Annotated in this window: 101 protein-coding genes and 2 pseudogenes (1 of these 103 running past the window's edge); 44 read left to right on the top strand and 59 right to left on the bottom strand. The window is 62.5% G+C overall.

The genetic code is table 11. The features are described 5' to 3' along the window. The 7 genes from APH33_RS08095 to rplM all read right to left on the bottom strand — a co-directional run. Positions 1-217: the 5' portion of a ClpXP protease specificity-enhancing factor gene (locus tag APH33_RS08095; RefSeq protein WP_054884636.1), read on the bottom strand. 215 nt of this gene lie to the left of the window's left edge; only the first 217 of its 432 coding nucleotides appear in the window; its start codon is at positions 215-217; its stop codon lies beyond the left edge, outside the window. 10 nt (positions 218-227) lie between these two features. Further along, positions 228-851 (bottom strand): glutathione S-transferase N-terminal domain-containing protein, encoded by a 624-nt coding sequence (locus APH33_RS08100; protein WP_054884637.1) that lies wholly within the window; start codon positions 849-851, stop codon positions 228-230. Positions 852-967: 116 nt separating this feature from the next. Then, entirely contained in the window at positions 968-1747 is a 780-nt protein-coding gene (locus tag APH33_RS08105; protein ID WP_054884638.1) for a cytochrome c1, read from the bottom strand. Beyond that, complete coding sequence (locus APH33_RS08110) at positions 1747-2958, bottom strand: cytochrome bc complex cytochrome b subunit (RefSeq protein WP_054884639.1); 1212 nt, start codon at positions 2956-2958, stop codon at positions 1747-1749. Before APH33_RS08110 ends, APH33_RS08105 begins: the two co-directional genes overlap by 1 nt. Then, positions 2958-3551, bottom strand: a complete 594-nt coding sequence (gene petA, locus APH33_RS08115) for a ubiquinol-cytochrome c reductase iron-sulfur subunit (protein ID WP_054884640.1) — start codon at positions 3549-3551, stop codon at positions 2958-2960. Before petA ends, APH33_RS08110 begins: the two co-directional genes overlap by 1 nt. 263 nt (positions 3552-3814) lie before the next feature. After that, positions 3815-4207, bottom strand: coding sequence for a 30S ribosomal protein S9 (gene rpsI, locus APH33_RS08120; RefSeq protein ID WP_003260797.1), 393 nt, complete (start codon positions 4205-4207; stop codon positions 3815-3817). 14 nt (positions 4208-4221) lie between these two features. Next, positions 4222-4650 (bottom strand): 50S ribosomal protein L13, encoded by a 429-nt coding sequence (gene rplM, locus APH33_RS08125; RefSeq protein WP_003260798.1) that lies wholly within the window; start codon positions 4648-4650, stop codon positions 4222-4224. Between the two features lie 258 nt (positions 4651-4908). Here rplM and APH33_RS08130 point away from each other — a divergent pair, with 258 nt between their 5' ends. Then, complete coding sequence (locus APH33_RS08130; RefSeq protein ID WP_054884641.1) at positions 4909-5949, top strand: NADP(H)-dependent aldo-keto reductase; 1041 nt, start codon at positions 4909-4911, stop codon at positions 5947-5949. A gap of 224 nt (positions 5950-6173) precedes the next feature. Further along, positions 6174-7094, top strand: coding sequence for a GlxA family transcriptional regulator (locus APH33_RS08135; RefSeq protein WP_177332366.1), 921 nt, complete (start codon positions 6174-6176; stop codon positions 7092-7094). A gap of 117 nt (positions 7095-7211) precedes the next feature. Here APH33_RS08135 and zapE read toward each other — a convergent pair whose 3' ends face one another. The 3 genes from zapE to APH33_RS08150 all read right to left on the bottom strand — a co-directional run bounded on the left by zapE (position 7212) and on the right by APH33_RS08150 (position 10482). Continuing rightward, complete coding sequence (zapE, locus tag APH33_RS08140) at positions 7212-8306, bottom strand: cell division protein ZapE (RefSeq protein WP_054884642.1); 1095 nt, start codon at positions 8304-8306, stop codon at positions 7212-7214. Positions 8307-8471: 165 nt separating this feature from the next. Continuing rightward, a complete protein-coding gene (locus APH33_RS08145; RefSeq protein ID WP_054884643.1) occupies positions 8472-9821 on the bottom strand; it encodes a tryptophan--tRNA ligase in 1350 nt (449 codons plus the stop codon). A 25-nt stretch (positions 9822-9846) separates the two neighbouring features. Beyond that, a complete protein-coding gene (locus APH33_RS08150) occupies positions 9847-10482 on the bottom strand; it encodes an alpha/beta hydrolase (protein WP_054884644.1) in 636 nt (211 codons plus the stop codon). 135 nt (positions 10483-10617) lie between these two features. Between APH33_RS08150 and APH33_RS08155 the strand changes: the two genes are divergently transcribed. Continuing rightward, complete coding sequence (locus tag APH33_RS08155) at positions 10618-11055, top strand: YhcB family protein (protein WP_027918018.1); 438 nt, start codon at positions 10618-10620, stop codon at positions 11053-11055. A gap of 151 nt (positions 11056-11206) precedes the next feature. Here the strand turns inward: APH33_RS08155 and APH33_RS08160 are convergent, their stop codons facing one another. Continuing rightward, the gene (locus APH33_RS08160) at positions 11207-12403 is read right to left on the bottom strand and encodes a methionine gamma-lyase (protein WP_054884645.1); all 1197 of its coding nucleotides are present in this window, start codon (positions 12401-12403) and stop codon (positions 11207-11209) included. Between the two features lie 127 nt (positions 12404-12530). Between APH33_RS08160 and APH33_RS08165 the strand changes: the two genes are divergently transcribed. From APH33_RS08165 to APH33_RS08190, 5 genes are all read left to right on the top strand, one after another. Next, the gene (locus tag APH33_RS08165) at positions 12531-13010 is read left to right on the top strand and encodes an Lrp/AsnC family transcriptional regulator (RefSeq protein ID WP_054884646.1); all 480 of its coding nucleotides are present in this window, start codon (positions 12531-12533) and stop codon (positions 13008-13010) included. Positions 13011-14110: 1100 nt separating this feature from the next. Continuing rightward, complete coding sequence (locus tag APH33_RS08175; RefSeq protein ID WP_371263241.1) at positions 14111-14455, top strand: S-type pyocin; 345 nt, start codon at positions 14111-14113, stop codon at positions 14453-14455. Beyond that, the gene (locus tag APH33_RS08180) at positions 14449-14715 is read left to right on the top strand and encodes a bacteriocin immunity protein (protein WP_054884649.1); all 267 of its coding nucleotides are present in this window, start codon (positions 14449-14451) and stop codon (positions 14713-14715) included. The genes APH33_RS08175 and APH33_RS08180 overlap by 7 nt, the downstream gene beginning before the upstream one ends. Continuing rightward, a complete protein-coding gene (locus tag APH33_RS08185) occupies positions 14712-14894 on the top strand; it encodes a hypothetical protein (RefSeq protein ID WP_054884650.1) in 183 nt (60 codons plus the stop codon). Before APH33_RS08180 ends, APH33_RS08185 begins: the two co-directional genes overlap by 4 nt. A gap of 63 nt (positions 14895-14957) precedes the next feature. Beyond that, positions 14958-15626: an RES family NAD+ phosphorylase gene (locus APH33_RS08190; RefSeq protein WP_256218604.1), complete on the top strand. Its 669-nt coding sequence runs from the start codon at positions 14958-14960 to the stop codon at positions 15624-15626. A gap of 35 nt (positions 15627-15661) precedes the next feature. Here APH33_RS08190 and APH33_RS08195 read toward each other — a convergent pair whose 3' ends face one another. From APH33_RS08195 to APH33_RS08210, 4 genes are all read right to left on the bottom strand, one after another. Beyond that, the gene (locus APH33_RS08195; RefSeq protein ID WP_177332361.1) at positions 15662-16300 is read right to left on the bottom strand and encodes a hypothetical protein; all 639 of its coding nucleotides are present in this window, start codon (positions 16298-16300) and stop codon (positions 15662-15664) included. Positions 16301-16457: 157 nt separating this feature from the next. Beyond that, positions 16458-18359, bottom strand: a complete 1902-nt coding sequence (cysN, locus tag APH33_RS08200; RefSeq protein WP_054884651.1) for a sulfate adenylyltransferase subunit CysN — start codon at positions 18357-18359, stop codon at positions 16458-16460. Positions 18360-18375: 16 nt separating this feature from the next. Next, positions 18376-19293: a sulfate adenylyltransferase subunit CysD gene (gene cysD / locus APH33_RS08205; RefSeq protein WP_054884652.1), complete on the bottom strand. Its 918-nt coding sequence runs from the start codon at positions 19291-19293 to the stop codon at positions 18376-18378. Between the two features lie 223 nt (positions 19294-19516). Next, positions 19517-20275 carry a Nif3-like dinuclear metal center hexameric protein gene (locus tag APH33_RS08210; RefSeq protein WP_054884653.1) on the bottom strand — a complete coding sequence of 253 codons (759 nt, stop codon included), beginning with the start codon at positions 20273-20275 and terminating at the stop codon, positions 19517-19519. Between the two features lie 168 nt (positions 20276-20443). Between APH33_RS08210 and algW the strand changes: the two genes are divergently transcribed. Next, the gene (algW, locus tag APH33_RS08215) at positions 20444-21604 is read left to right on the top strand and encodes a Do family serine endopeptidase AlgW (RefSeq protein WP_054884654.1); all 1161 of its coding nucleotides are present in this window, start codon (positions 20444-20446) and stop codon (positions 21602-21604) included. Between the two features lie 43 nt (positions 21605-21647). Here the strand turns inward: algW and APH33_RS08220 are convergent, their stop codons facing one another. The 4 genes from APH33_RS08220 to APH33_RS08235 form a co-directional block, all read right to left on the bottom strand. Beyond that, complete coding sequence (locus APH33_RS08220; RefSeq protein ID WP_027918029.1) at positions 21648-22412, bottom strand: amino acid ABC transporter ATP-binding protein; 765 nt, start codon at positions 22410-22412, stop codon at positions 21648-21650. Positions 22413-22422: 10 nt separating this feature from the next. Then, complete coding sequence (locus APH33_RS08225) at positions 22423-23520, bottom strand: amino acid ABC transporter permease (RefSeq protein WP_054884655.1); 1098 nt, start codon at positions 23518-23520, stop codon at positions 22423-22425. A 10-nt stretch (positions 23521-23530) separates the two neighbouring features. Continuing rightward, on the bottom strand, positions 23531-24709 hold the full coding sequence (locus APH33_RS08230; RefSeq protein WP_054884656.1) for an amino acid ABC transporter permease: 1179 nt from the start codon (positions 24707-24709) through the stop codon (positions 23531-23533). A gap of 67 nt (positions 24710-24776) precedes the next feature. Continuing rightward, complete coding sequence (locus APH33_RS08235; protein ID WP_054884657.1) at positions 24777-25805, bottom strand: amino acid ABC transporter substrate-binding protein; 1029 nt, start codon at positions 25803-25805, stop codon at positions 24777-24779. A 331-nt stretch (positions 25806-26136) separates the two neighbouring features. Here APH33_RS08235 and APH33_RS08240 point away from each other — a divergent pair, with 331 nt between their 5' ends. Then, a complete protein-coding gene (locus APH33_RS08240; protein ID WP_054884658.1) occupies positions 26137-26793 on the top strand; it encodes an alpha/beta hydrolase in 657 nt (218 codons plus the stop codon). A gap of 100 nt (positions 26794-26893) precedes the next feature. Further along, positions 26894-28357, top strand: coding sequence for an ATP-dependent RNA helicase RhlB (gene rhlB, locus APH33_RS08245; protein WP_054884659.1), 1464 nt, complete (start codon positions 26894-26896; stop codon positions 28355-28357). A 152-nt stretch (positions 28358-28509) separates the two neighbouring features. Here the strand turns inward: rhlB and moaE are convergent, their stop codons facing one another. The 5 genes from moaE to APH33_RS08270 all read right to left on the bottom strand — a co-directional run bounded on the left by moaE (position 28510) and on the right by APH33_RS08270 (position 32595). Next, positions 28510-28956: a molybdopterin synthase catalytic subunit MoaE gene (gene moaE / locus APH33_RS08250; protein ID WP_054884660.1), complete on the bottom strand. Its 447-nt coding sequence runs from the start codon at positions 28954-28956 to the stop codon at positions 28510-28512. A gap of 2 nt (positions 28957-28958) precedes the next feature. Further along, positions 28959-29204, bottom strand: coding sequence for a molybdopterin converting factor subunit 1 (gene moaD, locus APH33_RS08255; protein ID WP_054884661.1), 246 nt, complete (start codon positions 29202-29204; stop codon positions 28959-28961). After that, positions 29204-29674 (bottom strand): cyclic pyranopterin monophosphate synthase MoaC, encoded by a 471-nt coding sequence (gene moaC / locus APH33_RS08260; RefSeq protein WP_054884662.1) that lies wholly within the window; start codon positions 29672-29674, stop codon positions 29204-29206. Before moaC ends, moaD begins: the two co-directional genes overlap by 1 nt. A 116-nt stretch (positions 29675-29790) precedes the next feature. After that, on the bottom strand, positions 29791-31185 hold the full coding sequence (locus APH33_RS08265; protein ID WP_054884663.1) for a PhoH family protein: 1395 nt from the start codon (positions 31183-31185) through the stop codon (positions 29791-29793). Positions 31186-31467: 282 nt separating this feature from the next. Beyond that, positions 31468-32595, bottom strand: coding sequence for a polysaccharide deacetylase family protein (locus APH33_RS08270; RefSeq protein ID WP_054884731.1), 1128 nt, complete (start codon positions 32593-32595; stop codon positions 31468-31470). Between the two features lie 137 nt (positions 32596-32732). On the opposite strand from APH33_RS08270, the gene yaaA reads away from it, so the two are divergent. Continuing rightward, positions 32733-33512, top strand: a complete 780-nt coding sequence (gene yaaA, locus APH33_RS08275) for a peroxide stress protein YaaA (protein ID WP_054884664.1) — start codon at positions 32733-32735, stop codon at positions 33510-33512. On the opposite strand, the gene APH33_RS08280 is transcribed toward yaaA, so the two are convergent. The 6 genes from APH33_RS08280 to APH33_RS08305 all read right to left on the bottom strand — a co-directional run bounded on the left by APH33_RS08280 (position 33497) and on the right by APH33_RS08305 (position 39347). Then, positions 33497-34750, bottom strand: a complete 1254-nt coding sequence (locus APH33_RS08280; RefSeq protein ID WP_082433500.1) for an efflux RND transporter periplasmic adaptor subunit — start codon at positions 34748-34750, stop codon at positions 33497-33499. The two genes, yaaA and APH33_RS08280, sit on opposite strands and share 16 nt — an antisense overlap. Beyond that, on the bottom strand, positions 34743-36206 hold the full coding sequence (locus APH33_RS08285; protein ID WP_054884666.1) for a TolC family protein: 1464 nt from the start codon (positions 36204-36206) through the stop codon (positions 34743-34745). Before APH33_RS08285 ends, APH33_RS08280 begins: the two co-directional genes overlap by 8 nt. Beyond that, the gene (locus APH33_RS08290; RefSeq protein ID WP_054884667.1) at positions 36199-37371 is read right to left on the bottom strand and encodes an ABC transporter permease; all 1173 of its coding nucleotides are present in this window, start codon (positions 37369-37371) and stop codon (positions 36199-36201) included. Before APH33_RS08290 ends, APH33_RS08285 begins: the two co-directional genes overlap by 8 nt. Next, positions 37364-38029, bottom strand: a complete 666-nt coding sequence (locus APH33_RS08295) for an ABC transporter ATP-binding protein (RefSeq protein WP_054884668.1) — start codon at positions 38027-38029, stop codon at positions 37364-37366. The genes APH33_RS08290 and APH33_RS08295 overlap by 8 nt, the downstream gene beginning before the upstream one ends. Then, complete coding sequence (locus tag APH33_RS08300) at positions 38026-38811, bottom strand: hypothetical protein (RefSeq protein ID WP_054884669.1); 786 nt, start codon at positions 38809-38811, stop codon at positions 38026-38028. Before APH33_RS08300 ends, APH33_RS08295 begins: the two co-directional genes overlap by 4 nt. Before the next feature lie 95 nt (positions 38812-38906). Beyond that, positions 38907-39347: a hypothetical protein gene (locus APH33_RS08305; protein WP_054884670.1), complete on the bottom strand. Its 441-nt coding sequence runs from the start codon at positions 39345-39347 to the stop codon at positions 38907-38909. 929 nt (positions 39348-40276) lie between these two features. Between APH33_RS08305 and APH33_RS08310 the strand changes: the two genes are divergently transcribed. The 14 genes from APH33_RS08310 to APH33_RS08375 all read left to right on the top strand — a co-directional run bounded on the left by APH33_RS08310 (position 40277) and on the right by APH33_RS08375 (position 57944). Further along, positions 40277-41593, top strand: a complete 1317-nt coding sequence (locus tag APH33_RS08310; protein WP_054884671.1) for a nucleotide sugar dehydrogenase — start codon at positions 40277-40279, stop codon at positions 41591-41593. Positions 41594-41666: 73 nt separating this feature from the next. Then, on the top strand, positions 41667-43148 hold the full coding sequence (locus APH33_RS08315; RefSeq protein WP_177332362.1) for a glycosyltransferase family 2 protein: 1482 nt from the start codon (positions 41667-41669) through the stop codon (positions 43146-43148). A gap of 37 nt (positions 43149-43185) precedes the next feature. Further along, positions 43186-44352, top strand: coding sequence for an alginate biosynthesis protein Alg44 (locus APH33_RS08320; protein WP_054884673.1), 1167 nt, complete (start codon positions 43186-43188; stop codon positions 44350-44352). A gap of 12 nt (positions 44353-44364) precedes the next feature. After that, complete coding sequence (gene algK, locus APH33_RS08325; protein WP_054884674.1) at positions 44365-45792, top strand: alginate biosynthesis TPR repeat lipoprotein AlgK; 1428 nt, start codon at positions 44365-44367, stop codon at positions 45790-45792. Further along, positions 45789-47267 (top strand): alginate export family protein, encoded by a 1479-nt coding sequence (locus tag APH33_RS08330; RefSeq protein ID WP_054884675.1) that lies wholly within the window; start codon positions 45789-45791, stop codon positions 47265-47267. The genes algK and APH33_RS08330 overlap by 4 nt, the downstream gene beginning before the upstream one ends. A gap of 16 nt (positions 47268-47283) precedes the next feature. Continuing rightward, a complete protein-coding gene (algG, locus tag APH33_RS08335) occupies positions 47284-48843 on the top strand; it encodes a mannuronan 5-epimerase AlgG (protein WP_054884676.1) in 1560 nt (519 codons plus the stop codon). Between the two features lie 13 nt (positions 48844-48856). Further along, positions 48857-50299, top strand: coding sequence for an alginate O-acetyltransferase (locus tag APH33_RS08340; RefSeq protein WP_054884677.1), 1443 nt, complete (start codon positions 48857-48859; stop codon positions 50297-50299). Between the two features lie 7 nt (positions 50300-50306). Then, positions 50307-51410, top strand: a complete 1104-nt coding sequence (locus tag APH33_RS08345; RefSeq protein ID WP_054884678.1) for a mannuronate-specific alginate lyase — start codon at positions 50307-50309, stop codon at positions 51408-51410. Between the two features lie 216 nt (positions 51411-51626). Then, positions 51627-53087 carry an MBOAT family protein gene (locus APH33_RS08350; protein ID WP_054884679.1) on the top strand — a complete coding sequence of 487 codons (1461 nt, stop codon included), beginning with the start codon at positions 51627-51629 and terminating at the stop codon, positions 53085-53087. Between the two features lie 10 nt (positions 53088-53097). Then, on the top strand, positions 53098-54255 hold the full coding sequence (locus tag APH33_RS08355; RefSeq protein ID WP_054884680.1) for an alginate O-acetyltransferase: 1158 nt from the start codon (positions 53098-53100) through the stop codon (positions 54253-54255). A 20-nt stretch (positions 54256-54275) separates the two neighbouring features. Further along, positions 54276-54923 (top strand): alginate O-acetyltransferase AlgF, encoded by a 648-nt coding sequence (locus tag APH33_RS08360; protein ID WP_054884681.1) that lies wholly within the window; start codon positions 54276-54278, stop codon positions 54921-54923. Between the two features lie 35 nt (positions 54924-54958). Continuing rightward, on the top strand, positions 54959-56413 hold the full coding sequence (locus tag APH33_RS08365; protein ID WP_054884682.1) for a mannose-1-phosphate guanylyltransferase/mannose-6-phosphate isomerase: 1455 nt from the start codon (positions 54959-54961) through the stop codon (positions 56411-56413). Positions 56414-56514: 101 nt separating this feature from the next. Next, positions 56515-56979 (top strand): hypothetical protein, encoded by a 465-nt coding sequence (locus APH33_RS08370; protein ID WP_054884683.1) that lies wholly within the window; start codon positions 56515-56517, stop codon positions 56977-56979. A gap of 152 nt (positions 56980-57131) precedes the next feature. Beyond that, positions 57132-57944, top strand: coding sequence for an SDR family oxidoreductase (locus APH33_RS08375; RefSeq protein WP_054884684.1), 813 nt, complete (start codon positions 57132-57134; stop codon positions 57942-57944). A gap of 113 nt (positions 57945-58057) precedes the next feature. Here the strand turns inward: APH33_RS08375 and APH33_RS08380 are convergent, their stop codons facing one another. The 5 genes from APH33_RS08380 to APH33_RS08400 form a co-directional block, all read right to left on the bottom strand. Next, a complete protein-coding gene (locus APH33_RS08380; RefSeq protein ID WP_054884685.1) occupies positions 58058-58852 on the bottom strand; it encodes an SDR family NAD(P)-dependent oxidoreductase in 795 nt (264 codons plus the stop codon). A 140-nt stretch (positions 58853-58992) separates the two neighbouring features. After that, a complete protein-coding gene (locus APH33_RS08385; RefSeq protein ID WP_054884686.1) occupies positions 58993-60432 on the bottom strand; it encodes an efflux transporter outer membrane subunit in 1440 nt (479 codons plus the stop codon). Continuing rightward, the gene (locus APH33_RS08390; protein WP_054884687.1) at positions 60429-61490 is read right to left on the bottom strand and encodes an HlyD family secretion protein; all 1062 of its coding nucleotides are present in this window, start codon (positions 61488-61490) and stop codon (positions 60429-60431) included. The genes APH33_RS08385 and APH33_RS08390 overlap by 4 nt, the downstream gene beginning before the upstream one ends. A 27-nt stretch (positions 61491-61517) precedes the next feature. Continuing rightward, positions 61518-63059 carry an MFS transporter gene (locus APH33_RS08395; RefSeq protein WP_054884688.1) on the bottom strand — a complete coding sequence of 514 codons (1542 nt, stop codon included), beginning with the start codon at positions 63057-63059 and terminating at the stop codon, positions 61518-61520. Positions 63060-63286: 227 nt separating this feature from the next. Next, a complete protein-coding gene (locus tag APH33_RS08400; protein ID WP_054884689.1) occupies positions 63287-64195 on the bottom strand; it encodes a LysR family transcriptional regulator in 909 nt (302 codons plus the stop codon). 273 nt (positions 64196-64468) lie between these two features. On the opposite strand from APH33_RS08400, the gene APH33_RS08405 reads away from it, so the two are divergent. Continuing rightward, a complete protein-coding gene (locus APH33_RS08405) occupies positions 64469-64915 on the top strand; it encodes a universal stress protein (RefSeq protein WP_054884690.1) in 447 nt (148 codons plus the stop codon). A gap of 77 nt (positions 64916-64992) precedes the next feature. Continuing rightward, positions 64993-65202 (top strand): annotated as a pseudogene (locus tag APH33_RS08410) (type II toxin-antitoxin system PrlF family antitoxin); the annotation flags it as partial. On the opposite strand, the pseudogene APH33_RS26480 reads toward APH33_RS08410, so the two are convergent. The 5 genes and pseudogenes from APH33_RS26480 to APH33_RS08430 form a co-directional block, all read right to left on the bottom strand. Then, positions 65183-65416: pseudogene (locus tag APH33_RS26480) on the bottom strand (DUF1016 N-terminal domain-containing protein); the annotation flags it as partial. The pseudogenes APH33_RS08410 and APH33_RS26480 sit on opposite strands and share 20 nt — an antisense overlap. Beyond that, on the bottom strand, positions 65413-66273 hold the full coding sequence (locus APH33_RS08415) for an HlyD family secretion protein (protein ID WP_054884691.1): 861 nt from the start codon (positions 66271-66273) through the stop codon (positions 65413-65415). The gene APH33_RS08415 and the pseudogene APH33_RS26480, both read right to left, overlap by 4 nt. Before the next feature lie 10 nt (positions 66274-66283). Continuing rightward, complete coding sequence (locus APH33_RS08420; protein WP_008097766.1) at positions 66284-66484, bottom strand: DUF1656 domain-containing protein; 201 nt, start codon at positions 66482-66484, stop codon at positions 66284-66286. Then, on the bottom strand, positions 66474-68651 hold the full coding sequence (locus APH33_RS08425; protein ID WP_054884692.1) for an FUSC family protein: 2178 nt from the start codon (positions 68649-68651) through the stop codon (positions 66474-66476). The genes APH33_RS08420 and APH33_RS08425 overlap by 11 nt, the downstream gene beginning before the upstream one ends. Beyond that, positions 68648-70177, bottom strand: a complete 1530-nt coding sequence (locus APH33_RS08430; protein WP_054884693.1) for an efflux transporter outer membrane subunit — start codon at positions 70175-70177, stop codon at positions 68648-68650. Before APH33_RS08430 ends, APH33_RS08425 begins: the two co-directional genes overlap by 4 nt. A gap of 180 nt (positions 70178-70357) precedes the next feature. Between APH33_RS08430 and APH33_RS08435 the strand changes: the two genes are divergently transcribed. Beyond that, on the top strand, positions 70358-71305 hold the full coding sequence (locus APH33_RS08435) for a LysR family transcriptional regulator (protein ID WP_027918463.1): 948 nt from the start codon (positions 70358-70360) through the stop codon (positions 71303-71305). Positions 71306-71384: 79 nt separating this feature from the next. Then, positions 71385-72359 (top strand): D-glycerate dehydrogenase, encoded by a 975-nt coding sequence (locus tag APH33_RS08440; RefSeq protein WP_054884694.1) that lies wholly within the window; start codon positions 71385-71387, stop codon positions 72357-72359. 230 nt (positions 72360-72589) lie between these two features. Here the strand turns inward: APH33_RS08440 and APH33_RS08445 are convergent, their stop codons facing one another. Beyond that, a complete protein-coding gene (locus tag APH33_RS08445) occupies positions 72590-73483 on the bottom strand; it encodes a DMT family transporter (RefSeq protein ID WP_054884695.1) in 894 nt (297 codons plus the stop codon). A gap of 148 nt (positions 73484-73631) precedes the next feature. On the opposite strand from APH33_RS08445, the gene APH33_RS08450 reads away from it, so the two are divergent. Further along, the gene (locus tag APH33_RS08450) at positions 73632-74507 is read left to right on the top strand and encodes a helix-turn-helix domain-containing protein (protein ID WP_054884696.1); all 876 of its coding nucleotides are present in this window, start codon (positions 73632-73634) and stop codon (positions 74505-74507) included. A gap of 91 nt (positions 74508-74598) precedes the next feature. Here the strand turns inward: APH33_RS08450 and APH33_RS08455 are convergent, their stop codons facing one another. The 6 genes from APH33_RS08455 to APH33_RS08480 all read right to left on the bottom strand — a co-directional run bounded on the left by APH33_RS08455 (position 74599) and on the right by APH33_RS08480 (position 80824). Further along, a complete protein-coding gene (locus APH33_RS08455; protein WP_054884697.1) occupies positions 74599-76989 on the bottom strand; it encodes a TonB-dependent receptor in 2391 nt (796 codons plus the stop codon). Between the two features lie 102 nt (positions 76990-77091). Then, positions 77092-78072 carry a FecR domain-containing protein gene (locus APH33_RS08460; RefSeq protein WP_054884698.1) on the bottom strand — a complete coding sequence of 327 codons (981 nt, stop codon included), beginning with the start codon at positions 78070-78072 and terminating at the stop codon, positions 77092-77094. Continuing rightward, positions 78069-78620 (bottom strand): RNA polymerase sigma factor, encoded by a 552-nt coding sequence (locus APH33_RS08465; protein ID WP_256218605.1) that lies wholly within the window; start codon positions 78618-78620, stop codon positions 78069-78071. The genes APH33_RS08460 and APH33_RS08465 overlap by 4 nt, the downstream gene beginning before the upstream one ends. A 4-nt stretch (positions 78621-78624) precedes the next feature. Next, positions 78625-78951: a DUF3325 domain-containing protein gene (locus tag APH33_RS08470; protein WP_054884700.1), complete on the bottom strand. Its 327-nt coding sequence runs from the start codon at positions 78949-78951 to the stop codon at positions 78625-78627. Continuing rightward, positions 78951-80522, bottom strand: coding sequence for a PepSY domain-containing protein (locus APH33_RS08475; RefSeq protein WP_054884701.1), 1572 nt, complete (start codon positions 80520-80522; stop codon positions 78951-78953). The genes APH33_RS08470 and APH33_RS08475 overlap by 1 nt, the downstream gene beginning before the upstream one ends. Next, positions 80519-80824: a DUF3649 domain-containing protein gene (locus tag APH33_RS08480; protein ID WP_054884702.1), complete on the bottom strand. Its 306-nt coding sequence runs from the start codon at positions 80822-80824 to the stop codon at positions 80519-80521. The genes APH33_RS08475 and APH33_RS08480 overlap by 4 nt, the downstream gene beginning before the upstream one ends. A 337-nt stretch (positions 80825-81161) precedes the next feature. On the opposite strand from APH33_RS08480, the gene APH33_RS08485 reads away from it, so the two are divergent. Next, a complete protein-coding gene (locus APH33_RS08485) occupies positions 81162-81509 on the top strand; it encodes an HPF/RaiA family ribosome-associated protein (RefSeq protein ID WP_054884703.1) in 348 nt (115 codons plus the stop codon). A 124-nt stretch (positions 81510-81633) separates the two neighbouring features. Beyond that, on the top strand, positions 81634-81936 hold the full coding sequence (locus tag APH33_RS08490; RefSeq protein ID WP_054884732.1) for a DUF3509 domain-containing protein: 303 nt from the start codon (positions 81634-81636) through the stop codon (positions 81934-81936). Between the two features lie 3 nt (positions 81937-81939). Here APH33_RS08490 and APH33_RS08495 read toward each other — a convergent pair whose 3' ends face one another. Beyond that, positions 81940-82242 carry a hypothetical protein gene (locus APH33_RS08495; protein WP_054884704.1) on the bottom strand — a complete coding sequence of 101 codons (303 nt, stop codon included), beginning with the start codon at positions 82240-82242 and terminating at the stop codon, positions 81940-81942. Positions 82243-82355: 113 nt separating this feature from the next. Continuing rightward, the gene (locus APH33_RS08500; RefSeq protein WP_054884705.1) at positions 82356-82826 is read right to left on the bottom strand and encodes a phosphate-starvation-inducible protein PsiE; all 471 of its coding nucleotides are present in this window, start codon (positions 82824-82826) and stop codon (positions 82356-82358) included. 295 nt (positions 82827-83121) lie between these two features. Here APH33_RS08500 and APH33_RS08505 point away from each other — a divergent pair, with 295 nt between their 5' ends. Continuing rightward, a complete protein-coding gene (locus APH33_RS08505) occupies positions 83122-83388 on the top strand; it encodes a YebG family protein (protein WP_054884706.1) in 267 nt (88 codons plus the stop codon). Positions 83389-83455: 67 nt separating this feature from the next. Beyond that, positions 83456-84331 (top strand): WYL domain-containing protein, encoded by an 876-nt coding sequence (locus APH33_RS08510; RefSeq protein ID WP_054884707.1) that lies wholly within the window; start codon positions 83456-83458, stop codon positions 84329-84331. Positions 84332-84349: 18 nt separating this feature from the next. Here the strand turns inward: APH33_RS08510 and APH33_RS08515 are convergent, their stop codons facing one another. Next, positions 84350-85369 (bottom strand): Glu/Leu/Phe/Val dehydrogenase dimerization domain-containing protein, encoded by a 1020-nt coding sequence (locus tag APH33_RS08515; protein ID WP_054884708.1) that lies wholly within the window; start codon positions 85367-85369, stop codon positions 84350-84352. A gap of 124 nt (positions 85370-85493) precedes the next feature. Here APH33_RS08515 and APH33_RS08520 point away from each other — a divergent pair, with 124 nt between their 5' ends. Further along, complete coding sequence (locus tag APH33_RS08520; RefSeq protein ID WP_054884709.1) at positions 85494-86300, top strand: SirB1 family protein; 807 nt, start codon at positions 85494-85496, stop codon at positions 86298-86300. Here APH33_RS08520 and maiA read toward each other — a convergent pair. The 3 genes from maiA to hmgA are packed head-to-tail and all read right to left on the bottom strand — an operon-like array spanning position 86294 to position 89535. Next, positions 86294-86926, bottom strand: coding sequence for a maleylacetoacetate isomerase (gene maiA / locus APH33_RS08525; RefSeq protein WP_054884710.1), 633 nt, complete (start codon positions 86924-86926; stop codon positions 86294-86296). The genes APH33_RS08520 and maiA overlap by 7 nt on opposite strands. A gap of 11 nt (positions 86927-86937) precedes the next feature. Next, on the bottom strand, positions 86938-88230 hold the full coding sequence (fahA, locus tag APH33_RS08530) for a fumarylacetoacetase (RefSeq protein WP_054884711.1): 1293 nt from the start codon (positions 88228-88230) through the stop codon (positions 86938-86940). A 3-nt stretch (positions 88231-88233) separates the two neighbouring features. Then, on the bottom strand, positions 88234-89535 hold the full coding sequence (hmgA, locus tag APH33_RS08535; protein ID WP_054884712.1) for a homogentisate 1,2-dioxygenase: 1302 nt from the start codon (positions 89533-89535) through the stop codon (positions 88234-88236). A gap of 114 nt (positions 89536-89649) precedes the next feature. On the opposite strand from hmgA, the gene APH33_RS08540 reads away from it, so the two are divergent. Further along, positions 89650-90432, top strand: a complete 783-nt coding sequence (locus APH33_RS08540) for an IclR family transcriptional regulator (RefSeq protein WP_054884713.1) — start codon at positions 89650-89652, stop codon at positions 90430-90432. Positions 90433-90642: 210 nt separating this feature from the next. On the opposite strand, the gene APH33_RS08545 is transcribed toward APH33_RS08540, so the two are convergent. From APH33_RS08545 to APH33_RS08560, 4 genes are all read right to left on the bottom strand, one after another. Beyond that, on the bottom strand, positions 90643-91545 hold the full coding sequence (locus APH33_RS08545; RefSeq protein ID WP_054884714.1) for an SDR family oxidoreductase: 903 nt from the start codon (positions 91543-91545) through the stop codon (positions 90643-90645). Positions 91546-91659: 114 nt separating this feature from the next. Then, positions 91660-92565, bottom strand: a complete 906-nt coding sequence (locus APH33_RS08550) for an alpha/beta fold hydrolase (protein ID WP_054884715.1) — start codon at positions 92563-92565, stop codon at positions 91660-91662. Positions 92566-92740: 175 nt separating this feature from the next. Further along, on the bottom strand, positions 92741-93427 hold the full coding sequence (locus tag APH33_RS08555; RefSeq protein ID WP_054884716.1) for an LrgB family protein: 687 nt from the start codon (positions 93425-93427) through the stop codon (positions 92741-92743). Further along, positions 93417-93803, bottom strand: a complete 387-nt coding sequence (locus tag APH33_RS08560) for a CidA/LrgA family protein (RefSeq protein ID WP_054884717.1) — start codon at positions 93801-93803, stop codon at positions 93417-93419. The genes APH33_RS08555 and APH33_RS08560 overlap by 11 nt, the downstream gene beginning before the upstream one ends. Positions 93804-93902: 99 nt before the next feature. On the opposite strand from APH33_RS08560, the gene APH33_RS08565 reads away from it, so the two are divergent. Then, entirely contained in the window at positions 93903-94799 is an 897-nt protein-coding gene (locus APH33_RS08565; RefSeq protein ID WP_054884718.1) for a LysR family transcriptional regulator, read from the top strand. Here APH33_RS08565 and APH33_RS08570 read toward each other — a convergent pair. Next, positions 94781-95236, bottom strand: coding sequence for a flavodoxin (locus tag APH33_RS08570; protein WP_054884719.1), 456 nt, complete (start codon positions 95234-95236; stop codon positions 94781-94783). The genes APH33_RS08565 and APH33_RS08570 overlap by 19 nt on opposite strands. 106 nt (positions 95237-95342) lie before the next feature. Between APH33_RS08570 and APH33_RS08575 the strand changes: the two genes are divergently transcribed. Then, on the top strand, positions 95343-95771 hold the full coding sequence (locus APH33_RS08575; protein WP_054884720.1) for a PAS domain S-box protein: 429 nt from the start codon (positions 95343-95345) through the stop codon (positions 95769-95771). A gap of 60 nt (positions 95772-95831) precedes the next feature. After that, positions 95832-96452 carry a hypothetical protein gene (locus APH33_RS08580; protein WP_054884721.1) on the top strand — a complete coding sequence of 207 codons (621 nt, stop codon included), beginning with the start codon at positions 95832-95834 and terminating at the stop codon, positions 96450-96452. Here APH33_RS08580 and APH33_RS08585 read toward each other — a convergent pair. Next, positions 96437-97369 carry a MerR family transcriptional regulator gene (locus tag APH33_RS08585; RefSeq protein ID WP_054884733.1) on the bottom strand — a complete coding sequence of 311 codons (933 nt, stop codon included), beginning with the start codon at positions 97367-97369 and terminating at the stop codon, positions 96437-96439. The genes APH33_RS08580 and APH33_RS08585 overlap by 16 nt on opposite strands. Before the next feature lie 219 nt (positions 97370-97588). Between APH33_RS08585 and APH33_RS08590 the strand changes: the two genes are divergently transcribed. The 4 genes from APH33_RS08590 to APH33_RS08605 all read left to right on the top strand — a co-directional run bounded on the left by APH33_RS08590 (position 97589) and on the right by APH33_RS08605 (position 99558). Further along, the gene (locus APH33_RS08590; protein ID WP_054884722.1) at positions 97589-98149 is read left to right on the top strand and encodes a hypothetical protein; all 561 of its coding nucleotides are present in this window, start codon (positions 97589-97591) and stop codon (positions 98147-98149) included. 76 nt (positions 98150-98225) lie between these two features. Continuing rightward, positions 98226-98918 carry a dihydromonapterin reductase gene (gene folM, locus APH33_RS08595; protein ID WP_054884723.1) on the top strand — a complete coding sequence of 231 codons (693 nt, stop codon included), beginning with the start codon at positions 98226-98228 and terminating at the stop codon, positions 98916-98918. 9 nt (positions 98919-98927) lie between these two features. Continuing rightward, positions 98928-99224 (top strand): DUF1244 domain-containing protein, encoded by a 297-nt coding sequence (locus APH33_RS08600; RefSeq protein WP_054884724.1) that lies wholly within the window; start codon positions 98928-98930, stop codon positions 99222-99224. Then, positions 99217-99558, top strand: coding sequence for a HopJ type III effector protein (locus APH33_RS08605; protein ID WP_054884725.1), 342 nt, complete (start codon positions 99217-99219; stop codon positions 99556-99558). The genes APH33_RS08600 and APH33_RS08605 overlap by 8 nt, the downstream gene beginning before the upstream one ends. The last annotated feature ends 7 nt before the right edge of the window (positions 99559-99565 follow it).

Consider the following 99565-nt stretch of genomic DNA (forward strand, 5'->3'; position numbering starts at 1 on the left):
CACTGAAGCGCCCCTCGAAGCTTACCGCGTCGTTATCCATGTGCAGGTTGCGCACGGCACTTGGCGAAATGTTCAGGACAATCTGGCCATCACTGGCAAAACCTTGTGGCACCTGGACAGCCGGGAATTCGGCATTGACCAGCATATGGGGGGTGCAATCGTTGTCGACGATCCATTCGTACAGTGCTCGAACCAGGTAGGGGCGACTGGAGTTCATCAACGGCTCCTTAAAGCTTGCGCATTTCACGTTCAACAGAGGACAGGCTCGCCTGGAAAGGCTCGCGGGCGAACTGCCGCTCCATGTAATCCAGCAGCGGCTTGGCCTGCCGCGGCAACTCGATACCCATAACCGGCAAACGCCACAGTATGGGCAATAGACAACAGTCGACCAGACTTTGCTCCTCACTCATGAAGCAAGCAAACTCGCCGAACAGCGGCGAGACGCCGGTCAGGCTTTCGCGCAGCGCCTTGCGCGCCTCGACACGGGCGGCCTCAGCGCTGCGCGGGTCGAGAATGGTATCCGCCAGGGCGCACCAGTCACGCTGGATGCGGTGCATCAGCAGACGGCTATTACCACGCGCCACCGGGTAGACCGGCATCAACGGCGGATGCGGGTAACGCTCCTCGAGGTATTCCATCACCACGGTAGACTCATACAACGCCAGGTCACGATCGACCAGGGTCGGTACGCTGCCGTAAGGGTTCACCTCTGCCAGCCTGGCTGGCAGACGCGCAGGGTCGACGTCGATCACCTGCACGTTGATGCCCTTCTCGGCGAGCACGAGGCGTACCCGATGAGAATAATGGTCAGCAGGGTCGGAATAACAGGCTAACCGGTTGGTTGCGCCCATGTAGCGCCTCCTCGCAGGGGATGCTTGTAAACTCTAAATGAAAACGCGCCCGCGGGGGCCTGGCAAATTTGCCAGCCCCCCGCGGGCGCGTTCAACTACCAGAAATTACTGCGTGATCAGTGCACGTCCTTCCAGTATTCGCGCTTGAGCAAGTAGGCAAATACGAAGAAGAAAGCCAGGTACAGCAACACGTAGGTACCGATGCGCTGGCTTTCCAGTTTGACCGGGTTGGCCGAATAGGCCAGGAAGGTCACCAGGTTCTTGACCTTCTCGTCGAACTGCTCGGTGTTCAGGGTACCGGAATTCGGCGTAATGGTCAGCTGGTCACAGGCTTCATGGGTGAGCGGGCTACCCGTCAATGGGTCAAATTGCTTCTTGCCATCGACCACCATCTGCACCTGCTTGCAACCAATCACCTGGTTGCCTTGCAGGCCGACCAGCACGTTGGGCATGCCGACGTTCGGGAACACCTTGTTGTTGACCCCGTACGGGCGCGACTTGTCTTCATAGAAGCTGCGCAGGTAGGTGTACAGCCAGTCGGTACCCCGCACCCGCGCAACCAGGGTAAGGTCGGGCGGTGCAGCACCGAACCAGGTCTTGGCGTCGCTGGGCTGCATGCCGATCTGCATGTGATCGCCAATCTTGGCCCCGGTGAACACCAGCTTCTCGAGCATCAACTCGTGAGGGATACCGAGGTCATCGGCAACCCGCTCGTAACGCTGGAACTTGGCACTGTGGCAACCCATGCAATAGTTGGCGAAGGTGCGCGCACCGTCCTGCATGGCCGCTTTGTCGGTCAGGTCGATATCGACCTTGTCCAGCTCCAGGCCGTGTTCGGCAGCGAAGGAAAAGGCAGGCATCACTGCCAGCAAAAATACTGCAATCAACTTTTTCATCAGCCAGTCACCCTTTCCGGAACCGGTTTGGTCTTCTCGAGCCTTGTGTAGAACGGCATCAACACGAAGTAGGCGAAGTACAGCACCGTGCACACCTGCGACAGCAAGGTACGCCCAGGCGTAGGCGCCAGTACGCCGAGGATGCCGAGGATGACGAAGGCGATGCAGAACACCAGCAGGAAGACCTTGCTGATCCAGCCCTTGTAGCGCATGGAGCGCACCGGGCTGCGGTCGAGCCAGGGCAGCACGAACAGCACGGCAATTGCAGCACCCATGGCGATTACACCCATGAGCTTGTCGGGCACCGCCCGCAGGATCGCGTAGAACGGCGTGAAGTACCACACAGGCGCGATATGCTCGGGCGTCTTGAACGCGTTAGCCTGCTCGAAGTTGGGTTTTTCCAGGAAATAACCGCCCATCTCCGGGAAGAAGAACACCACGGCACAGAACACGAACAGGAAGACCACCACACCGACGATGTCTTTCACCGTGTAGTACGGGTGGAACGGAATGCCGTCGAGCGGAATGCCGTTTTCGTCCTTTTTCTTCTTGATGTCGACACCATCGGGGTTATTCGAGCCTACTTCGTGGAGGGCCAGGATATGCAGCACCACCAGGCCGAGAATCACGATTGGCAAAGCCACCACGTGCAAGGCGAAGAAGCGGTTCAGGGTGATGCCCGAAATCAGGTAGTCACCACGGATCCACTGGGTCAGGTCGCCGCCGATCACCGGTATGGCGCCGAACAGCGAGATGATCACCTGGGCCCCCCAGTAGGACATCTGCCCCCAAGGCAGCAGGTAGCCCATGAACGCTTCCGCCATCAGCGCCAGGTAGATCAGCATGCCGAACAGCCACACCAGCTCACGAGGCTTCTGGTACGAGCCATAGAGCAGGCCGCGGAACATGTGCAGGTAAACCACGATGAAGAATGCCGAAGCGCCGGTGGAGTGCAGATAGCGCAGGATCCAGCCATACTCGACGTCACGCATGATGTACTCGACCGAGGCAAAGGCCTCTTCCGCCGAGGGCGTGAAACTCATGGTCAGCCATACGCCAGTGACGATCTGGTTGACCAGCACCAGCAGTGCCAGCGAGCCGAAGAAATACAGGAAGTTGAAGTTCTTGGGCGCGTAATACTTGCTCAGGTGGTCTTCCCACATCTTGGTGGCGGGGAAGCGCGCGTCAATCCAGTCCATGAACTTGCTCATCATGCTTTCTCCTGGTCGACGCCGATGACGACAATGTCGTCCGACTCATAAGAATGCGGCGGTACTGGCAGGTTGAGAGGCGCCGGTTGCGCCTTGTAGACACGACCGGCCAGGTCGTAGTGGGAGCCGTGGCAAGGGCAGAAATAGCCACCGACCCACTTCGGCCCGAGGTCTGCGGGCGCAACTTCCGGGCGAAAGGTCGGCGAGCAACCCAGGTGCGTGCAGAGGCCGACGAGAATGAGGATTTCCGGCTTGATCGAGCGGACTTCGGGGTCGACATAGGTCGGCTGCACCGAGCTTTTCGATTGAGGATCGGAGAGGTCGCCTTCGATCTTCTTGAGGTTGCCAAGGATCTCCTGGGTACGCCGCACGATGAATACCGGCTGGCCACGCCATTCGGCAACCATCTGCTGCCCAGGCTCGACCTTGGCAATATTGACCTTCACCGGTGCCCCGGCTGCCTTCGCCTTGGCACTGGGAAACCATGACCCCACGAACGGTACCGCAGCCCCCACTGCCCCCGCTGCCCCGACCACGGATGTCGCGGCTACGAGGAAGCGGCGCCGGCCTGCGTTGACGCCGTCATTGCTCATTCAGTCCTCTCCCATCAGCTTGCTTGGCCAGTTGGACCTGACCTGTACTTAGGTTGTGTCTGTGGCACTAAAAATTGGTCGCCATGGTAAGAAACAAATCCACACAGTGACAAGGTGATTACCCCCACAGGGAGCCATAACCCGCGCTTTGCTTGATCTGCGTCTATGCGACCAGTGGTCACCGACATGCTGACAGGTTAGTTCAAGCACAAAAAAAAGCCCGGTTCCAAGGAACCGGGCTTTCTTCGACTGCCGAAGCGGTATTAACGCTTGGAGTACTGAGGACGCTTACGCGCTTTACGCAGACCCACTTTCTTACGCTCGACTTCACGAGCGTCGCGGGTGACGTAGCCAGCACGACGCAGAGCGCCACGCAGGGTTTCGTCGTATTCCATCAGAGCGCGGGTGATACCGTGACGGATAGCACCGGCCTGACCGCTGACACCACCACCGGAAACGGTGACGTAGATGTCGAACTTCTCAACGGTTTCGGTCAGCTCGAGCGGCTGGCGAACAACCATGCGAGCGGTTTCGCGACCGAAGAACACGTCCAGAGAACGGTTGTTGATGGAAATGTTACCAGTACCCGGACGCAGGAATACGCGAGCGGTTGCGGTCTTGCGACGGCCAGTGCCGTAATTTTGAGTCGCCGACATAATGAACTTTCCCGTTAGATCTTCAGTTCTTGAGGCTGCTGAGCAGTGTGTGGGTGAGCAGCACCCGCGTACACTTTCAGCTTGCGGTACATGTCGCGACCCAGCGGGTTCTTAGGCAGCATGCCTTTGACCGCGGTTTCGATAACACGCTCAGGGGCCTTGGCGATCAACTTCTCGAAGTTGATTTCCTTGATACCGCCTGGGAAACCGGAGTGGGAGTAGTACATTTTGTCGGAAGACTTGGCACCAGTCACACGAACCTGTTCAGCGTTGATGACGACGATGTAGTCGCCGGTGTCAACGTGAGGGGTGTATTCTGGTTTGTGCTTGCCACGCAGACGGCTAGCGATTTCGGTAGCCAGACGACCCAGGGTCTGGCCAGCGGCGTCGACTACGAACCACTCGCGCTTTACTGTTTCCGGTTTAGCAGTAAAAGTTTTCATTCTCTAAAGCCTCAGAGGCCGCCCAGCGAAAAATAGACGGCGAATCTTACTGGATAGTGCACAGCTTGCCAAGGGCAAGCGCGCAGCCGAACGCTGACGCTTTTGGGGGCTCGGGTCGGGCACGCCAATGTTCGACGGGGTTCTTCCTGCGTGGTGGTGCATCACTTCCGCCACGCGGAGAGGTGCAGAATTATCCAGATTGCGCGAAAAATTTCAACCTGCTTTGATGGGCTTCTTTTGCCAAGGAGTGTTTTCCCGATGGAATACCGCAAGCTCGGCCGTACCGACCTCGACGTCAGCGCCCTGTGCCTGGGCACCATGACCTGGGGCGAGCAGAACACCCAGGACGAGGCCTTCGAGCAGATTGCCCTAGCCAAGGCCAGCGGCATCAACTTCATCGACACCGCCGAGATGTATCCGGTGCCGCCACGCCCGGAAACCTATGCCGCCACCGAGCGCATCATTGGCAACTGGTTCCGTGCCAACGGCGATCGCGATGACTGGGTACTGGCCAGCAAGGTCGCCGGGCCCGGCAATGGCATCAGCCACATCCGCGACGGCCAGCTCAAGCACAACCGCCAGCACATCGTCGCCGCGCTGGACCAGAGCCTCAAGCGCCTGCAGACCGACCGCATCGACCTCTACCAGCTGCACTGGCCGGAGCGCAGTACCAACTTCTTCGGCAAGCTGGGCTACCAGCACTTGGCCAACGACCTGTTCACCCCACTGGAAGAGACCCTCGAAGTGCTCGACGAACAGGTACGTGCCGGCAAGATCCGGCACATCGGCCTGTCCAACGAAACGCCATGGGGCACCATGAAGTTCCTGCACCTGGCCGATAGCCGCGGCTGGTCGCGGGCGGTGTCGATCCAGAACCCTTACAACCTGCTCAACCGCAGCTTCGAAGTCGGCATGGCGGAGGTGGCTATCCGCGAGCAATGCGGCCTGCTGGCCTATTCGCCACTGGCATTCGGCATGCTCTCGGGCAAGTACGAGAACGGTGCCCGACCGGAAAAAGGCCGGCTGACCCTGTTCAGCCGCTTCGCCCGCTACTCCAACCCGCAGACCGTGGCAGCCTGCAGCCGTTATGTACAACTGGCCCGGGCGCATGGCCTGGACCCGGCACAAATGGCCCTGGCGTTCGTGACCCGGCAGCCATTCGTCACCAGCAACATCATCGGCGCAACCGACCTGGTGCAGCTGCAGAGCAACCTCGACAGCCTGCAGCTGAACCTCAGTGATGAACTGCTCGCGGGGATCGAGGCGATCCATCAGGAGCAGCCGAACCCGGCGCCTTGAGCTGAACCCGGTATCGGCTTCATCGCGGGTAAACCCGCGCCCACAGGGTTTGGTGCAGACCTTGAGGGGGCGGGGTAGACACAATCGCCAAAAAATAAGACGATCCAGCCGGTGATTGACCACTCTACCCTATAAGAACAATGACAATGATGTTTACCCAACCCTCCGCGTCGTTGCGGCGCGTCAGCATCCTGGCCATTGACAAGGTGTTCGCTTCGACCCTGATGCAGGCCAAGGATTTCTTCCACCTCGCCAGCTTGCGCTATAGCAAGCAGCTGGGCCTGGGCTTGCAGCCCATGTTCGAGATTCGCCTGGTGAGCCCCGATGCCCAGCCGGTGGACAGCTTCAGCAATGTGCAATTGCCGGTCGATGGCGGCCTCGACGATGCCGACGTCATCATCCTCCCGGCCTTCTGGGAGGATTTCGACAACCTGCTGCAACGTTATCCACAGGTGCTGCCTTGGCTGCGCGAACAGCACGCCCGTGGCGCCGTGCTCTGCGCCGAAGCCAGCGGGGTGTTCTGGCTGGCCGAATCCGGCCTGCTCGATGGCAAGGAGGCGACCACCTACTGGCGCTTCTTCAACAGTTTCGCCGAGCGCTTCCCGAAGATCCGCCTGAACCAGGACAAGCATCTGACCGACGCAGACAACCTGTACTGCGCCGGCGGCACCACATCAGCCTGTGACCTGTACATCTACCTGATCGAGCGTTTCTGCGGCGCCAATGTAGCGCGTGCCGTAGCCCGCGATATCCTCTACGAAGTGCAGCGCAACTACACGCCAGGGCGCATGGGCTTCGGCGGCCAGAAGCTGCATCAGGACCTGATCATCCTGCAGATCCAGCACTGGCTGGAGGAGCATTTCGCCGACAAGTTCCGCTTCGAGGATGTGGCTCGCAACCATGGCATGAGCATCCGCAACTTCATGCGCCGTTTTCAAGGGGCGACCGGTGACAAACCGCTGCACTACCTGCAACGGTTACGCATCGAGACAGCCAAGGGATTGCTGTCGAGCACACGCAAGAGCATCAAGACCATCAGTTATGAGGTCGGTTATGACGATGCGAGTTTCTTTGCGAGGTTGTTCCGCCAGCACACGGAGTTGTCGCCAAACCAGTATCGGCAGCAATTCGTACAAGAGGCTTGAGGCCAATGGGGCTGCTTTGCAGCCCTTTCGCGACACAAGGCCGCTCCTACAGGGGAACGCGAATTTCTGTAGGAGCGGCCTTGTGTCGCGAAAGGGCCGCAAAGCGGCCCCAGTGTCCTAAGGTTTGTGCGCGCGCGACAGGAATTCGTGTGACTGCATTTCCAGCAAACGGCTGAGGGTCCGCTGGAATTCGAAGCTCAAGCGCCCGCCGGTGTACAGGTCCTTCAGCTCGACCTCGGCCGAGATGATTAGCTTGACGTTGCGATCGTAGAATTCGTCCACCATGTTGATGAAGCGGCGGGCGATGTCGTCGGTGGTGACGCCCATCTGCTCCACGTTGCTCAGCAATACGGCATGGAAGATCTTGCCCAGTTCGATGTAGTCGTTCTGGCTGCGCGGCCCGTCGCACAGGGCGCGGAAGTCGAACCAGGCAACGTCGTCGCAGGTGCGCAGGGCATTGATCGGGCGATTTTCGATCATCAGCACGTCGTTCTCGACGGCCTGGGTGCATTCCGGCGTCAGGGCCTTGAAGCTTGCGCGCATGCTCTGGTGCGCCGCGTCATCGAGCGGGAAGTGGTAAAGCTCGGCCTGCTCCAGGTGACGCAGACGGTAGTCGACGCCGCTGTCGACGTTCACCACGTCGGTATACTGCTTGATCATGGCGATGGCCGGCAGGAAGCGTGCGCGCTGCAGGCCGTCCTTGTACAGGCCGTCCGGGACGATGTTGGAGGTCGCCACCAGCGAGACGCCGTTCTTGAACAGCTCTTCCATCAGGGTGCCGAGGATCATGGCATCGGTGATGTCGGACACGAAGAATTCGTCGAAGCAGATCACTTTGGCTTCTTCGCTGAAGCGCTTGGCGATGATGGTCAGCGGGTTCTTCTCGCCTTTGAGGGTTTTCATTTCCTCATGGACGCGCTTCATGAAGCGGTGGAAGTGCGTACGCATCTTCTGCTTGAACGGCAGCGCTTCATAGAAGGTGTCGACCAGATAGGTCTTGCCACGCCCTACCCCACCCCAGAAGTACAGGCCTTTGACCGGCGTCTGCTCCTTCTTGCCGAACAGCTTGCCGAACACGCCCGGCTTGTTGTTCTGCGCGTGCACCAGGTCGTCGTACAGACGCTGCAGGTGACGTACCGCAGTTTCCTGCGCCGCGTCATGGAAGAAGTCGGGACGTTTCAGATCTGCTTGATATCGTTCTAGGGGCGTCATGATTTCGTTAGCGAGGCAACAAAAAACGGGCCGTCACTGTAGCGACAGGCCCGCTTAATGGCAATGCGACTTGCGTCAATATGCCTCATTCAAGGCACTTTTACGCTGTATGGCACCGGCTTCGCCGGTGATCGCGGGCAAGCCCGCTCCTACAGGCAATATGCCTCAGTCCTGTTGCGGCTGAAGCGCTACACGCAGGCTTTTGATCGCCGAATCACGGGCTTCGGCACTGCCGAACTGCGGCCCGTCGGCAACATGCTCGTCGTTCAGCCACAGGCTGAAGCCCAGACCGTCAACGCGCACCTCAGCGTCACCACCCTGCTGCAGCTGCTTGCTCACGGCGCCGGCGCTCTTGCCATCGGCGAAGCTGCGCGATAGCAGCAATTGCTCGCCATCGGCGGCCAGCAGGCGGAAGCGGAAGCTGCCGTCTTCATCACGGAAGCTGACGAAGCGCGCGCTCTTGGCGGCTTTTTTCTTCACTTCGGTGCTGGCCTGCACGCTACTGCGGAACGAGCGCAGGCCCACGGCCTCACGCAGCTGCTCGAGGAACGGCGTGGCGATCTTGCGGGCCTTGGCAGCGCCGGCGAGGAGGATGTCCTCCAGGTCTGCCGGACGCGAAATCAGCTGGTGGTAGTGCTCGCGCTTCTCGGCCAGCTGGCCGTCGAGCAGCTGGAACAGGCGTTGCTTCGCTTCGCCCCAGCCCAGGCCCTGGAGCAGCTCTTCGCGGAACTCGGCGCACTGCGACGGCGTCGAGAACGCCTGGAACAGGGTGAACAGGTGCGAATTGTCCGGGTCCTTGGCTTCGCCAGGTGCCCGCGAGTCGGTGACGATGCGCGAAATGGCGTCTTTCATGTCCTTGGCGCTGGTGAACAGCGGGATGGTGTTGTCGTAACTCTTGGACATCTTGCGCCCGTCCAGGCCTGGCAGGGTCGCCACGCTCTCCTCGATCACCGCTTCCGGCAGGGCGAAGAAGTCGTTGCCCTGGCCGAACAGGTGGTTGAAGCGCTGGCCGATGTCACGGGCCATTTCCACGTGCTGGATCTGGTCACGGCCGACCGGCACCTTGTTGGCGTTGAACATCAGGATGTCCGCAGCCATCAGCACCGGGTAGCTGTACAGGCCCATGGTCACCCCGGCATCAGGGTCTTCGCCGGTTTCCAGGTTCTTGTCCACCGAGGCCTTGTAGGCGTGGGCGCGGTTGAGCAGGCCCTTGGCGGCGACGCAGGTCAGCAGCCAGGTCAGCTCAGGGATCTCGGGGATGTCGGACTGCCGGTAGAAGGTCACCTTGGCCGGGTCCAGGCCACCGGCAAGCCAGGTCGCGGCGATTTCCAGGCGCGAGCGCTGGATGCGCAGCGGGTCGTCGCACTTGATCAGGGCGTGGTAGTCGGCCAGGAAGTAGAACGAGTCGACACCCGGCTGCTGGCTGGCGACGATCGCCGGGCGGATGGCGCCGGCGTAGTTGCCCAGGTGCGGGGTGCCGGTGGTGGTGATACCGGTGAGGATACGCGTGGTCATGGGTGTTCGCTTATTCAGGCTTGGCTCAATTCGAAAGGCGCGGCAGCAGCAGATCCTTCAGATCGGTCAGCTTGCCATGGAAGAAGTGTCCGCATTCTGCCACTTTCAGCAGCTCATGGGGGCGCCCCAGTGCGTCGGACCATTCGTAAACCAGCTGCGGATCGACGACTTCGTCGGCCTCAGGCTGCACCACGGCGATCGGGCAGCGCTGCGGCAGCGGGAAGTCGGCGGTCAGGCGCATTACCGCCGGGGCGATCATGAACAGCTGCTGCAGCTCCACGCCTTGCGCTTCCAGGCGCCCGGCCAGGCTGGTGGCGACGAAGCCACCGAACGAGAAGCCCATGAGTACCAAGGGCAGCTCGGGATGCTGCGCGCGCAGCCACGCTGCGGCGGCCTCGGCATCGGCCACTTCGCCGGCACCCATGTCATGGGTGCCGGCGCTCTGGCCAACACCGCGGTAGTTGAAGCGCAGGGTCACGTAGCCGGCGTCACGTGCGGTGCGCTGCAGGGTCGAGACCACCTTGTTGAGCATGGTGCCGCCCTGGACCGGGTTGGGGTGGCAGATCAACACCGCACCGCGGGCATCGGCCACGTCCAGGTACAAGGCTTCCAGCTGGCCGATCGGGCCATCGATGAACAAGGGGGTTTCGCGGACAAGCAAGGCACTACTCCGTGACCTCGAAGGGGGTCGATTCGTCTAGGTGAGGAATTCTGTTCTGATTTGCGATCGCTCGCGGTATACAGCGCAGGTCTGAGCCGTTAACGTAAAGCAAAGCCGTTTATAGAGGAAGGACTCGTGGAACTCTCGCTCCTTGTTTGGTTGTTGCCAACCCTGGCCCTGGTCATCGGTGTGGCGGTCGGTTTCATCGTGGCCCGGCTGTTGCCCAACGCGGCGCCCAGCAGCACCCAGCGTCAGCTGGATGATATCCAGCAGCGCTTCGACAGCTACCAGAACCAGGTGGTTACCCACTTCAACAGCACTGCAGTACTGGTCAAGAAGCTGACCCAGAGCTACCAGGACGTGCAGGATCACCTGGCCGACGGCGCCAACCACCTGGCGCTCGACGAGCTGACCCGCCAGCGCCTGCTGGCCGCGCTGCACTCCGAGGGCACCCAGGGTCCGCGTGACCGCCTGACCCCGCCGAAGGACACCGCCGAAGTGCCACGTGACTATGCACCGAAGTCGCCGAACTCGCCGGGCATGCTCGACGAGAGCTACGGGCTCAAGCGCTGAAATGAAGAAGGCCTCGCAAGAGGCCTTTTTCTTGGGCTGGATTCACTGGCCTCTTCGCGGGCACGCCCTCTCCCACAGGAACGGCGCAGGTTTTGAGGCTGCGCGATCTCTGTGGGAGCGGGCGTGCCCGCGAAGAGGCCCGAGAGGCAACCTAGCTGCAAGCCTTCAGTGCCTGCCCCACATCCACCAGCAGATCCTCCACATCCTCCAGCCCCACCGACAACCGCACCAGCCCCTCGGAAATCCCGTGATGCGCCCGCTCTTCGGGGGTATAGCTGGAATGGGTCATGCTCGCCGGATGCTGCGCCAGCGATTCGGCATCGCCCAGGCTCACCGCCCGGGCAAACAGTTGCAGCGCATTCATGAAGCGCCGCCCGGCCTCGATCCCGCCCTTGAGCTCGAAAGCGATCATCCCGCCCGGCAGGCGCATCTGCCGCTGCGCCAGTTCATATTGGCCAAATGATGGCAGTCCCGGATACTGGATCAGCTCTACCTGCGGCTGACGCGCGAGAAACTCGGCAACCCGCTGGGCATTCGCGCAGTGCCGGTCCATGCGCAACGCGAGCGTCTTGATGCCACGCATCAACAGCGCGGCATCGTGCGGCGACAGCACCGCGCCCGTCATGTCCTTGAGGCCTTCGAGGCGAATCCGGTCCACCAGCGCCTTGCGCCCGATCACCAGGCCTGCGGTGATATCGCCGTGGCCGCTGAGGTACTTGGTCGCCGAATGCACCACCAGGTCCGCCCCCAGTTCCAGTGGCCGCTGCAGGTAGGGCGTGCAATAGGTGTTGTCGACCACGATATGCAGGTCATGCCCCCGCGCCGCTTCGGCCACCGCCGCGATATCGACCAATTGCATGTTCGGGTTGGCCGGAGTTTCGAAGTAGATCATCCGGGTCTTGTGGGTGATCGCCGCCTTTAGCGCCTTGGCGTCATTGAGGTCGACATGGCGGACCTTTACCCCGAACTCGCCGATGCCGTGGTGCATATAGGCAAAGGTGCAGCCATACACCGTTCGCCCGACAAGCAGCTCGTCACCGGGGCGCAACAGGGTCCATAGCGTCGAGGTGATGGCGCCCATGCCCGACGCCAGCGCCAGGCCCGCCTCGCCCCCCTCCAGTGAAGCCATACGCTGCTCCAGCAAGGCCAGGGTCGGGTTGGAAATACGGCTGTAGAAGTGCCCACCCTCCTCCCCGGCAAAGCACGCCGCGCCGTATTCAACGCTGGGGAAGGCATAGGTTGAGGTCTGGTAAACCGGTGGCACCAAGGCACCGCCGTGGGAAAGCGGGTCGTAGCCGTGGTGGATGGCGCGGGTGGAAAAACCGGTGTTGTTATGGGAGTCGCGCATGGCAACAGCCTCTGGTGGTTTGTTATAAGCTTATGCCACCGAGCTGCCTGAATTTTTCCAAAATAGCCCACGCGTTCCCGACTGTTTTGGAATGAAAACAACAAATACGACACCAGGAGGGCAAATCATGCCTTCAAGCCTCGACCGCACCGACCGCGCCCTGCTTGCCGCGCTGCAGGACAACGCCCGTCTGACCATTTCCGAACTTGCCGACCAAGTCGCACTGACTACCTCGCCGTGCTGGCGGCGGGTCAAGTTGCTGGAAGACAACGGCTATATCACCGGCTACCAGGCCATCTTGTCACCCAAGTCACTGGGGTTCGGGGTGACGGCGTTTGTCAGCATCATGATGGATTCGCATACCAAGGACATGGCGCTGGCGTTCGAGCAGAGGCTGATGGAGATTCCCGAGATCGTTGCTTGCCACAACATTTCTGGACGGTATGACTTTTTGTTGGAAATTCTGGCGAGGGATCTGGAGTCGTTTGGGGAATTTACCCGGGAAGTGCTGCAGCGGTTGCCGGGGGTGAAGGAGATCTATTCGAGTTTTTCCTATAAGGCGGTCAAGGAAAAACGGGTGATTCCGGTATCAGAAATACACATCTGAAAAGCCACACAATCAATAACGATCTCCAAACTACTAGAATCAAAGCAAAGCATGCAGCTTGGAGATCGGCACGACCTAATTCACCGCTACAACTCATGGATAATCATGAGGAATTTCAATGAGCGGACCAGGAATGGGAGGCTAAACATGAGGATATATCTTAGGTTTACGAGGCAGTCGTCCTGGCGCATAACCATGACGCGCCCATCGAACCTCCCCATTGCGGCCATCAAATATTAGAATATTCCCGGTATCGGTAATTTTCAGATGATTATTTGTCCAATAGGACCTATCCAGCGTCTCAGTGCTTTGCGCAGACCATATCCTATCGCGTGACGGATCATATAAAAATCCAGAGTTACTCACGACAAACTGAAGCGGTTCGCGAGATCGATTACGGAATGTAGAACTGTATGGCTGCGTATGATCAGCGATCCAAATGACCGAACCAGCGTCTTCCAAAACCAGATTACCATCGCCCCTAAGACGAAGTACAAATCTTCCATTATCAGACCTTATGAAATGCCCAGCCCGCATGGCCTGATTAGGAGGAAGCAATACTCCCCCAGACCCTTGGAACGGCTGATATTGTATCTGTTGATACTTGCCTTTCCCCATGACAAAAGTCCTATTCAGATAAGTTCAGGATACCACTCAGTAGTGGCACGCGCTCATCACCCCAAATGCAATTCACCGTCACACCCAGAATATATTCCCGTCCCAACCATGGGGAAAATCTCCTACAGCAAAGATAGAATACCCCCACATACAATTATCACATTTCACATTTATAAATTAGCCATAATATCCAATGCATGGCAAGGCTCCCCCGCTGGCACAAAAATAAACCACACTAAACAACGACTCAAAAGGACGTTGCCAACACATAGACTCGAGCACCATATGATACAGCTATTAGTAATCGTTATTTTCATATTGTCCGGATGCACAGGCGAAATGCCCCTACTGCTTCCCAACAGGCAAGAAATGAAATTTCAGTGTGACATGGACCCTTACAAACAAGGCTGCGAACGGCAGATGGACTATCAAGAGCACCGCCGCTGGATCAAGAAACCAACTAGCTGAACGATGACCTCACCATCAAACAAGAGAGAAATACCGGCATGGCATTCCCGCTACCCAGTTACATCGCAAAGAAGCTGGAAAAACGCTCCTTCTACAGCTTCGACGATTTCTCCCAAGCCTTTTGGCTGGCAATCGCCGAAGATCCGGTCTACTCCCAACAATTCGTTACCTCGCAACTCAACCGCCTCAAGAAAGGCTGGCCACCTCGCGCACCCTTCTGCGAAACCGCAAAAGGCGTGCGCAACTACCAGATCTGCCACCTCGACCCACCCGCCTTTGGCGGTGCGACGTACGACGCCGAGAACATGCGGATCATGAGCGCCCTGCAGTATGCGCTGTCATCGGAGGTGAAATGGTGATCAGCCCAAAACACTCCCTTGCCGACTACACCTGCGCCGAATTCAAGACGGTGGTTGAGGAATTGCTACAGGCGTCTGGAACCTCCATCTGGCAGGATCGCTTGCTCGAACACTTTATCGACATGGCCGGACATCCGGATGGCTCTGACCTCCTCTACTACCCGGCAAACGAACTGGAGGGCTGCGCCGTAGGGGTGATCGCACGTATCATCGCCTGGCGAAAATCAAAGGGACTTCCCCTGTTCAAGGACGTGCAATGAAAAAATCTGTATGGGTGTTGATGCTGTTTCTGACCGGTTGTGTAGACGGCAAATTCTTTCTTTTGCCTGATCAGCAGGACCAGAAATTTTCCTGCGACATTGATCCTTACAAGCAGGGATGTGAACGCCAAAGCGATTATGACCGGCACTTCAAGTCAGTCGAGGACAAGAAGAGGTAGGTGGGCCAGTCCGTTCATATGGCGCTATCTGCGAACACCACCGCGATTGCTCGGAGGCATTTCATGAGCGGTATGGCGAAGCAGCCCGAAAATACAATCGCCAGGCAAGTGCTGGAAACACTGAGGCGTTACCCGGAGCTGATACGCCAGATACCCGTAGGTACCGTGGTGCACCGCGTCCAGCCTTCCCTTTACGATGCCAACCCCGTCAACTACCGAGCAGACTCCGACACCCGCTATGCCGATCCCGCCAAACAGATCGGTGTCTATTACCTCGGTCTCACTGAGGAAGTTGCCGTCGCCGAGTCGTTCCAGCCTGGCCAGGGTGTTGATAACCAGTCAGTAAGTCTCTGGCGACTAGCGCAAACGTCACTGCATCGACTCAAGGCGGCGCGTGTATTGAACGTGGTTGACGTGGCCGCATTGGCGAATAGAGCCACCCACCACAAAGTGCGCGATATCGTGCAGGCCAAGGGACAGGGGCGAGAGGGATATGCACTCACCCAAAAAATCAGCCAGGCATGCATGAATGTCGCTGAGGTCGATGGCCTGCTCTATCAGTCAGCGGTCTACACCGTGACCGGGTCAATGGACGGGTGCAACCTTGTGCTGTTCGAGGGCCGTAGGCGCCAAGTCGAGGCGATCAGCCACCAGCTGGTAATGGAAGCACTGCTATTGAATGGCGAGACGGCTGTGGAATTCCTGGAAAGTCTGGGTGTAGTACTGGAGTAAGCACGAAAAAGGCGGACCTCTCACGAGGCCCGCCTTCACTGTCCCGCCATCAACGCATTCCGGTAGTCACGCTTGATGATTTCCAGAGCGGCTGGATCATCCAGCATTTCAAACCGGGGCACTTCGTGGCTCGGCTCACCTGGATCGGAGTAATCCATTCTGCCGACCAAGTGCTGAACGAGCGTGTTCATTGCTTCCGTATCAGCAGGATCAACATCAAGCGATGTCATCAATGCCTCAACGATTGACCTTGGCTTGTTTTCGGCAAACTGAAACGACGGGTAGAACTTTCTGCGATTGCCGGTCTTGGTGTAGGCCAGGAGCTTCCCCGCCTTGGTCTTCTGACTCAGTGCTTGCTTGGTAATGCCCAGGATTTCGCACACTGCTTTGGCGTCAAGCAGCTCACAGCGGCTGTCTACCCGTTCAAAGGCGCGCGCCTTCATCCTGGCCACCGCTTCCTGGTTGCGCGTAGCAATACTGCGTTTCGCCTCAACCTCGACCTCGACCTTGGCGAGCGCAGCAAAAGCCTTCTCGTCCGCAAGCGCCACGGCTTTGAGCACTACCGCAGCCGACGCTCGGGCAAGATGCTCCTCGAAGCGCTCCCGCAATGCAGCCTTGGCAGCCTCGATGCTTGCTAGCGCGGGATGAATGGCATCGTGGGTGACCGCACTCATAGACCCTCCTCAGGGCCTGAATAGCCCATGTGTCTATAGGCTAGGCCGCCGCGAAAAACATGTCAACTTGTCAATTAGTCAAAATATAAATCAACCATAGAGTATCCCCACCAACAAAAAACCCCGCCGAAGCGGGGTTTTCCACAAGCAACAACGCTTAGATCGCGCCACGCTGCCGCAGCACATCCAGCACCTGCTTCACACCTTCCTCAACGCTGGTGCTCTGGGTGTCGATCACCAGGTCAGCATCCAGCGGCACATCGTACGGGAAGCTTTCGCCCGGGATATTGTCGCCACCGGCTGCGTACAGGCCCTGCGGGTCACGCTCACGGCACGCCAGCGGCGAGGCCTGAACGTAAACGGTCACCAGGCGGTCCTTGCCGATCAGCGCCTTGGCCTGTTCACGGCCTTCGGCATCCGGGGCGACGAACGCCGCCAGGGTCAGCAGGCCGGCTTCGTTGAACTGGCGCGCCACATGGGCTGCGCGGCGCCAGTTCTCGGTGCGGCCGGCGCGGTCCTGTGGCAGGCCCTTGTTCAGGTCGTGGCGCAGGTTCTGGCCATCGAGCACGTATACCGCACGGCCCATGTCGAACAGCTTGCGCTCAACGGCATAGGCCAGGGTGCTCTTGCCAGCGCCGGACAGACCGCTGAACAGCACGGTGGCCGGCTGCTGGCCGAAACGCAGGGCGCGCTCTTCGGTGGACACGTGAGCGAGCTTGCCATGCTGCCCGGCGCCGCCGTGCGGCAGGACTGGCGGCGCGATGATCATGCCGGCGCCGACGGTGCCGTTGGTCAGGCGGTCGATGACGATGAACGCACCAGTGGTGCGGTTGCTGTCGTAACCGTCCAGGGCGATCGCGGCGTCCAGGGCGACCTTGACGCGGCCGATCTCATTCAACTGCAACGCGCTGGCAGCGCCCTGCTCCAGGGTGTTCACATCAACTCTGTGGGTGATGCTGGCAATCGAGCCCGGCACATAGCTGGTGGCGCGCTTGATGTCGTACTTCTTGCCCGGGAGCATCGGCTCCTCGGCCATCCACACCAGCATGGCGTCGAACTGGTCGGTAACTGGCGGCACGTTATCGGCGTGCACCAGCAAGTCGCCACGGGAGATGTCGATCTCGTCTTCCATGGTCAAGGTCACGGCCTGGCCTGGGCCGGCGTTCTCCAGTTCACCTTCGTAGGTGACGATGGACTTGACCCGGCTGCTCTTGCCCGACGGCAGCACGACCACTTCGTCACCCTTGTGCACCACGCCGCTGGCGATGGTGCCGGCGAAGCCGCGGAAGTTCAGGTTCGGGCGGTTGACGTACTGCACCGGGAAGCGCAGATCGGTGACGTTGCGGTCGGCCGACACTTCAACGGTCTCGAGGATTTCCATCAGGGTCGGGCCGGCGTACCAAGGCGATTGCTCGCTGTGGTTGACCACGTTGTCGCCCTTGAGCGCCGACATCGGCACGAAGTGCAGGCTGCTTGGCTTCAGGTTGATGGCATCGGCGAACTTCAGGTAGTCGGCCTTGATCGACTCGAACACGCCTTCGTCGAAGCCTTTGAGGTCCATCTTGTTGACTGCGACCACGATGTGCTTGATGCCCAGCAAGGATGCGATGTAGCTGTGGCGACGGGTCTGGGTCTGCACGCCGTAGCGGGCATCGACCAGGATGATCGCCAGGTCGCAGGTGGACGCGCCGGTGGCCATGTTGCGGGTGTACTGCTCGTGGCCCGGGGTGTCGGCGATGATGAACTTGCGCTTGGCGGTCGAGAAGTAGCGATAGGCGACATCGATGGTGATGCCCTGCTCGCGCTCGGCCTGCAAGCCGTCTACCAGCAGCGCCAGGTCGACTTCTTCGCCGGTGGTGCCAACTTTCTTCGAATCACGGGTGATGGCCTCGAGGTGGTCCTCGTAGATCATCTTCGAGTCGTGCAGCAGGCGCCCGATCAGGGTGCTCTTGCCGTCATCCACGTTACCGCAGGTGAGGAAACGCAGCAGTTCTTTACGCTCGTGCTGAGCCAGATAAGCGAGGATATCTTCGCTGATCAAATCGGATTGGTGCGACATGGAGTGACCCTGAAAATTAGAAGTAGCCCTGACGTTTCTTGTCTTCCATGGAACCGGCGCCATCGTGGTCGATGACTCGGCCCTGGCGCTCGGAAGTGCGCGTCAGGAGCATTTCCTGAATGATGTCGGTGAGCGTTTCGGCTTCCGACTCGACAGCGCCCGTCAGCGGGTAGCAGCCGAGGGTACGGAAACGCACCTTCTTCTTGACGATGCGCGCCTTTTCTTCCTCGGAAAGGTGCTCGAGGATGCGATCGTCGTCGATCATGATCAGGGTGCCGTTCTTTTCGATGACTTCACGCTCAGCGGCGAAGTACAGCGGTACGATCGGGATGCCTTCGAGGTAGATGTACTGCCAGATGTCCAGCTCGGTCCAGTTCGACAGCGGGAAGACGCGGATCGACTCGCCCTTGTTGACCTTGCCGTTGTAGACGTTCCACAGTTCCGGGCGCTGGTTCTTCGGGTCCCAGCGGTGCTTGCTGTCACGGAACGAATACACGCGCTCCTTGGCCCGGGACTTCTCTTCGTCGCGGCGCGCGCCACCGAAGGCGGCGTCGAAACCATGCTTGTCCAGCGCCTGCTTGAGGCCCTGGGTCTTCATGATATCGGTGTGCTTGGAGCTGCCATGGGTGAACGGGTTGATGCCCTGCGCCACACCCTCAGGGTTGACGTGGGTGATCAACTCCAGGCCCATTTCCTCGACCATCTTGTCGCGGAAGCGGTACATCTCCTGGAATTTCCACTGGGTGTCGACGTGCATCACCGGGAACGGCAGCTTGCCCGGGAAGAAGGCCTTGCGCGCCAGGTGCAGCATCACGGCGGAATCCTTGCCGATCGAGTACAGCATCACCGGGTTGTCGAACTCGGCGGCCACCTCGCGGATGATGTGGATGCTTTCCGCCTCCAGCTGTTTCAAGTGCGTCAGTTTGTCGACCATGGCTACTCACGAAAAACGATCTTATGGACGGCCTGCGGGCCGTGTTCGAGCGAGCCACTTTATCACAGCGGCTGCTTCTATTTAGGAGGCGGGCTAGATCGAAAAAGTCTAACGATATGACTGCGGGTTTGGGCTGGCAGGCCCGGCCCTTTCGCGGGTAAACCCACAGGCCCGGCGCGATCCCGTGGGAGCGGGTTCACCCGCGAAGCAGGCGACACCGATGTCAGATAGGATTCGGGCAATCGATGAACAGGTGCTCCAGGGCGAAGCGCCGCGCCAGGTAATCACCCAGCGCCTGCACCCCATAGCGCTCGGTAGCATGGTGCCCGGCAGCAATGAAGCTGACGCCGTTCTCGCGGGCGCTGTGATAGGTCTGTTCGGACGCCTCGCCCGTGAGGTACAGGTCAACTCCCGCAGCAATCGCCGTGTCGATGTAGCCCTGCCCGCCCCCGGTGCACCAGCCCACCCTGCGGATCATCGCGTCACCTTCTACCAGCAATGGCTCACGCCCGAGCACTTCCTGCACCCGGCGGGCAAAATCGCGCGCGGTCACCGGTTCCGCCAGCGAACCGACAAGCCCGACCACCTTGGGGTTTTCCGGGTCCAGCGGGCCTTCGACAGTGACGTCCAGTTGCCGCGCCAGCTGCACGTTGTTGCCGACTTCAGGGTGCACATCCAGCGGCAGGTGAAACGCCAGCAGGCTGATGTCGTGCTTGAGCAGGGTCTTCAGCCGGCGTTGTCGGATCCCGGTCACGCAGGGGTTCTCGCCCTTCCAGAAGTAACCATGGTGCACCAGGATCAGGTCGGCCTCGGCTTCGACCGCGGCATCCAGCAAGGCCTGGCTGGCGGTGACGCCGCTGACGATGCGGCTGACCTGCGGCCGGCCCTCGACTTGCAGGCCATTGGGGCAATAGTCCTGGATCTTCGCGCTGCCCAGGTAGCGTTCGGCTTCCTCGACCAGGGTGTTGAGAGCGACGGCCATGAAAATCTCCTCGAAATCTGCGCTTTTCACGGGCGCAACGCCTGCAGAACGCCCGTATAATGCCGGCCATTATGGGCCGTCGCCGGCATCGGGGGAACCGGTGTATGATCGCGCGCGCTCATGCCCCATTGCGCGGCCACCGGCCCCCGCTCTTTCCAGGACTCGTTCATGTTCAAGGCGTTGCGTTACTTTGGCTGGCCCCTGCTTACCGGTGTTCTGATTGCCGTACTGATCATCCAGCGCTACCCGGAGTGGGTCGGCCTGCCCAGCCAGGACGTCAACCTGCAGCAAGCTCCACAAACCACGCGGATCATGCAGGGCCCGGTGTCCTACGCCGACGCCGTGACCCTCGCCGCCCCGGCCGTGGTCAACCTGTACACCACCAAGGTGGTGAACAAGACCGCCCACCCGCTGTTCGAAGACCCGCAGTTCCGCCGCTTCTTCGGCGACAACCTGCCCAAGCAGCGCCGCTGGGAGTCGAGCCTGGGCTCGGCGGTGATCATGAGCCCCGAGGGCTACCTGCTCACCAACAACCACGTCACCAGCGGCGCCGACCAGATCGTCGTGGCCCTGAAAGACGGCCGTGAAACCCTGGCACGGGTGATCGGCAGCGACCCGGAAACCGACCTGGCGGTGCTGAAGATCGACCTGAAGAACCTGCCCGCCATCACCATCGGCCGCTCCGACAACATCCACATCGGTGATGTGGTACTGGCCATCGGCAACCCGTTCGGCGTTGGCCAGACCGTGACCATGGGCATCATCAGTGCCACCGGCCGCAACCAGCTGGGCCTGAACAACTACGAAGACTTCATCCAGACCGACGCGGCAATCAACCCGGGCAACTCCGGCGGTGCACTGGTCGACGCCAATGGCAACCTGGTCGGCATCAACACCGCGATTTTCTCCAAGTCCGGCGGTTCCCAGGGCATCGGCTTCGCCATTCCGATCAAACTGGCACTGGAGGTGATGAAGTCGATCGTCGAGCATGGCCAGGTGATCCGTGGCTGGCTGGGCATCGAAGTGCAGCCGTTGAGCCAGGAGCTGGCTGAATCGTTCGGCATGCAGGGCCGTCCGGGCATCGTGGTGGCCGGGATCTTCCGCGACGGCCCGGCACAGAAGGCCGGGCTGCAGCTGGGCGACGTGATCCTGAGCATCAACGGTGAACCGGCCGGTGACGGGCGCAAGTCGATGAACCAGGTAGCGCGGATCAAGCCGACCGAGAAGATCACCATCGAGGTGATGCGCAATGGTCAGCAGCTCAAGCTGATTGCCGAGGTGGGGCTACGACCACCACCGGCGCCGAGCCCGGCGAAGGAAGAGAACTGAAAAAAAGGGGCCGCATGCGCGGCCCCTTTTTTCACTGCGTGTATCAGTGCAGGATCTGGCTGAGGAACAGTTTGGTCCGGTCACTGCGCGGGCGGTCGAAGAAGTCATCCGGCGCCGCCTGCTCGACGATTTCCCCTTTGTCCATGAAGATCACCCGGTTCGCCACGGTGCGGGCAAAGCCCATTTCGTGGGTCACACAGAGCATGGTCATGCCGTCCTCGGCCAGGCCGACCATGGTGTCGAGCACTTCCTTGACCATTTCCGGGTCCAGCGCCGAGGTCGGCTCGTCGAACAGCATGATCTTCGGCTTCATGCACAGCGCCCGGGCAATCGCCACACGCTGCTGCTGGCCACCGGAGAGCTGCCCTGGGAACTTGTGCGCCTGCTCCGGAATGCGTACCCGCTCAAGGTAGTGCATGGCGATTTCCTCGGCCTTGCGCCGTGGCATCTTGCGCACCCACATCGGTGCCAAGGTGCAGTTTTCCAGAATGCTCAGGTGCGGGAACAGGTTGAAGTGCTGGAAGACCATGCCCACCTCTCGGCGGATCGCTTCGATCTGCTTGAGGTCGTTGGTCAGTTCCACGCCATCGACCACGATGCGGCCCTGCTGGTGTTCCTCCAGGCGGTTGAGGCAGCGGATGGTGGTCGACTTGCCCGAGCCGGATGGCCCGCACAGGACGATGCGCTCGCCCTGGCGCACGTTCAGGTTGATGTCCTTGAGCACATGGAACTGGCCGTACCACTTGTTCACGCCCTGCATCTGGATGATGCCTTCGGGGCCGGCAGGCTGCTTGATCGCTTCACTCATTTCGAAACTCCTAACGCTTGTGGCCAGTGTCCAGCTTGCGCTCCAGGTGCATGGAGTAGCGGGACATACCGAAACAGAAAATCCAGAACACCAGGGCGGCAAACACGTAGCCCTCGGTGGCCATGCCCAGCCACGCGGGGTCAGCGGCGGCTTGCTTGACGCTGTTGAGCAGGTCGAACAGGCCGATGATGATCACCAGGCTGGTGTCCTTGAACAGGGCGATGAAGGTGTTGACGATACCGGGGATCACCAGCTTGAGCGCCTGCGGCAGAATCACCAGGCCCATCGAGCGCCAGTAGCCCAGGCCCATGGCAGCGGCGGCTTCGTACTGGCCCTTGGGGATAGCCTGCAGGCCACCACGGACCACTTCGGCGACATAGGCCGACTGGAACAGGATCACCCCGATCATCGCTCGCAGCAGCTTGTCGAAGCTCATGCCTTCCGGCAGGAACAACGGCAGCATCACCGACGACATGAACAGCACGGTGATCAGCGGCACGCCACGCCAGAACTCGATGAAGGTCACGCAGACCACCTTCACCGCCGGCATCCGCGAGCGCCGGCCAAGGGCGAGCAGGATGCCCAGTGGCAAGGCGCCGACGATCCCCACGGTAGCGATCACCAGGGTCAGCATCAGGCCGCCCCACTGGCTGGTGGCCACATTGCTCAGGCCCAGCACGCCGCCATGCAGCAAGGTGTAGGCGATGATCGGATACAGCACCAGAAAGCCCAGGCCGTAGAAGGCCTTGCGCGGGAAACGCTTGATGAACAGCGGTGCCGCACCGAGCACCGCCAGCCACACGGTGAGGTCGACACGCCAGCGCAGCTCGGCCGGGTAGTAGCCGTACATGAACTGGCCGAAGCGCTGCTGCACGAACACCCAGCAGGCGCCCGACCGGGTGCAGTCAGCGCGGGTAGTGCCGACCCAGTTGGCGTCGATCAACGCCCATTGCACCAACGGTGGCACGATCAGCCACACCAGGTACACGGCGAACACGGTCAGCAGGGTGTTGAGCCAGCTGGAGAACAGGTTTGCACGCATCCATGCGAGCACGCCGACGGTTTTCACCGGTGGCGGCATGTCGGGTTTGAAAACATGAGCATTCACGGGCGTATCCTCACCGCTCGATCAGCGCGATGCGCTTGTTGTACCAGTTCATCAGCAGCGAAATGCTGATGCTGATGGCGAGATAGACACTCATGGTGATGGCGATCACCTCGATGGCCTGGCCGGTCTGGTTGAGCACGGTACCGGCGAACAGCGAGACCATCTCGGGGTAACCGATACCGGCCGCCAGTGACGAGTTCTTCGCCAGGTTCAGGTATTGGCTGGTCAGCGGCGGAATGATCACCCGCAGTGCCTGGGGGATGATCACCTTGCGCAGGGTCGGGCCGTCGCGAAGGCCAAGCGAGTGGGCCGCTTCGGTCTGGCCGTGGCTCACCGAACGAATGCCGGAACGCACGATCTCGGCAATGAACGCCGCCGTGTAGATGGTCAACGCCAGGGTCAGCGCCAGCAGCTCAGGGATCAACACCCAGCCGCCGACAAAGTTGAAGCCTTTGAGCTGCGGTACCTCCCAATGCACCGGGCTGCCGAACAGCAGCGCGCAGGCACCTGGAATGGCGATGAGCAGCGCCAGCCCCACCCAGAACTTGTGGAACGGCTCGCCGGTTGCGTCGAAGCGCCTGTTGGCATAACGCACCATCAGCACGATTGCCACCAGTGCCAGCACCAGGGCGACCACGAACGGCCAGAAGCCTTCGGCCATCGAGGCACCGGGCATGTTCAGGCCCCGATTGCTGATGAAGAAGGCATCGTTGATGTTGATGCTGCCCCTTGGCCCCGGCAGGGTCAGGAACACCGCGAAGTACCAGAACAGGATCTGCAGCAGCGGCGGAATGTTGCGGAAGGTTTCCACATAAACGGTCGCCAGCTTGTTGATCATCCAGTTCGGCGACAGCCGCGCCACGCCGATGATGAAGCCAAGGAGGGTCGCCAGGATCACGCCGATGAACGTCACCAGCAAGGTGTTGAGCAAGCCGATGACGAATACCCGCGCATAGCTGTCGGATTCCACGTAGGGAATCAGGTGCTGGGCGATGCCGAAGCCAGCGCTACGTTCGAGGAAGTCGAAGCCCGAGGTGATACCCCGGTGTTGCAGGTTGGTTTGCGTATTGTGAAACAGGTACCAGCCCAGGCCCACCACGAAAGCGATCGTGAGAACCTGGAACAGCCACGCGCGCACTCGTGGATCACTCAGGGTCAAGCCCTTCCGTGCGCCGATATGATTTTGCATGAAGTGCCCCGGACATTAGGGATTCGAACAGCCCGCGGCGGCAACACGCCGCCGCAGGGTGCAACCATCAGCGCACGGGTGGCGCGTACTGGATGCCGCCGTTGTTCCACAGAGCGTTCAGGCCACGGTCGATCTCCAGCGGTGTGCTCTTGCCCAGGTTCTTCTCGAACACTTCGCCGTAGTTGCCGACCTGCTTGACGATCTGCACTACCCAGTCCTTGGGCAGCTTCAGGTCCTTGCCATATTCACCGTCTGCGCCCAGCAGGCGGGCAACGTCCGGGTTCTTGGTGGACTTGGCCTCGGCCTCGACGTTCTTCGAGGTGATGCCGGCCTCTTCGGCGTTGAGCATGGCGAACAAGGTCCACTTGACGATGCTGAACCAGTCTTCGTCGCCTTTGCGCACTACCGGGCCCAGGGGTTCCTTGGAGATGGTTTCCGGCAGCACCACGTAATCTTTGGGCGATGCCAGCTTGGAGCGCTGGGCGAACAGCTGCGACTTGTCCGAGGTCAGCACGTCGCAACGACCGGATTCCAGCGATTTGGCGCTTTCGTCGGAGGTGTCGAAGGTGATCGGGGTGTACTTCAGCCCGTTGGCGCGGAAGTAGTCCGAAACGTTCAGTTCGGTGGTGGTACCGGCCTGGATGCAGATGGTCGCACCGTCGAGTTCCTTGGCGCTGGAAACGCCGAGCTTTTTATTGACCAGGAAGCCGACGCCGTCGTAGTAGGTCACGCCCGCGAACACCAGGCCCATGCCGGCATCGCGCGAGCTGGTCCAGGTGGTGTTGCGCGACAGCACGTCGACTTCGCCCGACTGCAGCGCGGTGAAGCGTTCCTTGGCGTTGAGCTGGCTGAACTTGACCTTGGTCGCGTCGCCGAACACGGCGGCGGCCACGGCGCGGCAGACATCGGCGTCGATACCGACGATCTTGCCCTGCGTATCAGGTACCGAGAAGCCTGGAAGACCGTCGCTCACGCCACACTGGACGAAGCCCTTCTTCTTTACCGCATCGAGCGTGGCGCCGGCCTGGGCGGTGCTCACGGCGCCCAGTGCAGCGGCAGCGGTCAGGACTGCCAGGGTGGTTTTCAACATCTTCATTCACAACCTCCAAATCGCTCTTGTTGTACGAGCCGGAATTGCACCGCACCCTTATGAGGCGCATCCGACCCTTGTTGGCTTGTTATTGGGTCAATTGGCGCAATGGGCTGTTCTGTGACAGCCTTCGCGTGCAGAGGGTGTTACCGTCACGGCCCGCCCTTTGCATCGTATGAAGAAGTGCAAAGCGCGTACCAGATTTGCTGGCTGGAGCGTTTAAGCGCTCGTCAAGTAGGGAAAGTTGTATCGTTGCGACATTCTTTTTCCGACAATCAATTGCAGCGCCTTCTTTTCACGCACGGCCTAATAACATCCGCACTCTTTCGGAGCAGTCATGACCAACCCGTTGATTCTCGAACCCCAGAAAACCGCTGACGCCTGTGTGATCTGGTTGCACGGTTTGGGTGCCGACCGTTACGACTTCCTACCAGTGGCCGAATTCATGCAGGAACGGCTGACCAGCACCCGCTTCGTCATGCCCCAGGCGCCGACCCGCCCGGTGACCATCAACGGCGGCTACGCCATGCCCAGCTGGTATGACATCAAGGCCATGACCCCGGCCCGCGCCATCGACGAAGCACAGCTGGAAGAATCGGCCGAGCAGATCATCGGCCTGATCAAGGCCGAGCAGGCCAAGGGCATCAACCTGTCGCGGATCTTCCTCGCCGGCTTCTCCCAAGGTGGCGCGGTGGTGCTGCACACTGCCTATATAAAGTGGCAGGAAGCGTTGGGCGGAGTGATCGCCCTGTCGACCTACGCCCCGACCTTCTCCGACAGCCATCAGCTGAGCGCTTGTCAGCAACGCACCCCGGCCCTCTGCCTGCATGGCGTGCACGACCCGGTAGTGATTCCGTCCATGGGCCGTACCGCGTTCGAATACCTCAATACCTGGGGCGTCGCCGCACGCTGGCACGAATACCCGATGGAGCACGAGGTGGTGGTCGAGGAACTGAGCGATATCCACGACTGGCTGAGCAAGCAATTGCAATAAGCCTCAGCTTCTGTAGTTGTGGGAGTTTTCCGCTACGCCGCGCCCAAATCTTGCTTTACACTGCCCGGCGTACATTCCTTAACCAGTTGATGAGACGATCGTGCTCAAGGCACTCAAGAAAATATTCGGCAAAGGAGACGCTGCGGCACAGCCCGCCGCTCCTGCTGCCAGCGTGACGCCGACGGCGCCCGCCCCCACTGCCGAGGCCCGGCCCGCGCCGAAACCGGACGCGCCCCGCGCCAAGCCCGCCGCCAAAGCAGAAGCACCCGCCCACGCGGCAGCGCCTGGCGACAAGCCGGCCAAGGACAAACCACGCCGCGAACGCAAGCCAAAGCCCCAGGCGAGCCTGTGGAAGCCGGAAGACTTCGTGGTCGAGCCGCAAGAGGGCAAGACCCGCTTCCACGACTTCAAGCTCTCAAACGAGCTGATGCACGCCATCCACGACCTCGGTTTCCCTTACTGCACGCCGATCCAGGCGCAGGTACTGGGTTATACCCTGGCCGGCCAGGATGCCATCGGCCGCGCCCAGACCGGTACCGGCAAGACCGCGGCATTCCTGATTTCGATCATTTCCCAGCTGCAGCAGACGCCGCCGCCCAAAGAGCGCTACATGGGCGAGCCGCGCGCGCTGATCATCGCGCCAACCCGCGAGCTGGTGGTGCAGATCGCCAAGGATGCCGTCGCCCTGACCAGGTACACCAGCCTGAACGTGATGAGCTTCGTCGGCGGCATGGACTTCGACAAGCAGCTCAAAGCGCTGGAAGCCCGTCATTGCGACATTCTGGTGGCCACCCCGGGCCGCCTGCTGGACTTCAACCAGCGCGGCGAGGTGCACCTGGACATGGTCGAGGTGATGGTGCTGGATGAAGCCGACCGCATGCTCGACATGGGCTTCATCCCCCAAGTGCGGCAGATCATCCGCCAGACCCCGCCGAAGAGCGAACGCCAGACCCTGCTGTTCTCCGCCACCTTCACCGACGACGTGATGAACCTGGCCAAGCAGTGGACCACCAACCCGGCGATCGTCGAGATCGAGCCGGAGAACGTCGCCAGCGAGACGGTCGAGCAACACGTGTATGCGGTGGCCGGCAGCGACAAGTACAAGCTGCTGTACAACCTGGTGACCCAGAACAAGTGGGAACGGGTGATGGTGTTTGCCAACCGCAAGGATGAGGTACGGCGCATCGAGGAAAAGCTCGTGCGCGACGGTATCAACGCCGCGCAGTTGTCCGGTGACGTACCGCAGCACAAGCGTATTCGCACCTTGGAAAACTTCCGCGAAGGGCGCATCACCGTGCTGGTGGCCACGGATGTGGCCGGGCGCGGGATTCACATCGACGGCATCAGCCACGTGATCAACTTCACCCTGCCGGAAGACCCGGACGACTACGTGCACCGCATTGGCCGTACGGGCCGCGCGGGCACCAGCGGGGTGTCGATCAGCTTTGCCGGTGAGGATGATTCCTACCAGCTACCGGCCATCGAAGAGCTGCTGGGGCGCAAGATCAAGTGCGAGATGCCGCCGGATGAATTGCTGAAACCGGTGCCTCGCAAGCACCACTGATGCGCTAGCCGCCCTTGTAGGAGCGGCCTTGTGTCGCGAAAGGGCCGCGGAGCGGCCCCAGGATTTCAGCTTGTATGCAGAAATTGTTGGGACCGCTTCGCGCTCCTTTCGCGACACAAGGCCGCTCCTACAAAAGCGATCTGTGTCCTGCCTTACCAGCGCCCGGCGGCATCCTGGTCACTCTGCTTGCCTTCCACCCAGCGCGGCCCATCCTGGGTATTTTCCTTCTTCCAGAACGGCGCCCGGGTCTTCAGGTAGTCCATGATGAAGTTGCAGGCATCGAACGCCGCCTGCCGATGGGCACTGGCCACACCGACAAAGACGATCGGCTCACCCGGCTCCAGCGCACCGATGCGGTGCAGCACCTCGACCTTGAGCAACGGCCAGCGCTGCTCGGCCTCGACCACGATCTTGGTCAAGGCCTTTTCGGTCATGCCTGGGTAATGTTCGAGGAACATCCCCGCTACTTCCCGACCGTCGTTGAAGTCGCGGACATAGCCGACGAAACCGACCACGGCGCCAACGCCGACGTTGGCCGCATGCATGGCATTGACCTCGGCCCCCGGGTCGAACGCCCCGTGTTGCACTCGCACTGCCATGTTCAGCCTCCGGTCACCGGCGGGAAGAACGCCACTTCATCGCCCTCTTTCAGCGGCTCGTCGAGCTTGCACAGCTCTTCGTTTCGCGCACTCATCAGGTTCTGTTCGGCCAGCACCGCATACTGCCCACCCTTGGCCACCAGGGCCTGGCGCACATCGTCGACCACTTTGAACTCGCCTTCCAGGCGCTCGGCATCGACGCCCAGCAATTCACGGTAACGGGCGAAGTACATCACTTTGACCTTCATCACGCCTCCACCTTGTAGTGCCCACTCTTGCCGCCAACTTTTTCCAGCAGGCGCACCTGTTCGATGACCATGCCCTTGTCCACTGCCTTGCACATGTCATAGATCGTCAGCGCAGCGACGCTGGCGGCAGTCAGCGCTTCCATCTCGACCCCGGTCTGGCCGGCCAGCTTGCAGCGGGCCAGGATACGCACCGCGTCCTGGCCTTCGGCGCTCAGTTCGACCTTGACGCTGGTGAGCATCAGCGGGTGGCACAGCGGGATGAGGTCACTGGTCTTCTTCGCCGCCTGGATGCCGGCAATGCGCGCCACGGCGAACACATCGCCCTTGGGATGCTCGCCGTCGACGATCATCTGCAAGGTCTGCGGCAACATGCGCACCCGCGCCTCGGCCACGGCCTCGCGCTCGGTCACGGCCTTTTCAGTGACGTCGACCATGTTGGCGCGCCCCTGGGAATCAAGATGAGTCAGCACTGCTCTGCTCCTGTGAAGGGAACAGAGAGTGTAAACCCGTGGGTCAGGTTTGCGCAGCGATATGTGTCGGCAGGACCGGCGAAAAGGCCGGGCGGCGCACCGCCCGGCTGGAGGTATTACAGATGGGACTCGGCGTACTCGGCCAGCACCGAGCGTGGCACACCCTGCAGGGTGATGTGCACGCCATGGGGGAAGTCCTTGAAACGCTCGGTCAGGTAGGTCAGCCCCGAACTGGTCGCGGACAGGTAAGGCGTGTCGATCTGCGCCAGGTTGCCCAGGCACACCACCTTGGAACCGGAGCCTGCCCGGGTGATGATGGTCTTCATCTGATGCGGCGTCAGGTTCTGGCACTCGTCGATCAGGATCAGGCTCTGCTGGAAGCTGCGCCCACGGATGTAGTTAAGCGACTTGAACTGCAGCGGAACGCGTTCGAGGATGTATTCGACGCTGCCATGGGTACTTTCATCGTCCATGTGCAAGGCTTCCAGGTTGTCGGTGATGGCACCCAGCCAAGGCTCCATCTTTTCCGCCTCGGTGCCCGGCAGGAAGCCGATCTCCTGGTCCAGCCCCTGCACGCTGCGGGTGGCGATGATGCGCCGGTAGCGCTTGCTGACCATGGTCTGCTCGATGGCTGCGGCCAGGGCCAGGATGGTCTTGCCGGAGCCGGCAGCGCCGGTCAGGTTGACCAGGTGGATGTCCGGGTCGAGCAAGGCGAACAGCGCCAGGCTCTGATGAATGTCCCGCGGCTTCAGGCCCCAAGCTTCCTGGTGCAGCAAGGGTTCCTGGTGCAGGTCGAGCAATAGCAGTTCGTCGTTGCGAATGCCTTTTACCCAGCCGACAAAACCCTGCTCATCAATGATGAACTCGTTGATATGCACGGCCGGCAGGTTATCGATCATCTGCACCCGATGCCAGGTGCGGCCACGTTCCTGGCGGGTATCGACTTTGCTGACCCGGTCCCAGAACGAGCCGGTGACCGAGTGATAGCCCTTGGACAGCAACGACACGTCGTCAACCAACTGGTCGGTACTGTAGTCCTCGGCCGCGATCCCGCAGGCGCGCGCCTTCAGGCGCATGTTGATGTCTTTGGTAACCAGCACCACGTCCAGGTCGGTGCGCCGGCTGCGAACTTCGAACAGGGTGTTGATGATGATGTTGTCGTTGAGGTTTTCCGGCAGCAACTTGCTGGGTTCGTTGCGCGGGCTCATCAGGATCGACAAGTAGCCCTTGGCGCCGCTCTTGCCACGCTGAATCGGCACGCCCTGCTCGACATCGCTGGGCGAAGCGTCACCGAGGGTCTGGTCGATCAGGCGGATGGCCTGACGACATTCGGCGGCGATGCTCTGTTTGCCGGTCTTGAGCTTGTCGAGTTCCTCCAGCACCGTCATCGGAATGGCGACGTGATGCTCCTCGAAGTTGAGTAATGCGTTGGGGTCGTGAATCAGGACGTTGGTATCGAGCACATAGAGGATTGGCTTGCTGGAGGAAGGGTTGCGTCCTTGGTCATCCATACTCGGTCACCTTATGTCGAAGCCACACGGCACGCTCTGTGTGCGCCGCAGAGTGACCGCCGTTCTCCCCGTATCCGCGTTGCTACGGGCGGGAAGCGTACCTGGCAAGGTGGGCCTGGATGACGCCACCTGTGCTGCAGGAATCGGCTGTCTGGTTTCTTCATACCGCAAAAGCCATTACCGGAAAAAGCATTTTTACGAGATTTTGAAGTTTATTTTTCCGATTGACGAAGAGCGCTTGGCGGCAGCACCAGACGAGGCTACAGTCAGAAGTCATACCCTCTATTCGCGATAGGCGTAATCGTGGCAGCCCTCCCAGCCGATGCCGCTTTGCGCGGTGTTGTGCAGCAACCACTCGAGCGCCGTCCGGGCCTTGGGCAGGCTGTCATGGAACTGGATCACCCCCTTGCGCCATAACAGCATCAAGGTTATCACCCGCTGGGCCGAAGCTTCGGCAGTCAGCGCGCCATCATCCTGAGCGTCGATGTCCCATAGCGAAACCCGCAGCTGCTGGCTGGCCATGAACCCTTCGGCGTCAGCCCGGCGCTGCCCATATGGAGGGCGGAACAGCGGCACGTATTGCTCCGGCAGGTCGGCCTGAACCCGCGCCTGGGCGCGTTTGATCGAATCCTGCCAGCCCTGCCACTGGGCGTGGGAGCGATATTCCCAGCCCTGGATGCCCACGCATTGGCCGGCGTAAAGATCGGTCAATGCGTTCGTCGCGCCTGCATCTCGCCGCTGCTGCAGGCGATTGCCCAGGACAAAGAAGGTGCCCTGCAGCTTCTGCTTGCGCAGGTACTCGGTGAGTTCATCGGTACTTGCGCCATCAGGCCCGGGGCCACCGACGAAGGTCAGCAGGAACAGGCGGTCGTTCAGCTCATCGCCATTGCGCTCGCGGCTGGACAGGCGTTCGACCTCGCTGCTGGTCTGCGGCAACAACGCTGCCTTGCGCAGCTGTTCATCCAGGTAACGGACATGGAACTGATGACTGGGTTCGATCCAGCCGGTATAGAACGTGCCGACATCGGCAGCGAATGTTGCCGCCTTGGTGCGCAAATCTGCCATTGACTCCAGCAGATAGCAGAACGAGGCGTCTTGCTCGCAACTGCGCTGGGCCTGCTGGTAACCCTGCCACAAACGCTGCCACATCTGCGCACGCACAGCGCGAATCTTTTGCAGGTTGATCTGCCGCAATCCCAGCCGTGCAGCCAGTGTGGCATCGTCGAGCAGCTCGCTTTCATGCAGGACTCGGGCAAACGACAGGATCTCTGCCCGCGAGGCGACGTCGAACAGCACCGGGCTATCCAGTTGCTCGGGCCACTGGCTGCGGTCCAGGCTGGCCGGGGGCACGGGGGCGGCCTGGGCGGCCAGGCTCAACAAGGTGGCCAGCAAGGCCCCGGCAATGCGCACGATCAATCTCTCCGTGACAGCCAAAACGCGCACTATAACGCCTGCTTTGGCGATGGTCTGTGACTATTGTCGTCATAGTTTGGCGTTCCCGGTCGCGATCCGTAGAATCCGCTGCAACGATTCCAGGAGCCGACCCGATGCTGACGGTGATTTCCCCCGCCAAGACTCTCGACTATGACACCGCGCCGGTGACCGACCGTTTCACCTTGCCACAATACCTGGACGACTCCCAGGAACTGATCCTGCTGCTGCGCGAGCTTTCACCCGCTCAGATCAGCGAGTTGATGCACCTCTCCGACAAGCTAGCCGGCCTCAATGCCGCACGCTTCGGCAGCTGGACCCCAGACTTTACCCCGGCCAATGCCAAGCAGGCGCTGCTGGCATTCAAGGGGGACGTGTACACCGGCCTGGATGCCGAAACCCTCGGCGAGGATGACTTCAGCTATGCCCAGGCCCACCTGCGCATGCTCTCCGGCCTGTACGGCCTGCTGCGCCCGCTCGACCTGATGCAGCCGTACCGACTGGAAATGGGTACCAAGCTGGCCAATGCCCGCGGCAAGGACCTGTATGCCTTCTGGGGCACGCGCATCAGCGAATGGCTGAACCAGGCGCTGGCCGACCAAGGCGACGACCTGCTGCTGAACCTGGCCAGCAACGAGTACTTCAGCGCCGTGAAACGCAGCGCACTGAAGGCCCGGGTAATCAACGTCGATTTCAAGGACCTGAAGAACGGCCAGTACAAGATCATCAGCTTCTATGCCAAGAAGGCCCGCGGCATGATGAGCCGCTTCGTCATCCAGGAACGGGTCAACGACCCGGAGCAGCTCAAGCAGTTCGACGTGCAGGGTTACTACTACAGTGCCGAGCAGTCCAAGCCGGATCACCTGGTTTTCCTGCGCGATCACCCGGCCGAATGATCAAGACCGGAGCCGTCTGGCGGCTCCGGCGCAATCAGCACGTAACCACTTTCCAGGCCCTGAACTTCGACCCCCTGCACCCCTGCCGGACCAGCCGTGACCGGTACTTTGCGCGGCGCCTGGGTTTCGTCGGCCCGAAACAGCACATAGGTGCGCCCGGCCTCGTCCACCTGCAACGCGGGCGCAGGTACCACCATCGCCCGTTCCTGGCGATGCAGCAACAACTGCAACTGGGCGCTCATGCCCAGGCGCAGGCCCAATTGCAGGGGTGCGGCGGGCAAATCCAGATCGACGCGCACGTCATACCAGGCTCCCTGGGCCGTATCGTCGCGAGCTTGCATGGCAATACGGTCGATGCGGCCTGCAAGCCGCTGCCCGGCGATGACGGCTTCAACCTCCATGCCCTCGCGCACCTTCACCAGATCGTGCTCTTCCAGCCTGGCCATCACTTGCAGACGCTCCAGGTCGACCAGCGTCATCAACGCCATCCCCTGGCTCACCGCTTGCCCGACGTGTAGCTGCCGGCCGCCGTGGCCGGCCTCCGTACTCACGGGCAAGAGCACGCCAGTGAAAGGCGCTTCGATCACCTGCTGATCACGCATCCTGATCAGGGCCCGGCACTGTGCTTGCGCGTTGGCAAGCTCCATTTCAGCGATCAACAACGCATCACCCTGCCCCCGGGCACGCGTCAGCCGCAGTTCCTGCTCGGCATCCAGCAACGCCTGACGCTGCTCCCCAAGCAGTTGTTCGAGGCTGACGACTTCCATACGGGCGACAATGCCACCCTCGAAAAGACGCTGGGTGTCATCCAGGCTCGCCTGGGTGGCCGCCATGGCGGCGCGAGCTGCTGCCACAGCGCGCAAACTTCGCGCCACCTGCGGGCCGCTTTGCCAACTACGCAACTGCATGAGCTGTTCCTCGGCCTTGAGGCGCTCTGCCTGGGCACGGCGCAGCTGGATGTCCAGCTGAGCAGTGTCCAGGCTGATCAACGGCTGGCCTGCCTCGACGCGCTGCCCTTCCTCAACCGGCATTGCCGCGACCACGCCAGCGAACGGCGCACTCAGTGTCACCTGACGTGCCGCCTGAAGTCTGCCGACAAGCCCCAGACGGTTTTCCAGCAATTGCGGTTCGACCCGCAGCCACCTCTGCTCGCGCGGCTGCACGGCGCCGGGCCAGTTCAACATCGCCAGAACAACACCGGTCATCGCTACCGCCAGCCAACAGCCCCACTTAATCATTGAGGCTCACCTGCCACTTGAGCAACGTGGTCCCTACGACCTGGTCGAGGACGACCTGCGCATCCAGGTACGCGATCGTAGCTTCGAGTTGCGTGCTTTGCGCCTGACGCAGATCACTCTCGAAACTGAGCACCTGGAAATTGCTCGAGCGCCCTGCCGCGAGCTTTTGCTGTTCGATGTCCAGCTTGCGCCGGGTCAGTGCCAGCGCCCGTCCGGCGATTTCCAGCTGTCGCCAGCGCACCTGCAGGTCGCGTATCGCGGTACTCACATCACGCTCAAGCTGTTGACGGGATTCGACCAGGCCCAGGCGCTGGGTTTCCACCTCGACCTGGGCCCGTACCTGCGCCTGGCGGCGACTTAAGTCACCGATCGGTACCTCCAGCTCCAGCCCCAGGTAGTGCTCCCATGCCGCTTCATTGCCGGGCCGTTGATGCATCTGGCTGGCCCCACCGACCAGCGACAGGTCCCACCATTGCGCGTTGCTTGCGACCTGCAACGCGATGGCCGCCTGTTCGGTCGCCAGCTGCTGCATCAGATAGGTCGGCTGCAACGCTTCGGCGCGGGCCAGGGCCTGCTCCGTGCTCACCTGCCAACGCTCGGCCAGCAGCCGCTCCGCGGCCCGCAGCGGGGTCGCAAGGTCCAGGGCGAGCAATTGCGCAAGGGCTACGCGGCTGTGGTGCAGCTGGTTGCGGCTGCCTTCGACGGTCAGTTCCTGACTGGCAACCTCGGCTTCTGCCTGCACGACTTCAAAGGCAGCCATGCGCCCGGCGGCGATCAAGGCGTGGCTTACTGCCACCAGCTGACGGGCACGCAACAGGCTATCTTCGGCGATACGCAGTTGCTCCTGGGCACGCAGCAGCTCCCGGTACGACAGCAGCGTCCGGGTAATGACCTGCGCCACGTCGTCGGCGAGCGCCAGGCGGTTCGACTGTTCAGCCAGCGTGGCCTGGCGCAACGGTGCGCTGGCTATCTCGCGTCCGGCGCCGCGCAGCAACGGCTGGACGATCATCAGGCTGGCACCATCCCGATACCGCCGCCCCGCCGAATCGGCTCGGGTATGCCCGTAATCCCAGGCCAGGCTCAGGCGCGTTCCGTACGGGGTCAGCAGGCTGGCGCTCGGGGCCAGCTGCGCCTCACGGTAGCGATCGGCATGATTGCGATTGCCCAGGTAGCGTGCCTTGAGCGACAGCTGCGGGGCGAACCGGTCATGGGCCACGCGCAGGTCGAACTTCTGCGCGACACGCTCAAGGTAGGCACTGCGGATCGCCCGGTTGTCGCGCAGGGCCAGGCCAACGGCATCGGCCAGGTCGATCTCCACGGGTTCGCCGTGCATTGCCGACAAGGCACTCACCGGGCCTGCCTGCCGCAAGGTCGGCCGGGACGGTTGCAACGCGCGGTCGGCCATGGCCAACAGAGGTAACGACCAGATGCAGGCCATCGCCAGCCACTTACTCATCACGCAACGCGACAACAGGTTGAAGACGCGCCGCTGCCAGTGCGGGCTGCAAACCGAAGAACAGCCCCAGGATCAGCGCCATGCCCATGCTCGCCGGAAGCGACCTTGCATCGAGCGCAAAATCCCACCCTGATCCGCGGGCAAACAGCCAGGCGGCCACAAGGCCCAGCACCGCGCCCAGCAGCGCGCCGGCAACGGACAGCACCAGCGCCTCAAGCAGGAACTGCCAGGCGATATCCCGAGCGCGCGCGCCCAGGGCCATGCGCACGCCGATTTCGCGTCGACGCTGCACCACGTTCATCACCATCACATTCATCACCCCCACACCGCCCAGCAGCAAGGCAACGGCGGCGGTGCCGGCCAGCAGCCCGGACATCACCCGCGACTGACCAGCCATGCCTTCGAGCATCTGCCGTGGTAACTGGACATCTACCTCATGCTGCGTGAGCCTGGCGCGCAGGTAGCGCTCCAACGAACGTGCCGCCTGGACCAGGGTCGAGGCATCGGCCCCCTTCGCGATCAGCGTCGCCACCTCGGGTATCGGGCTCAAGCGACGCATGCCTGGCAACGGCATCAACACGCTGTCGTTGAAATTGATCGGCAACATCGGGTTGTACCCTCGTGGCGCGAGCACGCCGACTACCTCGAACAGATAGCTACCCAATTGCACGCGGTCACCCGGCCTCGCCTGCAACCGCGCCGCCAGCGAAGCCCCCAACAGCACATGCGCGGCCGGGTCATCGTAAGCAGACAGCGAGCGGCCCCTGGCAACCTCGAGGTCGATGACCTCGAACAACTGTGCGCTGCTGCCTGCCACCATCGTCTCGATACTCTCCCCGTTGAACTTGACGGCGAACACACCGGCTGCCAACGGAGCGACAGCTCGGATGCCTGGCGGCAATCCGACAAGGTCCAGACGCACGGGCATGCCGCCTTCGGCCGTGGCCTGAAGGTTCACCACCAGCAACTCGCTTCCCAGGCCCTGGAACAGTTGCCGGGCAAACTGGGTCGCGCTGTGGCCGATATTCATCAGGGCCACCAGCGCGGCACAGCCGACTGCGATGCCTGACAGTGCAAGCCAGGCGCGGGGGCCCAACTGCCAGACGCTGAGCAAGGCCTCGCTGAAGCGTTGCTGCCAGCCTGGGCCGTAGGCGGCTTCAGGCATCGAATACGCCGCCATTGCGAACCAGCAGGCAGCGGTCCATGCACCGCGCAATGGTCGGGTCGTGTGTCACCACCAGCAGCGTCATGCACTGCTCACGATTCAGCTTCGTCAGCAGCCCGATGATGTCCCGTGCCGTCTCACCATCCAAATTGCCTGTGGGCTCATCGGCCAGCAGAATCCTTGGTTCTGTAACCAAAGCCCTGGCTATTGCCACTCGCTGGCGTTGGCCACCGGAGAGATGGGCCGGGCGATATTTCGCACGATGCTCCAGGCCGACTTTCTCCAGCTGGGCCTTGGCGAGCTGCCGAGCCGAAGCCAGACAGATGCCACGGTAGCTCAACGGCAGCGCAACATTGTCCAGCACGGACAGCCTTGGCAGCAGGTTGAAACTCTGGAACACGAAACCAAGCAGGCGATTACGGATGATGGCGCGCTGGTCGTCATCAGCGTGTGCCAGTTCACACCCATCCAGGACCAAACGCCCGTGACAGGGCTGGTCAAGGAGACCGATCAGGTTGAGCAGCGTGCTTTTGCCAGATCCGGATCCACCGATGATGGCGCAAGACTGGCCTGCGGGGAGGGATAACGATACGTCCTGCAGGACGGCTTCGCCTCCCAGACGGCGGGTGATGTCGTGCAGGGCAATAATCGGAATCATCCTTTCTCACCTTCCTCCCCGAGGCCGCCAGCGGCAGCGTCATAATGCATGGCGATCGGCTTTTCTTCGGACTTCCATTGTTTGGCAACCAGGTCGACCAATGAAGTATTGAACTCCGGCCACTCCACTTCCTGCTGGGATAACTGCATCATGATGTTGGCCTCGTAGTTCCCATACTCGGCCACTTCAATAGGTGGCAATGAACTATAAAAATCGAGAATTTCGCGCAAGCCCTGATCAGTACGCCCCGTCAGCTTATATTCAGCATTCATCTTGTCGATGATGGCGTGAGCCCACTGATTGTGCTGATCTGTTTTCTCCATCAATGCAGCACGGCGTTCATTCACGGTAAAAGCCCCGCTCTCATCATGTACAATCAGGCTGAGCTGTTCGCGAGGTAGTCCTTTAAACGGATTTTCCCCTTTTCCTCTAGCAAAATCATTCGCCTTCCGTGCACGTTCAAGCCACTCCTCATCTTGCGTATCGGGTAGCTGAGAATCGTAAAAATCCTTTGCCAATGAATAGGTTAGCCCTCCAATTCGATCCATGATCCTTGCCGCCAGATCGGCCAATTCCTTACGCGAAAGACGGCTGTCGCGCTCCGCTGCCAACTCGGCGGCAGCACTCAGTTTCTTGGCCAGACTGGATAACTGCTCATCGGATCTACCCGACGCTGCGACGGGAGGTTGGATATTTTGAACCTCTACTTTATCTATTGGCTTGATACGTTGCAGCGCACCGGACTCACGACTTGCTACGGAACGACCGTTGATGGCATCCATTTGTTTATCTCTCCCAAGCACATGATTCAGATACAGTCGACAATGCCAGTGCACTGCCCTGTTTAAACCAAGGCAATGCACTGTTCACGTGACGGTTACTTCATGGTGAACTCAACTTTCCATGAGTAATCTGCGGCCGTACTGGTTATCGTGGCCTTGCAGGTCGCCCCTCCACTCGGAGTAGCCGTTTTGGTCCATTCGGGCTGTTTGACTCCTCCGGGTAACATTCGCATCTGGAATGTCGTACCGAAAGCACAGGTCTTCCCGCCGATCGTGTACCGGATCATGGCGGCATTCACATCCGGGCTGACAACCCGCTGAACGCGCATGGAAGTCGACGAGCTCGCTTGGATCGCCTTGGAGGGTTGCGGATTGGCTATCTGGTAGGTGCTGGTTTCATTGGAGGTCACCAGCTTCATCGTCGCAGCTTGCGTTCCAAGGTTCTTGATGATCACTTCCACGGGGGGCCCTGCCTGCACCATGCCAGCAAGCAGCAGCGATACCCCGCCGATCAGAACCTGTGTGGTCTTCTTCATAAGCTTTCTCTCGTCTCTTCCATGTGATTGATGGATGAGACGCCCTCGTTGGCCAGTGGCCAGAGGCTGCCCAGGACGCTCCCTCGTTCATGGACAGCTCCTCAGAGCGTCCAAAGGGAGTAACGGCAGCTGACGGAAAAGCCTTAGCTTTAGTATGGCCTTTGTGTGTTACCGGATATGTTTCCAGCAGCGCCCCATTGCAGGGCAGCTGCAAAAAGCCATCAAGTCAATCTTCAGGCGCCAAAAACACGTCACACAGGGTGCTATCGCCGAACGCCATAAGACCGTTCGTACTTTTTTGACGAATTTTGAAAAAATTTTTTCCATGCTGGCACAACACTACCAAGCCTCAGTTTCGTCCTTTCTACGCGGGGGTGAAACTGCAACGTGCTATCAATTTGAAAGTATTTGCCACTTAAAAATTATTTAGAAATCTTTCATCGAAGCGGAACCCACCTCGGAACTTCTCCCACGACCCATCGCTCATAGTGCCGTAACGAATTTCCTGCCCCTGCGGTGTGAGAGATGACTTACAGATGACAACCGGCAGGTATCACTACCCGCTTCGATAATCTGGCAGACGCAACGGGAACCCCCGCAGGCGCTGCTCAAAGAGGAGTAACGCGCCCTTTCAAACTCGTCCTAGTGGTTGATTTCAAAGGATTTTTCCACTTGAAAAAACAAGCACAGCATGGCGCCAAGTAGCGCTTTGCAATAAAGACGGCTGCATTACAGGGCACGCCTTTTAAGTACTGGCTTAATACTGCCAACTTTTAGTGCACAACTTTGTGCGCGACGGATTTATTCATACCTGCGCTCGGCGAAGTGAGCTTTCGCCCATGGATCCGTGCGCCTGAAAACTGTTGTTAATCAACCCAGTCCGGCTCTTTCCGGAAGAGCTGGCGTGATAAACACATGAGGTGATAGCGATGCGTATCAGCATCTTTGGTTTGGGTTATGTGGGTGCGGTCTGTGCAGGCTGCCTGACGGCGCGAGGTCATGACGTGATTGGTGTGGACGTGTCCAAGACCAAGATCGACCTGATCAATCAGGGCAAGTCGCCCATCGTCGAACCTGGCCTGGAAGCACTGCTGCAACAAGGCATCGCCAACGGCCGCCTGCGTGGCACCACCGACTTCGCCGAGGCCATCCGCGCCAGCGACGTGTCGATGATCTGTGTCGGTACCCCGAGCAAGAAGAACGGCGACCTGGGCCTTGAGTACATCGAGTCGGTGTGCCGCGAAATCGGCTACGTGCTGCGCGACAGCGAGCGTCGCCACACCATCGTGGTCCGCAGCACCGTGCTGCCGGGCACCGTGAAGAACGTGGTGATCCCGATTCTCGAAGACTGCTCGGGCAAGAAGGCCGGTGCCGACTTCGGCGTTGCCGTGAACCCGGAGTTCCTGCGTGAAAGTACCGCCATCAAGGACTACGACCACCCACCGATGACGGTCATCGGTGAACTGGACAAGGCCAGCGGCGATGTGCTGCAAGCCCTGTACGAAGAGCTCGACGCGCCGGTCATCCGCAAGCCGATCGAAGTGGCCGAGATGATCAAGTACACCTGCAACGTGTGGCACGCCACCAAGGTCACTTTCGCCAACGAGATCGGCAACATCGCCAAAGCGGTCGGCGTGGATGGCCGTGATGTGATGGAAGTCGTCTGCCAGGACAAGGTCCTGAACCTGTCGCAGTACTACATGCGCCCTGGCTTCGCCTTCGGTGGCTCGTGCCTGCCGAAAGACGTGCGCGCCCTCACCTATCGCGCCGCTTCCCTGGACGTGCGTGCACCGTTGCTCGACTCGCTGATGCGCAGCAACGAATCGCAGGTGCAGAACGCCTTCGAGCTGATCGAAGCCCACGACAAGCGCAAGGTCGCCCTGCTCGGCCTGAGCTTCAAGGCGGGCACCGACGACCTGCGCGAAAGCCCGCTGGTGGAACTGGCCGAACGCCTGATCGGCAAGGGCTACCAGTTGGATATCTACGACGAGAACGTCGAGTACGCCCGCGTCCACGGGGCGAACAAAGAGTACATCGAGTCGAAGATCCCGCACGTCTCGTCGCTGCTCAACGCCGACTTCCAGAAGGTCATCGACAACGCCGACATCATCGTCCTGGGCAACCGTGACGAGCAGTTCCGCGCCCTTGCCGAGCAAGCGCCGGAAGGCAAGCAGGTGATCGACCTGGTCGGCTTCATGAGCAAGCCAACCTGCACCACCAGCCGTACCGAAGGCATTTGCTGGTAATGCCCGACCGGGCAGCGGTGGCCTCCCCACCATCGCTGCCCACCCTTTCCCGAATTCTCGACGGATGCTGAACATGCAAAGGCTCCAGACAGTGCTGTTGCAGTGCGCCGGGTGGCTGCTCTACATGAGCCTGCTCATGCTGATCGCCCTGGCCCTGCCAGCCGATATCTTCGACTCGCAGTCGAAGCACTTCATCTTCCTGGTCGGCGCAGTCGGCATCTGGCGCTATTCCATGGGCGCCACCCATTTCATCCGCGGCATGATCTTCCTCTACGGCGTCTACCCGTACCTGCGCCGCAAGGTGCAGAAGATGGGCGATGCCGCCGCGCCGTCGCACGTGTACCTGATGGTCACCAGCTTCCGTATCGAAGCGCTGACCACCGCCCAGGTGTACAGCTCGGTGATCCGCGAGGCGATCGAATGCGGCTACCCCACCACCGTGGTCTGCTCGCTGGTGGAGATGTCCGATGAACTGCTGGTAAAGAGCCTGTGGGCCCGTTACAACCCGCCCGCACACGTCACACTGGACATCGTGCGCATTGCCGGTACCGGCAAGCGCGACGGCCTGGCCTACGGCTTCCGCGCCATCTCGCGGATGCTGCCTGACGAAAACGCCGTGGTCGCCGTGATCGACGGTGACACCGTGCTCGGCGAAGGTGTGGTGCGCAAGACCGTGCCGTGGTTCAAGCTGTTCCCCAACGTCGGCGGCCTGACCACCAACGAGTTCTGCGAAGTGCGCGGCGGCTACATCATGAGCGAGTGGCACAAGCTGCGTTTCGCCCAGCGCCACATCAACATGTGCTCGATGGCCCTGTCCAAGCGCGTGCTGACCATGACCGGGCGCATGTCGATGTTCCGCGCCAGCGTCGTGACCAACCCTGAGTTCATCGCCGACGTCGAAAGCGACTCGCTGATGCACTGGCGCCTGGGCCGCTTCAAGTTCCTCACCGGTGACGACAAGTCCAGCTGGTTCAGCCTGATGCGCCTGGGCTACGACACCTTCTACGTGCCAGACGCCGCGATCAACACGGTCGAGCACCCTCCGGAGAAGAGCTTCCTCAAGGCCAGCCGCAAGCTGATGTACCGCTGGTACGGCAACAACCTGCGTCAGAACTCCCGTGCACTGGGCCTCGGCCTGCGCCGCCTGGGCCTGTTCACCAGCATCGTGCTGTTCGACCAGCGCGTGTCGATGTGGACCAGCCTGCTCGGGCTGACCGTGGCGGTGATCGCCAGCCTCAAGTTCGGCATGGGCTACCTACTGGTGTACCTGCTGTGGATCGGCATCACCCGCCTGATCCTCACCATCATGCTGCTGTGCTCCGGCCACAACGTCGGCCCGGCCTATCCGCTGATTCTCTATTACAACCAGATCGTCGGCGCGCTGATGAAGATCTACGTGTTCTTCCGCCTCGACAAGCAGTCCTGGACCCGCCAACCGACTGCCCTCAAGCGTGACCTCGCCAGTTTTCAACAATGGTTCAACACCTGGTCCTCGCGGACCATGACCTTCTCGGCTGCCAGCATCTTCGTCGCTGTGCTGTTCATGGTCGTGTGAGCCCAACCCGGATCGGAACTAACAGGAACAAACCAAGATGAATACCGCCGTGAACGTCAACGTCGTGCATGAGTCCGAAGCCCAGCGCCAACACGCCCGGGTACGCATCCCGGCCAAGCTGCGTTTCCTCGACAAAGAACGCCAGGCCCACGATGTGAAGGTCGACGACCTCTCCGCCGGTGGCCTGAGCTTCCACACCCAACAGCCACTGTCGGTCGGTGAAGTGCTGCGCGGTCGCCTGCAGTTCACGGTCGATAACCTCGGCCTGTCGATGGACATCGAATTCCAGGTGCGCGCCCACGACAGCAAAAGCGGCCGCACCGGCGCGCAGTTCCAGAACCTCGAACCGCGCGACATCGCCACCCTGCGCCACATCATCACCACCCACCTGTCGGGTGAGCTGATCACCGTCGGCGACGTGCTCAGCACCCTGCAGCGCGACAACTTCACCAAGGCCCGCAAGCAGAAGGACAGTGGCTCCGGCCTGTCCGCCTTCGGCCGCCTGAAGGCCGTGACGGTAACCCTCGGCGTGTTCGTGGTCGGCGTGGCCGCCTTTGGTTTCGTCGCCAAATCGCTGTACGGCATGTACTTCGTCAGCCATGCCGAAGCCGGCGTGGTCGCCGTGCCGACCACCACCGTCACCATGCCGCGCGACGGTACCGTCAACAGCCTGGCCGAAACCGGTGGGCAGATCGTCAAGGGCGCGCCGCTGGCCAGCTTTACCACCAGCATGCTGGACATGCTCAAGGGCAGCCTGGACGACTCGCAGCTGGAACCGGCAAAGATCGAGGAACTGTTCGGCAAGCAGCTCTCCGGCACCCTGACCAGCCCTTGCGATTGCGTGGTCACGCGCCAGCTGGTGGACGACGGCCAGTACGCTGCCAAGGGCCAGCCGATCTTCCAGCTGGTGCCACGCACCACAACCCCGATGGTCGAGGCCCGCTTCAGCTACCGCCAGTTCGACGAGGTCAAGCCAGGCACCCGGGTCAACTTCCAGGTGGCCGGCGAGGACGAAGTCCGTACCGGCCAGATCGTCAGCAGCGCCAGCCTCAACAGCGATGACCTGGCCTCCGACATCCGCGTGCAGATCAAGCCCGACAGCGCCATGCCTGCCGAGCTCGCCGGCCGCCCGGCTTCGGTCAACAGCGACCGTGGCCCTTCGCTGAACTGGCTGATCGACAAAGCCGTGGCCCGCGGTCTGTAAGAGGATCCCGTGATGATTCCCCATAAGAAAAGCGCAAGCCTGGGCCTCTGTGCCCTGGCGGCCGCGGTCGCCCTGGCCGGCTGTGCGGGCCTGCCCGACCAGCGTCTGGCCAACGAAGCCCTCAAGCGCGGCGACACCGCATTGGCCGAGCGCAACTACAAGGCCCTGGCCGACCTGGGTTACAGCGACGCACAAGTGGGCTTGGCCGACATCAAGGTTGCCACTCGCGACCCGGCGAAAATCAAGGAGGCCGAAGCCACCTACCGCGCAGCCGCGCCTTCCTCGCCGCGTGCCCAGGCACGCCTTGGCCGCCTGCTGGTAGCCAAGCCCGACAGCACGCAGGCCGAGCGTGAAGAAGCGGAAACCTTGCTCAAGGCCGCCGCCAGGCAAGGTGAAGGCAATACCCTGATCCCGCTGGCGATGCTCTACCTGACCTACCCGCAGAGCTTCCCCAAGGTCAACGCGCAGCAGCAGATCGACCAATGGCGCGCCGCCGGCAACCCGGAAGCGGGCCTGGCCCAGGTGCTGCTGTACCGCACCCAGGGCACCTACGACCAGCACCTGGACGACGTCGAGAAAATCTGCAAAGCCGCGCTGAACGCTACCGACATCTGCTACGTCGAGCTGGCCACCGTTTACCAGAAGCGTGGCCAGGCCGATCAACAGGCCGCCCTGCTTGGGCAGCTCAAATCCGCCTACAGCCGTGGCGCGGTGCCGGCCACCCGGGTCGACAGCGTTGCCCGCGTGCTGGCTGACCGCAGCCTCGGCCAGACCGACGAGAAAACCGCCAAGGACTTGCTCGAACAGGTCGCCCCGGCCAACCCGGCGTCCTGGGTCAGCCTGGCACAGCTGCTGTACGACTTCCCCGAACTGGGCGACACCGACCAGCTGATGGCCTACATCGACAAGGGCCGCGAGGCCGAACAGCCACGCGCCGAACTGCTGCTGGGCCGCCTGTACTACGAGGGCAAGACCCTGCCAGCCGATGCCAAGAAGGCCGAGCAACACCTGCAGGCCGCCGCCGACGCCGGCGAAATCAGCGCCCATTACTACCTCGGCCAGCTGTACCGCCGCGGTTACCTGGGCCATGTCGAGCCGCAAAAGGCCGTCGACCACCTGCTGGCTGCTGCCCGCGGCGGCCAGAACAGCGCCGACTACGCCCTCGCCCAACTGTTCAGCGAAGGCCATGGCATCCGTCCACAGCCGGGCAACGCCTGGGTGTTCGCCCAACTGTCCCAGGTCAACCCGACACCACAGTCCAGCGAACTGCTGCAGCAGCTCGACCAGCAACTCACGCCTGACCAGCGTACCCAGGCGCAGAACCTGCTGGCGCAGGAAAAGCAGGCGCGCGGCAGCATGCTCCAGGGTGCCACCAGCACCTTGGCCCTCGAAGCGCTGCAAGACGACGAAAAAGAAGTAGAAGCTGAGGACTCGCTATGACGCTCAATCCATTCGTGAAAGCCGGCATTGGCCTGAGCTTCGCCCTACTGTGGTCCTGCCCGACCCTGGCGGACATGACCGCCCAGAAGAATTTCGGCCTTGATGTGAAAATCACCGGCCAATCGGAAGACGACCGTGACCTCGGTACCCGTCCGGGCGGCGACGTCAACGGCCTGGGCCTCGACCTGCGCCCCTGGGTGTACGGCGAGAGCGGCAACTGGAGCGCCTACGCCATGGGCCAGGCGGTCACCGCCACCGACACCATCGAAACCGATACCCTGCGCCAGAACGACGACGGCACCACCACCGACACCGCCGCCGATGGCCGCAAGCAGGACAAGAGCTACCTGGCCATGCGCGAGTTCTGGGTCGGCTACAGCGGCCTCACTGCCTACCCGGGCGAGCAACTGCGCCTCGGCCGCCAGCGCCTGCGCAGCGACGATGGCATGTGGCGCGACACCAACATCGAAGCGTTGAACTGGACCTTCGACACCACCCTGCTCAAGGCAGACCTGGGCGTTGCCCAGCGCTTCAGCGAATACCGTACCGACCTCACCGAGCTGGCCCCGGAAGACAAGGACCGCACCCACATCTACGGCAACGTCGCCACGCAGTGGACCCCTGGCCACTGGGTCGGCCTGCGCGCCCACCACACCCATGACAGCGGCAGCCTGAAAAACCCGGGCGAAACCGTCGACGCGCTGGACAAGACCCGCACCGGCGACCTCACCTGGCTGGGCCTGGAAGCCAACAGCGACGCCTACAACTGGCGCAACGACCACACCGTCAAATACTGGGGCAGCGTCACCTGGCTGACCGGTGACCGCGACACCCTCAGCAGCCAGACGGTCGGCGACCAGACCGTGGCCACCGGCAAGCAGAGCGGCAATGTCAATGCCTGGGCCACCGACCTCGGCATCCGCCTGCGCCTGGACCCGCAATGGCAGGTCGGTGCGGCCTACGCCCGTGGTAGCGGTGGCGGCGGCGACGACGGTTCGAACAACTTCGAGCAGACTGGCCTTGAGAGCAACCGCTCCAACTTCACCGGCACCCGCTCGCGCGTGCACCGCTTCGGCGAAGCCTTCCGCGGCGAGCTGGGCAACCTCCAGGCGGCCACCCTGTTCGCCTCCTGGCAGCTGCGCGACGACTACGACGCCAGCCTCATCTATCACAAGTTCTGGCGTGTCGACGGCAACCAGAACATCGGTTCCAGCGGCATCAATGCAGTGGTCGACGACAACGGCGTGAACCGCCAACTGGTCGATGGCGAAAAAGACCTGGGCCAGGAAATGGACGTGGTCGTCACCAAGTACTTCAAGCAAGGCCTGCTGCCGGCCTCGATGAGCCAGGCGATCGACGAGCCTTCCGCCCTGGTGCGCCTGCGTGCCGGCGTGTTCAAGCCAGGCGATGCCTATGGCAAGGAAGCGGACTCGTACATGCACCGCGCCTTCGTCGACGTGATCTGGCGCTTCTGAGGCCGGGAGACCCCTGATGAACCTTCACCCGCACATCCGTCCCAGCCTCCTTGCCAGCGCTTTGCTGCTGGCAAGCCACCTGGCCGTCGCCGCAGAGCCCCAGGTGATCGCCAAGGAGCTGCAGCAGGCCAAGACCTACACTGTGGCCAGCGCACCGATCGAGCCGCTGCAGATGGACCCGCCGAAACTGCCCGACCTCACCGGCTACACCGCGCAGGCCGTGCAGAAGAAGATCGACCGCCGCCACAAAGGCAAGGTCAGCCTGCGCCGCATGTTCCAGGAGGACACCCTCAAGGAATTCGTCGGCGGCGACAACAAGGCCGCCGAGTGGGTGCAGCGCCAGCACGGCATTCCTCAGGCGATCTTCATCGATGACGGCCATGTCGACCTGGTCGAGCTGAGCAAGAAGGTGCCCAAGCAGTACCTCAGCGAAGTCGAGCCGGGCGTCTACCTGGCGCGCCTGCCGATCGTGGTCGGGCAGAAGGGCATTCTCGAGATCGACGGCAAGGTCAAGCAACTGCGCCTGTCCCAGGAAGGCGGTTCGTTCCTGGTCAACGACGGCAAGCTGTTCGTCACCGACACCCAGGTGATCGGCTGGCGCGAGAAGGACAACGGTCCGGCGACCTTCCGCTCGCCCAAGGAATTCCGCCCGTTCCTGCTGTCGTGGGGTGGAACCGAGACTTACATCGTCAATACCACGATGGCCAGCTTCGGTTATGCCAAGTCCAAGTCGTATGGCGTGAGCATCTCGCAGTACACACCGAACATGTCCAAGCGCATGGGCCGCGCGGAACCGACCGGCTGGATCATCGGTTCGACATTCAGTGACATGTGGTACGGCTTCTACTGCTACGAGACCTCCGACTTCGTGGTCAAGGACAACACCTACCACGACAACATCGTCTACGGCATCGACCCCCACGACCGCTCGCACCGCCTGATCATCGCGGGCAACACCGTGTACGGCACCAAGAAGAAGCACGGCATCATCGTTTCGCGTGAGGTCAACGACAGCTGGATCATCAACAACAAGAGCTACGACAACAAGCTTTCCGGCGTGGTGATCGACCGTAACAGCGTCAACAACCTGGTGGCCTACAACGAGATCTACCGCAACCACACCGACGGCATCACCTTGTACGAGAGCGGCGACAACCTGATCTGGGGCAACAAGCTGATCAACAACCGTCGCCACGGCATCCGCGTGCGCAACAGCGTGAACATTCGCCTGTACGAGAACATCGCCATGGCCAACGGCCTGGTCGGCGTGTACGGGCACATCAAGGACCTGTCCGATACCGACCGCGACATCGCTCTCGACCCGTTCGACACCAAGGTGTCGCTGATCGTGGTCGGCGGCGAGCTGTCGGCCAACGGTTCCGGCCCGCTGTCGATCGACTCGCCGCTGTCGGTCGAGCTGTACAAGGTGTCCATGCTCGCCCCGCGCAAAGCCAGCGGCATCAGCCTCAACGGCGTGCTTGGCGAACGCCAGGACGAAATCCTCGACCTGCTGGTGCGCCAGCAGAAGGCCGTGCTGATCGACCCGGTCGAACGCCAGACCGAAATGATCGATTAAGGAAGCCCAGACCATGACTCCACACCTGATGAAACTGCTGGGCCTGTCCGCCGCCCTCCTGGCCATCAGCCAGGGCGTGCGCGCCGACGAAGTGAAGGCCCCGACCTTCACCGCCGAGCCCTGCTGCCAGCTGTGCCCCGAGGCGCATGACGCGAGCCGCTACACCACCCGCTACCAGCAGAACTTCACCACCCTGGTACAGGCCCAGGGTGACTGGCTGTTCCGTACCCGCGAAGACCTGCGCACCGAGTTCAATACCACCCCGGCCGGCTACAAACGCCTGCAGCAGGTGCACGATGCGTTCAAGAAGCGCGGCGTGGAACTGGTCGTGGTCTACCAGCCGACCCGTGGCCTGGTGAACCGCAACATGCTCAATCCAGAAGAGAAAGCCGCCTTCGATTACCAGAAGGCACTGGGCAACTACCAGGCCATGCTCAAGCGCTTCGCCAGCATGGGTTACAACGTCCCCGACCTGTCGCCGCTGACCAACGAGCAGCTGGCCGCCGCTGACCAGGGCAAGGACTTCTACTTCCGTGGTGACCAGCACTGGACGCCTTACGGCGCCGAGCGCGCCGCGAAGATCGTGGCCGAAACCGTGCACAAGATGCCGGCCTTCGAAGGCATCCCGCGCAAGGAATTCGAAACCCACAAGTCCGGGCGCATGGGCAAGACCGGCACCCTGCACAACGTTGCCGGCCAGCTCTGCGGCACCAGCTACGCCGTGCAGTACATGGACCAGTTCACCACCGAGCCGAAAGGCTCGACCGGCGGCGGCGACGACCTGTTCGGTGACAGCGGCAACGCCCAGATCACCCTGGTCGGCACCAGCCACAGTGGCAAGAACTACAACTTCTCGGGTTTCCTGGAGCAGTACATCGGCGCCGACGTGCTCAACGTCGCCTTCCCCGGTGGCGGCCTGGAGGGCTCGATGATCCAGTACCTGGGCAGTGAAGAATTCCAGAAGAACCCACCGAAGATCCTCATCTGGGAATTCTCGCCACTGTACCGCCTGGACCAGGAAACCATCTGGCGGCAGATCCTCGCCCTGCTCGACGACGGCTGCGACGATCGCCCAGCCCTGATGAGCGCCAGCGCCACCCTCAAGCCCGGCAAGAACGAGCTGATGGTCAATGGCAAGGGCGGCGTGATCAAGGACCTGATCAACCGCAACATGCAGATGGACGTCAAGTTCGAAGATCCGTCGGTCAAGGTGCTGCAGGCCACGCTCTGGTACCTCAATGGCCGTCACGAAGACATCAAGCTGGAAAAACCGGAGACCTCGGACACCGACGGCCGCTTCGTCTTCCAGATGCGCGAAGACGAAGACTGGGCCGGTCAGAGCCTGCTGGCTTTCGAAGTCCAGGGCCCGGAACAAGGCACGCAGAAAGTCGAAGCCAAGCTCTGCAAACGCAACAACTTTGCCGTGCCCGCGCAGACTGCGCAGGCTGGCCAGTGAGGCGACCATGACCATGCTCAAGCGAATTTTCAGCCCCGCCCTGCTTACCCTCGCCCTGTTTGGCAGCGCCGCACAGGCCGCACTGGTGCCCCCGCAGGGTTACTACGAGGGCATCGAAAAGTTGAAGACCAGTGACGGCAACTTCCGCTGCGAGCCAGCCCCCAAGCCGTATACCGGCGCGCTGCAGTTTCGCAGCAAGTACGAAGGCTCGGACAAGGCCCGGGCGACACTCAACGTTGCCTCGGAAAAAGCCTTCCGCAAGTCCACCGAAGACATCACCACGCTCGAGAAGGGTGTGAGCAAGATGGTCGGCCAGTACATGCGCGACGGTCGCCCGGCGCAGCTCGACTGCACCCTGGCCTGGCTCGGTACCTGGGCACGCGCCAATGCGCTGCTGTCCACCGACTACAACCACACCGGCAAGTCCATGCGCAAATGGGCGCTGGGCAGCATGAGCGGTTCGTGGCTGCGCCTGAAGTTTTCCAACTCGCAGCCGCTGGCCGCGCACCAGGCCGAGGCCGAGCTGATCGAGAAGTGGTTCGCCCGCCTCGCCGAGCAGACCGTGCGCGACTGGAGTGACCTGCCGCTGGAGAAGATCAACAACCACAGCTACTGGGCGGCTTGGTCGGTGATGGCCACCGCCGTCGCCACCGACCGCCGTGATTTGTTCGACTGGGCCGTGAAGGAATACAAGATCGGCGCCAACCAGGTCGACGAACAGGGCTTCCTGCCCAACGAGGTCAAGCGCAAGCAGCGTGCCTTGGCTTATCACAACTATGCCCTGCCGCCGCTGGCGATGATCGCCAGCTTCGCCCAGGTCAATGGCGTGGACCTGCGCGCCGAGAACAACTTCGCCCTGCAACGTCTGGGCGAAGGCGTGCTGGCAGGCGCCCGCGATCCAAGCCACTTCAAGGAGCGCGCAGGTGAGAAGCAGGACCTGACCGACCTCAAGGTCGACAGCAAGTACTCCTGGCTCGAGCCCTGGTGCGCGCTCTATCACTGCGTTGGCGACACCCTGCAGCGCAAGCAGCACATGCAGCCGTTCAACAGTTTCAGGCTCGGCGGCGACATGACCCGGGTCTATGACCCGAGCGCGGAATCGAAGAAGTAGGTGTCGCCTGGATTGGGGCCGCTTCGCGCCCCATCGCGACACAAGGCCGCTCCCACAAGGGATGCGCGGTACCTGTGGGAGCGGCCTTGCGTCGCGATACGAGGGCGAAGCCCTCGCCAGCAGTATTGAAGTAACAACGGTTTCCTCCGGTTTTTTTACCGGGGGGTTTGGGGGGCGCTGTGCCCCGGATGCTGTGAACAAAAAAGGAGAACCGGGATGGTCTTCTCGTCCAACGTGTTCCTGTTCCTGTTCTTGCCGGTTTTCCTCGGCCTGTACTACTTGAGCGGGCAACGCTATCGCAACCTGCTGCTGCTGGTCGCCAGCTACATCTTTTATGCCTGGTGGCGGGTCGACTTCCTCGCCCTGTTCGCCGGCGTGACCCTGTGGAACTACTGGATCGGCCTGAAAGTCGGCGCCGCCGGCGTGCGTACCAAGCCGGCCCAACGCTGGCTGCTGCTGGGCGTGGGCGTGGACCTGGCGATCCTCGGCTACTTCAAGTACGCCAACTTCGGCGTCGAAAGCCTCAATGCGATCATCACCTCGTTCGGCCTCGAACCGTTCATCCTCACCCACGTGCTGCTGCCGATCGGTATCTCGTTCTACATCTTCGAGTCGATCAGCTACATCATCGACGTGTACCGCGGCGACACCCCGGCCACCCGCAACCTGATCGACTTCGCCGCGTTCGTGGCCATCTTCCCGCACCTGATCGCCGGCCCCGTGCTGCGCTTCAAGGACTTGGTCGACCAGTTCAATAACCGCACCCACACCCTGGACAAGTTCTCCGAAGGCTGCACCCGCTTCATGCAGGGCTTCATCAAGAAGGTGTTCATCGCCGATACCCTGGCGGTGGTGGCCGACCATTGCTTCGCGCTGCAGAACCCGACCACTGGCGACGCCTGGCTCGGCGCTCTGGCCTACACCGCGCAGCTGTACTTCGACTTCAGCGGCTACAGCGACATGGCCATCGGCCTGGGGCTGATGATGGGCTTCCGCTTCATGGAGAACTTCAAGCAGCCGTACATCAGCCAGTCGATCACCGAGTTCTGGCGGCGGTGGCACATCAGCCTGTCGACCTGGCTGCGCGACTACCTGTACATCACCCTGGGCGGTAACCGCAAAGGCACCTTCAACACCTACCGCAACCTGTTCCTGACCATGCTGCTGGGCGGCCTGTGGCACGGCGCAAACTTCACCTACATCATCTGGGGTGCCTGGCACGGCATGTGGCTGGCGATCGAGCGGGCGCTGGGCATCGACACCAACCCGCAGCGCTTCAACCCGGTCAAATGGGCCTTCACCTTCCTGCTGGTAGTGGTCGGCTGGGTGATCTTCCGTGCTGAGAACCTGCACGTCGCCGCCCGCATGTACGGCGCCATGTTCAGCTTCGGCGACTGGCAGCTGTCGGAGCTCAACCGCGCCCAGCTCACCGGCCTGCAGGTGGCGACCCTGGTGATCGCCTACCTCACCCTGGCGTTCTTCGGCCTGCGCGACTTCTACCGCAACGCCACGCCGGCAGCAGCCGTGCGCACCCCGGCCCAGGTCAACGCCGATGGCTCGATCGGCCTGGACTGGACCCGGGTGATGACCCGCGCCCTGATCCTGCTGCTGTTCGTGGCCTCGATCCTCAAGCTTTCGGCGCAAAGCTACTCGCCGTTCCTGTACTTCCAGTTCTGAGGTGGATGACATGACCCGGACATTACGCGTCACCTATTCCCTGTCGTTTCTCGGCCTGCTGGTGGGCATGGGCGCCTGGTCCACCGGTGGCTTCGACAGCTTCCACCGTACCGAGCAGATGACCCTGCTCAACGGCAAGCTGGCCAAGGCCGCCGAGACCCACTACGACGACCAGTTCCCGATCAAGCGCCTCGGTACCAACCTCTGGGCCGCGCTGGACTTCAAGCTGTTCAACGAAGGCCGCCCAGGCGTGGTGCTGGGCCGCGACCAGTGGCTGTTCAGCGACGAAGAGTTCAAGCCCAGCGCCGGTGCCGAGCAACAGATGCAAGACAACCTGGCACTGATCCGCGGGGTACGCGACACCTTGCAGAAGCATGGCAGCCAGCTGGTGCTGGCGATCATTCCGGCCAAGGCACGGGTGTATTCCGAGTACATCGGCAAGCAGCAACCGGCCAGCCTGCACGACGACCTGTACAACCGGTTCCATGCCCAGGCACGCCAGGCCAACGTGTTCGCCCCTGACCTGATGGCAGCCCTGGAACAGGCCAAGGGCCGCGGTCAGGTATTCCTGCGTACCGACACCCACTGGACGCCGATGGGTGCCGAAGTGGCGGCGCAGGCGCTGGCCGAGGCCGTCAGCCGCCAGAACCTGCTCAACGGCGCCCCGCAGACCTTTATCACCGAAGCGGGCAGCTCCACCCCGTACAAGGGTGACCTGACCAACTTCCTGCCCCTGGACCCCCTGTTCAGCAACCTGCTGCCGACCCCGGACAACCTGCAGCAGCGCACGACCCGCCCTGCCGAAACCGCAGGCGAAGGCGGCGACGCCCTGTTCGCCGATAACCAGATCCCGGTCGCCCTGGTGGGCACCAGCTACAGCGCCAACCCGCACTGGAACTTCCTCGGTGCGTTGCAGCAGGCGCTGCACAGCGACGTCGCCAACTACGCCGAAGACGGCCACGGCCCGCTGCTGCCGATGCTCAAGTATCTGCAGAGCGATGCCTTCAAGAACGCCGCGCCACAAGTGGTGGTGTGGGAATTCCCCGAGCGTTATCTGCCAATGACCAATGACCTCAGCAGCTTCGATCCGCAGTGGATCGCACAGCTGAAGAACTCACGTAAATCCGAAGAAAACCTGGCCTTGTCGTCCACCCGGACGAATCACTGATCGATAGAGAGGAAATGCACATGACTACCAAAACTTCCATTGCCAAAGCCCTCACCCTCGCGGCCGGCCTTTCCCTTGCTTCCATGCAGGCCTTCGCCGGTGCCGACGCCGCGCTGTACGGCCCGAGCGCGCCGAAAGGCTCGACCTTCGTGCGCCTGTACAACGCCTCCAGCGCCCCGGCTGCGGCCAGCGTCGGCAACACCCAGATCAAGCAGGTCGGCGCCCAGGCCAGCAGCGACTTCAGCTTCCTGCCCGGTGGTGACTACACCGCCCAGGTCGGCGGCAAGAGCGTGCCGGTGAAGCTGGCGGCGGACAAGTACTACACCCTGGTCAACAGCGCCAGCGGCACCCCACAGCTGATCGAAGAACCACCGTTCAAGAACAAGCAGAAAGCCTTGGTTCGCGTGCAGAACCTCAGCGACCAGGCGGTGACCCTGAAAACCGCCGACGGCAAGACTGAAGTGGTGCCGTCGGTGGCCACCAAGGGCCGCGGCGAGCGTGAAATCAATCCGGTCAAGGTCAACCTGGCCTTGTTCGAAGGCAACAAGAAAGTCAGCGACCTGAAACCGGTCGCCCTGGAGCGTGGCGAAGCGGCCGTGCTGTACGTAACGGGTTCCGGCGGCAACTTGTCGCCGGTGTGGGTAACTCGCCCCGTGGCTAGCAACTGATCCCCCTGCCTCATAACGACTATTGGAGAAACATGATGATCCCGGTAATTCTTTCTGGTGGTAGCGGTTCCCGTCTGTGGCCTCTGTCGCGCAAGCAGTTCCCCAAGCAGTTCCTGGCGCTGACCGGTGAACACACCCTGTTCCAGCAGACCATCGAGCGCCTGCGCTTCGAAGGCATGGACGCGCCGATCGTGGTCTGCAACAAGGACCACAAGTTCATCGTCCAGGAGCAGCTCGCGGCCCTGAAACTGGAAACCCAAGGCATCCTGATGGAGCCGTTCGGGCGCAACACCGCGCCAGCCGTGGCGATGACCGCCATGAAGCTGGTCAACGAAGGCCGTGACGACCTGATGCTGGTGCTGCCCGCCGACCACGTGATCGACGACCAGAAGGCCCTGCAACGTGCCCTGGCCCTGGCCACCGTGGCTGCCGAGCGCGGCGAGATGGTGCTGTTCGGTGTGCCGGCCACCAAGCCGGAAACCGGCTACGGTTACATCCGTTCCAGCCAGGACGCGCTGCTGCCCGAAGGCGTGGCCCGGGTTGCCCAGTTCGTCGAGAAGCCCGACGAGAAGCGCGCCGCCGAGTTCGTCGCCGCTGGTGGCTACTTCTGGAACAGCGGCATGTTCCTGTTCCGCGCCAGCCGCTTCCTTGAAGAGCTGAAAAAGCACGACTCCGACATTTACGATACCTGCCTGCTGGCCCTTGAGCGCAGCCAGGAAGACGGCGATGTACTGAGCATCGACGAAGCCACCTTCGCCTGCTGCCCGGACAACTCCATCGACTACGCGGTGATGGAAAAGACCCAGCGTGCCTGCGTGGTGCCGATGTCGGCCGGCTGGAGCGATGTCGGCTGCTGGTCGTCGCTGTGGGAAGTGCACGACAAGGACGCCGACGGCAACGTCACCAAGGGCGACGTGGTGGTGCAGGACAGCCGCAACTGCATGATCCACGGCAACGGCAAGCTGGTGTCGGTGATCGGCCTGGAGAACATCGTCGTGGTCGAGACCAAGGACGCGATGATGATTGCCCACAAGGACAAGGTCCAGGGCGTCAAGCAGATGGTCAAGACCCTCGACGAGCAGGGCCGCAGCGAAACCCAGAACCACCTGGAAGTGTATCGCCCGTGGGGCTCGTACGACTCGGTGGACATGGGCGGCCGCTTCCAGGTCAAACACATCACCGTCAAGCCAGGCGCCAGCCTCTCGCTGCAGATGCACCACCATCGCGCCGAGCACTGGATCGTGGTGTCCGGCACTGCCGAGGTGACTTGTGACGAGAACGTGTTCCTGCTCACCGAGAACCAGTCGACCTACATCCCGATCGCCTCGATCCACCGCCTGCGCAACCCCGGCAAGATCCCGCTGGAGATCATCGAGGTGCAGTCTGGCAGCTACCTGGGCGAGGACGACATCGAGCGCTTCGAGGATGTCTATGGGCGGACTTCGACGCCGATCGAGCGTGGCGTTTCGGTGAAAACCATCGCGCAGTAAAGCAACACCCAAGGGGCCGCCAAAGCGGCCCCTTCCTTTTGAGGCCAGCCCGTTTTGGCGCTACGATGGTCAGACCTGCGCAACCAAGGTCTGCCTGCCCCATGATCATCGGTGCCTTTCTCATCCTCACCTGGCTGGTGCTGTTGTTGCGCTACCCGGCCAAGGCCCTGCCGATTAGCCTGGCCGCAATCTGTGGCCTTGGCCTGGTGGCATTGTTGGTCTTCTGGCAGGACAACCGCGAAGCCTCGCAACTGGCACGCCTGGAATTGCGCCTGAGCTATGCCCCCGAACACTGCCCTGCCGACCGTGCGCTGCAGGTGCGCATGAAGAACGGTAACGAAGTGCCATTGACCGAACTGCGCTGGCGCGTAGCGGCGTATGCACCGGGCGATACCGTGAACCTGGCGGAAAACACCTATAACGCACCGCGCTACCGTGGCCCGGGTGAACTGCAGCCGGGGGCCGAGTGGCAGGACTGCTTGCCTCTGCCCCCGCTGCGCTCGGGATACCGCCCACAGACATTGGAATTCCGTGCAGAGCATCTGCAAGGTACATTTGCCAACTAGTCCAGCGCCTGTTCCGGCCCTTTCCCGGGTAAACCCGCTCCCACAGGTACAGCGCTGCCCTCAGGCTCGGCGACATCCCTGTGGGAGCGGGTTTGCCCGCGAACAGGCCGGCACAGGTTAAACAAACCCCACCTGCAAAACAGGCCTCAAACATGCCCACCGTCCTGATCACCGGTTGTTCCAGCGGCATCGGCCGCGCCCTGGCCGACGCCTTCCGCGATGCCGGCCACCACGTCTGGGCTACCGCCCGCAAAGCTGAGGATGTCGAGCGCCTGAACGCCGCCGGCTTCAGCGCCCGGCAACTGGATGTGAACGACAGCGAGGCCCTGGCCCGTCTGGCCGAGGAGCTTGAAACCCTCGACATCCTGATCAACAACGCCGGCTACGGCGCCATGGGGCCGCTGCTCGACGGCGGCGTCGATGCCCTGCGCCAGCAGTTCGAGACCAATGTCTTCGCGGTTGTCGGGGTGACCCGCGCACTGTTCCCGTTGCTGCGCCGTGCACGCGGGCTGGTGGTTAATATCGGCAGCGTCTCGGGGGTGCTGGTAACGCCGTTCGCCGGCGCCTACTGCGCGTCCAAGGCCGCCGTGCATGCCCTGAGCGACGCACTGCGCCTGGAGCTGGCGCCGTTTGGCATCCAGGTGATGGAAGTGCAGCCGGGGGCGATTGCCTCGCAGTTCGCCAGCAATGCCCAGCGCCAGGCCGATCAGGTGCTGGCGGCGGATTCGCCGTGGTGGCCGCTGCGCGAGCATGTGCAGGCGCGGGCGCGGGCATCGCAGGACAAGCCGACGTCGGCGGCGGAATTTGCCCAGGGGGTGTTGGCGGCAGTTGGCAAATCTCCGGTGCCGGGTGTGGTGCGGTTGGGCAATGGCAGCACGGCGCTGCCACTGATGGCCCGCCTGCTGCCACGGCGGTTGCTGGACTGGGCCCTGCGCAAACGCTTCGGGCTACTGCGCCCGCTTTGAGTCATGGGTTGGCTGTACCGGCTTCTTCGCGGGCTCGCCCGCTCCCACAGGGATAGCGCTGTACCTGTGGCAGCGGGCGAGCCCGCGAAGAGGCCGGTACAGGCGACGACACATCAGGCAATGGAACGCAGCACCCCGCCATCCACCCGCAATGCCGCTCCAGTCGTGGCACTGGCCTGCATCGACGCCAGGTACACCACCATGTTGGCCACCTCCTCCACCGTCGCCAACCGCTTGATCAGCGAAGTTGGCCGGTGCTCGGCCAGGAAGTTGGCCTCCAGCTCTTCGCTGGATACCCCCTGTTCCTGTGCCAGCTTGGCAAAGAAGTCACCCACCCCCTCCGAGCGGGTCGGCCCCGGCAGCACCGAGTTCACCGTCACCCCAGTACCCGCCAAGGTCTCGGCCAGGCCACGGGACACCGCCAGCAGCGCCGTCTTGGTCATGCCGTAATGAATCATCTCGGTCGGGATCTGCAACGCCGACTCGCTGGACAGGAAGATCACCCGCCCCCACTTGCGCTGTGCCATGCCCTGGGCGTAGTGGCGCGACAGGCGCACGGCGCTGAGCACGTTGACATCGAAGAAGCGCTGCCAGTCGGCATCATCGATTTCGAAGAACGGCTTGGGCTCGAAGATGCCGAGGTTGTTGACCAGGATATCGGTGTGCGGCACCTGGTCGAACAGCTTTTGCGCCCCCTCTGTCGTGCCCAGGTCAGCGGCGATGCCGATGATGCGCGCTTGCGGCAGGCGCTCGCGGACAGCCTTGAGGGCGTCATCGACACGGGCCTGGGTGCGGCCGTTGAGTACCACTTCGGCGCCCGCCTCGGCCAGGCCGATGGCGATGGCCAGGCCAATGCCGGCGGTAGAGCCGCTGACGATGGCGCGCTTGCCGTTCAAGGAAATGTGCATCTGTGCCTCCTCATCTGTCTGGGGATAGCCGGGGCTGCTTTGCAGCCCTTTCGCGACACAAGGCCGCTCCTACAAGGGATAGCGATCGCCTGTAGGAGCGGCCTTGTGTCGCGAAAGGGCCGAAAAGCGGCCCCGGCCATTTATGCTTTCAGATCGAATGCCTGCCAGCCACCGCCCAAGGCCTTGTACAGCCCCACCAGCGCCTGCGACACCGCGGCAGAACTGTCGATCCACTGCTCTTCGCTGGCCAGCAAGGCACCCTGCACCGTCAGCACGTTGAGAAAGTCCACCGCGCCCTCCACATACTGGCGCTGGGCGGTTTCCAGGGCGATGCGGTTCTGCCGCACCGCCTCGGCCAGGTGGTCGCGACGCAACTGGCTGGCGTTGTACAGGCGTAGCACATCGTCGATTTCGTGCCAGGCACCGAGCACCACCTTGCGGTAGTTGAGCGCTGCTTCCTGCTGCTGCGCCTCGCGCAGTTGCAGGGTGCCTTTGAGCCGGCCACCTTCGAAGATCGGCAGTGACAACTGTGGGCCGAAGGCGAAGCGACGCGAATCCCAACCGCCGAGATCGGCCAGTTGCATGGCCTGGAAACCGACGCTGCCAGACAGGCGGATACTGGGATAGAAGTCGGCTTTGGCGACACCAATGCTCGCAGTGGCAGCATGCAGGCGTGCCTCGGCCTGGCGGATGTCTGGGCGCCGTTCGGCCAGCTCGGAGGGCAAGCCGATGGCGAACTTCTGCTGCGGCGCCGGCAGCTCTCCGGCTGGCAGCAACTCGGCCTGCAGGCTGCGCGGCGGTTCGGCGGCAAGCAGGCTGAGGGCATTGATCAGGTCGTCGCGCCGGGCCTCAAGGCTTGGCAGGCGCGCCTCGATGGACGCCACCTGGGCGCTGGCCTGGGCCACGTCGAGCCGGGTGGCGACACCTTCGGACTGACGATCCTGGGAAAGCTTCAGGCTGTGCTCGGCGACCTTCAGGTTGTCGCGGGTCACCTCCAGGGTGTGCTGCACGGCACGCAGCTGGATGTAGTTGCCGGCCGTTTCCGAGAGCAGCGCCAGCAACACGCCGCGGCGGTCGTTCTCGGCCACTTCCACGGTGGCATCAGCAGCCTCGACCTGGCGGCGCACACGGCCCCACAAGTCCAGCTCCCAACCCGCCACCAAATCGCCCTGCCAAAGGTTGAAAGCCTCTTTGCCCGCCTTGCCGGACGGGTCGTTCAGGCCTACGGCACTGTTGCGAGCGCGGCTGTAGCCAGCGTTGACGTCCACCGACGGTGATTCATCGGCCGCCACCGTGCTGCGCAGGGCGCGGCTTTGCAGCAGGCGGGCACTGGCCATCTGCAGGTCGAGGTTGTTTTCGGCCACCCGCTGGATCAGTGCGCTCAGGCGGGCATCATGAAAGGTTTCCCACCAGCGCAGTTCCAGCGGTTCGGCTTGAGGCTGGCTGGCAGCCGCCTCGCCTTGCAGCGCCGCCCATTGCTGTGGCGCCTGGCTGTCCGGGCGCTGGAAGTCCGGCCCCAGCGTGCAGCCGGCCATCAGCACGGCCAGCAACAGCGGGCTCAAGCGTACGGCAGGTTTCATCGGGCGCTCACCTCTTTGCCGGTCAGTTGGTCACCGTGGGTGTCGATGGTCGCTTCTACCGACATGCCCACGCGCAGGCGTGCGAGCAGCGGCTGCCCGTCATCGAAGACGATCTTCACCGGAATGCGTTGCACCACCTTGGTGAAGTTGCCGGTGGCGTTGTCCGGTTTTACCGCAGCGAAGGTCACGCCAGTCGCCGGGGCGATACTCTCGACATGGCCTGTGAGGGTTTCACCGGAAAAGGTGTCGACACTGATGCTGACCGGCTGGCCTGGCTGTACATGGGTCAGCTGGGTTTCCTGGAAGTTGCCGACCACATAGGCATGCTGCAACGGCACCACCGAAAGCAGGCGCGCACCAGGATTGACGAAGGCGCCGACGCGCAGTGCACGCTCGCCGACCATGCCGTCGACCGGCGCAGTGATGCGGGTGTAGGACAGGTCCAGCCGGGCCTTCTCCAGGCCGGCTTCGGCACGCTTCAACTGGCCATCGGCGCTGGCCACCTGGGCCGTGAGGATGTCCACCTGCTTGCGTGTCGCCACCAGCGCCGCCTGGGCGTTGGCCAAGCGTGCGCGGGCCTGGTCGACACGGCTGCGCGCCTGCTGGGCGTTCTGCACGGTGCCGGCGCCCTGCTCGGCCAGGCGGCTGTAGCGGTTGACCTCATGGTCGGCGAACGCTGCTTCGGCCTGGGCTGCCGTCACCGCCGCCTGGGCCTGGGCAATCAGCGCGGCCTGGCGCTCCAGGGTGGCGCGGGCATCGGCGCTCTGCGCCTTGGCCACCAGTAGCTGTGCCTGGGCCGCATCCAGCGCAGCCTGGTAATCGCGGGCATCGATGGTCGCCAGCAACTGGCCGGCCTGCACCTGCTGGTTGTCCTCGACCAGCACTTCCTTGATGAAGCCGGCAACCTTGGGGGCGACCACGGTGTAATCGGCGATCACGTAGGCATCATTGGTACGCTGCCGGTGGTCGCTGCCGAACAGCCAGGGGCCGACGATGCCGGCCAGCACGGCCACGGCGAGCACCGAGCCGATGAGAAAGGTCTTGCGGTGGTTGGTCATGTTGAGTGTCTCGAATTCATCCAGGGTTCAGGCCACCGCGCGCGGCGGATAGACCCGGGTAGGCACGAAAGGGATCAGGCAGATCAGGGCCACGGCGATGCAGGCCATGACCAGGTAAAGGTCGGCGGACGTCAGCACCTGCGCCTGGTCGTGAATGCGCTTGGCAAGGCCGGCAGCGTTGTCGTCGATCAGCGGGGCATTGCCCAGGCTGTCCACCAGGTGGTTGGAATGAAAGTGCCGGCGCAGGGTGCCCAAGGCATCCAGCAGGCCACCGGCAATCACGGCGGCCAGGCCTTTGACGGTGTTGAACCAGCTGGAGGCGAACGGCCCTTCCTGCGGGCTCATGCCGTTGGTGGAGAGCATCAGCAGCGGCAGCACGGCCATTGGCTGGCCGAAGACCTGCAGCAGGTAGAACGGGTAGAAATCGCCACGGATCCACTCGCTGGTCAGCAAGCTGCTACCCACGCACGACACCGCCAGCATGGCCAAGCCGATGGCCAGTACCCAGCGGCAGTCCACCGCACGAATGTTGCACAGCGCTGCAGTCAGTGGCAGCGCGATCAGCTGCGGCATGGCCACCAGCATCAACAGCGGGCTGGTCTGCGCCGGGCGGTAGCCCTGGATCTGCGCCAGGTACGCCGATGGAATGCTGCCCACGCCGGACAACACGATCAGCACGCCGGCCAGGGTCACCAGGGCGAAGCTGAGGTTGCGCCGCTGCAGCATGCGCAGCTGGAAGAACGGCAGCGGCTCGGACCATTCGTTGTACATGAACAGCACCAGCAGCAGCACGCCACCGCCGAGCAACCAGCAGATCAGCGGCGAATCGAACCAGCCCCAGCGATCACCCAGTGACAGGCCGAGGACGATGCAACTGATGGCCGGCAGGCCGAGCAATACGCCGCGCCAGTCGAACTGCTTGAAGCGCTCCAGGCGCAGCGGATCCTGCGGCAGGCCCCAGCCGACGCAGAACATGGCCAGTGCCGAGGGCAGGATGATCTGCCAGAACGCCCACTGCCAGCCGACGTACTCGGTCCACAGGCCAGCCAGCGGCGTGCCGAGGTTGGGCCCGAAGGTGGCGGTCAGTGCGTAGCAGGCCAGGCCATAGACTTTGATGCCAGGTGGCAGGAAGCGCAGCGCCACGCTCATCAGCATCGGCGGCAAGGCGCCCGAGGCAAAGCCCTGAAGCACGCGCAGCAGCATCAGGCTGTGCAGGTTGGGGGCGAACGGTTGCAGCAGCCCGAGCACGGCAAACAGGCCGACCGCGCTCATGGTGAAGCGGCGCAGGGAAAAGGTGGTGGCCAGCCAGGGTGCGAAGGCCATCGCCGATACCGACGCAGCGCTGTAGACTGCCAGCAACCAGGCCCCTTCGTCGGCGCCAATGCCCATGGCACCGCGGATGTCGGCAAGGGAAATCTTGGTGACCGACTCGTTGAGGCCGGCACACAGTACGGCCAGCAATACACCGAACAGCCCGACCACCACCCGCAGGCCGAACGCCGTCTGCGCAGGCGTGGCCGGCGCGGGGGCGGCGGCAATCGCGGCAGAAGGGGCGGACAGGGAACTCATGGGCAGACATCTCCAGCAACAAATTTGCGACTGGAGCCAGTCTAAGAAGGTCGAATGCTGACGAAAACTGACTTCTCGGCAGGTTTATGTTGCGCCAGACGCAATCCGCTCCTGAACCGAGTCGCCTGCTTCGCGGGCGCGCCCGCTCCCACAGCGATATTCACAGTTATTGAGGGTTGCGGTGTACCTGTGGGAGCGGGCATGCCCGCGAAGAATCCAACCTGGTCTCAAGGGTCGACGCTGCAACAGGCCTTCAAGGTCTGCCGCAGCCAGCGATGCGCCGGGTCATTGTGAAAGCGTGGGTGCCACGCCTGCAGCACGGTCACCCGCTCCAGCGGCACCGGGATCTCGAAGGAACGCAACGGCAGCCCGAGCTTGTGCACGCTGTTGAGGATATTGGCCGGCATGGGCAGGATCAGGTCCGAATCCGGCAGCGAGAACAGCGCCGAGTGGAAACTGGGGGTGATCAGCGCCACCCGCCGCTGCACCTTGAAGTTGGCCAGTTCGACATCGATCGGCCCGTTGGCGCGGCCACGGCGGGACACGCTGATCTGTGGATAACTGGCGAAGCTGGCCGGGGTGATCGGCTGGTCGAAGATCGGGTGGTCACGCCGTGCCAGGCCCACGTAGAAAGTCTGGAACAGGCTCTGCACCTTGATTTCCGGTCCCAGGTCAACGGTGGAGCTGATGATCAGGTCCGTGCGCCCATCGCGCAGCACACTGTCGTCGTCGCCACCGGGGCTTTCCGGCACGAAGCGCAGCACCGTGCGCGGCGCCTGTTCATGCATGCGCCGCAGCAGCTGGGCGCCATACAAGGCGATGAACAGGTCATTGGTGCGAATGTTGAAGGCGCGATCAAGCCTGGGCAGGTCGACTGCATCGGCGCTGCGGAACACCTCGCCAGCCTGCTCCACCAGTGCTGCCACCTGCTCGCGCAAGGCCAGCGCCCGCGGGGTCGGCACCAGGCCACGGCCGGCGCGCACCAGGATCGGGTCGCCCAGGGCATCGCGAATACGCCCCAGCGTGCGGCTCATCGCCGCCGGGCTCAGGTTCATGCGCTGCGCGGCGCCGACCACGCTGCCTTCGTCGAGCAAGGCATCGAGGGCGACGAGCAGGTTCATGTCCGGGAGTTGCATGGCCGTTTTCCGTGACAGCTGTGGGGAAAGGCGATGGTAGCAGGTTGATGGATTGCACCAGACGCAATGCGCTCGTGCGTGGTGGGGCATTTATTCAATGGCGGTGTTCGGCCATAAATGAAGCATTGGCAGACCTGGCCCTTTCGCGGGGCAAGCCCGCTCCTACAGGAATCCCACAATGCTCAAGTGGTGTGCAGTTCCTGTGGGAGCGGGCTTGCCCGGGAAAGGGCCGAGCCTGCAAGCACATCAGCAAGCCTCAACTTAGGATTCCGCATGCCCAGCCCCGTCCTGATCGCCATCGATGCCTCCCCCGCCTCCACCGCCCTGCTCACCCTCGCCCGCCGCTACTGCCGCCCCGATGAACATGAACTGCACGTACTGCTGGCCATCGACTCAACCTTCGCCGTGCACGACAAGCCCGCGCCCTACACCGCCGAGGAACTGGAGGAATACCCTGCCGCCTGCGAGGAGCAACGCCTGGGCGATCGCGCCGTGGGTGAAGCCGTTCAGTTACTGCAACAGGCCGGCTTCAGCAGCCAGGGCTGCATGGTCGCCGGGCAGCCGGTCGAGGCGATTGTCACCAAGGCACAACAACTCAATTGCGAGCTGATCATCATGGGCCACCGCCACCTGTCGCGGTTGGGGCGATTGCTGGACCCGTCGATCAGCGCGAAGGTGATTGACCGGGTTGAGGTGCCGGTGTTGGTGGGGGCCGCTTGAACCGCTGCTCAGTCAGGTAATGCGATTGAATTGACCAGATAATGCAATCGCATTAGCCTGATGGGCTAACCCACGCAGAGGCAACCGAGGACGATCACGTGCTAGGCCAGTTCCTGAAGTTTATGGCTCACGACATCGCAACCAATCCTCAACGGCTGCAGGTTGTCGATGCTGAGCTCATCGCTCGCCTCGACAAGCTCGTGGGTGATGCAGAGGTCAACCTGGATCAACCTCTGTTGGCAGAAGATGAATGGTGCGAACTGGAAGCCTCTCGTCCGGTTTCTTAAGCTTCGTCAGCAGCACCAGATTATGGCCCCAAGGCAATTGTCCAACAGCCTGTTGGACAATTGCCTCATCTGGCCAAGCTTCAGCAAACGCACGCATGTACATCAGATTGGCCCGAGAGAACCCCTTCATCGCGGGAAAGGCGGTTTTCAGGTCATGAGCCAGCCGCCCTCTGACCTTGGCTCCCCAACCTTGAGCTGCTTGACGTTCGATTATCCCTCGCTCGGCTTCACCACCACCGTACAGGTCGTCCCCGCCGCCAGCAGGAACCCGTCCGGCACTTCATCGATGTGAATGCGCACCGGCACCCGCTGCGCCAGGCGCACCCAGTTGAAGGTCGGGTTCACATCGGCGATCAGTTCGCGGCTTTGTGGGTTGTCGCGGTCGTAGATGCCGCGGGCGATGCTCTCCACATGCCCCTTGATGCGCTCGCCGCTCATCATCTGCAGCTCGGCCTGGTCGCCAACCTTCACGTGCGGCAGCTTGGTCTCCTCGAAAAAGCCGTATACCCAGAACGAGTTCTCGTCGACCACCGCCATCACCGCTTCACCGGTACGCGCATAGTCGCCCTTGTGGATGTTCAGGTTGGTCACGTAACCGTCCACCGTGGCGACGATATGGGTGCGTTTGAGGTTCAGCTCGGCCGCTGCCAGTTCAGCCTGGGCCTGCTGGTAGTCGGCCAGGGCGGAGCTGGCGATGTTGCTGGCGTCGTCGCGGTTTTCCTTGGAGATCACCAGGTTGTCCATGTCGGCACGGCGCTTGGCGTTGACCTTGCGCATTTCCCAGGTGGCCTTGCGCGAGGCGACCAGAGCCTTGGCCTGATCGACCGCCAGTTGGTAATGCTCAGGGTCGATCTGGATCAGCAGGTCACCCTTCTTGACCCGTTGGTTATCCTTGACCGGGACGTCCACCACATAGCCCGGCACGTCGGCGGCGACGTTGATGATGTCGGCACGCACGCGGCCGTCGCGGGTCCACGGCGTGGTCATGTAGTGCAGCCACAACTGGCGTCCGATCACCACGGCAGCGGCCAGCACCAGCAGGGTGGCGATCAGGCTGAAGAACTTTTTCATCGAAGGATTCTCACCAGTAGAGCGACAGCGCCAGGGCGCCGAACAGGCAGACGAACAGGCTCAGGCGCAGCAGCGCCGGGTGCCAGAAGAAGCGGTAGCCATCATGGCTGGCGATGAACCGGTCCAGGCCCCAGGCCAGGCCCAGGGCGAACAGGAACATCAGGGTCATGGTGGGCATGTATACGCCATGGAAGGCGATTTCACGGGGCATGATTCAGTCCTTTCGCCGGTGCCAGCGGCGACTGTGGGTCCAGCAGTGAAGAACGGATGAAGTGCAGGTAGCTCTGCACCCGGCGCAGCACCGAGGTGTCGAAGTGCCGGGCGAAGGGTTCGTCGGTGGCCTGCACGCGAGCGATGGCGTGGTCCACCGCGACCAGGGCACGTTCGTGGTTGCTGGCGCTGGGCTGCAGGAACAGGCGGGCCAGGGCGCGGCCCATGACACGAATGGCCTGGCGCCACGGTTGTGACTCGGCGTAGGCCGGGTGAATCGGCGCCCGGGCCTGCTCCTTGCGCAGTTCGATGATGGCGTGGCCGATCTCCAGCACGGTGAACATCCAGCCCATCAGCTGGCTCTGTACCTGCGGCTTGCCGGCAGCCAGGCCATAGGCCTGGTGCAACAGGTCGCGGGTGCGGCTTTCGAAGGCCGAACCAAGCCCTCGCAGGCGGCCGCTGATGGCGAACAGCACCTGCCCGCGCAGCTCCTGCTCCAGGCGACTCCACAGCCAGCGGCTGTTCGGCGGCAGGATGATCGCGCCGGCTGCGGCGCAGACGAACATGCCGATGACCATGCCGATGTAGTCGTTGATGAAGCTGTACGGGTCATAGACCGTCAGGTTGTTCGGCACCGAGCCGATGGCGAAGAACACCAGCAGGCCGATGCCGTAACCGGCGTACGCCGGTCGCGACGAGAGGAACGCACCGAGCACGAACACCGGCGCCAGGACCATGCACAGCAGCGCGAAGCCGTCGATCCAGGGGAACACGAAGAAGGTTTCGAAGAAGCCGATGAAGGCCCCGATCGCCGTGCCACAGGCCATCTGGAACGACATGCGCTTGGGGTTCGGCGAAGCGGCCGAGAGACCCACGGTGACGGTGGCGATGAGGGTCATCATGGCGCCGCTGGGCCAGTCGCTCATCAGCCAGTAACTGCCCAGCAGCAACAGCACCGCGCAAGCGCGCACCCCGGCAGCCAGCGATACCAGCCAGCTGGTCTGCGCCACGTAGGGCTCATCCCATTGCTCGCGCTGGTGTTTGTGCGCGGCCAGCGAAGCGTGGGTTTCGGCGTAGCTGTACATCTCGTCGACGAAGCGGTAGAGCAGTTCGAACGCGGTGTGAAAGTCCAGCAGGTCGGCTTCGCTGGGCTGGGTGGCCAGATAGTCGGCGCGCAAGCTACGCACCTGCGCCTGCAGGCCTTCCTTGTAGGCCGCCAGCTCCAGCGTCAGGCGCAGCGCATCGGCGTCGGTCAGGGCCCGGCCCACATAGGGCTGCAACAGCTCCACCAAGGTGTTCAGGCCAGGCTCGATGGCGCCGACGATCTGTAGCGGGCCGCGCGCGCGCAGGCGCTCAAGCAGGCGGTGCAAAGCGTTGAAGCGCGTGGTAATGGCCATGAACTCGCTGTTCATGCGCACCAATCGGCCAGAGCGGCGACGCATGTGCGGGTCTTCGAAGGCGGTAACGTTGCGCAGGCTCTCCAGCCCCACCGCTTCGGCGACGAAGCGCACGTTGCTGGCCTCGAAGCGGTCGCGCTGGCTATCGCCGCGCAAGGCTTCCACGACGACCCCGGCGAACACGCCGAAACGCTGATACAGGGCGTTGCGCATGGCGGCACTGGCCGACTGCGGCAGGACCGCGGCGCTGACGAAGGTCGACACCAGGATGCCCAGGGCGATCTCCAGCACCCGCCATACGGCCGCCATGAATGCCAGGTCCGGGTGCTGCAGCACGGGCAGGCCGATCATCGCCGCGGTGTAGCCCGCGAGGACGAAGCCATAGGCGCGGAAAGTGCGGTAGCGCATGGCGCCGGCCGAGCACAGGCCGACCCACACCGCCAGGCTGGGCAGGAACAGCTCGGTGTTCTGCGGGAAGATGGCGATCAGCGCGACCATCATCGCCGAACCGGCCAGGGTACCGAGCACCCGGTAGAAGCTCTTGGCGAACACATGGCCGCTTTGCGGCTGCATGACGATGAACACGGTGATCATCGCCGTGCGCGGTTGCGGCAGTTCCAGGCGCATGGCCAGCCACAGGGTAATGAACGCGGCCGCAAGCACCTTGAAGATGTACACCCAGGTCACGCCGTCGGTGCGCGCCCAGGCGAAGAAGCCCCGGCGCCATTCCAGGCTCTGCAGCCAGCGCACGGGCAAACTGGAAGTGCTCATTCGGCGTCATCCGCCTTCTTGTCGAAAATCGCCAGGGTGGCCGGGGTTTTCGGCGCGGCCTGGCGTTCTTCCTGCGGCACGTCCCGGCCAGCCTGCAGGCCGCCACCCAGGGCGGTGACCAGTTCGGCATGGGCGATCAGGCGGGCAGCCTGCACCTGCTGCTGCACCTGCTGTTGGCGAAACAGCAAGGTCTGCGCATTGAGCACATTGAGGTAGTCGGTCAGGCCGCGCTGGAAGGCCACCATGGCGATGTCGTAGGTCTTCTGCGCAGCGGCCACCGATTGGGCAGCGAAGTGCGACTGTTCCTTCATCGATTCACGGCGGATCAGTTGATCTGAAATGTTCTTCAGAGCGCCGACCACGGTCTGGTTGTAGCGCGCCACCGCTACGTCATAACTCGCCGAGGCTACGCCCAGCTGCGAGCGCAGGCGGCCACCGTCGAAGATCGGCAGGCTGATCGCCGGGCCGACGTTGTAGTTGAACTTGCGCCCTGTCAGGAATTCCAGCGGACCACCGCCAGTGGCCATGAAGCCGAGGCTGCCGACCAGGTCGACGTTGGGGAAGAAGCCGGCATGGGCGACATCGATGCCACGGGCCTGGGCGGCGACCTGCCAGCGGCTGGCGACCACGTCCGGGCGCTGGCCGACCAGTTCGGCAGGCAGGTTCGACGGCAGCTTCAGCGGGGCCGCGAGGGCCAGGCTCGGCCGTTGCAATTGCGCGCCCTCCCCCGGCCCTTTACCGGCCAGCGCCGCCAACTGGTTACGGGTCAGGGCGATTTCCTCGTCGAAGCTGTCGAGCTGGCGATGGGTTTCGGGCAGCGGTGCCTCGGCCTGGCTGACCTCGAAATGGGTGCCGATGCCGCCATCCAGGCGGCGCTTGGCCAGGGCCAGGATCTGCTCCTGCTGTTCCAGCTCGGCCTTGACGATATCGCGCTGGGCGAACTGCAGGCTCAGCTGAATGTAGGCACGTACCACATTGTTCTGCAGTTCCAGCTGCGCCTGGCGGGCCTCGGCCACGCTCATGTGCGCCTGGTCGACCGACTGCTCGCTGGCATTGCGTTCGCGGCCCCACAGGTCCAGCGCGTAGCTGAAGCCGATGGCGGCGTTGTTGTCCCAGGTGTTGGCGCCCGACAGCGCACCAGGGCCGTAGAACTGGTCCTCGGGCCAGTTGTGCCGCTTGAGCGTGGCGTCACCTTTGACCTGGAGCTTTTCCGCCGACTCGACCACACCGGCCATGGCCTTGGCTTCACGCACACGCGCAGCGGCCATGGCCAGGCTTGGGCTACCGGCTACGGCGAGGTCGATCCAGCGGTCGAGTTGTGGGTCGCCATAGGCCTGCCACCAGCGCTGGTCAGGCCAGTGCGCGTCGCTGGCCGCTTCGCGAATGGCCGCGTCGGTGATCAAGGTGTTGGCTTGCAGGGTCTTGCTTTGCGGGGCGATACCCCAGGTTCCGATACAGCCGCTCAAGGTGAGACAAAGGGCACAGGCACTGAACACTTGAAGCGTTCTGATGATGCGACGCGGCACAGCTGCGATTTCCCGAGGAAGAGGTGGAGGGGCCGCGCAATTCTAGGGGGCCGCCGCACTGGCGATAAGCGTATATTCTTGCGAATCTTTGTTACCGAAACGGCGATAATCCGGCTTTGGTCGAACGCACATTCGCGTTACTTCGTGACACAATTTTGTCCTCTACCTTGAGAGTGACCCATGGACACCCTGCAAAACATGCGTGCTTTCAGTTGCGTAGCCCAGCTAGGCAGCTTTACCGCTGCCGCGGCGCAACTGGATACGACCACCGCGAACGTGTCGCGGGCGGTCTCCAACCTGGAAGCCCATCTGCAAACCCGGCTGCTCAACCGCACCACCCGACGCATCGCCCTGACCGAGGCCGGCAAGCGTTACCTGATGCGCTGTGAACAGATCCTTACCTATGTCGAAGAAGCCGAAGCCGAAGCCAGCGATGCCCATGCCCGGCCTGCCGGGCAATTGAAGGTGCATTCGATGACCGGGGTCGGTCAGCACTTCGTGGTAGACGCCATCGCCCGCTACCGCGAATCGCACCCGGACGTGACCTTCGACCTGACCATGGCCAACCGCGTGCCCGACCTGCTCGACGAGGGTTACGACGTGTCCATCGTGCTGGCCACCGAGCTGCCGGACTCGGGCTTCGTCTCGCAACGCCTGGGCATCACCTACAGCATTGTCTGCGCATCGCCCGAGTACGTGGCCAAGCACGGTTTTGCACATAAACCGGTCGATCTGCTCAAGCATGCCTGCCTGCGCATGGTCAGCCCGGTGATTCCACTGGAAAAATGGCTGTTCGACGGCCCGGAGGGCCAGGAGCTGGTCAACATCACCAGCTCACCGTTCCAGGTCAACTCGGCGGATGCGATGAAAACTGCGATCCGCAGTGGCATGGGCATGGGGGTGTTGCCGATCTACTCGGTGATCGATGGTTTGCGCGACGGCAGCCTGGTGCGGGTGATGCCGGAGTACCGGCTGCAGGAGCTCAACCTGTATGCCATCTACCCTTCGCGCCAATACCTGGATGCCAAGATCAAGACCTGGGTCGAGTACCTGCGCAACTCGCTGCCGGAAATTCTGGCGGCCCATGAAGCCGACCTGAAAACCCACGAATTGCTGATCGCCAACTGAAAAAGCTGCTGCACGGCGGCGGTGGACAATGGTAGGTTGCTAACCAATCAACCCGACCCACCGCCCCGAGAAGTTGCCGATGAAAAAGACCGTCCTGGCCTTCAGCCGCATCACCCCCGCCATGGCCGAGCGCCTGCAGCAAGACTTCAACGTGATCGTGCCGAACCCCAAGCTCGGCGACATCAGTGCCCAGTTCAACGAAGCCCTGCCCGAGGCCCACGGCCTGATCGGCGCTGGCCGCAAGCTAGGCCGCGCGCAGCTCGAAGGTGCAGGCAAGCTCGAAGTGGTGTCCAGCGTCTCGGTCGGCTACGACAACTATGACGTCGACTATTTCAACGAGCGCGGCATCGCCCTGACCAACACTCCGGACGTGCTCACCGAAAGCACCGCCGACCTGGGTTTCTCGCTGATCATGGGCTGCGCCCGCCGCACCGCCGAACTCGACGCCTGGACCAAGGCCGGCAACTGGCAGGCCACGGTGGCCCCTTCGCACTTCGGTAGCGATGTGCATGGCAAGACGCTGGGCATCGTCGGCCTGGGCAACATCGGCGCCGCCGTCGCCCGCCGTGGCCGCTTCGGCTTCAACATGTCGATCCTGTACGCTGGCAACAGCCGCAAGGCTGCCCTTGAGCAGGAGCTGGGCGCCCAGTACCGCAGCCTGGAGCAGCTGCTGGCCGAGGCCGACTTCGTCTGCCTGGTGGTGCCGCTGTCGGACGCCACGCGCAAGCTGATCGGCGCCCGTGAACTGAAGCTGATGAAACCGAGCGCGTTCCTGATCAACATCGCCCGCGGACCGGTGGTCGACGAGGCGGCGCTGATCGAGGCGCTGCAGAGTGGCACTATTCGCGGCGCCGGCCTGGATGTGTATGAGAAGGAGCCGCTGAACGAATCGCCGCTGTTCCAGCTGCCCAATGCGCTGACCTTGCCGCACATTGGTTCGGCGACTGCCGAAACCCGAGAGGCCATGGCCAACCGGGCGATGGAGAACCTGCGGGCAGCGTTGCTCGGTGAGCGGCCACGGGATCTGGTGAATCCACAGGTTTGGAAAGGTTGATAATGCTCTAGCGCCTGTACCGGCCTCTTCGCGGGCGCGCCCGCTCCCACAGGTACCGCACAAGGCTCAAGCCTGTGGTGATCCAGTGGGAGCGGGCGTGCCCGCGAAGAGGCCAGCCACTGCCCATTCAGCGGCATCAAACCGGCGCGCGTTGAGTTCACCATCCAGCAGCAGCTGCCCCGCATCTCTCGCGGCCAGCCGACAGACAACAGCCCCGCTGTCTGACCGCCTCATGCTAAGGCCGCAGCCGGCTTGGGCCGTGGTTTGCGGAACACCAGCACATTGCCCGCCATCACCGCCACCAGGCCCAGCAGCGCCGGTGTCGTCCACTGGTAGCCTTCGGCAAACGCCGACACGTTCAGCGCCACCAGCGGGAACAGCACGGTGCAGTAGGCAGCCCGCTCCGGCCCCATGCGCCCGACCAGGGTCAGGTAGGCGGTGAAACCGATCACCGAGCCTGGGATGACCAGATACATCAGCGAACCGATGTAGCGGGTGTTCCATTCCATGGCGAAAGGGATGCCGCTGACCAGGCAATACACCGCCAGCATCGCCGCGCCGTAGAGCATGCCCCAGGCATTGGTGGTCATGGGCTTGAGCCCGGCCTTCTGCTGCATGCTGGAGAGCATGTTGCCAGCCGAGAAACACAGCGTGCCAAGCAGTGCCAGGCCAAGGCCGTAGAGGGTTTCGCGGCTGGCCGCGTGGTGCGACAGCTCGGGCCAGAACAGCAAGCCCAGGCCGAGCAAGCCAAGCGCACCGCCCGCAAGGACATTGCTGGCGATCTTCTGGCCGAAGAAGATCCGGGCATTGAGGGCATTCCACAAGGTGGCTGTGGAGAACACCACGGCGATCAGGCCGCTGGCAACCCACTGGCTCGCGGTGAGGAAGCACATGAAGTTGACACAGAACAGGCACAAGCCCTGCGCCAGGCAGATCAGGTGGCCACGCCGATTCATCGGCTGCAGGCGGCGGCTGAGCAGAAGCATGGTGAACAGGATCAGGCCGGCCAGGGCGAAGCGGTAGACGATCGACACCGGGATGGCGACTACGCCCAGTTGCAGTTTCAAGGCGATCCAGGTGGTGCCCCAGATCAGGACGGTGAGCAGGTACAGAGCGAGGTTCATGGCGGCGGTTCCTTGGGCCTTTGAAGTTTCAACGCCGTCAGTGTTCTCCCTGCCCGCCGCCACGCGCTTGCACAAACTTGCGCTTTTCGCCCCTGGGTGGCTGTCAGCGCAACGCGGGCGCAGTAGGATGAGGCCAGAGGAATTGCCCATGCCCCCACTCACCCAACTGCAAGTGTTCAACGCCATGCACGCCTCGCCCAACGCCCGGCTGGAGCTGAGCGCGCACCTGGGCGACGGCTTGGCGGCGGCGTTGTGGCGCAACCGCGACGATGCGCGCGACTACCAGGCGCCGAGCCATCACACGCTGTCGTGCTATATCGCCGACGGCACCGGCACCTTTCGTCGCCAGCGCCCGGCCGACAAGGGCGCGCCAAACAAGCTGTGCATCATGCCGGCAGGGCACGAGTCGAACTGGGTGGTGAACGGTGCAATTCGCCTGGCCCACCTGTACATCAGCGAAGCGCAGTTCGCCTTGGGTTGTGTGCGCCTGCTCGATCGCGAGCCACGCGAACTGCAACTTCAGGAAGCGACCTTCCTCGATGACCCGCAACAATCCGTGCGCTTTCGCCAGTTGATCACGCTGGACTGGGATGAGCCCGCCGAGCGTCTGCTGGCCAGCAGCCTGGCCCATGAGATCGTCGACCATGCCGTGCTCAACCAGGTTGGCCTGCGCCAAGGGTTGCGCCTGAAAGGCGGGTTGGCGCCGAGCCTGCGCCGACAGCTGGTGGAGTACATCGAGGCGCATCTCGACCAGCCGATCACCCTGGGAGAACTGGCACTGCGCTGCAACCTGTCCGAGTACCACTTTGCGCGGATGTTCCGCACCAGCTTTGGCCTGCCGCCGCATCAGTACCTGCTGGCGCGCAGGCTACATCGGGCCTGCCAGCTCTTGCGCCTGGGCGAATTGCCGTTGGGCCAGGTGGCACTATTGTGCGGGTTTGCCAGTGCCAGCCATTTCAGCAACCGCTTCCGCCAGGCATTCGGTGCAACCCCTGGCGATTACCGTCTGGCCCTTCGCGGCTAAAGCCCACAAGTACTGCACAGTTTTCAAAACCTGTGATATCCCTGTTGCAGCGGCTTTAGCCGCTAAAAGGCCGGCACAGGCGGTACAAGGCTCAGAACTCGAAGGTACTCGACAGGCTCACCTGCCGCGCATCGCCAATCGCCACGAAATACTGGTTGACCGCCGAGCTGTAGTAGACCTTGTCGAACAGGTTCTTCACGTTCAGTTGCAAGCGCACATTGTGCTCGTCAAGCTTGGTCTCATAGGTGGCGAATGCATCAGCCACGGTATAGCTCGGCAGGTCGAACGTGTTGGTCGCGTTCCCCGACCGCTCACCCACATAGCGCGCCCCGGCGCCGAAACGCAGGCGATCGCCACCCAGCAGGCTGCCGAAGTCATACACCGCCGACAGCGAACCGGTATGCCGGGCCACGTTCTGCAGGCGGTTGCCTTCAAGGTCGGGGTCCTTGGTCACCTTGGCATCGGTGAAGGCGTAACTGCCGATCAGGCTCCAGCGCTCGCTGAGCTGCCCGGTCAGGTCGAGCTCCACGCCGCGTGAGCTGACTTCCCCGGCGTTGCTGTAGACCGTCTCGCCAGTGCCACTGTCGAAGTTGGAAACCAGCACGTTGCGCTTGGTGATATCGAACAGCGCCAGGGTACCGGTGAGGCTGCCCGGCATGTCGAGCTTGGCGCCCAGCTCCCAGGACTTGCCCTCCTCCGGCGCCACCGAGGAATCCAGCACCACGCCCCCGGTCAGCGGGGCGATGCTGGAGTTGGGCTTGAACGACTCGCTGTAGCTGCCATAGAACGACAGCTGGTCATCGACCTTGTAGACGATGCCCGCATGCGGCACCCAGGCCTGGCCGTTGCTGTCGGTATTGGCCTTGAACGGGCGACCGCGGCCGGCGTACTGGTCATACTGCTGGTAGCGCGCGCCTGCCACCAGAATCCAGTGCTCGTCCAGGTGCAGCGCGTCCTGCACGAACAAGGCGTCGGTGCGCAGCTTGTCGGTCTGGTCGCTGTCGCTCGCACGCACCGTGCTGCCCTCCACCTCCTGGCCGTACACTGGATTCAGGTAGCTGAAGGCCGATCGAGAGGTCTGACGGATCAGGTCGCCACGAAAGATCTTGCGGTCTTCGTGGTCGATACCGAACAGCAGGTCGTTCTGCATACCGGCCAACTCGACATTGCCATTGAGGCTCACGGTGGCGAACTGGTCGCGGCTCATGGCGTTGTGGGTGCCGTCGATGCTGCGCGTCAGCGTGCCCTTGGCCTCGTTCACGCCGGTAACGCGAACCTGGCTGGCATCGTAGGTTTCGCGGTTGAAGCTGTAGCCGAAGTGCAGCTTCCAGTCGTCGGCCAGTTGGTGATCGACCTCCAGGCGGTACAGGTCGGAGCGCCCTTCCATGTCGTTGAACGGCTCGTCCAGGCGGCGGGTGGCCGGGATGTCCAGCGGGTGGCCGTTGCTGCCGAATGCCGTGCCGCGGTCGAACGGATAGAGGAATTCGCGGTGCTCGTAGGCCAGCACTACCTGGGTGTCTTCGCCGAGCCAGGCCAACGATGGCGCCACCAGCGATTCGCGGTGCACGCCGAAGTTGCGCCAGTAATCCTCGTCCTCGTGATCGACGGTCAGGCGGTAGGCGAAGTTGCTGTCGCCCAACGCGCCGGTGCTGTCGAAGCCGCCGCCGCTGCCATTCTTGCCGCTGCCGTAAGTGGAACCGCGCACGGTCAGGGCGTTGTACTGCTGCAGTTGCGGGCGCTTGCTGACCACGTTGATCACCCCACCCGGGTCCTGGATGCCGTACAGCAGCGAGGCCGGGCCCTTGAGCACTTCGACCCGCTCGGTAGTGGCATTGAGGCTGCGGCCCTGCACCACCGGCATGCCGTCACGCATGATCGAGCCGTCGCGGTTGTCACCGAAGCCGCGTTTCATCACCGTGTCGGACGTGCCACCGAAGTTGTTGCCCTGGGTAATGCCACTGACATTGGCCAACGCGTCGTCAAGGTTGCGTGGGGCCTGATCGCGGATGACCTGGGCCGGTACCACGTTGATCGCCTGCGGGATGTCCTGGGCGGGGCCCTGGCCGCGCATGATCGAGGCACTGGCGGGTGGCTGATAGCTGTAGCTGTCCATTTGCGAGGTCACCGTGGTGGCCTGCAGGTTGAGGGCGCCAGAGGTATCTACAGGTTCGAGCGTCAGGGTGCGTGCATCAAGGCGGCGCCAGGTCAGCCCACTGCTACCCAGCAGCCGTTGCAGGGCCTGCTCGGCGCTGAACGAGCCATTGAGGGCCGGGGCCTGCACAGCAGGCAGTTCGAGGCTGTAGACGACACTCTGGCCAGTGGCACGGCTGAAGGCGCTCAGGGCCTGGGCCAGCGGTTGGCCGGGCTGGTCGAAAGCGTGCAGTTGCAGTTGCTCGGCGGCCATGAGGCCAGGGGCAGCGGTGATGGCCGGGCACACTGCAAGGCCAAACCAGAGGGAGACGCAACGCGGGGTGAACTTCATGGACGCTGACCTGTGAGAGGGTTATTACTGCGAATGAATCGCACTTCCACTCATTACACGGATGCTGCGTCTGGTTACCTCATCCGCTTTTGCAATTTTTTTTCAGCGGATCACGGTCAGCCGCCCCAGCAAGGTTTGCCGCGAGAAACCCAGCACCTTGCCTAGCGAATCCAGTGCAGCCAAAGGCTCATCCACCGGGAAACTGCCGCTCACCTTGCGCTGCCCCAATACTCCATCCAACAACACGATACGGCCGGGGTAGTACCGACCCAGGTCTGCCACTACCTGCGCCAGCGGCACCTGGTAATAGTTCAGCCAGCCTTGGCGCCAGGCCAGGCGGCTGTCGCCGTCGACACTCGCCAGCTCGCCTGCGTGCCCATCGGCATAGGCCAGTTGCTGGTTGGCCGTCAGTATCTGGCCGGCCTGCCCCGCGGCCGGGATGACGGCCACACGCCCACTGCGGACGATGACCTGTGCACCCTGCCCTTGGTCACGCACTTCGAACTGCGTACCCAGCACCCGAACCTCGCCGCCAGCCGCTTCCACCACGAATGGCTGCCCGGTATGGGTAACCTCGAAGAACGCTGCGCCATGCAGCAGGCGTACACGGCGTTCACCTTGCCGGAAATCGAGGGCGATGGCGCTGCCCGCATCCAGGGTCACCTGCGACTGGTCCGCCAGGGTTACCTGGCGAATCGCATCACTGCTGCTGAAATCGGCCTGCAGGTCCAGTAACCAGTCACCCGGCCGCCAGCCACCCGCCACGCTGACCGCCAGCACCAGGCACGCCGCTGCCAACGCCATGCCAACGCGTCGCCAGTGGCTTTTGCCGGGTGGCTTGGCCATGGCCAGCAAGTAAGGCTGCAGGTCTTCATGCTGTTCTTGCGCCAGACGCGCTGCCGGTGTTTCGCTGAGCTGCATCAGCAACTGGGCTTCGGCATAGGCTTGGCGATGCTTGGGATCGGCCAGCAACCAGCGCTTGAACGGCGCACTGCTTGCCGCTTCAGGCTGCTCGTTGATGCGGATCAGCCACTGCAAGGCAGCCTCGGACTGGGCAGCGGTAACCGGGTCTGGGTGGCTCATCGGCGGGCGCTCCCAGGCCTGCGAGTGAAGGTCGCGGGCTCGGCAACACTGGCCTTGCACGCTTCGAGGGCGCGCATCATATGCTTTTCCACACTGCTCTGGGAAAGCTGCATGGCCTTGGCGATCTCGCCGTACTTGCAGCCGTGGACGCGGTTGAGCAGAAAAATCTGCCGGGTACGCTCAGGCAGCGCTCGCAGGGCGGCTTCAATGCGCTGCAGGTCATGATCGACCTCGACGGCCTGCTCTGGCGCCTGGGCCAGAGCCGCTTCATCACGCTGCAGCGAGGCTTCGGCAAGGCGTTCGCGACTGCCTGCACTGCGCAGATGATCGATGGCAAGGTTGCCGGCACAGCGCAGCAGGTAGGTATCGAGCGCTTCGACCTTGACCTCGGGGCGACGCCAGAAGCGCAGGAACAGCTCTTGCACCAGGTCGGACGCAGTAGCGCGGCAGCCTACCCGACGGCTGACCAACGCCTCCATGCGCGCACGCTGGGCGAGGAAAACCTCGAGGAAACGCGCGCGGGTGCTGTCGCTCTCGATTTCGCTCAAGGCATCACCCCGCAACCACGGCCAACAGCGGGCCCAGTACCAGGCTGGCGGCAGCCAGGCCCAGCAACGCCCGCGGCATGTAAGGCAGACCGAACACCCACAGGGTAACGCCGGCCATCAACAGCGCGGCCCACTCCACCAGCCCGTGGGCCCAGCCACGACAGTGAACGGATAGCACCAGGGACAATATGAGCAGCAGCCAACCGCCAGCGCGCAGTGCACGCAACTGGGCCGGGCGAGGCTTGTGCTTTAGCAGCTCGTTGAAGTGCTTTTCCATCGCCAGGCACAGCGCGGCGAAGCCGGCGAAACCGATCAGGGCAATGCTCAGCATCACTGCACCTCGACCATTTTGGGCGAGACCTTGGCCGCCTTCGCCGCACGTTTTGCGACGGGCTTAGGTGGGCGCAGCATCTTGCTCGCGGCCCAGGCCAGGAACAGCCCACACGCCAGGGCGGTAAGGTCGAAACCGGCCATGGCCCAGTCACCCTCAGGCACAGAGACGTTCAACCCCTGGCCGGTGCTCAAGGCGTTGAGCAACGGCAACAGGGCAAAAGCCAGTGCCCCCATTGCCAGCTGCTCGCCCCAGGCCCTGCGCCCCGGGCGCAGCACGGCATGCAGCAGTGACGCCAGCCAGACCAGGAAGAACGTGTTCACCTCCCAGTCAGCACGCCCATGCAGTGCCACCGGCAGCAACCGGTTGGCCCAGAAGAAACCGGCCACGGCCAGCACCAGGCCACTCATGCTGGCGATGTTGAGCACTTCGACCAGGCGCAACTCGCCCGGCAGACGTTCGCTCCTGGCATGCTTGAGCTGGCGTTTGCCCAGCCACATCACCAGGCCGGTGCCGATCACCGCCGTGCCGGCAAGCCCGAAGGCGAAGTACAACCAACGCAGCCAAGGCCCGGCGTAGTTGCCCATGTGCAGGCCGGCGAAACTGAACGAGGTCATCATCGCGGCGCTTTCCGGCGCGCCCTGTTTCAGCAGTTCGCCAGAGGCCCCATCGAAGGTCCAGTTGGCACTGCGCTTGTAGGGGACGTTATCCGCCGATGACTGGGTGAAGACGACACGGGCATTGCGATCGCCCGCGTTCTGCACCTGGATAAGCCCGATGCGTGCGCCCGGCACCAGCGCCTGCACCTTGGCATGGAGGCTCGCCAGCGGCACCAGAGGCGCGGCGACATGGGCTGGCTTGGGTGCCTGGTCGCGGCCGAACAGGTCATTGAAGTACCCGTTGGTATTGCCGTAACTGGCCATGATGCTGGCCGGCATGACCATGTACATGAACAGCACCAGGCTGCTGTAGCTGATCATCAGGTGGAACGGCAGCACCAGCACGCCAATGGCATTGTGGCCATCCAGCCATGAGCGCTGGCCCTTGCCAGGGCGGAAAGTGAAGAACTCCTTGAAGATCTTCTTGTGGGTAATGATCCCGGTGACCAACCCCAGCAGCATGATGAAGGCACACAGCGTCGACAGCCAGCGGCCCCATGGATAGGGCATCTGCAGTTCAAAATGGAAGCGGTAGAAGAACTCGCCGCCACGGCTTTCGCGCGCATCGACCGGCTGCCCGCTCTGTGCATCCAGATTCTTCCTGACAAAGCCCCGAGGCCCACCCTCGGGGTCGCGCCAGCCGACGTTCAAGGCGGCGTCGCGCTCGCTCGGCAGGCGGATCATCCAGCTGTCCGAGTGCGCGGCGTTGCGCTCCAGATAGCGCTGGGCCAAGCCCAGGCTGGTCACCGGGTCGAGCGTATGGCGGCGCACTTCCGGCTGCGCCCAGTGGCTGACCTCTTCCTTGAAGTACGACAGGGTGCCGGTCAGGAAGATGGCAAACAGCAGCCAGCCGAATATCAGGCCAGTCCAGGTGTGCAGCCAGGCCATGGCCTGGCGGAAGCCTTCCTTCATGGGTTCTTCATCCAGTAGGCGAACCCGCCGAGCAGGCCCAGCACCAGGCTCGGCAACAACACGCCAAGCCAGGCACGCAAGGCGCTGCGGCAGGCGAAGCACCAGATGAAGGCCAGCAGGTAGAACACAAACGAGAGCATCAGGCCGGACAGCGTGGCGTCGACCTGGGGCAACGGCAACAGCAGGGCCAGGCAGACACTGATCGACGACGCCAGCAGATAGCCGCCCAGCAATGCCGCCAGGCTGCGTGAAACCACGGCCAGGCGATAGCTGAGAGGGAGTCCGGCGGCGGAGCGCTTCATGGCGAGGGTCCGGGGAATGGGGATGCAATAGTAATGAGTTTAATTCTCATAAGCAAAATCTCTATGGAGGCTATCGGGTGTTCGCCGTCAGATATTCAGCGCCTATGAGACCGAGCGCCGCCCGCGCGGCGCTCGATCGCACAGGCGCTGCCAGGCTCGCGGCGAATCCATGTTGGCGGCCCCCTCTAATGAATTTGCTACAGAAAATTTATTTTCAAAAAGGGGTTGTATTCGTTTCGCCGTTGCCTGACCTTAGAGTCAAGAGGCGCAGAAATACCAAGGCCCTCAATGGCCTAGGCACGCCTCCATGCGAGCAAGCTGAATAAGGATTGGAATCATGCAAATCCAGGTCAACAGCAGCAACCATATCGAAGGCAACATCCGTCTCAACGAGTGGGTCCGCAGTACGCTGGAAGCCACCCTCGAACGCTATGACGACGACCTCACCCGCATCGAGGTGCATCTGCGTGACGAGAACGGCGCCAAGCCCGGCCCGCATGACAAACGCTGCCAGTTGGAGGCTCGCCCGAAAGGCCATCAGCCGATTTCCGTGACCCACACTGCCACCTCACTGGACCAGGCGGTCGACGGTGCCGCCAGCAAGCTGAACAATGCGCTGGAACACTTCTACGGCAAACTGCGCAGCAAGCGCGGGGTACTGGAACTGACCGACCCCGACGCCTGACAGGCTCCCTGAACAACAACGCCCGGCTCGCGCCGGGCGTTTTGGTTTGCACCGATCAATGGGGGTGAACCATCGTGCAGGTTACCCGGTCAACTTCTGCAGTCATCCACTGCGGACCCAGACCATGAACAATCCATTTGAACAGATCAGCGCCGCCTTCGCCTCCGAATACCGGATCAACCTGAGTATCGAACGGCTGGACGGCAGCATCATGCTGACCCTTTCCGATGACGCCGGCGTGGTTGCCAAGCGCCTCATCAGCCAGGCCCAGCGCAACGACCCTGTGCGCCTGCAACGGGTCATCGACAGCATCCGCCTGGGCCTTGCGATCGAACTGGGGCAGAACCCGTTGCAGGTGTTGGCCGCCCTGACCCGCGATACGCGCCCTGACGCCCGCCCGTTCGCAGCAGTGAGCGTGGCCAACTGAGGATCAGGCCAGCCTCAGCATCTCGCCGATTGCTTTCTCCAACTCCCTCAGGCGCCAGTTACCTACGCGGTGCGCGGCATCAAAGCTATTGGAGCGGTGGAACAGACCGACCAGGCCCTGGTCGTAAGTGGGCTCCTGGCCTCGCTTGAGCCAGTACAACGACTCCTCCACCAGGGACCGGCTGGCGACCACTTTCAATTCGACGACATCGGCGACTTCGGTGACATACACCCCATTCGGGTCGAGCCCCAACGGCGCAAGCACCTGCTTCAGGTGGGCATGTACAGCTTCGGTATTTGTGCTCAATTTATTCTCCTGTCGGCGCCACCGTGCGCGACCCGGTGTCACGACGCTCTGCCAGGCGCCAGCCAGGATTCAACGATGCCTGAGCCCATTGCCAGCGGTAGCCGGTTAGCCCCTCACTTACCCTCCTCCACTTCCTTGCCGCTGGCGTCCAGCACCTTGGTCGAGGGGTAGCGGTAAGAGGCGTAGCGCACCACCAGGATCGAGAACGCCAGCAGCAAGATACCACCGCACACGTACAACAGCCCCTCGTCCGGCGCCTTGTGGTGCGACACGTCGCCAATCAGCAGGCGCGTCAGCGCGGTGATCGCCACATACAGCAGGAAGCGAATGGGCATGTGGTTGGTCTTGAAGTAGATACCGACCATCGCCCCCAGCTCCAGGTAGATGAACAGCAGCAGGATGTCGTCGACGCTGACCCCGCCCTTGCCAAGCATGTCCAGGAACGTTACCACCGCCGCGTAGGCGGTAATCGCGCCAATGCCGAACAGCGCCAGGTAGTGGAACGCTTCCACGCACAGGTTGCCCAGCGCGTCGGCCGAGCCGTGCAGGCCCTTGCGCAGTTTTTCAGCCCATTTGATATCCACGATGTGCGATTCCCCGATACGACATGAAGGATGATGCGTCACGCCTGTGACGCTTGTGCCATGCAGTTAAAGGGCCAGGCCCCTGCCTTGGAAGGCGACCGATTGCCGCAAGGCACGGGCAGCGAGCGAATTCGGTACAGCTACAATTTCCGGTTGCGAAATGACTGCCTTGCCATTACTGTATATAGATACAGTATTCGGTGGCGGCATTCTGCCCGACTGCCTGGATAGCAACTGAACCGCACAGCAGCAGGCGCACCACAGCGCCCCTGCCCCACTGACCGAGAGGCCTCGTATGGCTGTTGAGATTCTTTACCGCAGCACGCGCGATTTGGAGACCACGTTCTTGGACCGCAAACTCGCAGATGCCCACGACCAGATGCTGGAACTGGCCGAGGTGCTTACTCAGGTTCTGGTTAAACACGTACCTGGGCTGGATGAAAACATCGCCGAAGAGGCCAGCATCTTCATGGCCAAGAACAGGGCTGTGTTTGCAGCGGCGTTCAAGAGCAATGCGGCGGCTTTGGCTGAGCTGGATACAGCGGAAAAAGCCAGCGAGTAGGCCGCACCTCAGAGTCGGGGTCACCGCCTGCAAGGCGCCTCCCAGGCATGCCTTCCCAGGAGAGATCATGAAACGCAGGCAAACCGTCGAGCAGGTGCGCTGGGACCTGGCACTGCGCTACAAGCTGATCGAGACCGTCGCCTGGTGGGAAGGCCGCCTGACCACCGGCCACCTGATGCAGAGCTTCGGAATCAGCCGGCAGCAGGCATCCAAGGACATCAATACCTATATCACCGAGCATGCGCCGAAGAACCTGGTGTACGACAAACAGCTCAAGGGTTATGTACCCAGCAATCAGTTCATACCCAAGTTCATCGAGGACAGCGCAAGCGCCTACCTGCAACTGCTGTATCAGAACGGTGAACGCGCTCCGCACATTGACGGCCTGGCACTGGCCTACGCCCACACCAAGGTGCTCGAAGTACCGGACCGGCCCATTCGGCCAGAAGTTCTGCGCCCCCTGCTCAAGGCCTGCCGTGAAGGCCTGCGCCTGGAAACCGAGTACGTTTCACTCAACACGCCGAACGTCGAAATACGCCTCATCGCCCCGCACACGCTGGTCTACACCGGCATGCGCTGGCATGTGCGGGCGTACTGTGAAAAGAACCGTCAGTACCGCGACTTCGTACTCAGCCGTTTGCGCGGGCAGCCGGGCCTGCTGGACGAGTCGCCCAACCCCCGGGCACAGGATGAAGACTGGAATGCCGAAATTGCGGTGATCTTCAAGCCCGACGAGCGTTTGAACGAGGCGCAGAAGGCAATCATCGAAGCCGACTTCGGCATGATTGACGGGCGACTGGTGGTGCCGAGCCGCAGGGCTCTGGTCAAGTATGTGCTGCAGCGCCATCAGATCGACCCACGCAACGTGGCGACCAGCCCTGAAGCGCAACAGGTAGTGGTCTCCAACCTCAAGCAACTGAGGCCCTGGCTCATGCATGATTGAGGCAGTTGCGCCAGGCCCTCAACCGTACAACATGCGCTCGGCCAGCATCTGCGCCACTCTGGCCGGGGAGCGCTTTTCCGCCTGGGCATGGCCGAACACCTCGGTCAACCGCGTCGGTATCCGCGCCAGATGCGCAGTGATGGTACCCAGGTCGCCTCCGTGATGCTTCAGCGCTACGTAGATCAGGCCACCGGCATTGATCACGTAGTCAGGGGCATACAGAATGCCGCGCGACTCCAGCTGATCCGCCACCTGCAAGGTGGTCAGCTGATTGTTGGCCGCCCCCGCCACCGCCGCGCAACGCAGCTGCATCACCGTCTGGCCATTGAGCACCGGGCCCACGCCACAGGGCGCGAAAATATCGCAAGGGGTGCTGATCAGGGCGTCATTGGTCACCGGGTGAGCATTGAACTGCTCTACCGCCAAGCGTACGCGGCCAGGGTCCAGGTCGCTGACCAGCAACTCCGCCCCTGCCGCATGCAGTTGCTCGGCCAAGGCATAACCGACATTGCCCAGCCCCTGCACAGCGACGCGCAAGCCTTCGAGGTTGCTGCTGCCCAGGCGTGCCTGCGAGGTGGCGCGTATGCCGGCGAACACGCCCATGGCAGCATGCGGTGACGGGTCGCCAGAGGCCGTGGTGCTGGTCACATGCGGTGTGCTCTGGGCAATGCAGTCCATGTCCAGGGTTGAGGTACCACTGTCGACGGCAATGATGAAACGCCCTTGCAAGGTATCGATGAAGCGGCCGAACGCCTCGAACAGTGCCGCACGGTTTTCCACATGCGGGTTGCGCATGATCACCGCCTTGCCGCCACCCAACGGCAGGCCCGCCAGTGCTGCCTTGTAACTCATGCCTTGGGCCAGGCGGATGGCATCGGTCATGGCGCTCTCGTCATCGGCATAGGGCAGGTAGCGACACCCCCCCACTGCAGGGCCCAATTTTTCGCTGTGAATCGCCACTACGGCCTTGAGGCCAGTGGGCGGGTCAATGAACAGGTGCAGCGACTGGGTACGGGTGCTTTGCATCAGAGCGAACATCGACAGGCTCCCCAACGAGGTGCTCCTACCAGTATAGGCATGCGCCAAGGTACGGCGCCGTCGGCGGACCACTGGACGAATCCACGCCCCACGGCTAATACTCAAGCGTGTGTGGAGAGCCCTGATGAAGCCACGTCAAGCCTGCCTGGCCTGCCTGGAGCGCGAGCCGGTCGCCCTGCTGGAAGCTGCGTTGTGGATTGCCGCCGAGCATGATCGAAAGGTCGAGCCTGCGGCCAGCCTTGCCACGTTGCAAAACCTGCAAGGGCAGATCAGTGCCTGCCTGCCCATGCTGCCATTATCCGAACTGGCCCAGCCGCTGCTGCGACAGCTCAATGCACTGGGTTTCCAGCAGGACGAACTCCATCCGCTGCGGCCGCATGCGGCGTTGCTGGACAAGGTACTGCAGCGCCGACGCGGCCAGCCCCTGGCATTGGCGATCGTTGCTCTGGAACTCGCCCGGCGCCTGTCCATACCCCTGGAAGGCGTGGCATTCCCTGGGCATTTCCTGCTGCGCGTACCCGGTGCCGACCACTTGCTCGACCCTTGTGGGGGCCGGCGCCTGTACCCCAAGGACTGCCGCGAGCTGCTGGCGCGCCAGTTTGGCCCGCATGTGCCGCTGACTGCCGAACACCTGCGCAGCGCCAGTGCCACACAGATACTGCAGCGCCTTTCGCGCAACCTGCGCCAGTTGCATATGAGCAACGACAACCACTTGGCTGCACTGATCGACGCCGAACGGGTCATGCAACTGGGCCCGGCCCAAGTCAGTGACTACGTGACCCGCGCAACGCTGTATCAACACCTGGACTGCCCGCAGGCCGAACGTTTCGACCTGGAACACGCCCTGCTGCTGACCGACGACCCGGTTCAACGCCTTAAGCTGTCCGAACGTATCGGCAAGCTACCGGCAGTGAACCGTTCGATTCACTGAGTCGGCGTGTCCACCTGACAGGACGGGTGCGCCCTGGCGAACGCCGGATGCGCCTTGGCCAGTGCAGCGACCCGGGCTATGCGGGGGTAGCCGCTGAGGTCGATGTTGAAGCGCTCGGCCGCATACAGCTGCGGAATCAGGTAGACATCCGCCAGCCCCGGCTCGTCGCCAAAGCAATAACCGTGATCGCCAATCAACTGCTCAACGGCGGCCAGCCCCTGGCCGATCCAGTGTGCGATCCACTGATTGACCTGCGCCTCGTCGTGGCCCAGCTGGCGCAGTTGGTTGAGCACGCTGACATTGTGCAGCGGGTGCACATCGCAACCGATGATTGCCGCCACGCCACGCACCTTGGCCCGCAGCGCAGCGCCAGCCGGCAGCAACGCGGGCTGTGGATAAACCTCTTCCAGGTACTCGATGATCGCTGGCGACTGCACCAGCAATTCACCGCCGTCGGTTCGTAAGGCCGGCACCCGGCCTTGCGGGTTCACCGCGACGTAGGCATCACCGCGCTGGTCGCCCTTGAGCAGGTTGACCGGCAGGGCCTGGTAGTCCAGGCCCTTCAGCGCCAAGGCAATGCGCACCCGATAGGAAGAGGTGGAACGGTAATAGGTATACAGCTCCATGGCCTGCTCCCTCAGTTGGCTGCGATGATCTTGCCGCGGCATTCGCCGAAGCCGATGCTGGCCACGCCCTCACGCTTGCAGCGGGCGCGCAGGATGATCTCGTCACCGTCTTCGAGGAACTTGCGGATTTCGCCGCTGGCCAGCTCCACCGGCTGCTTGCCGCCTACGGTGGTCTCCAGCAGGCTGCCGTACGAATCGGGTGAGGCACCGGACAGCGTGCCGGAACCAAACAGGTCGCCAGGCTGCAACTGGCAGCCGTTGACGCTGTGGTGGGTGATCAGCTGGGCAACGGTCCAGTACATGTTCAGGGTGTTGCTCAAGGCCAGACGCTGGGCCGGCATACCCTGCTCGCGCATGCGCTCGGTGAGCAGCAGCACTTCCAGCTCGATATCGAAGGCGCCATTGGCCTGGTCACGCTCGTCGAGCAGGTAAGGCAGCGGCTGCGGGTCCCCCTCCGGCCGGGCCGGCTGGGCACAGCGGAACGGCTCCAGGGCCTCGGCAGTGACTACCCAAGGCGAAAGCGTAGTGATGAAGCTCTTCGACAGGAACGGGCCCAGTGGCTGATATTCCCAGGCCTGGATATCCCGCGCCGACCAATCATTGAGCAAGCACAGGCCGGCAAGGTGCTGGTCAGCTTCGGCAATCGGGATGGCCTGGCCGATGTCGTTGCCTTGGCCGATCCAGATGCCCAACTCCAGTTCGTAGTCCAGCCGCGCGCAGGGGCCGAAGCTCGGTTCGGTGTGGCCGGGCGGCAGGGTCTGGCCTTTCGGGCGACGGACCTCGGCCCCCGAGGGACGCAAGGTCGAGGCGCGGCCGTGGTAGCCGATCGGTACGTATTTGTAGTTGGGCAGCAGCGGATTGTCGGGGCGGAACAGCTTGCCGACATTGGTGGCGTGCTGGATGCCGACGTAGAAATCGGTGTAGTCACCGACCTTGGCCGGCAGGTGCAACTGGCACTCACTGGCTGGATACAGCGCAGCCTTGAGTTCAGCCTGGTGTTCGCTGTGTTCGCCCAGCAGCACCAGCAGACGCTCACGCAGCGCCACCCGGGCAGCACGCCCCAGGGCGAAGAACGCGTTCAGCGCACCACCGCGGGTGGCTTCCACCGCTGCCTTGGCCTGGCCAGTGAACAGGCCCGCGGCCAACGCGGCCTCCAGGTCAAGGATGGCATCGCCGATGGCGACGCCACAGCGCAGTGCTTCACCCGGGCGGCTGAAGACGCCCAGCGGCAGGTTCTGCAGCGGGAAGTCGCTGTGCCCGTTGGCGTGCTCGACCCAGCTACGGGCAATGGCGGTCTGGTTCATGGGTTATCTCCGGTTCGGGTTGAAGGTGCTCGGCAAGGTGGCCCAGCAACTATCGTAGTCGGCCTGCAATTGCGGGCTGTCGAGGGCCTGCAGGCTCGGGCGCAGCACTTGGCTGGTCTCGAACATGAAAGCCATGGTGTTGTCGATCTTGTGCGGAGCCAGCTCGGCAGCGATGGCCTTTTCGCAGGTTTCGGCATCCGGGCCGTGGGCGCTCATCACCCCATGCAACGAGGCACCGCCCGGCAGGAAACCTTCGGCCTTGGCGTCGTAGGCACCGTTGATCAGGCCCATGAACTCATTCATCAGGTTGCGGTGGAACCACGGTGGACGGAAGGTGTTCTCGGCTACCATCCAGCGCGGCGGGAAGATCACGAAGTCCATGTTGGCCATGCCGTGCACGCTGGTCGGCGAAGTCAGCACGGTGAAGATCGACGGATCCGGATGATCGAAGCTGACCGTGCCAAGGGTGTTGAATCGGCGCAGGTCATACTTGTAGGGCACGTTGCTGCCATGCCAGGCGACCACGTCCAGCGGCGAGTGCTGCAGTTGGCAGGCCCAATGCTCACCGAGGAACTTCTGCACCAGTTGCACCGGGCCATTGAGTTCTTCGTAGTGCGCCACCGGGGTGAGGAAATCACGCGGGTTGGCCAGGCCGTTGCTACCGATAGGGCCCAGGTCAGGCAGGCGCAGCGGCGCGCCGTGGTTTTCGGCGATGTAGCCCCGGGCCTGGCCATCGGGCAATTCGACACGGAACTTCATGCCCCGCGGGATCACGGCGATTTCCTGAGGCTCGACATCCATGACGCCCAGTTCGGTTGCGATGCGCAGGCGGCCCTGTTCCGGCACCAGCAGCAGTTCGCCGTCGGCATCGAAAAACACCCGTTCCATGGAACGGTTGGCGCGATAGATGTAGATGCTGACCCCTGCCGGCTTCTCGGCGGCCGAATTGGCCACCATCGACAGCCAGCCTTCGATGAAATCGGTTGGCTCGCTGGGGATGGGCTGCGGATTCCAGCGCAGGCGGTTGGGCGTGACCGCGCCCAGCGGGCCGCCCAATGGCTGGCGCTGCAGGCGCTCGAAGCGCGGGTGCAAGGCCGACGGGCGGATGCGATACAACCAGGTACGGCGCAGCTCGCTGCGGGCCATGGTGAACGCCGTGCCCGATAGCAGTTCGGCGTACAAACCGTAGGGGGCCTTCTGTGGCGAGTTTTGCCCCACCGGCAGGGCGCCTGGCAGGGCTTCGCTGGCGAATTCGTTGCCGAAACCGCTCAGGTATTGAAGATCGGGGGACGTGTCGCGGTTCATCGAAGCCTCCGGATATTGTTTTTGTCGTAATCAGATTACGAATAACGTAATTTGCTCCCCGTCAGGCGTCAAGCTATAAAGGCGCGACGCGAAAAATCCGGAAGCCTCCTACCCATGGCCAAAGCCAGCCCCCCCGCCGACAACGGCAAGCAGAAAGTCCGCTCGGCGGAAGTCGGCACCGACATTCTCAAGGCCCTCGCTGAACTGTCGCCGTCTACCCCGCTGTCGCGCCTGGCCGAACATGTGCAGATGCCGGCGAGCAAGGTGCACCGCTACCTGCAGGCGCTGATCGCCAGTGGTTTCGCCGAGCAGGATGCCGCCACCAACCACTATGGCTTGGGGCGCGAGGCATTGCGCGTGGGGCTGGCGGCGCTGGGCAGCATTGATGTACTGAAAGTGGCAGCACTGCCACTGTCGCAATTGCGCGATGAGCTGAACGAGAGTTGCTTCCTCGCCGTGTGGGGCAATCAGGGCGCCACCGTGGTCAGCATCGAGCCCGCCGTGCGCGCAGTCACGGTGGTGACACAGATCGGTTCGGTGCTGCCGCTGCTCAGTTCCTCCACCGGCCTGGTGTTTGCAGCCCATCTGCCCGAGCGTGAAACCGTCGAGCTGCGTGACCGCGAGCTGGCCGTGCTGCAGCAGCGCGCCAGCGACTACGAAGGCTTGCTGGCAGGCATCCGCCAACAAGGCCTGCACCATGTGCACGGCCTTTTGATGCCAGGTGTGGATGCGTTATCTGCCCCGGTATTCAACGCCATGGGGCAGATCGCGGCGGTGATGACCGTGGTCGGCCCGACCTCGATCTTCCACGCTGATGAACACGGACCAGCTGCACAGCGCCTGCTGGCAGCGGCGCGGAATACCAGCTGGCGCATGGGCTATTCGCCAGCGGCGTGAAGTGCCCGCCGGCACTGTTGCCCGAAACGTAAAGGTGAATGTCACAAGCGGCTATTTTTCCCACTGGATCAAGCGCTTATTCTTGCCTCACTGGCCGGCATGAAGGGCTCTACCCCCCCGCCTTTCAGGCCCGCGAGGTTCACCGACGTTGATTTTGAAGCTCCTTGATCTAACGTCTCGATTGGCCGCTGCGTCTTGCAGCGGCCTTTTTTATTTCTGCAGGTTGGCCATCATCTGTTGCAACGCCTGCAGGTTGTCCTGCGGGTGCACTGCCCCTTCGAAATCACCAATCTGCGCCCAGTGTTCCGCGACCTGCTCCGGGGTGAACCCCTGCTCGGGATTGAAACCGACCCCGAGGCTACGCTCCCAGCGCACCTTGCCCACCCAGCCACCGCCCACCTCGAACAATTCGCCGCTGTCCTGGCACTGCTCGCTGCTCAGGTAGACCACCAAAGGGCTGATCAACTCCGGCCTGAGCCGCTCGAACACCTGTGGGGGTATCAGCCCTTCGGTCATGCGCGTGCCACCGGTCGGGGCGATGGCGTTGACCAGCACGCCATGCTTGCGCCCTTCGATGGCCAGGGTGCGGGTCAAACCATACAGCCCCAGTTTGGCCATGCCGTAGTTGGCCTGGCCGAAGTTGCCGTAGATGCCCGAGGTTGAAGCAGTGAAGATTACCCGCCCCCAGTTCTGCTCACGCAGGTGTGGCCAGGCAGCCCGGGTGACCTTGTAGGCGCCTTCGACGTGGACCTTGTAGACCAGATCCCAATCGCTGTCGTCCATTTTGTGGAAGGCCTTGTCGCGCAGGATGCCGGCGTTGTTCACCAGCACATCGACCCTGCCGAAACTGTCCAGCGCTTGTTCGACGATGCGCGCACCGTCGCCCACCGAATCGTGGTTGGCCACCGCAGTGCCCCCGGCAGCGCGGATTTCGGCCACGACCTTGTCGGCGGCCGACGCATTGGCACCTTTTCCATGGGTCGAGCCGCCCAGGTCATTGACCACGACCCTGGCGCCACGTGCGGCAAACAGCAAGGCATGGGCACGGCCCAGGCCGCCACCGGCTCCGGTGACGATCACTACACGGTCTTGCAGACGTACCGGCTCGCTCATGCTCAAGGCTCCAGGTCAGGTTGAATGCATCGATTGTCCGCCCGCCCAGGCAAGCGAACAATCAAGCTCACCCTGGCTGAATGCCGGGCGATAACGGTAGGCGATGATCGCGGCTCAGGACCAGGCGACTTTCTGCGGTAAATAGCTCAGCAGCTGTTCGCGAAAGGCCAGGTAATGGCGCAGCACCTGCGCCGGCGCTTCGGTGTGCGGGTAGTGGCCGATGCCTTGCAGTTGCACGATATCGGGGTGCGGCACCAGCTGCCGATAGCGCTCGACCATCTGCGCACCGGACAAAGGGTCGGCAATGCCGTTTATGAACCGCAACGGCACACCACTGCGCTGCAAAGCCCCGACCCAGCGCTCGCGGTGCTGCCTTCGCTCAGGCTGGTAACCCACCAGCTTGTGCAGGATGCGCGTACCGTTGCGGCTGGCGATCAGGCTCCAGCAATCGTCCAGCGCGCTTTCACTTGGGTGGGTGCACGGGCCGTAGATCTGGATGACGTTGCGCACCAGATCGTCGCGCCCGAACGAACGCCCCACCAGCCAGCCCAGGCGACTGAGCAGCAGCTTCTGGATTCTTGGGATCTGACAGCTTTCCGGGAACAACCCACTGTTGAGGAACACGCAACTGGCGATATCGGCACGCTGTTCGTGGTGGCGCGACAGCAGTTCCTGAGCGACGCTGCCACCGTAGTCATGCGCCAGCAGATGAATCGGCTGGTGGATATCCAGATGGCTCAGCAACGCCTGCTGCAGGTCTGCTTGCTCGATCAGGCTGTAGCGGTGGTTGAGCGGCTTGGCAGAATCGCCGAAGCCGAGCATGTCGCAGGCAATCACCCGGAAGCGCTGGGTCAGCGGCGCCCATAGGTAATGCCAATCCCAACTTGCGGTGGGAAATCCGTGCAAAAGAAGCAGGGGCTCTCCTTGCCCTGCGGTCCAGTAGCGGATGCTCTGGCCCCGGAACGAAAAATCCTGCCCCCGGGTACGCCAGACGCGCAATGGAATCTCGGCCATAGGCATCAGAATTGTCCCGGTGGAGGGGTGATGACGGGATAGGGCAAGGCTGCGGTCATTGCATTCACCTCGGCACTTTCATGTGCTCTCTATATCGAGGCCGAGTGTAATCACCGGTCCATCATGTGAAAATTGCGTTAACAGCCAGCTTGATGACCGAGCGAGTCAGTGGCTCGTACGGTCATAGCAGCATCGCCAGCAATGGCGCGGCGAACAGGTTGAGCAGGCCGGTGAGGACCATGACCAGGCCGGCCACCGAACCCTCTTCACAGCCCACTTCGCGAGCCCGGCTGACCCCCGCACCATGCGCGCCCACACCGAACAGCGCGCCACGCGCCAGAGGTGTACGCAATGGCAGCCAGCGCAGCAGCAGGCCGCCGAACATCGCACCCAGCACCCCGGTGAACATCACGAATACCGCCGTCAGTTCTGGCACGCCACCCAGGTCATGGGCCAGCGGCATGGCAAATGGCGTGGTGATTGAACGCGGCACCAACGACAGGCTGATCGCATCATCCAGCGCCAGCAAGTGCGCCAGGCTCCAGGAACTGGCGATCGACGCCGCGCTGCCGGCCACCATACCCATCAACAGCGCAGGCCAATGACGCGCCAGCATCGCCCGCTGTTGCCAGATCGGCACGGCAAAGGCGACGGTCACCGGGCCCAGCACGCTCATCAGCCAATGGGTGTTGCGCGAATACTCGGCGTAGGCCGTGTGCAGTGGCACAGCCACCGCCAACAGCAATGCCGGGACCAGAATCAGGGGCGACATCAGGTAGCGTCCGGTGCGCCGATAAAGCCAGCGGCTGGCCAGGTAGGCGACCAAGGTCAGCACCAGCCAGAACAGCGGCATGGGTTCAAGGCTCACGGCGCAGCCTCCAGCGGCAGACCGCTTCCACAGTGACGGCGGTCACCACCATGACCATCAGGGTGCTCACGGCGATGACCAGCAAAATACGCCAGCCTTCGCTTTGCACCAGGCTGCCGTAATCGAGCAGGCTCATGAGTGCCGGGATGAAAAACAGCAGCATTTCCGCCATCAGCCAGCCAGCGCCCATTTGCAAGGTGGCCGGCTTGAGCACACCAAAGGCAAACAGCAGCAACAGCAGGCCAAGGCCCATTACTCCGCCCGGAATCGGCCAACTCAGCCAGGCGGCCAGTTGGCCACCGAACAGGAACAGGGCAAGCAGCACCGCCAGCTCGGCGAGCAGGCGCAGCGTTTTCTTCAGTAATGCGTGTTTCATGGGTGAACGTTCCTCGACAGGCCCTCATTTTAAGATTCGTCTGCCTAGGCCAAAAGCGAATTGTTAGACTGGCAGCCATTCCACAATGGAATCGCGATCATGGAATTCAAACAGCTACGCAGCTTCATCGAAGTCATCCATCGCGGCGGCTTTACCCAAGCCGCGCAGACCTTGCACATCAGCCAGTCAGCCGTGAGCAAGCAAGTCGCCCAGCTGGAGCAAGATGTGGGCCAGCCGCTGCTTGAGCGCCAAGCCTCGCAACTGCATCTGACGGCAGCCGGGCGCATCGTGCTAGAGCGCGGCGAAGCGCTGTTGCGCCAGCGTCAGGAGCTGCTCAGTGAGCTGGACGACCTAAGCCACATGGCGCGCGGCGAGTTGCGCCTGGGCTTGCCGATGCTGGGCAGCGATACCTTGTTCGCCGGGTTGTTCGCCGAATACCGCAGGCGCCATCCGAACATCGCCATTCAGCTACTTGAGGGCGGCAGCCGTAGCGTCGAACAGGCAGTCAAGAGTGGCGAACTGGAGCTGGGCGGCAGCCTCACCCCGAGCGACCCGGCGTTCGGATACCAGCCGTTCTGCAATGAACCGTTGGATGTCCTGTTGCCGGCCGGGCATGGGCTTGCCGGGCTGGGCCCGTTGAGCTTGAAGCAGTTGGCAGATACGCCGTTTCTGCTGTACCAACGCAGCTTCGTGCTCAACGACCGCTTGCTCAAGGCTTGTCAGCAGCAAGGCTTCACCCCGAAGGAAGGTGGCCGCAGCGGCCAGGCGGATTTCCTCGTGGCGCTGGTCGCGGCCGGCCAGGGCGTGGTGCTGCTGCCCCGTGTGGTGGCAAAAGCGCTGGAGCGCCCCGGGGTGGTGCGCGTGCCGCTCGAGGCGCCGACCGATCTACGCTGGGATATCGCCTTCATCTGGCGGCGTGGAGCCTACCTGTCGCGTGCAGCACAGGCCTGGCTCACATTGTTGCGGGAGGAAACGCCTCAGGCTTTCAGCGCTTGAACAAGCGCTGCCAGCCAAGGCTCGGCATCAGTCTCTGGGGTCACGGTCTCGCTGGCATCGAGCTTCAGCATCGGCAGCACTTCCCGTACCCCCAGTTCGGCAAATAGCTCACGCATCTGCTCGCCACCGCCGCAATAGGTATCGCCATAGCTCGAATCGCCCAGGGCAATCACCGCGCCCGGCAGCCCACGCCAGGCCGCAGGCAGGGTGTCGCGAATGCTGCTGAAAAGCGGCATCAGGTTATCTGGCAGTTCTCCCATGCCGGTGGTCGAAGTCACCGCGAGCAACGCTTGAGGGCCAAAGCCCTCAAGATCCTGCTGGGTAGCACGGGCAGCATGCCAGGCGTCAAGGCCAGCAGCCTTGAGCAACGACTCGGCATGGCGGGCGACTTCTTCGGCGGTGCCGTACACCGAACCGGAAATAATGGCGACTTTCATCAGGAAGAGGATTCCGAAACTGAGTTAAAACGTAGGATACTAGCATTCGGCGCCAGCAAAAGGCCGCCTCCACCCCAGTCCCCTTCATTGCCCCAATGGTCCGGACATGATCAACGCGCAGCTGCTGCAATCGATGGTCGACGCATCCAACGACGGGATCGTGGTCGCCGAACAGGAAGGCGACGACACCATCCTGATCTACGTGAATGCGGCCTTCGAACGCCTGACCGGCTACAGCCGGGATGAAATCCTCTATCAGGATTGCCGCTTCCTGCAGGCCGATGATCGCGATCAACTGGGCCGCGCACGCATCCGCAAGGCCTTGGCCGAAGGCCGTCCCTGCCGTGAAATACTGCGCAACTACCGCAAGGATGGCAGTGCATTCTGGAACGAGTTGTCGATCACCCCAGTGAGGCACGCTGGCGACCAGCGCACCTATTTCATCGGTATCCAGAAGGACGTCAGCCGGCAAGTCGAACTCGAGCGCGAACTGGCCGAAATGCACGCTCGTCGGAATGCCGACGAACGCGCCTGAACCAAGCGCTGTGAATACGGTCAATTGCCGTTGAAGAAATCGTCATCATCGAGTTCGATCATGCAAGCAGAAGCGCTCCTGACCCAGGACGAACTGGACTTTATCCAGGACATGCAGCATTCCCCGCAATTGAACCTGGCCGACTCGATGTCGAGCCTGCTGGTCAATGGTGACCGCCACATCCAGTCACTGCTCGCCCGCTTGGTGGCCAATGAGCAGGTGACCCTGCAGGCGCAGTTCAACAACCAGCAGATCAGCTTCCCGCTGCAACTGGTGCAAGACGAGTTCCATGCCGTTCATTTGCAGATCGGCTCACCGGAAATCTACGAAGACGACGGCCCCACGCTGCGCCCCTGGCGCCTGACGATGGATCAGCCCAGCGCCCTGCTGGATGCCCAGGGCAAGGCCAGTGGTCTGCTGGTCAGGGACATTTCGTTCAAGGGTGCGTTGCTCGAGGTGCGTGGCCCGGCCAAAGCCCCATCGCGTTTCGATCTGCATTTCGCCCCGGATGGCATCAGCCCGATCAGCCTGCATGGCAGGCTGCGCCGAAGCATCGGCCCGGACCTGGCCGCCTACGACCTCAGCCGCAGCCCGGGTGAAGAAATCGACCGACTGCGTGAGTACATCTTGCACGCCCATCGCCAGGCCCATCCAGAACTGCACGATCAGGTATCGAGCTGACCAGCCAGATACTGTTGCAAGCGACGCCGCATCAGCTCACTTTGCGCACCGAGGCATGCAACCGGGCTGCCCGCCAGGCTGTCCTGAGCACTCTCGGACACCTCACCGGCAAGCAGCAATGGGCATTCCAGGCCTGCTGCCAGACGCCGCAGGCGCTTGTTCAATTCGACGGTCGGCGCGTGGTTGGCGAACAGCACCAGCGCATCCGGCCGCAGGCGCTCACAGACCAGCGGTAGTTCTTCCAGCGCCTGGCCGGGCATGAGAAGGCTCACGCCGATGTCCTCGCAGCCCAGCAGCAAGCCGGTCACCAGCAGTTCCAGTTCGTGACACAGCCCGGGAAGGGGAGCCAGCAGCACATGGCGCGCACGCCGCCGACGGGAGAGCTGCAAACGGGAGAACACCCGGCCACGCAAGAACTGGTCGAGGAACAGCCACTCGCTGGCCTGGCCGAACGCCCCCTGCCCTGCGCCAAGATCATGCCAGACCGGCAAGAACACCTCGCTGAACACTTGGTCCTGAGCGATTGCCGCGAACACCTGATCGAACAGCAGATCCAGGCCTGACGCGTCGAAGCGATTCACCGCCTGGCGTATCTGAGCCTGCCACTGTGCCCTGCTGTCAGGCGATACCACGGCCTGGGCGACGGCCTGGCCGCGCGCGAGAATGCCGCCGACCTTGCTGACCGCCACGCCACGTTCGAGCCAACCCAGGATGCTCCGGACCTGTTCGATATCTGCCTGGGAATACAGCCGGTGACCGCTGTCGGTGCGTGTCGGCTGGATCAGCCCATAACGGCGCTCCCAGGCACGCAGGGTCACGGTGTTGACGCCGGTCAGGCGGGAAACCTCACGAATGGGGAACAGGTCCTGGTGTTGCAGGCCTGCCTCGATAGCCGAGCTACGTCCCTGTTTGTTCATCTGCACTGGAGTGACCTGTGTGCGGAAGTTGAGCGGCAATTGTACTACGACATCATATGCTGCAAACCAGCAATCGTTTGCGATCAGTCGACAAAGGCAGCCTGTCACCACGATGCCGCCGCGTGCCCGATTATTGCATGGAGATTGACGTTGCCCACCACCCCGGGCCACGCAGTCAGGAGCCGGCTACCCGCCAGCCCCGTCGCCAGGAGATACACGATGTCTACCCCACCCGTCACCCTGATGGTATCGCGCCGCGCCGCCCATGGCCGCTACCAGGACCTGCTGGCCTGGCTGCACGAAGGCGAGCAGCTGGCCACCGACTTCCCCGGCTACCTCGGCTCGGGCATCCTCGCGCCGCCCCGCCACAGCGACGAATTCCAGATCATTTTCCGCTTCAGCGACGAGCCCACCCTGCACGCCTGGGAGCATTCCGCCTCGCGCCGGGCCTGGCTCGCCCGGGGCAACGGCCTGTTCGAGCGCCCCAAAGAGAGGCGCGTCAGTGGCATTGACGACTGGTTTGGCACCAACATGGTGCAAAAACCACCTCGCTGGAAGCAGGCCGTGGCCATCTGGCTGGCCTTTTTCCCGGTCTCGCTGCTGTTCAATGCCCTGTTCGGGCATTGGCTCGCTACGTTCGAGCTGGTACCCCGGGTGATGCTCAGCACGCTGGCGCTGACACCCGTCATGGTCTATTTCTTCATCCCTTTGTCCACCCGCCTGCTGGCCAACTGGCTGCACGCCACGCCAACCGCCAGCCCGGCGCTGCGCAGCCGCTGAGCAGAGGTCATACAAGAGCTGACAGTTCGGGTATGCTGGGCGGCAACGACAGGACAGACAAGTTGACCGCCCGCACATGAACAGCCCTATTCTCGTCACCGGCGCCAGCCAGCGCGTCGGGCTGGCCCTGGCCCTTGAGCTGGCTCAAGCCGGCCATACGGTGGTCAGTGCCAGCCGCAGCCTCCAGGCGCAGTCCGCGCACCCGAACATCGTGCAGTTCCAGGCCGACCTCTGCCTCAGAGCCGACCGTGAAGCGTTGATCGACCACCTGCAGCGCAACTATGACGGCCTGCGTGCAATCATTCACAACGCCTCGCTGTGGCTCGACGATGGCCTCGACAACCTCGAGACCATGTTCCATCTGCACGTCGAAGCGCCGTATCACCTCAACCTGGCGCTCGGCGAGTTGCTGAACAAGGTCGACAAGGCCGATATCATCCACATCTGCGACGAAACCTCCTCACGCGGCAGCAAAGGCCACATCGGCTACGCCGCGACCAAGGCCGCGCTGCAGAACATGGTGTTGTCGTTTGCCGAAAAATACGCGCCCAAGGTGCACGTCAACGGTATCTTGCCGGGCCTGCTGATCCTCAAGGAAGGCGGTGACGAGGCCTACCGCCAGCAGACCCTGAAAAAGGCCCTGCTGGAATTCGAACCCGGCGCCGGACCACTGATCGAGACAGTGAAATACTTGCTCGCCAGCCAGTACAGCACCGGCAGCCAAGTGGTCATCAACGGTGGCCGCCACCTGAAGAACCGCATGATCTGAGAGACTGACATGACTGAGCAACAACAGCTCGAACTCGAAGCCGCCGCGTTCCGGCGCCTGGTCGAACACCTGCAAAAACGCACCGACGTACAGAACATCGACCTGATGAACCTTTCCGGCTTCTGCCGCAACTGCCTGTCAAAGTGGTACAAGGCCGCCGCTGACGAGCGCCAGGTCGACATCAGCCTGGATGATGCCCGGGAAGCGGTGTACGGCATGCCCTACGCCGAGTGGAAAGCCCAATATCAGAAAGAAGCCAGCGCCGAGCAGCAAGCGGCGTTTGAACAAGGAAAACCTCGTGACTGATCTGAACACCCTGCGCACCAGCCTGGCCAGCGGCCAACACGCCTTCGCCGATACCTTGGCCTTCATTGCTGGCAACTACAGCTACCAGCCTCAGGCATTCAACAACGGTGGCGGGGAAAATGCTGCCGGGCAGAACGAAGGCTCGTGCAAGACCCTCGGCCTGGCCCTGCTGGAAGGCTTGAGCGACCAGGAAGCGCTGTTGGCCTTCGGCGAGCACTACCGTGACGTGCTGGCCACGCCTGAGGGCAGTGACCATGGCAATATCCGTGCACTGATCAAGCATGGACTGGCCGGCGTGAAGTTCGCCGAGCTGCCTCTCTCGCGCAACGCTTGAGAATGCC

It is taken from the genome of Pseudomonas sp. NBRC 111130, assembly GCF_001320485.1.
GTDB classification, from domain to species: Bacteria; Pseudomonadota; Gammaproteobacteria; order Pseudomonadales; family Pseudomonadaceae; genus Aquipseudomonas; species Aquipseudomonas vlassakiae.

Coding starts and splice junctions, on each gene's coding strand:
- APH33_RS08100 (WP_054884637.1), bottom strand. CDS start 851: ATGGGCGCAACCAACCGGTTAGCCTGTTATTCCGACCCTGCTGACCAT.
- APH33_RS08105 (WP_054884638.1), bottom strand. CDS start 1,747: ATGAAAAAGTTGATTGCAGTATTTTTGCTGGCAGTGATGCCTGCCTTT.
- APH33_RS08110 (WP_054884639.1), bottom strand. CDS start 2,958: ATGAGCAAGTTCATGGACTGGATTGACGCGCGCTTCCCCGCCACCAAG.
- petA (WP_054884640.1), bottom strand. CDS start 3,551: ATGAGCAATGACGGCGTCAACGCAGGCCGGCGCCGCTTCCTCGTAGCC.
- rpsI (WP_003260797.1), bottom strand. CDS start 4,207: ATGTCGGCGACTCAAAATTACGGCACTGGCCGTCGCAAGACCGCAACC.
- rplM (WP_003260798.1), bottom strand. CDS start 4,650: ATGAAAACTTTTACTGCTAAACCGGAAACAGTAAAGCGCGAGTGGTTC.
- APH33_RS08130 (WP_054884641.1), top strand. CDS start 4,909: ATGGAATACCGCAAGCTCGGCCGTACCGACCTCGACGTCAGCGCCCTG.
- APH33_RS08135 (WP_177332366.1), top strand. CDS start 6,174: ATGCAGGCCAAGGATTTCTTCCACCTCGCCAGCTTGCGCTATAGCAAG.
- zapE (WP_054884642.1), bottom strand. CDS start 8,306: ATGACGCCCCTAGAACGATATCAAGCAGATCTGAAACGTCCCGACTTC.
- APH33_RS08145 (WP_054884643.1), bottom strand. CDS start 9,821: ATGACCACGCGTATCCTCACCGGTATCACCACCACCGGCACCCCGCAC.
- APH33_RS08160 (WP_054884645.1), bottom strand. CDS start 12,403: ATGCGCGACTCCCATAACAACACCGGTTTTTCCACCCGCGCCATCCAC.
- APH33_RS08165 (WP_054884646.1), top strand. CDS start 12,531: ATGCCTTCAAGCCTCGACCGCACCGACCGCGCCCTGCTTGCCGCGCTG.
- APH33_RS08180 (WP_054884649.1), top strand. CDS start 14,449: ATGGTGATCAGCCCAAAACACTCCCTTGCCGACTACACCTGCGCCGAA.
- APH33_RS08185 (WP_054884650.1), top strand. CDS start 14,712: ATGAAAAAATCTGTATGGGTGTTGATGCTGTTTCTGACCGGTTGTGTA.
- APH33_RS08190 (WP_256218604.1), top strand. CDS start 14,958: ATGAGCGGTATGGCGAAGCAGCCCGAAAATACAATCGCCAGGCAAGTG.
- APH33_RS08195 (WP_177332361.1), bottom strand. CDS start 16,300: ATGAGTGCGGTCACCCACGATGCCATTCATCCCGCGCTAGCAAGCATC.
- cysN (WP_054884651.1), bottom strand. CDS start 18,359: ATGTCGCACCAATCCGATTTGATCAGCGAAGATATCCTCGCTTATCTG.
- cysD (WP_054884652.1), bottom strand. CDS start 19,293: ATGGTCGACAAACTGACGCACTTGAAACAGCTGGAGGCGGAAAGCATC.
- APH33_RS08210 (WP_054884653.1), bottom strand. CDS start 20,275: ATGGCCGTCGCTCTCAACACCCTGGTCGAGGAAGCCGAACGCTACCTG.
- algW (WP_054884654.1), top strand. CDS start 20,444: ATGTTCAAGGCGTTGCGTTACTTTGGCTGGCCCCTGCTTACCGGTGTT.
- APH33_RS08220 (WP_027918029.1), bottom strand. CDS start 22,412: ATGAGTGAAGCGATCAAGCAGCCTGCCGGCCCCGAAGGCATCATCCAG.
- APH33_RS08230 (WP_054884656.1), bottom strand. CDS start 24,709: ATGCAAAATCATATCGGCGCACGGAAGGGCTTGACCCTGAGTGATCCA.
- APH33_RS08235 (WP_054884657.1), bottom strand. CDS start 25,805: ATGAAGATGTTGAAAACCACCCTGGCAGTCCTGACCGCTGCCGCTGCA.
- APH33_RS08240 (WP_054884658.1), top strand. CDS start 26,137: ATGACCAACCCGTTGATTCTCGAACCCCAGAAAACCGCTGACGCCTGT.
- moaE (WP_054884660.1), bottom strand. CDS start 28,956: ATGGCAGTGCGAGTGCAACACGGGGCGTTCGACCCGGGGGCCGAGGTC.
- moaD (WP_054884661.1), bottom strand. CDS start 29,204: ATGAAGGTCAAAGTGATGTACTTCGCCCGTTACCGTGAATTGCTGGGC.
- APH33_RS08265 (WP_054884663.1), bottom strand. CDS start 31,185: ATGGATGACCAAGGACGCAACCCTTCCTCCAGCAAGCCAATCCTCTAT.
- yaaA (WP_054884664.1), top strand. CDS start 32,733: ATGCTGACGGTGATTTCCCCCGCCAAGACTCTCGACTATGACACCGCG.
- APH33_RS08280 (WP_082433500.1), bottom strand. CDS start 34,750: ATGATTAAGTGGGGCTGTTGGCTGGCGGTAGCGATGACCGGTGTTGTT.
- APH33_RS08285 (WP_054884666.1), bottom strand. CDS start 36,206: ATGAGTAAGTGGCTGGCGATGGCCTGCATCTGGTCGTTACCTCTGTTG.
- APH33_RS08290 (WP_054884667.1), bottom strand. CDS start 37,371: ATGCCTGAAGCCGCCTACGGCCCAGGCTGGCAGCAACGCTTCAGCGAG.
- APH33_RS08295 (WP_054884668.1), bottom strand. CDS start 38,029: ATGATTCCGATTATTGCCCTGCACGACATCACCCGCCGTCTGGGAGGC.
- APH33_RS08300 (WP_054884669.1), bottom strand. CDS start 38,811: ATGGATGCCATCAACGGTCGTTCCGTAGCAAGTCGTGAGTCCGGTGCG.
- APH33_RS08305 (WP_054884670.1), bottom strand. CDS start 39,347: ATGAAGAAGACCACACAGGTTCTGATCGGCGGGGTATCGCTGCTGCTT.
- APH33_RS08310 (WP_054884671.1), top strand. CDS start 40,277: ATGCGTATCAGCATCTTTGGTTTGGGTTATGTGGGTGCGGTCTGTGCA.
- APH33_RS08315 (WP_177332362.1), top strand. CDS start 41,667: ATGCAAAGGCTCCAGACAGTGCTGTTGCAGTGCGCCGGGTGGCTGCTC.
- APH33_RS08320 (WP_054884673.1), top strand. CDS start 43,186: ATGAATACCGCCGTGAACGTCAACGTCGTGCATGAGTCCGAAGCCCAG.
- algK (WP_054884674.1), top strand. CDS start 44,365: ATGATTCCCCATAAGAAAAGCGCAAGCCTGGGCCTCTGTGCCCTGGCG.
- APH33_RS08330 (WP_054884675.1), top strand. CDS start 45,789: ATGACGCTCAATCCATTCGTGAAAGCCGGCATTGGCCTGAGCTTCGCC.
- algG (WP_054884676.1), top strand. CDS start 47,284: ATGAACCTTCACCCGCACATCCGTCCCAGCCTCCTTGCCAGCGCTTTG.
- APH33_RS08340 (WP_054884677.1), top strand. CDS start 48,857: ATGACTCCACACCTGATGAAACTGCTGGGCCTGTCCGCCGCCCTCCTG.
- APH33_RS08345 (WP_054884678.1), top strand. CDS start 50,307: ATGACCATGCTCAAGCGAATTTTCAGCCCCGCCCTGCTTACCCTCGCC.
- APH33_RS08350 (WP_054884679.1), top strand. CDS start 51,627: ATGGTCTTCTCGTCCAACGTGTTCCTGTTCCTGTTCTTGCCGGTTTTC.
- APH33_RS08355 (WP_054884680.1), top strand. CDS start 53,098: ATGACCCGGACATTACGCGTCACCTATTCCCTGTCGTTTCTCGGCCTG.
- APH33_RS08360 (WP_054884681.1), top strand. CDS start 54,276: ATGACTACCAAAACTTCCATTGCCAAAGCCCTCACCCTCGCGGCCGGC.
- APH33_RS08365 (WP_054884682.1), top strand. CDS start 54,959: ATGATCCCGGTAATTCTTTCTGGTGGTAGCGGTTCCCGTCTGTGGCCT.
- APH33_RS08370 (WP_054884683.1), top strand. CDS start 56,515: ATGATCATCGGTGCCTTTCTCATCCTCACCTGGCTGGTGCTGTTGTTG.
- APH33_RS08375 (WP_054884684.1), top strand. CDS start 57,132: ATGCCCACCGTCCTGATCACCGGTTGTTCCAGCGGCATCGGCCGCGCC.
- APH33_RS08380 (WP_054884685.1), bottom strand. CDS start 58,852: ATGCACATTTCCTTGAACGGCAAGCGCGCCATCGTCAGCGGCTCTACC.
- APH33_RS08385 (WP_054884686.1), bottom strand. CDS start 60,432: ATGAAACCTGCCGTACGCTTGAGCCCGCTGTTGCTGGCCGTGCTGATG.
- APH33_RS08390 (WP_054884687.1), bottom strand. CDS start 61,490: ATGACCAACCACCGCAAGACCTTTCTCATCGGCTCGGTGCTCGCCGTG.
- APH33_RS08395 (WP_054884688.1), bottom strand. CDS start 63,059: ATGAGTTCCCTGTCCGCCCCTTCTGCCGCGATTGCCGCCGCCCCCGCG.
- APH33_RS08400 (WP_054884689.1), bottom strand. CDS start 64,195: ATGCAACTCCCGGACATGAACCTGCTCGTCGCCCTCGATGCCTTGCTC.
- APH33_RS08405 (WP_054884690.1), top strand. CDS start 64,469: ATGCCCAGCCCCGTCCTGATCGCCATCGATGCCTCCCCCGCCTCCACC.
- APH33_RS08415 (WP_054884691.1), bottom strand. CDS start 66,273: ATGAAAAAGTTCTTCAGCCTGATCGCCACCCTGCTGGTGCTGGCCGCT.
- APH33_RS08420 (WP_008097766.1), bottom strand. CDS start 66,484: ATGCCCCGTGAAATCGCCTTCCATGGCGTATACATGCCCACCATGACC.
- APH33_RS08425 (WP_054884692.1), bottom strand. CDS start 68,651: ATGAGCACTTCCAGTTTGCCCGTGCGCTGGCTGCAGAGCCTGGAATGG.
- APH33_RS08435 (WP_027918463.1), top strand. CDS start 70,358: ATGGACACCCTGCAAAACATGCGTGCTTTCAGTTGCGTAGCCCAGCTA.
- APH33_RS08440 (WP_054884694.1), top strand. CDS start 71,385: ATGAAAAAGACCGTCCTGGCCTTCAGCCGCATCACCCCCGCCATGGCC.
- APH33_RS08445 (WP_054884695.1), bottom strand. CDS start 73,483: ATGAACCTCGCTCTGTACCTGCTCACCGTCCTGATCTGGGGCACCACC.
- APH33_RS08450 (WP_054884696.1), top strand. CDS start 73,632: ATGCCCCCACTCACCCAACTGCAAGTGTTCAACGCCATGCACGCCTCG.
- APH33_RS08455 (WP_054884697.1), bottom strand. CDS start 76,989: ATGAAGTTCACCCCGCGTTGCGTCTCCCTCTGGTTTGGCCTTGCAGTG.
- APH33_RS08460 (WP_054884698.1), bottom strand. CDS start 78,072: ATGAGCCACCCAGACCCGGTTACCGCTGCCCAGTCCGAGGCTGCCTTG.
- APH33_RS08470 (WP_054884700.1), bottom strand. CDS start 78,951: ATGCTGAGCATTGCCCTGATCGGTTTCGCCGGCTTCGCCGCGCTGTGC.
- APH33_RS08475 (WP_054884701.1), bottom strand. CDS start 80,522: ATGAAGGAAGGCTTCCGCCAGGCCATGGCCTGGCTGCACACCTGGACT.
- APH33_RS08480 (WP_054884702.1), bottom strand. CDS start 80,824: ATGAAGCGCTCCGCCGCCGGACTCCCTCTCAGCTATCGCCTGGCCGTG.
- APH33_RS08485 (WP_054884703.1), top strand. CDS start 81,162: ATGCAAATCCAGGTCAACAGCAGCAACCATATCGAAGGCAACATCCGT.
- APH33_RS08490 (WP_054884732.1), top strand. CDS start 81,634: ATGAACAATCCATTTGAACAGATCAGCGCCGCCTTCGCCTCCGAATAC.
- APH33_RS08505 (WP_054884706.1), top strand. CDS start 83,122: ATGGCTGTTGAGATTCTTTACCGCAGCACGCGCGATTTGGAGACCACG.
- APH33_RS08510 (WP_054884707.1), top strand. CDS start 83,456: ATGAAACGCAGGCAAACCGTCGAGCAGGTGCGCTGGGACCTGGCACTG.
- APH33_RS08515 (WP_054884708.1), bottom strand. CDS start 85,369: ATGTTCGCTCTGATGCAAAGCACCCGTACCCAGTCGCTGCACCTGTTC.
- APH33_RS08520 (WP_054884709.1), top strand. CDS start 85,494: ATGAAGCCACGTCAAGCCTGCCTGGCCTGCCTGGAGCGCGAGCCGGTC.
- maiA (WP_054884710.1), bottom strand. CDS start 86,926: ATGGAGCTGTATACCTATTACCGTTCCACCTCTTCCTATCGGGTGCGC.
- fahA (WP_054884711.1), bottom strand. CDS start 88,230: ATGAACCAGACCGCCATTGCCCGTAGCTGGGTCGAGCACGCCAACGGG.
- hmgA (WP_054884712.1), bottom strand. CDS start 89,535: ATGAACCGCGACACGTCCCCCGATCTTCAATACCTGAGCGGTTTCGGC.
- APH33_RS08540 (WP_054884713.1), top strand. CDS start 89,650: ATGGCCAAAGCCAGCCCCCCCGCCGACAACGGCAAGCAGAAAGTCCGC.
- APH33_RS08545 (WP_054884714.1), bottom strand. CDS start 91,545: ATGAGCGAGCCGGTACGTCTGCAAGACCGTGTAGTGATCGTCACCGGA.
- APH33_RS08550 (WP_054884715.1), bottom strand. CDS start 92,565: ATGCCTATGGCCGAGATTCCATTGCGCGTCTGGCGTACCCGGGGGCAG.
- APH33_RS08560 (WP_054884717.1), bottom strand. CDS start 93,803: ATGAAACACGCATTACTGAAGAAAACGCTGCGCCTGCTCGCCGAGCTG.
- APH33_RS08565 (WP_054884718.1), top strand. CDS start 93,903: ATGGAATTCAAACAGCTACGCAGCTTCATCGAAGTCATCCATCGCGGC.
- APH33_RS08570 (WP_054884719.1), bottom strand. CDS start 95,236: ATGAAAGTCGCCATTATTTCCGGTTCGGTGTACGGCACCGCCGAAGAA.
- APH33_RS08575 (WP_054884720.1), top strand. CDS start 95,343: ATGATCAACGCGCAGCTGCTGCAATCGATGGTCGACGCATCCAACGAC.
- APH33_RS08580 (WP_054884721.1), top strand. CDS start 95,832: ATGCAAGCAGAAGCGCTCCTGACCCAGGACGAACTGGACTTTATCCAG.
- APH33_RS08585 (WP_054884733.1), bottom strand. CDS start 97,369: ATGAACAAACAGGGACGTAGCTCGGCTATCGAGGCAGGCCTGCAACAC.
- APH33_RS08590 (WP_054884722.1), top strand. CDS start 97,589: ATGTCTACCCCACCCGTCACCCTGATGGTATCGCGCCGCGCCGCCCAT.
- folM (WP_054884723.1), top strand. CDS start 98,226: ATGAACAGCCCTATTCTCGTCACCGGCGCCAGCCAGCGCGTCGGGCTG.
- APH33_RS08600 (WP_054884724.1), top strand. CDS start 98,928: ATGACTGAGCAACAACAGCTCGAACTCGAAGCCGCCGCGTTCCGGCGC.